The 115,343-nt window shown below is 71.7% G+C and carries 58 protein-coding genes and 11 pseudogenes (2 of these 69 cut by a window edge); 32 read left to right on the top strand and 37 right to left on the bottom strand.

Translation table 11 applies throughout. The features are described 5' to 3' along the window. A protein-coding gene (locus PV419_RS26950) for a CGNR zinc finger domain-containing protein (protein WP_319693346.1) crosses the window boundary here: on the top strand, positions 1-549 show its 3' portion. Its footprint begins 51 nt before the window's first position; only the last 549 of its 600 coding nucleotides appear in the window; its start codon lies beyond the left edge, outside the window; its stop codon occupies positions 547-549. 460 nt (positions 550-1,009) lie between these two features. On the opposite strand, the gene PV419_RS26955 is transcribed toward PV419_RS26950, so the two are convergent. Continuing rightward, complete coding sequence (locus tag PV419_RS26955) at positions 1,010-3,490, bottom strand: tetratricopeptide repeat protein (protein WP_319693348.1); 2,481 nt, start codon at positions 3,488-3,490, stop codon at positions 1,010-1,012. A 92-nt stretch (positions 3,491-3,582) separates the two neighbouring features. Then, complete coding sequence (def, locus tag PV419_RS26960) at positions 3,583-4,245, bottom strand: peptide deformylase (protein WP_319693350.1); 663 nt, start codon at positions 4,243-4,245, stop codon at positions 3,583-3,585. A 110-nt stretch (positions 4,246-4,355) separates the two neighbouring features. On the opposite strand from def, the gene PV419_RS26965 reads away from it, so the two are divergent. Continuing rightward, a complete protein-coding gene (locus tag PV419_RS26965; protein WP_319693353.1) occupies positions 4,356-4,913 on the top strand; it encodes a winged helix-turn-helix domain-containing protein in 558 nt (185 codons plus the stop codon). A 122-nt stretch (positions 4,914-5,035) separates the two neighbouring features. Next, entirely contained in the window at positions 5,036-5,974 is a 939-nt protein-coding gene (locus PV419_RS26970) for a MerR family transcriptional regulator (RefSeq protein ID WP_319693355.1), read from the top strand. 140 nt (positions 5,975-6,114) lie between these two features. On the opposite strand, the gene PV419_RS26975 is transcribed toward PV419_RS26970, so the two are convergent. Next, positions 6,115-6,246: a hypothetical protein gene (locus tag PV419_RS26975; RefSeq protein WP_319693357.1), complete on the bottom strand. Its 132-nt coding sequence runs from the start codon at positions 6,244-6,246 to the stop codon at positions 6,115-6,117. 193 nt (positions 6,247-6,439) lie between these two features. Between PV419_RS26975 and PV419_RS26980 the strand changes: the two genes are divergently transcribed. Next, entirely contained in the window at positions 6,440-6,886 is a 447-nt protein-coding gene (locus tag PV419_RS26980; protein WP_319693359.1) for a pyridoxamine 5'-phosphate oxidase family protein, read from the top strand. Between the two features lie 231 nt (positions 6,887-7,117). Then, entirely contained in the window at positions 7,118-8,155 is a 1,038-nt protein-coding gene (locus tag PV419_RS26985) for a tetratricopeptide repeat protein (RefSeq protein WP_319693360.1), read from the top strand. A gap of 144 nt (positions 8,156-8,299) precedes the next feature. Here PV419_RS26985 and PV419_RS26990 read toward each other — a convergent pair whose 3' ends face one another. The 4 genes and pseudogenes from PV419_RS26990 to PV419_RS27005 form a co-directional block, all read right to left on the bottom strand. Continuing rightward, entirely contained in the window at positions 8,300-8,683 is a 384-nt protein-coding gene (locus PV419_RS26990) for a hypothetical protein (protein ID WP_319693362.1), read from the bottom strand. 598 nt (positions 8,684-9,281) lie between these two features. Further along, positions 9,282-9,665 (bottom strand): VOC family protein, encoded by a 384-nt coding sequence (locus PV419_RS26995; RefSeq protein WP_319693363.1) that lies wholly within the window; start codon positions 9,663-9,665, stop codon positions 9,282-9,284. Positions 9,666-10,026: 361 nt separating this feature from the next. Next, positions 10,027-10,272, bottom strand: a pseudogene (locus tag PV419_RS27000) (helix-turn-helix transcriptional regulator); the annotation flags it as partial. Positions 10,273-10,330: 58 nt separating this feature from the next. Beyond that, a complete protein-coding gene (locus PV419_RS27005) occupies positions 10,331-10,891 on the bottom strand; it encodes a class I SAM-dependent methyltransferase (protein ID WP_319693365.1) in 561 nt (186 codons plus the stop codon). A gap of 50 nt (positions 10,892-10,941) precedes the next feature. Here PV419_RS27005 and PV419_RS27010 point away from each other — a divergent pair, with 50 nt between their 5' ends. Continuing rightward, positions 10,942-11,913 carry an aminoglycoside phosphotransferase family protein gene (locus PV419_RS27010; RefSeq protein ID WP_319693366.1) on the top strand — a complete coding sequence of 324 codons (972 nt, stop codon included), beginning with the start codon at positions 10,942-10,944 and terminating at the stop codon, positions 11,911-11,913. A gap of 76 nt (positions 11,914-11,989) precedes the next feature. Next, positions 11,990-12,235, top strand: a complete 246-nt coding sequence (locus tag PV419_RS27015; RefSeq protein WP_319693368.1) for a hypothetical protein — start codon at positions 11,990-11,992, stop codon at positions 12,233-12,235. A 239-nt stretch (positions 12,236-12,474) separates the two neighbouring features. On the opposite strand, the gene PV419_RS27020 is transcribed toward PV419_RS27015, so the two are convergent. Next, positions 12,475-13,659 (bottom strand): MFS transporter, encoded by a 1,185-nt coding sequence (locus PV419_RS27020; protein WP_319693370.1) that lies wholly within the window; start codon positions 13,657-13,659, stop codon positions 12,475-12,477. A gap of 98 nt (positions 13,660-13,757) precedes the next feature. Between PV419_RS27020 and PV419_RS27025 the strand changes: the two genes are divergently transcribed. After that, the gene (locus PV419_RS27025) at positions 13,758-14,843 is read left to right on the top strand and encodes a helix-turn-helix domain-containing protein (RefSeq protein WP_319693372.1); all 1,086 of its coding nucleotides are present in this window, start codon (positions 13,758-13,760) and stop codon (positions 14,841-14,843) included. Positions 14,844-14,981: 138 nt separating this feature from the next. Here PV419_RS27025 and PV419_RS27030 read toward each other — a convergent pair whose 3' ends face one another. Both PV419_RS27030 and PV419_RS27035 read right to left on the bottom strand, forming a co-directional pair. Beyond that, the gene (locus tag PV419_RS27030; protein ID WP_319693373.1) at positions 14,982-15,167 is read right to left on the bottom strand and encodes a DUF1737 domain-containing protein; all 186 of its coding nucleotides are present in this window, start codon (positions 15,165-15,167) and stop codon (positions 14,982-14,984) included. 131 nt (positions 15,168-15,298) lie between these two features. Next, complete coding sequence (locus PV419_RS27035) at positions 15,299-16,495, bottom strand: cytochrome P450 (protein ID WP_319693376.1); 1,197 nt, start codon at positions 16,493-16,495, stop codon at positions 15,299-15,301. 921 nt (positions 16,496-17,416) lie between these two features. Between PV419_RS27035 and PV419_RS27040 the strand changes: the two genes are divergently transcribed. Then, the gene (locus tag PV419_RS27040) at positions 17,417-18,583 is read left to right on the top strand and encodes an acyltransferase (RefSeq protein WP_319693377.1); all 1,167 of its coding nucleotides are present in this window, start codon (positions 17,417-17,419) and stop codon (positions 18,581-18,583) included. Between the two features lie 130 nt (positions 18,584-18,713). Here the strand turns inward: PV419_RS27040 and PV419_RS27045 are convergent, their stop codons facing one another. The 6 genes and pseudogenes from PV419_RS27045 to PV419_RS27070 form a co-directional block, all read right to left on the bottom strand. Next, the gene (locus PV419_RS27045; RefSeq protein ID WP_319693379.1) at positions 18,714-19,937 is read right to left on the bottom strand and encodes a cytochrome P450; all 1,224 of its coding nucleotides are present in this window, start codon (positions 19,935-19,937) and stop codon (positions 18,714-18,716) included. A gap of 94 nt (positions 19,938-20,031) precedes the next feature. Next, entirely contained in the window at positions 20,032-23,325 is a 3,294-nt protein-coding gene (gene fabD, locus PV419_RS27050) for an ACP S-malonyltransferase (RefSeq protein WP_415925393.1), read from the bottom strand. A gap of 56 nt (positions 23,326-23,381) precedes the next feature. Beyond that, positions 23,382-44,837 (bottom strand): annotated as a pseudogene (locus PV419_RS27055) (amino acid adenylation domain-containing protein); the annotation flags it as partial. Positions 44,838-44,859: 22 nt separating this feature from the next. Further along, the gene (locus tag PV419_RS27060) at positions 44,860-53,139 is read right to left on the bottom strand and encodes an SDR family NAD(P)-dependent oxidoreductase (RefSeq protein WP_319693386.1); all 8,280 of its coding nucleotides are present in this window, start codon (positions 53,137-53,139) and stop codon (positions 44,860-44,862) included. A gap of 38 nt (positions 53,140-53,177) precedes the next feature. Continuing rightward, the gene (locus PV419_RS27065; RefSeq protein ID WP_319693387.1) at positions 53,178-62,399 is read right to left on the bottom strand and encodes a non-ribosomal peptide synthetase; all 9,222 of its coding nucleotides are present in this window, start codon (positions 62,397-62,399) and stop codon (positions 53,178-53,180) included. Positions 62,400-62,413: 14 nt separating this feature from the next. Beyond that, positions 62,414-70,861 carry an SDR family NAD(P)-dependent oxidoreductase gene (locus PV419_RS27070; RefSeq protein WP_319693389.1) on the bottom strand — a complete coding sequence of 2,816 codons (8,448 nt, stop codon included), beginning with the start codon at positions 70,859-70,861 and terminating at the stop codon, positions 62,414-62,416. Positions 70,862-71,578: 717 nt separating this feature from the next. Between PV419_RS27070 and PV419_RS27075 the strand changes: the two genes are divergently transcribed. Continuing rightward, entirely contained in the window at positions 71,579-72,340 is a 762-nt protein-coding gene (locus PV419_RS27075; protein WP_319693390.1) for a 3-hydroxyacyl-CoA dehydrogenase, read from the top strand. A 100-nt stretch (positions 72,341-72,440) separates the two neighbouring features. Here PV419_RS27075 and PV419_RS27080 read toward each other — a convergent pair whose 3' ends face one another. Together PV419_RS27080 and PV419_RS27085 are read right to left on the bottom strand one after the other, a co-directional pair. Then, positions 72,441-73,493, bottom strand: a complete 1,053-nt coding sequence (locus PV419_RS27080) for a ketoacyl-ACP synthase III family protein (protein WP_319693392.1) — start codon at positions 73,491-73,493, stop codon at positions 72,441-72,443. Positions 73,494-73,611: 118 nt separating this feature from the next. Continuing rightward, positions 73,612-75,024, bottom strand: a complete 1,413-nt coding sequence (locus PV419_RS27085) for a DHA2 family efflux MFS transporter permease subunit (protein WP_319693394.1) — start codon at positions 75,022-75,024, stop codon at positions 73,612-73,614. Positions 75,025-76,764: 1,740 nt separating this feature from the next. Here PV419_RS27085 and PV419_RS53390 point away from each other — a divergent pair. Beyond that, positions 76,765-76,947: pseudogene (locus PV419_RS53390) on the top strand (acyltransferase domain-containing protein); the annotation flags it as partial. Between the two features lie 165 nt (positions 76,948-77,112). On the opposite strand, the gene PV419_RS27095 reads toward PV419_RS53390, so the two are convergent. Further along, complete coding sequence (locus PV419_RS27095) at positions 77,113-77,553, bottom strand: Rrf2 family transcriptional regulator (RefSeq protein ID WP_319693396.1); 441 nt, start codon at positions 77,551-77,553, stop codon at positions 77,113-77,115. A gap of 107 nt (positions 77,554-77,660) precedes the next feature. Next, a complete protein-coding gene (locus PV419_RS27100; RefSeq protein ID WP_319693398.1) occupies positions 77,661-78,032 on the bottom strand; it encodes a hypothetical protein in 372 nt (123 codons plus the stop codon). 152 nt (positions 78,033-78,184) lie between these two features. On the opposite strand from PV419_RS27100, the pseudogene PV419_RS27105 reads away from it, so the two are divergent. Next, positions 78,185-78,286 (top strand): annotated as a pseudogene (locus tag PV419_RS27105) (carbohydrate ABC transporter permease); the annotation flags it as partial. Beyond that, positions 78,286-78,917, top strand: a pseudogene (locus PV419_RS27110) (beta-mannosidase); the annotation flags it as partial. The pseudogenes PV419_RS27105 and PV419_RS27110, both read left to right, overlap by 1 nt. Positions 78,918-79,242: 325 nt before the next feature. On the opposite strand, the gene PV419_RS27115 reads toward PV419_RS27110, so the two are convergent. After that, positions 79,243-81,228, bottom strand: coding sequence for a family 20 glycosylhydrolase (locus tag PV419_RS27115; RefSeq protein ID WP_319693400.1), 1,986 nt, complete (start codon positions 81,226-81,228; stop codon positions 79,243-79,245). 97 nt (positions 81,229-81,325) lie between these two features. On the opposite strand from PV419_RS27115, the gene PV419_RS27120 reads away from it, so the two are divergent. Both PV419_RS27120 and PV419_RS27125 read left to right on the top strand, forming a co-directional pair. Next, on the top strand, positions 81,326-83,269 hold the full coding sequence (locus PV419_RS27120; RefSeq protein ID WP_319693402.1) for an alpha-L-fucosidase: 1,944 nt from the start codon (positions 81,326-81,328) through the stop codon (positions 83,267-83,269). A gap of 113 nt (positions 83,270-83,382) precedes the next feature. Next, on the top strand, positions 83,383-84,072 hold the full coding sequence (locus tag PV419_RS27125; protein ID WP_319693404.1) for a hypothetical protein: 690 nt from the start codon (positions 83,383-83,385) through the stop codon (positions 84,070-84,072). 78 nt (positions 84,073-84,150) lie between these two features. On the opposite strand, the gene PV419_RS27130 is transcribed toward PV419_RS27125, so the two are convergent. From PV419_RS27130 to PV419_RS27145, 4 genes and pseudogenes are all read right to left on the bottom strand, one after another. Then, positions 84,151-84,636 (bottom strand): sigma-70 region 4 domain-containing protein, encoded by a 486-nt coding sequence (locus tag PV419_RS27130; protein WP_319693405.1) that lies wholly within the window; start codon positions 84,634-84,636, stop codon positions 84,151-84,153. A 38-nt stretch (positions 84,637-84,674) separates the two neighbouring features. Continuing rightward, on the bottom strand, positions 84,675-85,808 hold the full coding sequence (locus PV419_RS27135) for a helix-turn-helix transcriptional regulator (protein ID WP_319693406.1): 1,134 nt from the start codon (positions 85,806-85,808) through the stop codon (positions 84,675-84,677). A 179-nt stretch (positions 85,809-85,987) separates the two neighbouring features. Continuing rightward, positions 85,988-86,185, bottom strand: coding sequence for a hypothetical protein (locus tag PV419_RS27140; RefSeq protein WP_319693407.1), 198 nt, complete (start codon positions 86,183-86,185; stop codon positions 85,988-85,990). Positions 86,186-86,664: 479 nt separating this feature from the next. Further along, a pseudogene (locus tag PV419_RS27145) lies at positions 86,665-86,792 on the bottom strand (alpha/beta hydrolase); the annotation flags it as partial. On the opposite strand from PV419_RS27145, the gene PV419_RS53395 reads away from it, so the two are divergent. The 4 genes from PV419_RS53395 to PV419_RS27160 all read left to right on the top strand — a co-directional run bounded on the left by PV419_RS53395 (position 86,755) and on the right by PV419_RS27160 (position 89,185). Next, complete coding sequence (locus PV419_RS53395) at positions 86,755-87,588, top strand: hypothetical protein (RefSeq protein ID WP_415925390.1); 834 nt, start codon at positions 86,755-86,757, stop codon at positions 87,586-87,588. The pseudogene PV419_RS27145 and the gene PV419_RS53395 overlap by 38 nt on opposite strands. An 18-nt stretch (positions 87,589-87,606) precedes the next feature. Further along, on the top strand, positions 87,607-88,503 hold the full coding sequence (locus tag PV419_RS27150; protein ID WP_319693409.1) for a S1 family peptidase: 897 nt from the start codon (positions 87,607-87,609) through the stop codon (positions 88,501-88,503). A gap of 107 nt (positions 88,504-88,610) precedes the next feature. Continuing rightward, entirely contained in the window at positions 88,611-88,895 is a 285-nt protein-coding gene (locus PV419_RS27155) for a hypothetical protein (RefSeq protein ID WP_319693411.1), read from the top strand. Further along, positions 88,892-89,185, top strand: coding sequence for a hypothetical protein (locus PV419_RS27160; protein WP_319693413.1), 294 nt, complete (start codon positions 88,892-88,894; stop codon positions 89,183-89,185). Before PV419_RS27155 ends, PV419_RS27160 begins: the two co-directional genes overlap by 4 nt. Positions 89,186-89,191: 6 nt before the next feature. On the opposite strand, the gene PV419_RS27165 is transcribed toward PV419_RS27160, so the two are convergent. From PV419_RS27165 to PV419_RS27175, 3 genes are all read right to left on the bottom strand, one after another. Next, on the bottom strand, positions 89,192-90,157 hold the full coding sequence (locus tag PV419_RS27165) for a hypothetical protein (protein WP_319693414.1): 966 nt from the start codon (positions 90,155-90,157) through the stop codon (positions 89,192-89,194). A 156-nt stretch (positions 90,158-90,313) separates the two neighbouring features. Then, complete coding sequence (locus tag PV419_RS27170) at positions 90,314-92,164, bottom strand: glycoside hydrolase family 15 protein (protein WP_319693416.1); 1,851 nt, start codon at positions 92,162-92,164, stop codon at positions 90,314-90,316. A gap of 105 nt (positions 92,165-92,269) precedes the next feature. Continuing rightward, positions 92,270-93,328 carry an NAD(+)/NADH kinase gene (locus tag PV419_RS27175; protein WP_319693417.1) on the bottom strand — a complete coding sequence of 353 codons (1,059 nt, stop codon included), beginning with the start codon at positions 93,326-93,328 and terminating at the stop codon, positions 92,270-92,272. Positions 93,329-93,534: 206 nt separating this feature from the next. Between PV419_RS27175 and PV419_RS27180 the strand changes: the two genes are divergently transcribed. Further along, on the top strand, positions 93,535-93,717 hold the full coding sequence (locus PV419_RS27180; RefSeq protein WP_319693418.1) for a hypothetical protein: 183 nt from the start codon (positions 93,535-93,537) through the stop codon (positions 93,715-93,717). A gap of 167 nt (positions 93,718-93,884) precedes the next feature. Here the strand turns inward: PV419_RS27180 and PV419_RS27185 are convergent. Further along, positions 93,885-94,880, bottom strand: a pseudogene (locus tag PV419_RS27185) (IS3 family transposase); the annotation flags it as partial. A 139-nt stretch (positions 94,881-95,019) separates the two neighbouring features. Here PV419_RS27185 and PV419_RS27190 point away from each other — a divergent pair. The 4 genes and pseudogenes from PV419_RS27190 to PV419_RS27210 all read left to right on the top strand — a co-directional run bounded on the left by PV419_RS27190 (position 95,020) and on the right by PV419_RS27210 (position 97,672). Continuing rightward, positions 95,020-95,463: a DUF4396 domain-containing protein gene (locus PV419_RS27190; protein WP_319693561.1), complete on the top strand. Its 444-nt coding sequence runs from the start codon at positions 95,020-95,022 to the stop codon at positions 95,461-95,463. Between the two features lie 144 nt (positions 95,464-95,607). Then, positions 95,608-96,018, top strand: a complete 411-nt coding sequence (locus PV419_RS27195; RefSeq protein ID WP_319693420.1) for a four-helix bundle copper-binding protein — start codon at positions 95,608-95,610, stop codon at positions 96,016-96,018. Between the two features lie 294 nt (positions 96,019-96,312). After that, positions 96,313-96,682, top strand: a pseudogene (locus tag PV419_RS27200) (Tn3 family transposase); the annotation flags it as partial. Positions 96,683-97,282: 600 nt separating this feature from the next. After that, on the top strand, positions 97,283-97,672 hold the full coding sequence (locus PV419_RS27210; RefSeq protein WP_319693425.1) for a hypothetical protein: 390 nt from the start codon (positions 97,283-97,285) through the stop codon (positions 97,670-97,672). 52 nt (positions 97,673-97,724) lie between these two features. Here the strand turns inward: PV419_RS27210 and PV419_RS27215 are convergent, their stop codons facing one another. Then, a complete protein-coding gene (locus PV419_RS27215) occupies positions 97,725-98,318 on the bottom strand; it encodes a TetR/AcrR family transcriptional regulator (RefSeq protein WP_319693426.1) in 594 nt (197 codons plus the stop codon). Positions 98,319-98,435: 117 nt separating this feature from the next. Here PV419_RS27215 and PV419_RS27220 point away from each other — a divergent pair, with 117 nt between their 5' ends. After that, positions 98,436-99,293, top strand: a complete 858-nt coding sequence (locus PV419_RS27220) for a class I SAM-dependent methyltransferase (RefSeq protein ID WP_319693428.1) — start codon at positions 98,436-98,438, stop codon at positions 99,291-99,293. A 26-nt stretch (positions 99,294-99,319) separates the two neighbouring features. Here the strand turns inward: PV419_RS27220 and PV419_RS27225 are convergent, their stop codons facing one another. The 3 genes from PV419_RS27225 to PV419_RS27235 form a co-directional block, all read right to left on the bottom strand. Next, complete coding sequence (locus tag PV419_RS27225; protein ID WP_319693430.1) at positions 99,320-99,601, bottom strand: metal-sensitive transcriptional regulator; 282 nt, start codon at positions 99,599-99,601, stop codon at positions 99,320-99,322. Positions 99,602-99,743: 142 nt separating this feature from the next. Then, positions 99,744-102,032 (bottom strand): heavy metal translocating P-type ATPase, encoded by a 2,289-nt coding sequence (locus PV419_RS27230; RefSeq protein ID WP_319693432.1) that lies wholly within the window; start codon positions 102,030-102,032, stop codon positions 99,744-99,746. A gap of 80 nt (positions 102,033-102,112) precedes the next feature. Then, the gene (locus tag PV419_RS27235) at positions 102,113-102,397 is read right to left on the bottom strand and encodes a heavy-metal-associated domain-containing protein (RefSeq protein ID WP_319693433.1); all 285 of its coding nucleotides are present in this window, start codon (positions 102,395-102,397) and stop codon (positions 102,113-102,115) included. Positions 102,398-102,588: 191 nt separating this feature from the next. Between PV419_RS27235 and PV419_RS27240 the strand changes: the two genes are divergently transcribed. The 3 genes and pseudogenes from PV419_RS27240 (at position 102,589) to PV419_RS27250 (ending at position 104,761) form a co-directional block, all read left to right on the top strand. Continuing rightward, complete coding sequence (locus tag PV419_RS27240; RefSeq protein ID WP_319693435.1) at positions 102,589-103,533, top strand: hypothetical protein; 945 nt, start codon at positions 102,589-102,591, stop codon at positions 103,531-103,533. A 519-nt stretch (positions 103,534-104,052) separates the two neighbouring features. Further along, positions 104,053-104,139, top strand: a pseudogene (locus PV419_RS27245) (transcriptional regulator); the annotation flags it as partial. A gap of 2 nt (positions 104,140-104,141) precedes the next feature. Further along, positions 104,142-104,761 (top strand): annotated as a pseudogene (locus PV419_RS27250) (cation transporter). Here PV419_RS27250 and PV419_RS27255 read toward each other — a convergent pair. Next, positions 104,739-105,851, bottom strand: a pseudogene (locus tag PV419_RS27255) (acyl-CoA dehydrogenase family protein). The pseudogenes PV419_RS27250 and PV419_RS27255 sit on opposite strands and share 23 nt — an antisense overlap. Positions 105,852-105,886: 35 nt before the next feature. After that, positions 105,887-109,369, bottom strand: coding sequence for an indolepyruvate ferredoxin oxidoreductase family protein (locus PV419_RS27260; RefSeq protein ID WP_319693437.1), 3,483 nt, complete (start codon positions 109,367-109,369; stop codon positions 105,887-105,889). Positions 109,370-109,547: 178 nt separating this feature from the next. On the opposite strand from PV419_RS27260, the gene PV419_RS27265 reads away from it, so the two are divergent. After that, positions 109,548-109,988, top strand: coding sequence for an Lrp/AsnC family transcriptional regulator (locus tag PV419_RS27265; RefSeq protein WP_319693439.1), 441 nt, complete (start codon positions 109,548-109,550; stop codon positions 109,986-109,988). A gap of 44 nt (positions 109,989-110,032) precedes the next feature. Here PV419_RS27265 and PV419_RS27270 read toward each other — a convergent pair whose 3' ends face one another. Continuing rightward, positions 110,033-110,743, bottom strand: coding sequence for a ribonuclease H (locus PV419_RS27270; protein WP_319693440.1), 711 nt, complete (start codon positions 110,741-110,743; stop codon positions 110,033-110,035). A gap of 58 nt (positions 110,744-110,801) precedes the next feature. Continuing rightward, positions 110,802-112,034, bottom strand: coding sequence for a serpin family protein (locus PV419_RS27275; protein WP_319693441.1), 1,233 nt, complete (start codon positions 112,032-112,034; stop codon positions 110,802-110,804). A 227-nt stretch (positions 112,035-112,261) separates the two neighbouring features. Here PV419_RS27275 and tal point away from each other — a divergent pair, with 227 nt between their 5' ends. The 3 genes in view from tal to opcA are tightly spaced (at most 6 nt apart) and all read left to right on the top strand, a layout consistent with a single transcriptional unit that may run on beyond the window. Then, on the top strand, positions 112,262-113,380 hold the full coding sequence (gene tal, locus PV419_RS27280; RefSeq protein ID WP_319693442.1) for a transaldolase: 1,119 nt from the start codon (positions 112,262-112,264) through the stop codon (positions 113,378-113,380). Positions 113,381-113,386: 6 nt separating this feature from the next. Beyond that, on the top strand, positions 113,387-114,928 hold the full coding sequence (zwf, locus tag PV419_RS27285; protein ID WP_319693444.1) for a glucose-6-phosphate dehydrogenase: 1,542 nt from the start codon (positions 113,387-113,389) through the stop codon (positions 114,926-114,928). After that, on the top strand, positions 114,925-115,343 hold the beginning of the coding sequence (gene opcA / locus PV419_RS27290) for a glucose-6-phosphate dehydrogenase assembly protein OpcA (RefSeq protein WP_319693445.1). It continues 553 nt past the right edge of the window; only the first 419 of its 972 coding nucleotides appear in the window; its start codon is at positions 114,925-114,927; its stop codon lies off the right edge, out of view. The genes zwf and opcA overlap by 4 nt, the downstream gene beginning before the upstream one ends.

Genomic DNA, 115,343 nt, shown 5'->3' on the forward strand with positions numbered 1-115,343 from the left:
GAGGAACACCTCGCCCTCGACTTCGTCAACAGCGCCATCGCGCTGCCCGGAGGGCACTTCATCGATCTCCTCGGCACCCCCCAGGCCACGAATCGGTGGCTCACCGAACACGGCCTCGCGCCGGCTGACGCCGGGGTGCAGGAAATGTGCGCGACGCAGCTACGCTCCCTGCGCGAACACCTCAGGGCATTGTTCGCCGCCCGCGTCGCCGGGCTGCCCGCCCTGCCCGCGGCACTGTCCGCCGTCAACGACGCGCTGAGCAGAGCTCCCACGGCCGCCCTGCTGTACTGGGACGAGAAGAGTGGCCCCTACCGCGCGGCGCCGTGCCCCACCAACGAGATCCTCGACCGCGCTCTCGCCATCCTCGCGGCCAACGCGGCCGATCTCCTCACCGGCCCAGACGCCGACCGCCTCACAGGCTGCGGTTCCACCCCCTGCAACCGCTACCTGCTGCGCCACGGGCGCCGCCAATGGTGCTCCACCCGCTGCGGCGACCGCGCCCGCGCCGCCCGCGCCTACGTTCGACGCACCCGCCCGACAGCAGACTGACGGCCCCGTGCCGCCCGGTGGAGGACACGTGGCGCGGGCAGTTCACGGAGTGAGCGAGGGGAGGTCGAAGGTGCCGTCGATCGCCAGGCCCGAGCGGACCATCTCGCGACCGCATCCTCGATGGCGCCCCGCGGTTCTCCGTAGTACCCGCCGATCGCCATCAGGGGAGTCTCCCTGCGGTAGCCGCCCCACAGCCGGTGCAGCGGCATCCGCAACGCCTTGCCGACAGCGTCCCAGATCGAGGTGTCGACGCCGACCGAGGCCACCGGGCCGTGACGGCGGTCCCGCAGAATGTCGTAGGTGACCGGATAGGCGAGGTCCCACCAGCGCTCGGTGGCGAACGCGCCTCACCGATCTGGCGCGCAGCGAGCTCGCGCCTGATGATCGCGGCGATCTCGGAGAGGGCACAGGGCGATGGGTCATCCGGTAAAAGCTGCCTTGAACTCCCGGGCCAGCGCTCTCAGTCGTCGTCGAATTCCAGGTCGTCGCCGGACATGTCGTCGGTGCCGTCGTCGAACCCGTCGTCGCCGTAGTCGAGCCCGTAGTCCGGAACGGTCCCCAGCTCCGTGAAGTCAATGACGTCGTCGAGGTCGGGCACATCGATGTCGATGCGGTCCGGGCGTCGACCGCCCGTGCCAGAGGACCGCTGCGGGCTGCCCCGCGAGCTGCCCCGCCTGCTCTCGTGCTCCTCGCCGAGCACATGGGCCGCCTGATGCCGCGCCATGCCGATGGCCCGGCGGCGGGCGCTCCGACCGCGGAGCTGTTCCACACGGGCGCGTACCCGCTCGGCATCGCCTTGCATGCCTTCCCGCTCGAACACTTCAGCGGCCTGTTCGAACGCTGGGCGCGCGAGCCGTATCCGGCGGGCCTGGAGGTGAACCAGGCCGAGGTTCTCCAGCGCTTGGGCCTCTTGGCGGCTCTCCCGCAGCTCGCGGAAGAGGGCGGCGGCCCGTTCGTAACCGGTGGCGGCGTTCCGGTCGTCGCTCTTGCCGCGCTGCGCGTTGGCCAGGTTGGCCAGCGACTCGGCGACACCGGCCAGATCGCGCGCCTGCTCGCGGAGCGCGAGAGCTTCGGCGTGGCAGCCGGCCGCGCGGTGGTGGGCACCGCAGCGCTGGTGGAAGTTGCCCAGATCGTTGAGGAGGACTGCGACCGCGGCCGGATCGCCACCTTGTCGGCAGATGGCCAGGCCCGCTTCGTACCGGATGATCAGAGTGCCGGAATCCCGTTCATGCGCGCGATAGCGCTCCAGGAGCGCCAGCACGTCGCCGACCACCGCTCGGGCCCCGTCGCTGTCTCCACCGAGCAGGAAGAGGGTCATGGCGTTGCCGTAGTACGGGAGGGCGGACGAGACAGGGGACGACTGGGCGTGGACATGACCCAGCCGGCGCCGGCATTCCGCCTCCGCGTTGTGGTCCCCGGCCGAGTGCGCCGCAGTGGCGGCGAGTTCGAGGACGGTCAGCCGGTCGCCGGTGCGACAGCGTAGCTCCAGATACCCGGTCAGCCGCAGGGCGAGCCGTACGGCTGGGCCGTGCAGGCCGAGAGCCCCCGCCGTCCGGACCGCTTCGATCAGGGTCAGACGCTGTTGGTCCAACCACCGGAGGGCCTGCCGGGATCCGGTGAACATGCCGCCCTCCGCCGACGTGGCAGCCGGGCCCCGCCACGTTTCGGCCTCTTCGACGGTCCGTACGTAGTAATCGAGCAGCCGCTCTACGGCGGCCGTGCGCTCGGAGTCGGTCTCCTCGGTCCGGGCCAGGTCAGTGGCGTAGGACCGCAGCAGGCCCTGGAACCGGTATCCGCCGTACTTTGGCCCGCTCTCCGCCAGCAGGTGGACACGGAACAGATCCATGAGCTGAACCGCTGCCTCGGCAGCCGGCAGCGCACCGAGCGAGGCGGCCTCCTCGACCCCGAAATGGGCACCTGGATGCAGCGACAGCAACCGGAACAGCCGGGCCTGCGCGGCGGGCAGCCGGGTGTAGGACAGTTCGAAGGCCGCTCGGACGGTGGCCGCGCCGGAGTCCGGTGCCACCAGTCGCGAGGCGTCCCGCAGCCGGTCGGCGAGCGCCGACACCGGCAACCGCCGGTCGGCCACCAGTTCGCCTACGGCCAGGTCCAGGGCGAGCGGGAGCCGACCGCAGGCTTCCGACAGCCGGCGTACCGCATCCGGGTCGGCAGCCGCCCGCGCATCGTCGTGATCGGCAGCCGCCAGCGCACGGGTCACGAATGCGACGGCCTCCGCAGGCTCGAACAGTCCCAGAGCGTGATGACGCACCCCCATCAACGCGCCGTGCGTCAGCCGGTGGCGGCTTACGACCACGGCGCAGTTGCGCGGATGCGGTGGCAGCAGCGGTTCGACTTCGTCGAGGGAGGAGACGTTGTCCAGCACGACGAGCACGGGCTTCCCCCGCTTGGCCAGCGTGCTCACCGTGACCCGGTACTGAGCCATACGGTCGGCGGTCGTGGCCCCGACCTGTGGCGCGGCCACTCCGAGCGAGTGCAGCAGAGCGCCCAGTGCGGTGAATACGGCAGGCTCCGCGGACGCTTTTGAGGCATCGCCGAGATCCGCGTAGATACCGTTGAGATACCACCGGCGTCCGATCGTCTCCCGGGCAGCGCGCAACACCAGCGCTGTCTTTCCCACTCCGGCCGGGCCTGACAGCACGAGCACGGTGTGGCCCGCGGCCCAGGCCCGCTGCGCTTGCCGCCTGGCTGCCCGTGTGGAGCGGCTATGCACGGGTGTTTTCGGTGCTTTGCGGGGACTGAGGTCGGCCAGCAGCGCATCGAGTTGCTGTTCCCGGCCGACAAAGACGGCCGGTCCCCGCGGCAGGCCGTCGACCTCCTGGGAAGGAGCCGGAAAGACGGTGACAAAAACGCTGTCGATGCTGCCCGCCTGGACGACGGGGCCGAAAGCCATCCCGCTGAACTCGTTGCGGATATCCCCCATGGCTGATTTCTAGCGCAAGGACGCCTCCGCCTTCCAGACCGTCGGCCCTGACCGTCTGGTCAGCATGGAACAGGCCCTATGCCACCTCCCGGTCACCGGCCCAAACGGGCTGCTTTGATCGCGCGTTGCGCGAAGACATCGTCACGACGGTCTGCCATCTGCCGCAGCGCGTCCTTGCGGTCTCGCTTGGACAGTCGGTCGAGATAGGTGTGGCCCAGGAGATGGTCGGTCTCGTGCTGGAGGCACCGCGCGAAGTAACCCATTCCTTCGACAACAAGGGGGTTGCCGTCCTTGTCGAGTCCGCGAACGACAGCACGATCAGTACGGGGCACCGTCATAGTGGCACCGGGCACGGACAAGCAGCCCTCGGATTCGTCAACGAGTAGGCGGCCACCCGGATCGGGCAGGTCGAGAACCGGGTTGACGATGTGGCCGACATGGCGGATCCCATACTCGTCCGCGCAGTCATACACGAACAGCCTCAGGTCGACACCTACCTGGTTGGCGGCCAAGCCGGCACCATCGGCCACATACATCGTCAGGAACATGTCGTCGATTAACGCGGACAGTTCCGGAGTACCGAACTCGGCTGCCTCCTGGCACGTGCGGCTCAGGATCTCCTCGCCCACCACCGTGATGCGGCGCACCGAACCCCGTTCGGCCTCTGGCGGCAGAGCGGGATACGAGTCGACGGGTTGGCCCTGCACACGGACTCGCCGGTCTACGGGACGGGGCCGGTTATGGCGAACGGACATCGCGGTTTCCCCTTCTGCGCACGCCATCCATGCGGCGGACGTCACCGCAGGCTGATGCCTTCGATAAGAACCTCTTGCCAGGCACTTTGCAAAGTAGCAGACTTTGCAAAGTGACTGAAGACGATCTCAACCCCCTGCCCGAACAGACACGGGACATCGGCGACGAGCTGCGCAAGCACGAGGTCCGCACGGCCCTACTGGACCTGCTGGCCGAAGTCGGCACGGTCACGGCGACCGAGGCCGCCGCCCGGCTGGGCTACAGCTCGGGGCTCTGCTCGTTTCACCTTCGGCAGCTCGCACGCCACGGATACATCGAGGAAGCCCCTCACCACGGGGGGCGTGCACGCCCCTGGCGCCTGAGGCAGCGCAACCTCACCGCCGGTGCACCCGCGGAGGAGGGGTTCGGCGACTTGGCCCGAGGGCTGGAGGACGAGAGCTGGCAGCGATGGCTCGCCCAACGCGACCGAGCGCCGGCCGAATGGCGTCACGAGGAAGCCTTCAGCGCTGTCGCCTATCTGACGCCCGAAGAGATGACCCGGGTCGCGGACGCCATCCGACGGGCGCTCGCCCCCTACCAAGACCGCGAACAACGCCCCCTGGCGCGGCCTGAAGGCGCCCGGCCGGTGGCCCTCATCACCCGGCTGTTCCCCTTGCTTCCCCAGGAGTGAGCGGTCTGGACGTCGGCGAGCCGATTGCGCCGGCGATGCCACGGTGCCCGCCTTTAGGGTTGACGGGTTTCCCGGAAGGATGGACTTGAGTCTCCAGTAAGGGGAGACACAAAGGTGGAGGCATGGACGGCGACACGCTCTACACGATCGGGGCACTGGCCCGGCGGACCGGGCTAACGGTGAAGACCATACGGTTCTACTCCGACACCGGAATCGTGCCGTCGACTGACCGCAGCCCGGCTGGCTACCGGCTCTACGACCTGCGTGCGCTCGCGCGTCTGGACCTCGTACGGACACTGCGTGACCTGGGACTCGACCTCGCCGTCATCCGGCAGGTGCTGGACCGGGAGGTCTCGGTGCCGGAGGTCGCGGCAGCGCACGCCGACGCTCTGGACGTGCAGATCCGCACCCTGCGACTGCGTCGCGCGGTGCTGCGAGCGGTAGCCAAGCGGGGCTCCACCCCTGAGGAATTGAACCTGATGCACAAGATCGCAAAACTCTCCGACGACGAGCGCCGACGCCTCGTCAACGACTTCATCGACGACACCTTCGGATGCCTGGACGCCAATCCCGACTTCGTGGACATGATGCGCTCTGCCATGCCCGACCTGCCGGACGACCCCGAACCCGATCAGGTCGACGCCTGGGTAGAACTCGTCGAACTCACCCAGGACCCGGACTTCCGCACCTCAGTGCGCCGGATGGCCGAGCACCAGGCAGCCGAACGCGCCCAGGGCGACACCACGGGTCTGCACCACGACCTCACCGAAACCGTCCGCGACCAGGTCGGCCACGCCCTCACCGCCGGCATCTCCCCCACCTCAGCCCAGGCCGCACCCATCATCGACGCCCTCACCGCACGCTACGCTCAGGTCTTCGGTCGCGCCGATGACACTGACCTGCGTCGCTGGCTGCTGACACGCCTGGAGATCGCCGGCGACCCCCGCGCGGAACGCTATTGGCACCTCTTGGCGGTCATCAACGGATGGCCTGTCCCGCCGAGCCTGGCGCCGGTGTTCACCTGGTTCATCGAGGCCCTTCGCGCCGGTCTCAAGCCGTAGCCGCTGCCGCGCCCGCGCCCTCCGGTCCTCGCGGTCCGAGATTCGGGCCGCGAGGACCTCGGGACGCTCGTCGCGCTGCCCGGACCTCGGCCAACGACTTCCGCCATGCCCGGTGCCGGCACCGCTATTCCCTGCGTCACCTACAGGAACTGCTCGACCTCGTCCAGCGTGTGGCAGTGGAGCGGGGAGACTTGTACGACGCCGTCCAGGCCGAGTGAGCGCAGGATGCGTTCGGAGTAGGGGCTGCTCGCCACGCGCTCGTAGACGATCACGCCGCACTCATCTGTTCGTGACGGTGGATGGCGCGCAGGCCGGCGTGGCTGCGACGTTGTTCAGCGGCCCCGGCAGAACGCCTTCCAGCGGCCTCAGTTGATCGTCTTGACCTTTTCTTCCGGTGGCTCGGAGCGTCTGAGGCTTTGGTCGTAGGTCGTAGGCCGGTGGTGAAGTGATCGGCGGCACCAGAAGATGGGAGACGTGGAATCTCCTGGTTTTGATGTGGACGCCTTCCTGCAGCAGCCGCTCACCGCCCGCGTCGCGACGAGCGGGCCAACGGTGCGTCCTGTCTGGTTTCTCTGGGAAGAGAGAGCCTTCTGGACCTTGACAGGCCCTTGGGCCCGGCTGTTCGACCGCGTGAAGGACGACCCGAACGTCGCCCTCGTGGTAGACGAGTGCGATCTCGCGACGGGGCGTGTCCGGCAGGTGATCGCTCGGGGCCGGGCCGAGCTTGTCCCCTTCGATGTGCCAAGGGGGCGGCGCAAACTTGCCCGCTACTTGGGAGCGGACGAGGCTCTGTGGGACGAGCGTTTCGTGCACTACCTGCACGATGATCCGGGCGAACGAGGCACGATGTGGTTGCGTTTGGTGCCCGCATCGCTCACCGCGACGGATCTCAGTTACTCCGTGGCGTCGTGATGGTGTACTTCGTGGCGTCGTTCTTCTGCGCCTTGGTGCGGGCCAGTCGGTAGGACTCCGGTTCCGGTCTCGCCGACATCCGACAGGTCTTGCGCGGTGAGACCCCACAAACATGGCGCTCTCGCTTCGACATACGAGATACTGAGTGACAACACCTCGGTCAGTACCGGAACTCCCCAGTCAGGTGGCCCAGGTCGTTGCGCCTACCTCTACGCGGACGGGGTGAACTCAATGGCGGGCCTCATCACCAACGCGGACTACAGGCAATACGCCTCAGCCTGGGTGACGGTCAGCCGGGCACTGGATCGGGCTCGAGAGGAATCGCTGGATCACCAGCCGCGTCGTGCACTGTCGCTCTTGAACACTGCCGTCAACCTGGCCGAGCGCGATCTGGCCCCCATGGACAGGCTGTTCACTGATGTACGGGGTGCCTACGTACTCGCGCTGTTCGAGCTCAAGAAGTACCGACAGTTCCGGCACCTGGCCGGGTCCGCCATCCGCCACCTCAGCCGCACCCACGGACCCGATAGTCCCGAAGTGCTGAAACTCCGCGCCCGACAGCGTCAGTTGCCGCAACTGGTCACGCCCCGCAGAGAGCGGCCGCTAGTGGCTGCTCTCCAGCGAGCCGAGGACACCGAGCGACACAAAGGCCCCCAGGACAAGGCCACCACAAGGGCCTGGTTCAAGGTTGCCGCTGCCTATCGCAAGGCCGATCGCTACGACGACATGCTGCAGCTCTACGAAGAAAGGATCAACGATACCCGCCGCGAGCTTGGAGCTGATCACCCAGACGTCGCCTTACTTGCCCAGACCGCTGCCGAAGACGCCTGGCAGCTGGGCCATGTTCAACCAGCGGCCCAGCTGTACGCGGTCTACTACGCCGCCGAGAAGACTCACGCTGACAGCGAGGGCGCACCGCTGGGCGCCTACGGCGCGGCTTCGCTTCGCCACCAAATGGCGTCCTTCCACCTGGCGGCCTTCGATCCGGACGAGGCCGAACCGGTCCTGCGGGATGGCCTGCGCATCCTGGACACCCACACCATCGGCCCCCGATCGGTCAAGCGCGCCGAAGCCGACCTGCGGCCCATGCTGGAACACGGGCTGGGCACAGCACTGTGTCAGCAGCTAGACGGGCCCAACGCGAGCAAGCACTTCTACCGCGCCTTTGAGAACGCCCAGGCCATCGGCTCCGAAAGGGACCTGCGCAGGTACTTCACGTGCGCGGTCTTCGCGGGAGAGCAGTGGAGAGAGCACCTGCGACGGCCGTAAGAGGCCAGGTCGTCCCGGGGTGACTGTTCTATCCGCCTTCTGTCGAGTTCCGGGCTGCCTCCCGTTGCTACGCCACTCCTCCGCTCCGAGCAACGCCGAGAGTTCGGATTCAAGGTGCCCACACATTGCTCGCCTTCAGGCATATCACCGCGTCAACAGCATCGCTGCGAGCAACATGACGATCACGGAGACGACGCAGAATGCGAGGTGTGAGCGTGGGTAGTCCCACCTCTCACGCGTCGCACCCGTGTTGCTCTCGTGCGCCCACCTCACAAACAGCTTGCGAGTCGGGAACATCCCGATCGTCAACCCGATGAGGGCAAACGAACACATGACGAGCATTTCGGCCAGAGCGAAACCTCGCCGCACACCAAGCGCCGCCGCTCCGGTGCCACACAGAACCCAGATGAAGGGATACACCATCCAGAACTTCTGGACCGGTACCCATCTAGCCATGGCGGAGCAGTGGATCACGAGGGCTATGACAGCCATGAGCCACAGCCACTCCGTGGCAACAGACGTGAGCACGGACTTCCCCCTTGAGTCACTTTGACTCCACAGAGGCTAACAGTGAGATCGGTGAAGTGGCCTACCCGGTCTTTGACGAGGACCAGGGCAGGGTTGTGGTCGTAGCCGGATCACTGGGAAGGCGGCATCGCCACTGAACCGGACGGCCACGGTCTCGGACGCTCACGAGGTGGCGTGACCACCAAGCTTGCACCTGGCGGTCGAGCAGGGACAGAAGCGATCTGTGTCCCCGCGTCGGGCCGGGAAGGCCCTGCGTCCGGCCCGACGCGTGCGTGCCGACCGGGCGTACGCCTCTCGGAAGAACCGGGCCTCCCTGCGCAGACGCGGGATCCGCTGCACCATCCCGGACAAGGCCGATCACGTCCGCAACCGCAAGAAGCCCGGCTTTCGCGGCGACCGTCCGCCGAAATCCACAAGACCGACTACCGCCAGCCTCACGCGGTCGAGTGCAGCATCAACCGCCTCAAGAGGCACCGGGCCGTGGCCACGAGGTACGGCAAACTCACGGTCCGCTACGAGGCGACCATTCGCATCGCGGCCATCGGCGAGTGGTTGTGACCAGCTGTCATACGAAACCGGCCAGGATGGCGCGTGAGCTTCAGGAATTCATCGCGGCTCGGTCGGACTCGCTGCGAAGAACGCAGAATTCGTTGCCTTCGGGGTCGGCAAGGACTGCCCAGCCAGAGCCATCGGGGTTCCGGTGGTCGGTGACAAAGGTGGCGCCGATCCCCAGCAGCCGTTCCACCTCCTGCTCACGCGAGGTCTCAGGGCGCAAACACAGATGGATCCGGTTCTTGATCTTCTTGAACTCGGGCACCTGGTTGAAGTGCAGCACTGGGCCCTCCGCCAGCAGCACCTGAGTCTCCCGATCACCCGGTTTGTCCTCCGGATGCTGTGGATGGCCAGTCACCGTGCTCCAGAACCGCGCCAGCTCGTAGGCATCCGTACAGTCAATCGCCACGTTCTGCACTACCGAAACCATGCGCGCCAGCCTTCCTGACTTCCACTCCAGACGCCACCGAGTTGCGCTCATCGTTCACGCGCACAGCTCAGGCATCTTGCCGCGTCGCCGATGACGAGCCGGAACTCCTCAAGCTGGTTGACGCCCGCTCATCTCGCTGGCCGGCTATCAGACCCCGGCAGCACTCCGGCGCCGCGGGGCCGCGCGGTTCACCCGATGGCTGCGTGCCCGCGAAAGTCCAAGTTCTCAACGAGAAGGTCGCCGAGGCCGACCGGCTCATCGAGGCCAGGTTCCGAACCCACGAGCCGGCCGCAATCGTGGCCACGATGACCGGCATTGCCCGCTGCGAGGCGCCATTTCGGGGCCAGCGGCTGTTCACACAGCGGGCGGCGAGATTTTCGAGGAGGCGGGCGTAGGCGGCGCGCTTCGGCGGCCGCGGCTCGGCCCGGCCGGTCTCCCAGTTTCCCACCGACTCGCGCCGGGTCTTCAGTGCCCTCGCGATCTGCGCCTGACTCCGCCCTGCCTCCTGGCGCAGACGTTTGCGCTCGGCGGGCGGCGGGAGGGGGTCGGCGACCTGTTCGAGCAGGGCGTCGACCGCACTGAACAGCGAGCGACCGGGGGAAGGCATCAGCGGCGTCGGGCCCAGAACAGAGCGTGCCGCCCTCGCCTTCGGGCACGAACTCCTCCTACTCGACCGTCAGCCCGGCTCGAGTGATCCAGGCCCGGTTCGTGGCGGCGTCCGCGTGACTCCACCACATAGCAGTCCCGCCGCCCAGCCAGTCCTCGTCGGCACCGGTCCAGGCCCGATGGCCAGTGGTGCCCAGGAACCAACCGCCAGGTCGCAGCCATCGGGCGACCTTCCCCAGCAACGGAAGCTGTTCGTCGAGCGAAATGTGGATCAGGGCGTAAAAGGAGACGACGGCGTCGAAGGAGGCCGGCGCGAAGTCCACCGCGGTAGCATGGGCGCGGATGAACTCGGCCTGCGGCACGAGCTCCCGGGCCCTGCGGATCCGCACCTCACTGATGTCGACGCCGGTAACACGGTGACCCGCGGTCGCCAACGCGCGGGCGACGGGAACCCCGCTTACGCACCCAAGATCGAGCACCGTCCCCCCGGCCGGGATACGACCGGACCGTTCGCTGATCCACCGCTGGTACTTCGTCTCGGCGTCGTACGCCTGGTCATACCGGAGGGAGAGCGCGTCGTACCCACGCCGGACCAGCTCTTTGGGATCTTCGATGTCCACGCCGGTGCACATGAGCCGCCCACGACGAGAGGCCGCGAACGGTTTCCACGATGACAAGTGACCGCGATGAACGTCTCGCCACGCCAGGGCTGGTCATGCCCGAGGCCACTGGTAGCCGAAGGATGGCCTGGGCCGCGGTGCCCAGGGAGGTGACGGCTCGGATCGAGCAGGTGCTCGGCAGCCCGGTTGCCGGCGCGTTCAGCCAGCCAGGCGGGTTTTCCGAAGGTCTGGCCGCGCGAGTGCACTTGGCGAACGGCAAGCGTGTGTTCATCAAGGCAGCGAGCTCGCTGGTGGCACCGGCAGTGGCAAACTTCCACCGTCGGGAGATCGCGGTCTCGCAGCGGCTTCCCGCCGAGGCGCCGACGCCGCGGTTGCTTGACGCGTACGACGACGGCACCTGGGTGGTGCTGGTCTTCGAAGAGATCCCTGGACGTCTTCCCGCCCAGCCGTGGCAGCCTGACGAACTGGACAGGGTGCTCACGGCAGTCACCGATATGGCCGAGGTCCTGACGCCGTCGCCCATGGACGAGGCGATCTTGAGCAAGCCGCGCCTCGGAGGGTGGCTGGAGATAGCGGCGGACGCCGCCACCAGGGCGAAGGTAGAGAAGCTGTCGCCGTGGGCGGCCCATCATCTCGATGAGCTCGTCGCCCTGGAACACAACGCTTCTCTGGTCGGCAGCACGCTCCTGCACGGAGACCTGTACCCATTCAACATCATGCTGACCGCTGACCGTGTGTTCGTCGTCGACTGGCCGCATGCCTGGGTCGGCCCCCGGCACTGTGACGCGGTCACACTGCTGTCGAGCGCGTCGCTCAGCGGCGTGGATCCGCAACCGATCGCCGAGCGCCACGCTCTGATCCGTGACCTTGATCCCGTCCACGTCAATGAAGTGCTCGCACTGCAGGCGGGGTTCCTCCTGCGAGTGGCCGCCGTGGCCGGACCAGCCGCCGATCGCAACCTCGTGGCCATGATGACGGCCCTGGGCCTTGCTTCGCTGCGCTGGCTGGGACAACGGATGTGAAGCGGCCCCTTACGACAAGAGGCAATCCGGTGATGGAGGTGTCCTGAGGGCGGAGATCGAAGGCGCGCGCGAGGAGTTGGACCGGGCGGCCGAGTCGCTGCTTGCGGAGCTGCGTCGGCTGGCCGCGCGGCTCACCGCGGGCCAGGATCCGGATCCCTACATGCCGTCCGGTCCGCTCATTGTCGACTGGCATGAGCCGTTGCTGTACCAGTACCTCGCCACGGCCCGTGTCGAGCGCCTCGCCGAGGACTACGACGCCGCCGTGGTCACCCGCGCGGCGTGCTGCTGGCCTCGGCAAGCTGGCAGGTCACCGACGAGGTGACGGATGCGGGCAGTGACACGGAGCTGACCACAGCCGTTCGTAGGCCCGAACCCGGTATGCACCCCGGAGACGGTGCGACGGGGCTACGTGCTGTGCAACGAGTGCGACGGGCTGGGCTGGTGCCCTGTCTGTGAGAGGCGCGGGTGGTGCCCGAGCGAGGAACACGGCCGCGAGCGGTGTCCGGAGTGCTTCAGAAGGCGGCCCTGTCGGCGGGTTCGGTCCGTTGGTGCTCCGGTGGCTCAGTGGGCGACGGCGGAGGCGGAGAGGAGCGTCGCAGCGGCGAGACTGCCCCAGAGGGCGGCCGAGCCGTGGGGGGCGAGAGTGGTGATGACCACCGGGGAGACAGCGAGACCGAAGCCCGTGGAGAGCTGGAAGCGGGCGAGGGCGCGTCCCAGGACATGGGCCGGGGCGAGGTGGGTGACGAGCGCGGTGGCGCTGCCGGCATAGATGATCTCGCCGATAGTGCAGACCACGGACACCGTGGCGACGGCCGGGGCACCCCAGCCGTGTCCCAGTGAGGTGGCCGCGAGGAAGCCGAGGTAGGACACGGTGAGTACCACGCCGGCGAGAGCCAGCACGGTCCGCCGGGAGAAGCGGGACATCAGGACGGTGACCGGAACCTGCAGGGTGACCACCAGCACCGTGTTGGCCACGAAGATGGCTGCCGACCACACCGGGGACGCGTGCAACTGTGTCACCAGGACCAGAGGGAGCGCGATTTCGGGGACGTTGAGGCAGAAGGCGTAGACCACATTGGCGGCCAGCAGCGCGCGCATCCGGGGTGCGGGCCCGTCGTCACTGTCCTTGGCCGGGGTAGCGGCCGGATGCGCGCGCAGGTGAACCGACCACGCCAACGCCGCCGCAGCGAGATAGGCGAGCCCGGTGACGGCTGCCAGCGCCTGCAATGCGGTGGTGCCGCCCGCCAGGCACGCGGTGGCGAGGAGCGCGCCCGCGCCCAGGCCGGCGTTGCGCAGGGCGCGGCCCCCCGCGAGAGCGGCGTCGCGTTCCCGGCCATGGGCGACCGTGGCCACGAGAGCTGCGTGGGCGGCCGGCCATGCCTGGTTGCCGGTGCCGAGGAAGAGCGCCGCCGTCGCGAACGGCCAGACGTGCCCCGCCGGGGTGGCCAGCAACAGCGCCACGCCCAGCACCCGCACCAGCATCGACGCTGCCACGACCGTGCTGCGTGCGCCCCGGTCCAGCCATCGGCCCACCGCGGGCATGCACACCAGACCCGCGACGACGCCGACCGTCATGGCGGTGCCGGTGACCGGCGCGGACAGCCTCAGCACCGTCACCCCGTAGAGCAGCAGAAAGGGCCGCAGCAGGCCGGTGCCGAGCGCGTCCACGGCCAGGGCGACGGCATAGCGGGGGCCTCCGGAGGCATGGACGAGGGCGCGGGGCTGGATCTTGGTGGTGGTTGCCATGGCGTCAACGGTGCGTTGGGCCGCCGGGCTTGCTACGTCGGTTGACGGATACCGTCAACCAACGCCGTCGCCGGCCGTCCGATCAGTGATGATGAGGGGTGACATTGAGGATCGACATCAGCGGCCTGCCGTCCGAGCGACTGCGGTTCGCCGCCTCCCCGCTCGCCGAGCTGACCGCGATGCTGCACGTGCTGGCCGAACCCGGGCATCATCCGCAGCTCGCCGGCTGGGCCGCGGACGTCTGGGCCGGGCTGCGGCCGGAGCTGGCCGAGCGGCTCAGGGAGGCGGAGTTCCTCTGGCGTTCCTCACAGGCCGACTTCCTGATCCCGGCCCGGCCTCGGCCGACCCTCGCCGAGGAGCTGGACGACGTGGACCGGATCGACGACGAGACGTATGTGACCGCCGCGCTCGTCACCACGTGCGGCAGCAACCGGGTCCACTTCGGCGCGCCGTCGCCGCTCACCGACGCGACCGCGCGCGAGCGGGCCCTGGACCTGGCCCTGGCCCGCGGCACACGGCAAGAGGCCTTCGCGGAACGGCTGCTCGCGGACCCGGCCGCGGTGCGGGCGCGAGTGCGTCACACCCTCGAACAGTGCGCCGAGGCCTTCTTCGACGCCGCCTGGGCGGGCGTCGCCGTGCAGCTCGCCACCGACCTGCGCCTGAAGAACGACCTGCTGAAGCGCCAGGGCATCGGGTCGGCACTCGCATCGGTCTCCGGCGCGGTCACCCTGGCACCGGACGGCGACTGCATCATCGTGGACAAGCTGCAGGACAAGGCGACCGCCGCCCACGGCATGGGGGTCACCTTCATCCCCAGTGTCTTCGGCCGCCCGCACCTGGTGGCGGTCCACGCGCCCGGGTGGCAGCCGGTGGTGCAGTACCCCGTGGCCGAGCCGGGGCCATCGGAGCCGGTACCGCTGGAAACGGTCACCCTACGGCTGGAGGCACTCGCGCATCCGGTACGGCTGCGGCTGCTGCGCGCCCTGGCCCGCGGCCCGCACACCACCGGTGAGCTGGCCCACCTCTGGGAACTCTCACCCCCTGAGGTCTCCCGTCACCTCGCCGTCCTGCGCCGCGCGGGCCTGCTCACGGCCCGGCGGCACGGTCGTTACGTCCGTTACACCCTCAATCTGCCCGATCTGACGGCGCTGGGCACCGACCTGCTGGCGGCCGTACTGCGCTGAGTAGCGTCGGTCTGCCAGAACTGGGCCGAGCCAGGCATTCGGACACTTCCCATGCCCGATGTCACACCGTTAGTGCCAGTGCGGCCTCTGCAACCACCCCGGCGCATTCACCAGCCGCAGCAACCGGGGGCAAGGTCCCTACGACCGTCCTGGCCAGACCAGTGCCTGAGCGACGATGACGCTCTCACCGTTGAAGGTGACGGCGGGGCCTTCGTGCAGTTCGTAGCCAAGACCAAGCGCTTCGCTCACACGCCGGCAGAACGCGGCGTCGTCCGGTCCGGTCAGGACTCGGTAGATGGGCAATCCGTCTGGTGGTGTGCTCATGAGGAGAAGGATGCCAGGCGCAGTGCCCACCGAGCCAGTGGTCCGGAATGTTCCGAAGCCGAACACCCCCAAGGTCCGTAAATCCGACGACGTTTGCATGCGTGCAGTGCTGCCACAACACGACGTTGCGGTCATGCCGTCGGGATCGTCAGCCGCAGCGACTCCATCCCGATGTTCGCGCGTACCAGCCTGGCTCGGTGCGAGGTGCCCTCGGCGATGGCGTACTCCGGGATCCAGCGGTGCCACTCCTCGAAGACGAGCTGCATCTCCAGCCGCGCCAGGTGCGTGCCCAGGCAGCGGTGCACGCCGACGCCGAAGCTGGTGTGCGGGTTGTCCGGGCGGTGGAAATCGATGTCGTGGGGGCGGGGCCAGCATGTCTCGTCCCGGTTGGCCGTGGTCAGGTGAGTGTTGACCAGGGTCCCGGCGGAAACGGGGCAGCCCGCGATCTCTACGTCCTCGGTGGTGACCCGCGGCAGGAACGGGGCCGGTGGGTCGAGCCGCAGCAGTTCCTCCACGGCGGCGGGGACGAGGGAGGGGTCGTCCGCCAGCTCCTGGCGTCGCTCGGGGTGGGTGGCCAGCCGCTCCATCCCGAGGCTCAGCGCGTCGGTGACGGTCTCCAGACCGGCGAGCACGAGCATGAGGCATACGCCCATGGCTTCCGTGTCGGAGAGGCGGTCGTCGCCGTCGAGGGCCAGGATCTCACTGAGGATGTCGTCGCCGGGCTGGGTGCGGCGGGTCTGTATCAGCTCCGTCAGATAGCCGCCCAGGGCCATGGTCTGGGCCACCCTGGCGTCCCGCTCCTCGTCGGTGAGGACCAACTCGCCGACGGCGGCGGCAGTGAGTTCGAGAGCGGCGTTCTTCGACTCGATGAAGCGGTCGCGGTCGTCGAGCGGCAGTCCCAGCAGGGTCAGCAGCGCCTGCGCCGGGAAGGGGACGGCGATGTCCGCGAGGAAGTCACAGCTGCCACGGGCCTTCACGGCCTCGATGAGCTCGATGACCTGGGCGCGCAGCGACTCCTCCAGTGCCCGCATCCGGCGCGGGCTGAAGAAGGGCTGCAGGATCCGGCGGTAATGGGTCTGCTCGGGTGGGTCGAAGGCCAGAGGGATGAGGGGGTAGCCGGTCTCCACGGCGTCGAACGCCTTCTTTGCGGAGAACCGATTCGGTTCCCTGAGCACCGCCTTGACGGCGTCGAGGCTGGTCACCGCAAGGCCTCCGTCCATGTGCGCCGGCTCCCCGCGGGCCATCAGCATCCGCCAGGCGTCGTCCCGCCGCTCGGCCACCGGGAGGTCCCTGACTGCGCGCACGGTGTCGCTGTCAACACTGGTCATGGGCACTAAATCCGTTCATAGTCGCTTCCGCTGTTCATGGAGGTCGTGGAGCTCGTGGAGGTCGCGAGTCGGTATCCATCGCAGAACAGCGCCGAACCGGCGGTGGGCCCGACCGGGGATCCAGTCGCGGAAAACCCCGGGGCCCCAAGGAAAAGCTGGCCTTTGCGAGTCGCGAGTCAGCGCATACGGATTCGGCCGCGAATCGGCCAACTCTCTTAGGGCGCAAAGAATTCCCGTACGACTGAATCGCGAGATTACACCCGAAAAAGGGCGCCGCGAAGCCCTGACAGCACAGGGTTACCGCGCAACGCCCGACCACAAAAAGGTGAGGAACAACATCGTTGCACACACAGTTGAAAACATAGAAAATCAGTGCATCTTTGCATCTCTCCCCCGTGATTCCGGCCGCAGTGCGGCCGCAAGCCCCGTAGTCGCAATATACCCCGAAAATCGAACTGACCTGTTCGCCCCTGCGATCGACGGCTACGGTACCCAGGCCGACAGCGCGAGGCAATGAACACAGGGTAATGATCCGCTCGACCCCGAGAACTGAGCGTGACTCCGAATCCGTCCTCCTCCGTCAACTGCAGGAACAAAGGGCGCAAGCTCGGAATCCCCCGCCGGATATGGCCAATCGACGCAGGCAAGCGATCACCTTTCCGCGCCCTTGCGTCCAACACATCGGCATGCGGTTGGAGTTGCCGGTCAGAACCCGTCGCGGGGGACGGGCAATGTCGCCTATGGTGCTCCTGGTGCACCCGGCCGGTGAACGCGGGATCATGCAATCCGGTCCACCCGGCCAGGCCTATATCGCCATGTACGCCTTGGGGTAAGGGCGTTCACGACGCGACCCGACCGGTCGGCTGATCACATCTCTGCGCCCATAAACGGCCTACCCACATCCAGGAGGCATGGAAAGCCATGTCCGTCGAACCCTCTGCCGGTCGTCTGCCGTCTCTGACGAGCCTGCGTTTCCTCCTCTCCATTCCTGTCATCTGGTACCACATGAGCTATGTCTCAGGGATCTTCGACGGTTCCCTGCACAAGGCGCTCGGGATCGTGGCGCCGTTCGGGGCGGGTGCGGTGAGCGGCTTCTTCGTCCTCTCCGGGTTCGTGCTGACCTGGGCTCACAGACCCGGTGACCGGCCCGGCGGGTTCTGGCGGCGCCGGTGGTGGAAGATCTTCCCCAACCACCTGCTCGCCTGGACCATGACCCTGGTGCTCTTCGCCGTGGCCGCCTCCGAGATACCCATCCCAGCGCCTCCCGGAGACGGGACCGGGGCGGCTGTCGCCAGCCTGTTCCTGGTCCAGGACTGGATACCCGACATCGACGTGTATTCGGGTTTCAACACACCAGCGTGGTCGATCTCCTGTGAGGTGTTCTTCTACGCGCTCTTCCCCGCCCTCATCGTCGTCGCCCACCGGATCCCGGTACGCCGGCTGCGGTCGGTGTGGACGGCGCTCGCCGTGCTGATCGTCGTGATGCCGCTGGTCTCCGCTGCCATCCCGGGGCCGAAGCTGTACGACTGGCTCCCCATCAACGAACGCAGCCTGTGGTTCATCTACGTCTTTCCGCCCGTACGGCTGCTGGAATTCCTCCTCGGCATCGCCACCGCCCGTCTCATCCAGACCGGCACCTGGCCCCACGTCCGCCGCCGGTACCTTGCTGTCTCCGTCTTCGTGTTCTTCACCGTCCTGCCCTCTCTGCCCCCGCAGTACGCGATGGGCTCGGCGATGGCTCCCGCCTTCGCGGTGATCATTGCGAGGTTGGCCCTGGCCGACCTCCAGGGCCGCTCGCGACGCCTGCTCCGCCCGGCCCTGATCACCCTGGGTGACTCCTCCTTCGCCCTCTACCTCACCCACTTCCCGTTGATGATGGCCGTCGTCTACGCGATCGGCCCTGACCCCGACCTGGCTCCCTGGGTGGGCTTCGCGATCGTCCTCGGACTGATCGCCGTCGCTCTGGCCCTGTCAGTGGTCATCTACCGGTACTTCGAACTGCCCCTGATGCGCCGTTGGTCCGGCGGCCGCCAGACTCTGGCCCCGCCCCAGCCCGCCCCGGCTCCCACTCGCGCTTCCTCGACGTAGCCGGCATGCCGTCTCCTGCGAGGAAATGAGCAAAGGAGCGTCCGGATCAGCGTCACCGTGACGCTGATCCGGACGCTTGCTGTCTTGCGATCACCGGACCGATTCCGGTGCCCGGGGACGGCGGAACCCGTCACACCCGGATGGGCAGCCGGGCCGCCCCGCGCAGGCTCAGCAGGCCGTTCCACTCGACCTCGCCGTCCAGGCTCAGCCCCGGGAAGCGGCGCACCAGTTCGCCGATCGCCACCCTGCCCTCGATACGGGCCAGGGTCGCCCCCAGGCAGTGGTGGATGCCGCCGCCGAAGGCCAGGTGGCGGCGTGCGTTCTCGCGCTCCAGCCGCAACTCGCCCGCGTCGGGTCCGAAGAACTCCTCGTCCCGGTCGGCCCCGGCCAGGTTGGCGAGGATGAACGAGCCCGGCGGGATCTCGAACCCGCGGGCGTGGTACGGCTCGAGCGTGATCCGCCGGCTGTTGTGCACCGGGGCGTCGTAGCGCAGCAGTTCCTCGATCGCGTTCTTCTCCAGGTCCGGCTTGGCGCGCAGGAGTTCCAGCTGGTCGGGGTTGCGCAGCAGCGCCAGGGTCCCGCCGGAGATCAGGTTGACGGTGGTCTCATGACCCGCCACGTACAGCATGGTCACCTGGGCCACCAGCTCGTCGTGGCTGAGCACGTCCCCGTTGTCCTCGGCGGAGATCAGCGCGGTGAGCAGGTCGTCGGCCGGGTTGCGCCGCTTCCACGCCACGGCCTCGCTGACCAGGTCGAACAGCTCCGCGTCTGCGGCCTCGACGGCCTGCATCACCTCGACGTCGGTGGTCGGCTCGACGGAGCGCATCAGGGTGCTGGTCAGCACACGCATGCGCTTGGTGTCGGTCGGCGGCATGCCGAGCATCTGCGAGACCACGGTGAACGGCAGCGGGAAGGCCAGCGCCTCGACCAGGTCGCCGCCCCCACCTCTGGCGATGCCGTCGAGGGCCTCGTCCACCAGGGCGCGGATCCGCGGTTCCATGGCCTCGATCGCGCGCATGGTGAACGCCGTGGTGACCAGCTTGCGCAGCCGGGTCTGGGCCGGCGGGTCCCGGTCCAGCAGGGCCAGACCCTTCAGCCGCGGCTCGTCGGTGACCCCCGCCTTCGCGTACGCGTCGCGGAACGGCCCGGGAGCGACGTGGCGCTGCTCGACGGACAGCCCGGACCGCAGCAGCTCGGCCACATCCTCGTAGGCGGAGAACATCCAGAAGCCGCCTGGATGCTCGTGCACCGGCACATGCCTGCGCAACTCCGCGTAGTGCGGATACGGGTCGATCATGAATTCCGGGGTGAACGGATTGAATATCAGGGGCTCGCTCTGCGGCAGGGTGCTCATGGTGATCTCCTCTTCCGACCCGCGCGCACAGGCGTCGGCATCGGCATACATGGGAGGGACGGCGGGAGGGACAGGGGGTCGGGCGGATGACGGATCACATGCTCCAGGTCTGTTGGAGGCTCCTCAGTCGGGTGGTGACGTGGACGGCCGCGCCCTCCATGAGGGTGTCGGCGATGGCCTCGACGGTGCGGGCGCGCCAGGGGTGCAGCCCGGTGCCGGCGACAGCCCGGTTGAACGCGCCCATCGCCGGGCCGCAGTGGACGAGGTAGTCGACCCGGGACCGCGGGTCGCCGGCCACCGCGAGGCGGAAGCCGCGGGTGAAGTAGTTGCGGAACAGGTCGGCCAGCGCCACCTTGGTGTCCACCCCCGTGGTCGCGGCCGGGGAGTGCTCCCCGCCCAGGTAGCGGTCGAGCACCTGGGTCCTGGTGTCCTGGTCGAGGTCGTCGAACGAGGTGTTGCGGCGCCACAGTTCGTGCAGCCGGGAGGCCCGGGCGGGGAAGAACAGCCCGCGTTTGAGGTAGCGGGCCCGCACCCCGAGTTCGAACAGTTCGCCCCACGGGGCGGTGTCCACGTCGTACTCGTGCGCCTCCCGCAGGAGGTCCTTCACCGCGTCGCTGGTGGCAGCCTCGACCGAGCACTGGTTGACCGAGCCGGTCAGCACGAAGTCGGCCCCCATCAAGAACGCGGCCGCGGCCGCCTCCGGGGTGCCGATGCCGCCGGCGCATCCGACGTGCACCCGGTGGCCTTGCCCGGCCGCCTCGTCCCGCAGCCGCAGCACCGCGGGCAGCAGGGTCAGCGGATCCGCGGTGCCGCTCAACCAGCCGCCGTCCGCCTCGACGCACAGGTCGTCCGCCATGGGGCGGCCCGCCGCGGCGGCGGCCTCCTGGTCGGTGACCGCTCCCGCCGCGCGCAGCCGCGCGACCAGCCGCTCGGGCGGCGGGGCCAGGAACGCGGCGGCGATGTCGGTGCGGGACACCTTCGCCAGGATCCGGCCGCCCTTGAGCCGGAAGCGGACCAGGTCCTCGGTGATCAGGGGGTAGCCGGACGCCTCGACCAGGTCGACGCCGTGGCGCAGGAGGGCATCGACCAGATGGGCCTCCTGTTCGGGGGCGCCGTGCGGGTAGAGCAGGTTGGCGCCGTACGCGCCGCCCGGGCCGAGGTCGTCGACGAGGCCGCGCAACTTCCGGTCCAGCTCGTTGGCGGTGAGCCCGCCGGTGCCGAGGAAGCCCAGCAGGCCCGCCTTCGCCGCCGCGCGCACCAGGTCCCGGCCGGATACCCCGCCGTACATCGAGCCGATCACGTAGGCGCGGCCCAGGCCGTACCGTTCGCGGAAGGTGCGGGCGCCGAGCGTGTCGGCGGTGGGGTTCGGCGCGGCAGGGGCGGCGGGGCGTGCCGCGGTGGCGGCGGGGCTCGGCTCGGGGTGCGTGGGTGCAGTGGAGGGCGGGGAGGCCGGCGAGCCCGCCGGCAGGGGCCCGGCGGACTCCCTGATGCGCCGCACCAGCTTGGTGAGCACGTGGCCGGGGCCGAGCTCGATGAACTCGAAGTCGCCGTCGCCGTACCCCATCAGCCTGCGTACGGTCTCGGTCCAGCGGACCGGCGAGGCGATCTGCGCGGCGAGGCGCTCCCTGAGGGTGTCGGCCGTGTACGGGGCGGCGTCGACGTTCGCGAGCACGGGGATCGTCGGGGGGTACAGGGGGAACCCGTCCAGGAAGCGGGCGAATTCCTCGGCGGCCGGGCGCATGTACCGGGAGTGCAGCGGCGCGCTCACGTGCAGCCGGACTGTACGGGCCCCGGCGGCCTCGAACGCCGCGCACGCCGCGTCGAGCTGTTCCTGCGGGCCGGAGATCACGAACTGGTCCATGGCGTTGTGGTTGGCCAGATCCAGGCCGTCGAGGCCGGGCTCGGCGAGGATGCGGGTGACGGTGTCCTCGTCGATCCCGACCACCGCGGCCATCGCGCCGTCTCCGGCGGCGGCCATCAGCTCGCCGCGCCGCCGCACCAGGCGCAGTCCGGTCTCGAAGTCGAACACGCCGGCCGCGAACAGCGCCACGTACTCGCCGAGGCTGTGCCCGACGAGGTAGTCCGGCTCCACCGGGTCCTGCGCCGCCCGGTCCAGATAGGCCAGCGCGCCCACCACGTAGAGCGCGGGCTGGGTGAACTCGGTGCGGGCGAGCCGGCGTTGCGGGTCGGTGAGGCACAGCTCCTCGATCGAGTAGCCGAGCACGCGGTCGGCGGTCGCCGTGTGCTCCGGGAACCGCTCGAACAGCCCCGCGCCCATCTTCCGCCGCTGTGCGCCTTGGCCCGGGAAACCATAGACCTTCATGCGGTGTGCCTTCCTGGGTGTCGTCGCGGTCGTCCTCGCTGCTGGGATGTGCGGCCCCTCCCCCGGTCCCCCGCCGGGCGCGGCGTTCGCCACCGCTGTCGGCGGGGGCGCCGTGGCGCGCGGGGCCGTGGGGGGTGGGCGGCGGGCCTGGGCGCGGGCTCGGTCCAGGAGGCGGACGTCCTCGCCGAACGGGCTGAGCAGCGGCAGCGACGCGGCGTCCGCACGGTTCGGAAGGTTGCCGCGGACGAAGCTGTGCAGGGTGCCCGAGGGGCCGAGGTCGAGGTAGAGGAACGAGCCGCGGCGCCGCATGGCGGCCATGGTGCGCGCGAACTCGATCGGTCCGCGGGCCACCCGCCAGAAGTGTTCGGCGCTCGGCCGCTCCACCGTTTCGCCGTCCGCACAGGACACCCACGGGATGCGCGGCGGTGCGAACACCACGCCCTCGAAGGCGCTCCGGCACTCCTGGGACACCGGCTCCATCAGCCGGGAGTGGAACGCGTATTCCACCGGCACCCGCACATGCAGCACCTCGGCCGCGCGCAGCGCCGCCTCGGCACGGACCAGCGCGTCCTGCGCACCGGCGAGCACGAAGTTGCCCGGGTAGTTGCGGGCGGCGATCTCGCAGGCGCGCAGTTCGGGGACGCGGTCCAGCACCTCGGGCCCGGCGAGTACGGCGAGCATGCCGCCGGGTGGGCTCGCGCGCAGGGCGTCGGCCTGCCGGATCAGCAGCCGCAGGCAGTCAACCGGGTCGAGGCTGCCCGCGACGGCGGCTGCCGCGTACTCGCCCAGGCTGGAGCCGAGCAGGTAGTCCGGCTCGACCCCGGCCGCGCGCAGGGTCTCCGCGAGGGCAAGCTCGATCATGACGATCCCGGGGTGGGTGATCCGGGTCTCGATGAACGGGTCGTTCTTGCCCTTCCGCGGGTCGTAGATCCGGGCGAGCACCGACTCGCCGAGCTCCTCGGCGACCGCGGCGTCGTAGCGGTGCAGCGCGGTGCGGAACACCTCGTTGTCGTCGTAGAGCTCCCGGCCCATGTGGTGGTACTGCGAGCCCTGCCCGGAGAACATGAACACCACGGGCGGCGGCCCCGCCGGGGCGGGGGCGCCCGGGGACAGCGGCTCGCTCACCGGTAGGCGTCCCAGAACAGGCCCTCGGCCGCGGCCGGGGGTTCGGCGTTTCCCCTGATGACGACCCTCCGGTTCAGTACCGGCTCGGGCAGCGGCCGGCGGGAGGCGCGGTGGCCACCGGGCGCGGGCGCGAGCAGCAGGTGAGCGTTGGTGCCGCCGTCGGCGAAGCAGTTGAGGGCGGCGAGGTCCGCGGTGTCCGGCCACGGCCCGGGCTCCCTCGGGAAGTACAGCGCCGAGGCGGCCAGGTCGAAGTGGGCCGGCGGCTGGTGTCCGGAGCCGAAGGGCACCTGCTCCCGGTGGTGCAGCATCAGCACGACCTTGATGAACGCGGCGATGCCCTCCGCGACCAGGGGGTGGCCGATGTTGGGCTTGATCGAGCCAAGGGCCACCGGGCGCGGGGCGCCGGCCCCGTACACCGCCTCGACCGCCTTGAGTTCAAGCAGGTCGGTGATGGTCGAGCCGGAGCCGTTGGCCTCCACCCAGCCGACGTCCTGCGGGCGGTGGCCGGTGCGCGCGAGCGCGGTGGCCATCACCTCCTTCTGCGCCTCCAGGTTCGGCGTGGCCGGGCCGGCGGTGCGGCCGTCATTGTTGACGGCGATGCCCTTCAGGACGGCGAGCACCCGGTCGCCATCGGCCTGCGCCCTGGCCAGCGGTTTGAGGACGACGACGCCCAGCCCCTCGCCGAGGATCAGCCCGGCGGCCCGGGTGTCGAACAGGTGGAACGCGGTGCCCTGATTGAGCAGTCCGCGCTGCCCGAACACCTGGTACGGGCTGTCGTCCGCGAGCAGGCTGACCCCGGCGACGACGGCCGACTCGATGTCGCCCGCGCGCAGGGCCTGGACGGCCATGTCCATCGCCACCAGGGCGGACGAGCAGGCGGTGTCCACGACCAGGCTGGGTCCGCGGAAGTCGAAGAACTGTGAGACGTTGGCGGACAGGTAGTTCTGGCCGGTGACCACCACCGGGTTACGGGCCTGCTCCATCAGCGCCCGGTCCGGTATGTGGCCGGCCCGGCCGCCGACATACACACCGATCCTGCGGCCCTTGAGCTCGGCGGGCCGGTAGCCCGCGTGGTGGACGGCGTTGCCGACCTCTTCGAGCAGCAGCAGCGCCTGCGGGTCCATGGCCGCGACATCCTCCTCCGACAGCAGGAACGCCTCGGGGTCGAAGCGGAGCTCGTCGGGCAGCAGCCCGGCGTGGTAGCCCATCGCCCGGCCGAAGCGGTGGTCGGGGACGGGCCGCAGCGCCGAACGTCCCTGCCGCAGCAGCTCCCAGTACGCGTCCGCGTCCCCGGCCTCGGGGAACCGGCAGGACAGGCCGACGACGGCGATGTCCCCACCGGCGTACACCGGCTCCGCGGCGGGCGGCGCCGCTGCCGGGGCGGCCGACGGCGCGGTGACCGGGGCGGCCGACGCCGGCTCGCCGAAGGCGGCGAGGAGTTCCCTCGGGTGCTCCTGGGCGAGGTAGCCCGCGAATCCGTCGGCGGTCGGGTGCTCCAGCAGCGCGGACGGGTCGATCGACACGTCGAGTTCCTTGCCGAGGGTCTGGACGAGCTGGGTGACCAGGATCGAGTCGATGCCGTAGTCGTGCACCGGAACGTCGCCGCTGAGCCGGGCCCGGTCGAACCTCAGCTCCGCCGCGAGCCGGTCGAGCAGCCGCGAGGCCACGGCGGCCACCGCGCCCTGGAGGGCCTCGCCCGACGCCACCGCGGGCGCCGTGGAAACCGCAGCCGCCGCAGCCGCCGCGGGTGCCGGTGCAGCCCCGGCCACGGCGCCCGCGTCCAGGCGCCGTTCCGTCAGCCGCTCCGGCCGCCAGTCGGCATCCGGCCGGACCACCGCGGGCAGCACCACCCGTGCGCCGCTGGTGAGCGCGCGCTCCAGCAGGGCGAGCCCCTGCGCGTCCGACAGCGCGGCCAGCCCGGAGGACCGGTAGGCGGCGCCGCGCGCCTCGCCCATCCCGGTGTCCTTCCAGCTGGGCCACTGGATGCTGAGGAGCGGCAGCCCGTACGGGCGGGCTTCGGCGACCGCGTCCAGGTAGGCGTTGGCCATGGCGTAGTCGCTCTGGCCGACCGCCAGCGCGGGCGCGGCCGCGGCGACCGAGGAGTACAGCACGAACAGGCTCAGCGGTTCGTCACGGAAGCACTCCACGAGCGTGTCGAGGCCGAAGATTTTCGGGCCGACCACCCGCTCGATCCCGCTGTGCGGCTTGCGCACGAAGGCGGGGTTCTCGGCGTCGGTGAAGCCCGCGCCGTGCACCACGCCCCCGACGGGACCGAGCCTGAGCCTGACGTCGGCCAGCGCCTTGGCCGTGGCCTGCGGGTCGTCCAGCGGGACGGCGAGGACCTCGAGCTCCACGCCCCGCTCCACCAGCTCGGCCAGGGGTCGTAGCTTGCGTCCGAGCGGGCCGTCCGCGGCGATGTGCGCGGCCCATTCGGACCGCGGCACCAGCTCCTCGCGGCCGGTGAGGACCAGCTTGCGCACGCCATGCCGTTCGACGAAGTGGCGGGCCGTCAGGAGGCCTATGCCGCGCGTCCCGCCGGTCACCCACAGGACGTGGCCGTCGGGGAACCGCAGCTCGCGCCGCGGGCCGTCGGGCAGTTCGGCCAGCCGGGCCCGGTGCCGTAGTCCGTCGCGGTAGGCGACCTCGGGGTGGTCCCCGGCCGTGGCGAGCTCGTCGGCCACCCACCGCAGCAGCTGCTCGTCGGCGCAGCTGCCCAGGTCCACATGGCGGGAGCGCAGGTGGCGGTACTCGCTCTGCAGCATCCGGTAGAGCCCGGCCCGTGCCGCACCGCCGGGCACCAGCCCGGCACCCCGGGAGACCAGCAGGGCGGTCAGCTCGCGCGGGCCCCGGTCGACCAGGCGCTGCAGCCAGCGCAGCCAGGTGGTGAGCGTGGCGCGGTCGCCGGGCGCGCCCTGGTCGGCGCAGCCCGCGAGGTCGACCACCGCGTCGTAGCGGTCCCAGCGGGTGCCGTCGGCGGCGAGGTCGGCGGTGAGCCGCTCCGGGCCGAGCACGTCCGCGGCCGGCAGGGCGGCGGCCAGCCGGGCGGCCAGCCGCTCGGTGCCGGGTGCGGACAGCACCGCGGTCCGGCCGGGCAGGGGGGTACGCCCCGCGGGCTCGGCGGGCACCCACTGCCGGGTCAGCAGCACGCCACCGGCGGTGGGGGCGGCGTCCAGGGCGGCCAGTTCGGCGTCCGCGGCCGCGAGCCAGACCCGCTCGCCGCCGAAGGGGTAGCCGGGCAGCGGTACGCGGCCGGGCCGCGCCCCGCCGTGCAGGGCCGCCCAGTCCACCCGCCGGCCCGCGGTCCAGGCCTCCGCGTACGCCACGGGGTCGGCCGCCGGCGGACGGCCCGGCTGGGGCCTGCGCGGGTCGACCGTCCCCGTCCAGCTGTCGGCGGGGGTGCCGCCGGCGGCGAACTCCTCCAGCCGTACGGCCAGTTCGGGCAGGTCACGGAAGACCACGGCGAGCCGGTGGGCCATGGCCTCGCGCCCCGACTGCAGCGTCCAGGCGACCTCTTGGGGGGCCTGGTCGGCGCCCTCGGCCCGCAGATGGGCCGCGAGGCGGCGGGCCTGCGCGGTGAGCCGGTCGGCCTCGCGCGCGGAGAGCACGGCCAACTGGGGACCGGTCGTGGGGGTCGGCGACGCGGGGGCGCCGAGGTACTCCCGCAGGATGACGTGCGCGTTGGTGCCGCCCGCGCCGAACGAGCTCACGCCCGCGGTCCTGGGCAGCTCGGTGCCGTCCGCGAGGACGCGGCGCGGCCATGGTGCCCGCTCGCGCTGGACCTGGAACGGGGTCGCCGCGAAGTCGATGTTGGGGTTGAGGGTGTCCGCGTGCAGCGAGGGGGCCAGCTCGCCGTGCCGCATCTGCAGCAGCACCTTGGTGACGGCGGCGATCCCGGCCGCCGACTCGGCGTGCCCGATACCGGACTTCACCGACCCGATCGGCAGCCGCTCCGGCACGTCGCCGTCGAAAGCCCGCAGCAACCCGGTGACCTCTACCGGGTCGCCGAGCGCGGTGCCGGTGCCGTGTGCCTCTAGGTAGTCCAGGTCGGACGGGCTCATCCCGGCGCGGTCCAGCGCGGTGCGGATCAGGTCGCCCTGGACGCGGGGGTTGGGCACGTTGAAGCCCCGGCCGGTGCCGCCGTGGTTGACCGCGGACGCCTTGACCACCGCCAGGATCCGGTCGCCGTCGGCGAGCGCGGCGTCCAGCCGCTTGAGCAGCACCGCGCCGGAGCCCTCGGCGGGGACGTAGCCGGTCCCGCCGTCGCCGAAGCTGCGGCAGCGGCCGTCCTCGGAGAGGAAGCCGCGCCAGGCCAGTTGCAGGTACTTCGCCGGGTGGGTGGAGATGTTGACGCCCCCCGCGACCGCCACCTCGCAGTCGCCGTCGCGGATGGCCTGACACGCCTGGTGGATGGTGACCAGCGCGGAGGAGCACATGGTGTCCACGGCGACACTGGGCCCGGTGAAGTCGAAGAAGTACGACACCCGGTTGGCCACCGAGGCATACGAGGAGTGCGGGGGCAGGCCCTCGCCGCGCAGCGCCTCCTGGACGCCGTACAGCTGGTACTGGCCGTACATCATGCCCACGAACACGCCGGTGCGGGCGGCGCTCAGTTGGTCGCGGGTGTAGCCGGCGTCCTCCAGCAGGTGCCAGACGGTCTCCAGGAACACCCGCTCCTGCGGGTCGGTGTGCTCGGCCTCGATCTGCGACATGCGGAAGAACAGCGGGTCGAAGCGGTCCGCGCCGCGGATGAACCCGCCCCAGCGGCCGTACGTCCTGCCGACGGCGGACTTGTCCGGATCGTAGAACCGGTCGTGGTTCCACCGGTCGGCCGGTACCTCCTCGACGCAGTCCCGGCCGGCGCGCAGGTTGCGCCAGAACTCGTCCACGTCGTCGGCCTGCGGATAGCGGCCGGCGACGCCGATGACGGCGATGTCGTCGCCGCCCGCCGTGGCGGCGGCCGTGGCGGGCGCAGCGGGCGCGGAGAGGGGCTCCACGGCGTGCGCGGGGGCGTTCTCAGCGCCAGGCCGGGCCTCGGTTTCCTCGGGCGCGGCGAACGCGGCGGGGTGCGCGGTGGCCAGGTGGTCCGCCAGCTCACGGGCCGTCACGTACTCGAACAGCAGGGTCTTCGACAGTGGCCCGCACAACTCTTCCAGCCGCCGGGTCACGCTCATGGTGATCAGTGAGTCCACGCCGTAGTGCTCGAAGGGCTCGGTGGCGTCGATATCGGTCTCGGGCAGCTTCAGTGCCTCCGCCAGGATCCCGGTCAGCGCCCGCTCGGCCCGGTCCCGTACGCCGTCGCCGGACGGGCGCACGTCGGTGAACGGCTGCGCGGGGGCGGGGGCCGCCGCGGTGTGCGCGGACCTGCCGTCGAGCGCGGCGAGGATGCGGTCCGGGTCGCCGGGGGCGAGCAGCAGCCTCGGGGCGGTGCCGGCCAGCGCCCGCTCCAGCGCGGCCAGCGCCGGGGCGGTGCGCAGCGGGCGCAGGCCCAGGACGCGGTCCACGTACTCCTCGGCGGCGGCGTCGATCCGCATGGCGCCGTCGGCCCACACGGGCCAGCCGGCGGCCAGGGTGCGGCCGTGCCGCTCGCCCTGGCGGCGCAGCCATTCACGCCGCTCGGCGAAGTGGTCGAGGAAGGCGTTGGCGAAGGCGTAGTCGGTCTGACCGGCGTTGCCGAACGCCGCGGCCATGGAGGAGAACGTCACGAAGTAGTCCAGCGGTTCGTCCCGCGTGGCCTGGTCGAGCAGCACCGTTCCGTACACCTTGGCGGCCAGTACGGCGTCCGCGTCCGCCCGGTCCTTGCGCCGCAGGAGGCCGTCCCTGAGCACGCCGGCGGCGTGCAGGACGCCGCTGACCGAGCCGTGGGCCGCGCGGGCCTGGTCGATCAGCGCGCGCACCTGGGCGGGGTCGGCCACATCGGCCCGCACCACGTGTGCCCCGATGGCCTCGATGCGGGCGCGGACCTCGGGGGCGGGGGCGGTCCGGGAAGCGAGCACGATGCCGCCGCCGGGAAGCCCCGCCTCGCGCCGTACGGCGGTGATGTGCTCGGCGAGCAGCAGCCCCAGCGCCCCGGTGCCGCCGGTGACGACATGGGCTCCCGGGCCGGTGAACGCCGACCCCGCGGCGGCCGGCAGGCTCACCCGGCGCCAGGTGCGGCGGGCCCTGCCCGCCGCGTCGAGCCGCACCTCGGGTCCGCCTCCGGCGCCGAGTTCGCCGGCCACAGCGTCCGCGAGCGGACCGGACGCGACGGTCAGGACACCGATGTCGACCGCCGGGTGCTCAAGCCGCACCGAGCGGGCGAAGGCGGCCATGGCCGGGTGGGCGGGCGAGGCGGCCGGTTCTCGGTGCACGTACAGGTAGCGCAGCGCGCCGCGCCGCTCCCGCTGCCACGCCTGCAGGAACGCCATGGCGGTGTGGAAGCCGTGCTCGACGGCGCTGCCGGGGGCTGCGTCCTCGCCCGCCAGGTGCACCACGTGGACGGGCCCGGGCTGCCCGGTGCGGACGGCCGCCTCGGCGTCGAAGCCCGCGCCCAGCGCGATCCGCCGGACGGTCGCGCCCATGGCCGTGCACGCGGCGCTCACCGCCTGCCCTTCGGAGCCGGCGTCCAGCACCAGGACGGTGCCCGCCGGGGTGCGCGGGGGCCGCGGGGCGGGCTGCCAGACCGGTTCAAAGGCGGCCACCTCATCGGCCGTGTCCGTCCTTGAGGCGCCGGGCACCGCGCGGAGCGTGAAGGCGTCGACGGCGACGACCACCTCGCCGGAGGGGTCCAGCAGCGCCACGTCGAAGCAGAGCGTGCCGGCCGGGGCCGGGCGCGCCGACGGCGTGGCGTAGGCGTACATCCGCTCGGGCAGGTCGGCGTACCGCCGGACCGCGCCGAGCGAGAACGGCAGGTACGGCAGCGGCGTCGCCAGGTCCTCGGCGCCGGGCGCGAGCCGGGCCGCCGTCTGCAGGGCGGCGTCGAGCAGCGACGGGTGGAACACGTACGCGCCCGCGTCGGCGGTCCGTTCGGCGGGGAGCCGCAGCGCCGCCAGCGCCTCGCCCCGGCCCACCGCCAGCTCCTCGATGACCTGGAAGCCGGGGCCGTAGTCGAAGCCGACCCGGGAGAAGAGCCGGTAGCAGCCGACGCCGTCGTGGAGGGTGCCGCAGCGTCCGCGCACGCCCGCCACGTCGACCCGGGCGGGACGGTCCGCGGCCGCGCCGAAGACCAGGGTGCCGCGGGCGTGTGCCCGTGTGCCGCCCTCGGCGCTGTGCACCTCGAACGACGTGCCGGCGCGGTCGCCGTCGAGCCGCACCACCAAACGGTGTTCGCCCCCGGCGGGCACCCGGACGGGGGCGGCCCACACCAGGCCGTCGACGCCCCGCACCGGCTCGCCGGTGGCCAGTTCCCCGGCCAGCCGGGCCATCTCCAGGTACGCCACGCCGGGCAGCACCAGCTCCCCGCCGACGACGTGGTCGCGCAGGAAGAACTCCTCGCCGGTGAGCGTCTTGGCGAACGCCCGCTCGCCGCCGCGGGAGACGTCCGCGTCGAGCAGCGTCGGGTGCAACCGGGCCGCGGCCGGTGCCGGCACCACCGGCTCAGGCGCCGCGGCCGGTGTCGGCGCCGCTGGGGTCGCTCCCGGGGTGAACCAGTGCCGGGTGCGGGCGAAGGGGTAGGTGGGCAGGTGCAACCGGCGGCGGGCCGCGCCCCGGTGCAGGGCCGTCCAGTCGACCTCGGCGCCGGCCAGCCAGGCGTCGGCGACGGCGGCCGGGTCCTCGGCGGCCGGGTCCCCGGCCGTGGGGCCGGCCGGCGGGGCGGCCGGCCGCTCGGCCTTCCCCGTGCGCACCGCGGACGGCCGGCCGGCGAGGTGCGCGGTCAGCTCGGACCGCAGCGCGGCGGCGCCGTCCGCGACCACGGCCAGCCGGTGGGCCATCGGCTCCCGGCCCACCTGCAGGGTGTACGCGAGGTCGCCGGCCGGGACGTCCTGTTCGGCCAGGTGGTCGGCGAGCCGCTGGGCGGCGCCGCGCAGCGCCTCGGGCGTGCGGGCGGACAGCACGTACGCCTGCTCCGTTGGGTGCTCCTCGCGGGTGTCCGGCATCTGTGGTTCCTCCAGCACGATGTGTGCGTTGGCCCCTCCGAAGCCGAAGGAGCTGACCCCGGCGCGGCGCGGCAGCTCGCCTCCGCCCGCGTCGTGCGGCCGCGGCCAGGGTCGGGCGGTGGCGGCGACCTCGAACGGGCCGCCGTCAAGCTCCAGATAGGGGTTCTGCTCCCGGAAGTGCAGGCTGGCCGGGATGGTGCCGTGGCGCAGCGCGAGCACCGTCTTGAACAGCCCGGCGATGCCGGCGGCGGCCTCCAGGTGGCCGATGTTGGTCTTGACCGACCCGATGGCGCAGCCGGGCGCGGTGGCCGTGCCCCGCTCCGCGCGCAGCCGCCGGAAGGCGGTGGACAGCCCGGTGGTCTCGATCGGGTCACCCAGCGCGGTGCCGGTGCCGTGCGTCTCGATGTAGCCGACGGTCTCCGGCCGCACCCCGGCCGCCCGGTACGCCTCGACCAGCAGATCGGCCTGGGCGTCCGGGCTGGGAGCGGTCAGTGACGTGGTCCGGCCGCCGTGGCCCGCCGCGGCCGCCTTGATGACCGCGTGTACGGCGTCGCCGTCGCGCTCGGCCCGGTCCTCCGGTTTGAGCAGCACCACGCCGACGCCCTCGCCGCGGACATAGCCGTCGGCGCGGCTGTCGAACGCCTTGCAGCGGCCGTCGGGGCTGAGCATCTCGCCCTGGCTGAGCACCTCGTACACACCGGCGTTGAGGATGAGATTGACGCCGCCGGCGATCGCCAGATCGCAGGTGCCGTCGCGGAGCGCGGCGACGGCCTGGTGGACGGCGGTGAGCGAGCCGGAGCAGGCGGTGTCCACGGCCATGCTGGGGCCGCGCAGGTCCAGCAGGTAGGAGACCCGGTTGGGAACGACCGACAGCGCCGCGCCGGTGGCCGTGTGGCCCTGCGGGGCGCAGCCGGCGGCCCGCTGGGCCTGGAGGTAGTCGTTGTTGGCGACCCCGATGAACACCCCGACGCGCCGTCCCGCCAGGTCGGACGGGCGGTAGCCGGCATCCTCGACGGCGGACCACACCACTTCGAGCAGCAGTCGCTGCTGGGGGTCCATCAGCTCCGCCTCGCGCGGGGAGATCCCGAAGAAGGCGGCGTCGAAGCGGTCCACATCGGGCACGAAGCCGCCCCAGCGGGGGTGGGATCGGGGCTGGTCGCGCCAGTCCCAGCGGTCCGCGGGGATCTCCTGGACCAGGTCGTCCCCGGCGGCCAGGTGGTCCCAGAACTCCTTGAGGTCATACGAGCCGGGCAGCCGCCCGGCCATGCCGATGACCGCGACACCGCCGCCGGCCGGCTGCTCGGCCGGTGTCCGCGCCGGGCGCGGTACGGGCGCGGGGGCCGGGGTGGCGCCGAACCGGGCGGCCAGCGCGGCCGGGTGCTCCTGCCACAGGTGCTCGGCGAGCGCGCGCAGGGTGCCCCGGCGGTAGAACAGCGTGGGGTAGACCTCGATGCCGTACGCGGTGCGCAGCTCGGTGCTGAGCGCGGTGAAGCTCACCGAGTTCATGCCCACCTCGCCCAGCGGGGTGTGCCCGCCGATGTCCCCGGGCGCCAGCCCGGCCAGCCGGCCCACCATCCCGGCCAGCTCGGCCATCAGCGCCTCGACGCGGCCCGCGGGCTCCGCGGGGCCCTGCGGCCGTGCGGGCTTGGGCGGTTCCGCGGTGCCCGGGGCGCCGTGCCGGACGCGCAGGTCGGCCAGCGGCAGCGTGGCCAGCGCGGTCCGGTCGACCTTCTCGTTCAGCGTGCGCGGGAAGCCGGTGACGGGGACCAGCACGTCAGGGACCATGTGGGCCGGCAGCCAGGCCGCCAGTTGCTCCCGGGTCGGCTCGGGGGCGCCGTCGGCGGGCACGTAGCAGGCCAGCAGCGAACGGTCCCCGCCGCCCCGGCCGCGCGCCACCACCACGGCCTCGCGGACGCCGTCCAGCCGCCGCAGGGTCGCCTCGATCTCCTCCAGCTCCACGCGGTGACCGCGCACCTTGACCTGGGAGTCGATGCGGCCCAGGTACTCCAGGCGCCCGTCGGGCAGCCTGCGCACCAGGTCGCCCGTGCGGTACATCCGGGCGTCGGGCCCGGCCGCGAACGGGTCGGGCAGGAAGCGCTCGGCGGTCAGCTCGGGGCGGCCCAGATAGCCGTCGGCCACGCCGTGGCCGCCGATGTACAGCTCGCCGGGCACTCCGGTCGGAACCGGTCTGCGGGCGCTGTCGAGCACGTACAGCGCGGTGTTGGCGATCGGGGTGCCGATGGTGACCGGCTCACCGGCGCGCAGTCGGCTCGCCGCCGACCAGATGGTGGTCTCGGTGGGCCCGTACAGGTTCCACACGGCACGGTTGCCCGCGAGCAGCGCCCGAGCGGTGTCGGACGGCAGCGCCTCGCCGCCGCACAGCACGGTCAGGCCCGGGTCCCCCCGCCAGCCGGCGGCGAGCAGCATGCTCCACGTCGCCGGGGTGGCCTGGATCACCGTGGCCGTGCCGCGCTCGACGGCCTCGCGCAGCCGCAGGCCGTCCTGGGCGACCTCGGTCGGCGCGATCTCCACGGTGCCGCCGGTGAGCAGCGGCAGGTAGAGCTCCAGGGCGGAGATGTCGAAGCAGACGGTGGTCAGGGCCAGCAGGGTGTCCCGCGGCCCGAACCCGGGCTCGCGCGCCATCGACCACAGGAAGTTGACCAGGGCGCGGTGCGGGACGCCGACGCCCTTGGGCCGCCCGGTCGAGCCGGAGGTGTAGAGGACGTACGCGGTGTCCGAAGGACCTGCCGGACCCGGCGAGGGCGCCGCGGGCGGCTGCCCGTCGCCGTCGACGAGCAGCCGGGGCACGGTGGCGCCGCAGGCGGCCTCGACGGCCGAGTGGGTGAGCAGCAGGTGCAGCCCGGCGTCCTCGGCCATGTAGGCCAGCCGCTCCTGTGGGTACGCCGGGTCGAGCGGAACGTACGCCCCGCCGGCGGCCTGCACGGCGAGCAGCGCCACCGGCAGCCCTTCGTCGCGGGGCAGCAGCACGCCGACGGTACGGCCCCGGCCGACCCCGGCCGCGCGCAGCCGGGCCGCGAGGGTGTCCACCCGCCCATCCAGCTGACGGTAGGTCAGCTCGGTGTCCTGGTAGCGAACCGCTACCGCCTCCGGCCGGGCCTCGGCCTGGCGCCGCACCAGCTCCCACACGAGGGTGTCGGCCGGGTACTCCGCGGGAGCGGGCGGGGCCAGCGTCTCCCGCTCGCTCTCGGTCAGCAGCTCCAGCGCCCCGACCGCGGCGGCGGGGGCGTCCACGGCGGAGGCGAGCAGGGTGACGAAGTGGTCCCCCAGGCGCTCGACCGTGGCGGCGTCGAACAGGTCGGGGTTGTACTTGAGCGTGTACCGGCAGCCCTCGGGGTGGTCGATGAGGTCGAGGGTGAGGTCGAACTCGCCCTCCTGGTGCACGCCGTCGACCCGGCCCCGGACCAGGCCGTCGGCGCGCAGGTCGCGCGCCCAGTTGTGGAAGTAGAAGGCGACGTCGAACAGCGGGCCCCGGGCGCCGGGGGCCTGCCGCTTGAGCTCCTCGGCGAGAGTGATCAGCGGGTAGGCGCTGTGCTCCAGCGCGCCCAGGACCGTCCGGTGGACGCGGCGGACCAGGCCGCGGAAGGGCTCGCCGTCCTCGACCCGCTCGGCCAGGACGACCATGTTCATGAAATAGCCGAGCACGTCGTCGTAGTCGCCGGCCGGGCGGCTCGCGGTGGGCGTGCCGACGGCGATCTCGGCCTGGTCGCTGTAGCGGCGCAGCAGCGCGAAGAAGCCCGCCAGCATGACGCTGGACAGCGAGGTCCGCTCCGCGGTGGCCAGCGCGCGCGCCCGGTCGGTCACCGCCGCCGGGACGCGCCCTTCGACGCTGGCGCCGCGGAAGCCGGACACCGGCGGGCGCGGCCGGTCCAGCGGCAGGGGTACCGAGGTCTGCCGGTCGCGCAGCCGGTCCAGCCAGTACCCGCGCAGCCGCTCGCCCTCGGGCCCGGCGAGCAGATCGCGCTGCCAGGCCGTGAAGTCACCGAAGGTGCGGGCGGGCCGGTCGTCCGGCAGCGGACGGCCCTCGCGGAGCGCGCGGTAGCCGCGGTCCACCTGCTCCAGCAGCAGCGGGATGGACACCCCGTCGAGCACCAGGTGGTGCACGGTCAGCAGCAGCGCCTGCCGGCCGTCGCCGAGGGTGTACAGCGTGGCGCGCAGCAGCGGGCCGCCGGCCAGGTCGAACGGCTGCCGCGTGTCGGTGCGGATCTGCTCGCGCAGGTCCGCGTCGCTGACGGTGGTGAGGAAGACCTGCTGGAACGGCAGTTCCGGTGCGGCGGCGATCCGGATGTACGGCTCGTCCTGGTCCGTGCGGACGGTGGCGCGCAGCTCCTCGTGCCGGTCGAGCAGGTCTTGCAGGACGACGCGCAGGGCGAGCACGTCGACGTCGGGGTCGAGCCAGAAGGCGAGCGGCAGGTTGTACGCGGAGTTCCCGGGGGCGATCTGCTCGATCACCCACAGGGCGCGCTGCCCCTCGGACACCGGGTGGCGCGTCAGGTCGGCGTCGGTGCGGGGCCGCAGGACGCGCCCCGCCACGGCCGCCGCCGGGGACGGTGCGGGGACGGCGGGCGCGGGCACCGCGGGGGGCGGCTCGGCGGAGGGCGGCTCGACGGGGGGAGCCGCGGGGGACGCGGTGTCCGCCGTCACGTCGGCGAGCCAGCCGGAGGTCAGGTGGTCGGTCAGCTCCCGCAGCGTCGGGCGCTCGAAGAACTCGTCCAACGGCACCGCCACCCCGAACGCCTCGTCCACCGCCGAGACGATCTTCAACCCGCTGAGCGAGTCGAAGCCGTAGTCCGCCAGTGGACGGTCGGGCTCGATCCGCTCGTCCAGCTTCAACACCCGCTCCAGCAGCTCGCGGAGGCGCTCGCCGACCGACGCGACGGGCTCCGGCGCCACGGCGGCCGCGGGCACCTCGCGGTCGGGCACCGCCACGGGCACCGCTACCGGCACCGCGCCGCCGCTGCGCGCGACCAGCACCCGCTGGCCCAGGTCTGCGGACTCGGCTCCGAGGATTTCGAGGTCCGTGTAGCCCTCCTCGCCCAGCAGCCGGGCCCAGCTGTCCGGGGCGGCCAGCGGCGAGCCGTGGATACGCAGTTCGCTGTCCTGGAACGCCCACCAGCCCTCCATCACACCGCCGCCGACGGACAGATACGGCCGGATGGTGGTCAGCTCGTTGAGCACTATCCAGCCGCCCGGCCGGAGCAGGGCCTTGATCTTGCGCAGCGTGGCCCGCAGGTCGCGGGTGGCGTGCACCACGTTGGTGGCCACCACCACGTCGACCGAGCCGAGGGCGAATTCCTGCTCGGCCGGCCCGCGCTCCAGGTTGAGCAGCTGGAACCGGATGTACGGGTAGTGCGCGGCGAACCGCTCGCGGCCGTAGTCCAGGAAGCGCGGCGAGATGTCGGTGAAGGTGTAGCGGACGCGGTCGGCGTGGCCGGCCAGCGCCGGCAGCACCCGCTCGCTGGTGGCGCCGGTGCCCGCGCCGAGCTCGACCACCTCGAACGTCTCGTGGCCGGCGAGCTTGGGCAGCCGGGCGTCGAAGAGGCCGCGCACGGCTTCGGCGACCAGCACGTTGAAGTGATCGGTGAGCGGGTTGCCCTTGTACAGATCCTGCACCAGGTCCATCGAGGAGTCGGGGAACATGACCTCGGTGCCGATCAGTTCGCCGCGCAGCAGCCGCGGATAGGCCCGCAGGAAGGCCCGGTTGAGGGTGACCGTGGGCGCGATGTCCGGGCATGCGCCGGCCACCCGGTCGAATTCGGCCTCCCAACGCTCCTCGGCCCCGTCCGGGCCGGCCGTGTCCAGCGCGGCCGTGGTGGTGATCTGATCGCCGTCGCGGGTGAGGTAGCCGGCGTCCGCCAGGAGGCCCAGCAGCGCCTCGTTCAGCCGCTGGAACTTGTCCCGGATACCGAGGCGGCCGCGCAGCTCCTCACTGCGGTGCCGCTCGCCGGCCCGATGGAAGACGCCCATACGCTGGTAGACGGCGAGCACCCCGGAGACCGAGGCCGCGTCCAGCGCCTCGTACCCGGCGAGCACCTCGGTGACGGCGGAGCCGACGCCCGCCCCGGCCCCCGGGCCCGCCGATGCCTCGGCCACGCCGCGGTCCGCCCCGACCCCGGCGGCGGGCGCGGGCCCGGCGGGCGGCCGCGGGATCCAGCAGCGCGTGCGGGCGAACGGGTAACCGGGCAGCTCGATCCGGCGGGCGGCACCGGAGGTGACGCGCGACCAGTCGACCTCGGCCCCGGCCGCCCAGTGCCCGCCCACCGTCGTCAGATCGCGCCGGGTCAGGGCCTGCTCCAGGGCGGCGGCCTCGTCCTCGGTGAGCCACACCCGGGTACGGGCGACCTCACCGGTGCGGACCCGGCCCTCGGCCGCACGGCCGGCCGCGTACGCCTCCAGCAGCCCGGCGGCCTCGGCCGCCGAACCGGCGGTCAGGGCCAGCCGGAACGCGTACTCGGTACGGCCCGACTGCAGGGTGTGGGCGACGTCCACCAGCCGCGGGGCGGTGCCCTCGCCGACCGCGCCGGTGCGCGGCATGAGGTCCGCGACGGCCTCGGCCACCTCTGCGAGGGTGTCCGCGGCCATGGCCGCGGGGGGCAGCTCGGTGCCCAGTTCGGCGGCCAACAGCGCGTAGTAGTGCGCGCGTTCGGCCATTCCGAGCCCGCAGTCGACCAGGTCGGTGGCCAGGTCCAGGGACTTCGGGTCGACGCCGGCCACCTCGGCGGCCAGCCGCAGGCACAGCGGTCCGGCGTCCGCCGGCACGCCCGGGACGCCCGGGGCGGCGCCGCGGCGCAGGAAGGCGGCGAGGTCGGCCGCGGAGGCCCGCAGCCGCTCCTCGGTCTTGGCGGAGAGCACCAGCAGCTGCTCGCGGGGGTCGTCCGCCGGCTCGGGCGCGGCCACGGGTACGTACTCCTCCAGGACGACGCACGCGTTGGCGCCGCCCGCGCCGAAGGAGCTGACGACGGCCCGCAGCGGCAGCTCCCCGGCGTCACCGCCTTCACCGTCGGAGCGCTTAGGCCCGGTCCACGGCTGGAGGGTCTGCTGCACCGCGAACCGTGTGGCGGAGAAGTCGATCTCCGGGTTCGGGCGGGCCGAGTGCAGCGACGGCGCCAGCATCCGGTGCCGGAACTGGAGCAGCACCTTGGTCAGGCCCGCGATACCGGCGGCCGCCTCCAGGTGGCCGATGTTGGTCTTCACCGAGCCGACCGCGACCGCAGGCCGCCCGGTGCGGCCCGCCGGGTCGACCGGCCCGCCGAACGCCTCGACCAGCCCGGCGATCTCGATCGGGTCGCCCAGGTGGGTGCCGGTGCCATGGGCCTCCACGTAGCCGACGGTGTCCGGGCCGACGCCGGCGCGGTCCAGCGCCCCGCGGATCACCCCGGCCTGGGCGGCCGCCCGCGGCACGGTGTAACCGCCCGCGTCGCCGCCGGAGTTGATGGCCGAGCCGCGGATCACCCCGAGCACCCGGTCCCCGTCGGCGACCGCCGCCGCCAGCGGCTTGATCAGCACCGCGCCCACGCCCTCGCCGTCCACGAAGCCGTCCGCGTCCGCGCCGAACGCCTTGAGCCGGTCGTCGTGCGCGAGCATCCCGTTCCGCGCCAGGCTGCGCAGGTGCTGCGGGTGCAGGATGAGGTTGACGCCACCGGCGAGCGCTGCGGCGCACTCGCCCGACCTGATGCTCTGGCACGCCAGGTGGAGGGCGGTCAGCGAGGCCGAGCAGGCGGTGTCCACGGCGAGGCTGGGGCCGGTGAAGTCGAAGAAGTGCGACACCCGGTTGGCGACCGACCAGGGGTGGGAGTGGGCGTGGGTGGGCACGCCGAGCGCGTTCGCCTCACCGCCCATCCACGCGTAGTCGTTGCTCATCACGCCGACGAACACGCCGACCGGCCCCTGGGCGGCGAGTCGGGCCGCCGGGTAGCCGGCGTCCTCCAGGGTGTTCGCCGCGGTCTGCAGGAACAGCCGCTCCTGGGGGTCCATCGCCTCGGCGTCGGCGGGCGAGATGTGGAAGAACAGCGGGTCGAACGCGTCGACGTCGTCCACGAAACCGGCCCACTTGCTGTAGGCGCCGCGCGCGCCGGACGGGTCGTAATGGTGGTCCGCGTCCCACCGGTCGGCGGGCACCTCGCGGATGCAGTGCCGGCCCCGGGCCAGGTTTTCCCACAGCTCGCCGACCGTTGCGGCCAGCGGGTAGCGGCCCGCGACGCCGACGATCGCGATGCGGTCGTCGGCCCCCTCAGGCGTCCCGGCCGCCTTTGCCGCGTCGTCGGCGGGGGCTACGGGCAGCGGCTGGTCGCCGAGCAGCCTGCCGGTGAGGTGGCCGGCCAGCGCCCGCGGCGTACGGTGCTCGAACACCAGCGTGGCGGACAGCCGCAGCCGGGTGCGGGCGCTCAGCCGGTTGCGCAGCTCCAGCGCGGCCAGCGAGGTGAAGCCCATGCGCTGGAAGTCGGCATCGGGGTCGATGTCGTCGGCCGCGCCGTGGCCGAGGGCGGCGGCGACCTCCCGCAGCACCAGGTCACCGACGAAGCGCTCCCGCTCGTCCGCGGCCATCTCCCGCAGCCCGGCCCCCTCGCCCGCGGCGGGCGCGGCGCTCACGAGGGCGCCGGGTACGGGCGTGGCGGGCCGTCGGCGCCGGGCCGGGGTCAGGGCGCGGAACAGCGGCGGCACGGTGCCGTCCGCGGCGTCCGGCACGGCGGGGCTCAGCCGGGCCGGGAGCAGGTGTGCCCGGTCCGCCGCGAGCGCGGCGTCGAACAGCGCCAGGCCCTCCTCGGTGGCCAGCGGGCGCAGCCCGGCGCCGGTCAGCCGCGCCAGGTCGGCCTCGTCCAGCCGGCCGGTCAGCGCGCTGCGCTCGGCCCACAGGCCCCAGCCCAGCGCCACGGCGGGCAGGCCGAGGGCGCGGCGGTGGTGGGCCAGCGCGTCGAGGACGGCGTTGGCCGCGGCGTAGTTGCCCTGCCCGGCAGTGCCGAGGGTGGCGGCCACCGAGGAGAACAGGACGAAGGCCGACAGGTCGAGGTCCGCGGTCAGCTCGTGCAGGTGCCAGGCGCCGTCGGCCTTGGCCGCGAGCACCGAGCGCAGCCGCTCCGGTGTGAGCGAGCCGATGACGCCGTCGTCCAGCGTCCCGGCGGCGTGCACGACGGCGCGCAGCGGGCGGTCGGCCGGGAGGGCGGCCAGCAGCTCGGCGAGCGCGGCCCGGTCGGCGACGTCGCAGGCCGCCGAGGTGGCGGTGGCGCCCAGCGCGGTCAGCTTCTCGGCGAGTTCGGGCGCGCCCTGACGGCTGACCAGGAGCAGGTCACGTACCTCATGCCGGGTCACCAGGTGCCGGGCCACCAGGCCGCCGAGGGTGCCCGACGCCCCGGTGATCAGCACCGTGCCGTCGGCGGGGAACGCCGAAGCCGCGGGCGTCGCCGGTGGCGTCGCGCGCACCAGCCTGGGCACGCGCAGGTCGCCGCCGCGCACCAGGACCTGGGGCTCGCCGGTGGCCAGCACGGACGGCAGCAGCGCGGACAGGCCGGCGGGGTCGTTTTTGTCGTCTGTGTCGTCTGTGGGTCGGGGGTCGTCGGTGTCGACGAGCACGATCCGGCCCGGGTGCTCGGTCTGCGCCGAGCGCACCAGGCCCCACACGGCCGCGGCGGCGGGGTCCACCTCGGCGCCGTCGTCGGCCGCCACAGCATGGCGTGTGGCCACGACCAGGCGCGCGCCGTGTGTGTCGGTCTCGGCGAGCCGGCGCTGCAGGTCCGCGAGCACCGCGGAGGCCACCGCCTGGACCCGGTCGGGCAGGTCGCCGTCGGCGTGCGGGCAGCGCAGTAAGGTCACGTCCGCGGCGCCGGACGCCGCGGCGGCCGGCCGCGCGGGGACCCAGCTCAGCTCGTACAGGGCGTCCGGGGCCTGCTGGGCGGCGTCCAGCGGACGCAGGGTCAGGGAGTCGGCCGCCAGCACGCCGCGGCCGGTGCCGTCGGCGATCCGCACGGCCACCGCGCCGTCCCCCAGCGGGGTGATCCGCGCCCGCAGGCCGGCGGGCTCGCCGGCCGCGGCCGGGTGGAGCCACCGCACCCCGCTGAAGGAGAACGGCATCGCGGGCCCGGAGCCCGTGGCGAGGGCGGCGTGCAGGGCGGCGTCGAGCAGCGCGGGGCGGACCGGTTCGGCCAGGGCCACCTCGGCGAACAGCTCGCCGCCGTGCCGCCACAGCGCGCGCAGGCCTCGGAAGCCGGGTCCGTATTCCAGGCCGCGCGCGGCCAGGTCCGCGTACCAGGAGGCGAGGTCGACCTTCTCGGCGTCGGGCGGCGGCCACACGGTCATGTCGCCCGCGTCCGGGGCGGTCTGTTCGCCGGTCGTGGCGAGCGCGCCGGTGGCGTGCAGCCGCCAGTCGCCCTCCGGGCCGCGGGCGTGCAGCCGCAGGGGCCGGGGGCCGGTGTCGTCGGCGGGCCCCACCAGCAGCTGGATCTCGACCACGTCCCGGTCGGGCACCACCACGGGCGCCAGCAGGATGAGTTCGTCCACCACGTCCCCGGCCTGCAGCGCCATCTCCAGCAGGGCGGTGCCCGGCACCACGACCCGGCCGCGCACCCGGTGACCGGCCAGCCACGGGTGGGTGCCCAGGGACAGCCGTCCGGTCAGCAGGGTCTGCTCGCCGTCCGCCAGCTCGACGGCGGGGTCCAGCAGCGGCCTGGGCGCCTGGAGCCAGTAGGGCCTGCGCTGGAAGGCGTAGGTGGGCAGGTCCACGGTGCGGGCGCCGGTGCCGTCGAAGGCCCGCGACCAGTCCACCGCGACGCCGTGGGCATGCAGTTGTCCCATGGACAGCAAAAGTCGCCGGTTCGCGTCCTCCTCGCGGCGCAGGGTGTCCGCCACCACCACGCCGCCGTCCACGGTGTCCTGGACCGCCATGGTCAGCAGCGGGTGCGGGCTGACCTCCACGAACACCCCGAACCCGGCCTCGGCCAGGGCCTTTACGGTCTCGGCGAACCGCACCGGCTGCCGCAGGTTGCGGTACCAGTACGCGGTGTCCAGCTCCGTCCCGTCGAGCGGGCCCGCCGTCACCGTGGAGTAGAACGGCACCTGGGCCGGGCGCGGCCGAAGGCCGGCGAGCAGCTCCGCCAGCTCGGCCTCCAGGGCCTCCACGTGCGCGGAGTGCGCGGCGAAGTCCACACCGCGGACGTTCTTCCAGCGCGCCACCCCGGCTTGCGCCAGCACGCCGCCGAGGTCGCGCAGCGCGTCGGGGTCGCCGGAGACCACCACGGTGTTGGGGCCGTTGACCGCGGCCACCGAGATCCGGTCGCCGAACGGTTCGATCGCCTCCCGTACACAGTCCTCGGAGGCGACGATCGACAGCATGCCACCGGTGCCCGCCAGTGCCCGCAGGGTGCGGCTGCGCAGCGCGGACACCCGGGCGCCGTCCTCCAGGGACAGGGCGCCGGCCACGCACGCGGCGGCGATCTCGCCCTGGGAGTGGCCCACCACGGCGGACGGCACCAGACCCGCGGCACGCCACACCTCGGCCAGGGAGACCATCACGGCCCACAGGGCGGGCTGCACCACGTCCACCCGTGCCAGCGCCGCCTCGTCCTCCAGGACCTCGTGCAGCGACCAGTCGACCAGGCCGTCCAGCAGCCGCGCGCACTCGTCCAGCCGCGCGGCGAACACCGGGGAGGAGGCGCGCAGGGCGCGCGCCATGCCGGCCCACTGCGACCCCCCTCCGGGAAACACCCACACCACGCCGGATTCGGGGACGACCCGGCCCTCGACCACCCGCGGCGAGGGGGCGCCGGCCGCCAGCGCGGCCAGGCCCTCCAGCAGTTCGGCGTGGTCCTCGGCGACGACCACACCGCGGTGGTCCAGCGCCGTACGGGTCGTCACCGTGGAGAACCCGACATCCGCCGGGCGCACGTCCTCGCCGGACGCCACGCGCTCCCGCAGCCGCTCCGCCTGGACCCGCAGGGCCGCCTCGGTGACGCCCGAGACCACCACCGGCACCGGGGCCCCGACGGCGGGCGCGGGCTCCTCGGCCTCGGCCTCGGCGGCGGGCGGCTGCTCCAGGATCACGTGCGCGTTGGTGCCGCTGGCGCCGAAGGCCGACACCCCGGCCCGGCGCGGCCGGTCGGCCTCGGGCCACGGCCGCTGCTCGGCCAGCAGCTCGACCGCGCCCGAGGACCAGTCCACGTGGCGGGAGGGCACGCCGGCGTGGAGGGTGCGCGGCAGCACGCCGTTGCGCATCGCCATCACCATCTTGATGACGCCGCCGACCCCCGCGGCCGCCTGGGCGTGGCCGATGTTCGACTTCAGCGAGCCGAGCCACAGCGGCTCGGCGCGGTCGCGCCCGTACGTGGCCAGCAGCGCCTGCGCCTCGATCGGGTCGCCGAGGACGGTGCCGGTGCCGTGCGCCTCGACGGCGTCCACGTCGGCCGGGGACAGCCCGGCGGCGGCGAGCGCCTCCCGGATGACCCGCTCCTGCGACGGCCCGTTGGGCGCCGTGAGCCCGCTGGACGCGCCGTCCTGGTTGACCGCCGAGCCGCGCACCACGGCCAGCACGCGGTGCCCGCCTGCCCGCGCGTCGGCCAGCCGCTCCAGGACGAGGACGCCCACGCCCTCGGCCCAGCCGGTGCCGTCGGCGGCGTCGGAGAACGCCTTGCACCGGCCGTCGGGCGAGATGGCGCGCTGGCGGGAGTACTCGATGAACGTGGTCGGCGTGGACATCACCGCCACGCCGCCGGCGAGCGCCAGCGAGCACTCGCCCGAGCGCAGCGACTGCGCCGCCAGGTGCAGCGCCACCAGCGACGAGGAACACGCGGTGTCCACGGACACGGCGGGGCCCTCCAGCCCCAAGGTGTACGCGACGCGGCCCGACGCCACGCTCGGCAGGCTGCCGGTGAACAGGTGGCCCTCGAACCCGCCGGTGTCCCGCGCGAGACGTGACCCGTAATCGCTGTACATCACCCCGGCGAAGACCCCGGTGCGGCTGCCACGCAGCGACGACGGGGCGATGCCGGCGCGCTCCAGCGCCTCCCAGGACGACTGGAGCAGCAGCCGCTGCTGCGGGTCGGTCGCCAGCGCCTCCTTCGGCGACATGCCGAAGAACGCGGCGTCGAACTCGGCCGCGTCGTGCAGGAACCCGCCGTGCCGGGTCAGGCTGGTGCCGGTCCGGTCCGGGTCGGGGTCGTACAGCGCGTCGAGGTCCCAGCCGCGGCCGGCCGGGAATTCCGATACGGCGTCCACGCCGTCGGCGACCAGCCGGTACAGCTCCTCGGGCGAGGTCACGCCGCCGGGGAACCGGCAGGCCATGCCCACGATCGCGACCGGCTCTCGGTCCGTCGACTCCAGCTCCGCCAATTGCCGCCGGGTGTGGCGCAGTTCGCTGGTGACCCGCTTCAGATAGGCGAGCAGCTTCTCATCGCTCATGTCAGAGCCTTCCCAGCTCATCGTCGATCAGGGCAAAGAGCTCGTCCGCGCTCGCCGCGGCGACCTCGTGGTCGGGGGCCTGCTCTGCCGCGTCGTCCCCGGTGCCCAAGGTCGCCAGCAGCTCCCACAGCCGGGTGGTGACGGCCGTGCGCAGGTGGTCGTCGCCGATGGCAGCCACGCCGGCCTCCAGCCGGTCCAGCTCGGCCAGCAGCGGCGGATCGGCCACGGGCCGCTCCAAAGCGGCCCGATCCGGGGCCAGCCGCTCCAGCAGGTGCTGGGCCAGGGCGGCGAGGCTCGGGTGGTCGAAGGTCACCGTGGCGGTCAGGGTGAGGCCGGTGAGGGCGCCGAGCCGGTTGCGCAGCTCCAGGGCGGTCAGCGAGTCGAAGCCGAGGTCCGCGAAGCCCCGGGCGGGGGGCACGTCGCCAGGGCCGGACCGGCCCAGGACGGTCGCGATCTCGGCCTGCACGACCCGGCGCACCGTCAGCTCCCGGTCGTGGGCGGGCAGGGTCAGCAGCCGGTCGCGCAGCGACTGGGCGTCCTCCCGCGCCCGGCCGCCGTCGGCGACGGGGGCGCGGACCAGGCCGCGGAGCATCGCGGGCGGTTCGGTGTCGCGAACCGCGAATTCCGACGGGTCGAGCCAGGCGGGCACCAGGTGCGGCCGGTCCGCGCCGAGCCCGAGGTCGAACAGGGCCAGGCCGCCGTCCATGGGCAGCGGCCGCAAGCCCATGCGGGCCATCCGCTGCAGGTCGGCGTCGGCCAGCCGGCCGGTGAGGCCGGTGGCCTGCTCCCACAGTCCCCAGCCCAGGGAGACCGCGGGCAGCCCCCGTCCCTGCCGGTGGTGGGCCAGCGCGTCGAGGAACGCGTTGCCCGCCGCGTAGTTCGCCTGCCCGGCCAGGCCGAGGGTGGCCGACACCGAGGAGAACAGCACGAACGCCGTGAGGTCCAGGTCCGCGGTCAGCTCGTGCAGGTGCCAGGCCGCGTCCACCTTCGCCGCCAGCACCGTGTGCAGCCGCTCCGGCGTCAGCGACGCCACCGCGGCGTCCGCGAGGGTACCCGCGGCGTGCACCACGGCCCGCAGCGGCGCCGAGGCGGACACGGACGCGATGACGTCGGCCAGGGCGGCCCGGTCGGTCACGTCGCAGGCGGCCACCGCGACCGAGGCGCCCGCGTCGGTCAACTCCGCCACCAGCTCCTGTGCGCCGTCGGCGGCCGCCCCGCCGCGGCTGATCAGCAGCAGGTGGCGTACGCCGTGCCGGGCCACCAGGTGGCGGGCCACCGCGCCACCGAGTCCCCCGGTCCCGCCGGTGATCAGTACGGTGCCGCCGGGGTCGAGGGCCGGCCGGTCGGGGTCGGGCGCGGGAACCGAGCCGCGGGCGAGCCGGGGTGCGAGGACCCGGTCCGTACGCAGGGCGATCTGCGGCTCGCCGGTCGCCAGGGCGCGGACCGACGCGTCGGCGGTGAGGTCGCCGCCGCCGTCGTGGTCCACCAGCACGATGCGGCCGGGGTGTTCGGTCTGGGCCGACCGCAGCAGCCCCCACACGGCGGCGGCGGCCGGGTCGACGGCCTCGCCCGACGCCACGGCGACCGCCCGCCGGGTGGCGACCACCAGCCGGGACGGGCCGTCCGGGTGTTCCGCCAGCCACGCCTGGACGTCGCGCAGCACCGCCTCGGCCGCCGTGTGGACAGCCTCCGGCCCCCGCACCGCCTCCGGCGCCACCGGCAGCACGGTGGCGGTGGCGCCGTCGGGGCGGCCCGGCTCGCCGGGGACGGTGGTCTCGCGCCACTCGACCTGGAACAGTCTGGGGTCGAACCGCCGGGCGTCCAGGGGCCGCAGGGTGAGCGACTCCACCGCCAGTACCTCGACGCCGCTGCCGTCGGCGACGGTCAGCGCCGCCCGGTTCTCACCGGCCGGGCTGATGCGCACCCGCAGCTGGGACGCGCCCGCGCGAGCCAGCCGCACACCGGACCAGGAGAACGGCACCATGGGGCCGGTGCCCGCCTCCAGTACCAGCGGGTGCAGCGCCGCGTCCAGCAGCGCCGGGTGCACATGGAACGGCCCCGCGTCGTCGCCGAGTGCCATCTCGGCCAGCAGATCGTCGCCGTGGCGCCACACCTGCCGCAGGTTCCGGAAGGCCGGCCCGTACTCCAGGCCGCGCGCGGCGAGTTCCTCGTACCAGCCGGTGCGGTCCAGCGGCGTCGCCTCGGCGGGCGGCCACTCGGTGACGACGACACCGGCCCCGCCGGGCCCGGCGGCGCGCGCCACGCCGGTGGCGTGGAGCTGCCACTGCGCGTCGGCGCCGTCGAGGACACGGCCGTGGAGGCGCAGCGCGCGGCGCCCGACGTCGTCCGGTGCGGCCGCCGCCAGCTGCACCTCGACCTCTCCCCGCTCGGGCAGCACCAGGGGGGTGTGCAGGGTCAGGTCGTCCACCGCGGCGCCGACGCGCAGGGCCATCTCCAGCAGCGCGGTCCCCGGCACCACGATCTGGCCGAGCACCCGGTGGTCGGCCAGCCACGGCCGGGTCCGCAGCGACAGCCGTTCGGTGAGGACGGTGCCCGCGCCGTCCGCGAGCTCCACCGCGTGCCCCAGAAGCGGCTGGTCCGCGGCGGCGTCCAGCCAGTAGCGCCGGTGCTGGAAGGCGTACGTGGGCAGGTCGACGCGGGACGCCCCGGCGCCCGCGAACGCCCGGTCCCAGTCCACCTCGACCCCGCGCGCCCACACCTGTGCCAGCGACGCCAGGAACCGGTCCAGGCCGCCCTCGTCCCGGCGCAGCGAACCGGAGACCATCGTGGCCGCGGCCTCGCCCGCGCTGCCCTCCAGGCTCTCCTGGACGCTCATGGTGAGCACCGGGTGGGAGCTGACCTCGATGAACGGGCCGTAGCCCTGTTCTGCCAGCGCCTCCACCGCGGACTGGAAGTGCACGGTCTGCCGCAGGTTCCGGTACCAGTAGGCGGCGTCCACCAAGCGCTCGCCGAGCCAGTCGCGTTCGACGGTGGAGAAGAACGGCACCCGGGCGGGCTCGGGCCGTACGTCGGCGAGCACGCGGGCCAGTTCGTCCTCGATGCGCTCCACGTGGAGGGTGTGCGAGGCGTAGTCCACCGCGACCCTGCGCGCCCGGATCCCGTCCGCCTCGCACGCCGCGTGCAGGTCGTCCAGCGCCCGCGGGTCGCCGGCGACCACGGTGGAGGTGGGGCCGTTCAGCGCCGCCACGTCCAGGCGGCCCTCCCACGGCTCCAACCGGGACGCGGCCTCCGCCACCGGCAGGCCCACCGACATCATGCCGCCGAGCCCGGCCAGCCCCTTGGCGATGGCCTGCGACCGCAACGCGACCACGCGCGCCGCGTCCCTCAGGGACAGCGCCCCGGCCACGCACGCCGCCGCGATCTCGCCCTGCGAGTGGCCCACGACCGCCGCCGGCTCGACGCCGTACGACCGCCACAGCGCCGCCAGCGACACCATCACCGCCCACGACGCGGGCTGCACCACGTCCACCCGCTCCAGCGTCGGCTCGCCCGGCAGCTGCCGCAGCACGCCCTCCAGGTCCCAGTCGACGAACTCGGCCAGGGCCGCGGCGCATGCGGCCAGCCGCTCGGCGAACACCGGTGCGCAGCCGAGGAGTTCCACGGCCATCCCGGCCCACTGCGAGCCCTGGCCGGGGAAGACGAACACCACACGGCCGTCGGTGTGCCGGGCCACGCCGCTCACCGCGCCCGGGCCCTCCCCGCCGTGCGCCAGCGCGTCCAACCCGGCCACCAGGGTGTCCCGGTCGGCGGCCACCACGACGGCGCGGTGCTCGAACGCGCTGCGCGCGGTGGCCGCCGACCAGCCGACGTCGGCCGGGCGAAGGTCCGCGCCGGCCGCCACGTGGGCCCGCAGCCGCCCGGCCTGGGCGCGCAGCGCGGCCTCGGACCGGCCGGAGAGCACCACCGGCACCGGGGAGGCCTCAGCGGGCCGGTCGGTGTCCCCGGCGTCCGCGGGCGGCTGCTCGATGATCACGTGCGCGTTGGTGCCGCTGATCCCGAAGGAGGAGACCCCGGCCCGGCGCGGCCGCCCGGCCTCCGGCCAGGGCCGTCGCTCGGTCAGCAGCTCGACCGACCCCGCGGACCAGTCCACGTGCCGCGAGGGCTCCTGGACGTGCAGGGTGGGCGGCAGCACACCGTGCCGCATCGCCATCACCATCTTGATGACACCGGTCACCCCCGCCGCGGCCTGGGTATGGCCGATGTTGGACTTCACCGACCCCAGCCACAGCGGCCGCTCCCGCTCCTGCCCGTACGTGGCCAGCAGGGCCTGCGCCTCGATGGGGTCGCCGAGCGCGGTGCCGGTGCCGTGCGCCTCCACCGCGTCGACGTCCGCGCCGGACAGTCCGGCGCTCGCCAGCGCGTCGCGGACGACCCGCTGCTGCGAGGGGCCGTTGGGCGCGCTGAGTCCGTTGGAGGCGCCGTCCTGGTTGACCGCCGAGCCGCGCACCACGGCCAGCACCCGGTGCCCGCCTGCCCGCGCGTCCGCCAGCCGCTCCAGCACCACCACCCCCACGCCCTCAGCCCAGCCGGTGCCGTCGGCCGCGTCCGAGAACGCCTTGCAGCGGCCGTCGGGCGACAGCCCGCCCTGCCGCGAGAACTCCACGAACATCCCGGAGGTGGACATCACCGTCACTCCCCCGGCGAGGGCCAGCGAGCACTCCCCCGAGCGCAGCGACCGCGCCGCCAGGTGCAGCGCCACCAGCGACGACGAGCACGCGGTGTCCACGGACACCGCCGGGCCCTCCAGCCCGAGGGCGTACGCGACGCGGCCGGACGCCACGCTCGGGGCTCCGCCGGTCAGGGCGTGTCCGCCGAAGCTGTCGGAGGTCTGGTGCAGCGGGGGCACGTAGTCCTGGTCCATGACACCGGCGAAAACGGCCGTGCGGCTGCCGCGCAGCGACGCCGGGTCGATCCCGGACCGCTCCAGCGCCTCCCACGACACCTCCAGCAGCTGCCGCTGCTGCGGGTCCATCGCCCGGGCCTCGCGCGGGCTGATCCGGAAGAAGTCGGCGTCGAAGTCCAGGGCGCCGGACAGGAATCCGCCGGTGCGGACGTTCCCGGTGTCGGCCGGCTCCAGGCTCCAGCCGCGGTCCTCCGGGAACGCCGTGATGGCGTCCGCCCCGTCGGCGACCAGCCGCCACAGCTCCTCGGGGGACGCCACGCCGCCCGGCAGCCGGCAGGCCATGCCCACGATCGCGATGGCGTCGGCGTCGGCGTCTATGCCCTCGGCGGCCGGACCCGCGGCGGACCGCTCCCGGTCCGGGCCGCCCCGTCCGGACAGCTCCTCGTCCAGGTGCCGCACCAGCGCGGTGGGGGTGGGGTGGTCGAACAGCAGTGTGGTGGGCAGCCGCAGCCCGGTGGCGCGGCCCAGCCGCCTGCTGAGCTCCACCGCTGTCACCGAGTCGAAGCCGAGCTCCTTGAACGTGCGGTCGGGATCGACCGCGCCCGGCCCGTCGTATCCGAGGACGGCCGCCGCCTGGGACAGCGTCAGATCCCGCAGCTCTTCCCCGCCCGGAGCGGACGGCGCGGCGCCCGGCGGTTCGCTCGCGGCCCGGGCGGGCATCGGCGTCGGCGCCGCGCGCTCACCGCGCGGCACGGGCCGGGCCGGGCCGTCGCCCGCGATCCAGTAGGGCTGCCGCTGGAAGGCGTACGGGGGCAGCTCCACGGCCCGCGCCCCGGTGCCCTCGAACAGCGGCCGCCAGTCGACCGCGCCGCCCTGGGCGTACACCTCGGCCAGGGACAGCAGCAGCCGCCGGGGCCCGTTGGCGTTCCGGCGCAGCGTGCCCTGCACCACCGCGCCCGCGGCCCCGTCGACGGTGTCCACGGTGGACTGCATGGCCATGGTCAACACCGGATGCGGGCTGACCTCCAGGAACACCCGGTGGTCATCCTCGGCCAGCGCCCGGACGGCCTCCTCGAGCCGCACCCGCTCCCGCAGGTTCCGGTACCAGTACGCGGCGTCCAGCCGGTCGGTGGCCAGGCGGCCGCCGGTCACGGTGGAGTAGAACGCGACCTCGCGGTCCCGGGCGGTGACCCCGGCGGCGGCCCGGAGCACCTCGTCGCGGATCTCCTCCACCTGTGGGGAGTGCGAGGCGTAGTCGATGGGGACGATCCGGGCGCGGACGCCGCGGGCCTCGCACTCGGCCACCATCTCGTGGACGACGTCCACCGGGCCGGAGACGACGACCGCGTCCGGGCCGTTGACCGCCCCGATCGTCACCCGCTCCTGGTCGACCTCGTCCACCGGCAGCGCCAGCAGCGCCATCGCGCCGCGGCCGGACAGCCGGGCGACGATGGCCCGGCTGCGCTCGACCATCAGCCGCATCGCGTCCTCCAGGGACACGATCCCCGCCGCGCAGGCCGCGGTGATCTCCCCCTGGGAGTGGCCCGCCACGGCGGACGGGGCGAGCCCGACCGCACGCCACACCTCGGCCAGCGACACCTGCACCGCGAACAGCGCGGGCTGCATCACATCCATCCGCTTCAGCGCGGCCTCGTCCGCGAGCACCTCCCGCAGCGACCAGTCGACCAGACCGTCCAGCAGCCGGGCGCAGGCGTCCATGCGCGCGGCGAACACCGGCGAGGAGTCCCACAGGTCCAGCGCCATCCCGGCCCACTGCGGCCCCTGGCCGGGGAAAACCCACACCACCCCGGTCGCGGGCCCGGTCGCGCCTTCCACCACGTGCGGCGACGGCTCGCCCGCCGCCACCGCCGCCAGACCGGCCAGCAGCTCGGCGCGGTCCGCGGCCACCACGACAGCGCGGTGCTCCAGCGCCGACCGGGTGGTCACCGTCGCGTAGCCGACGTCCGCCGGCCGCAGCCCGGGGGCGGACGCCACCGCCTCCCGCAACCGCTCGGCCTGGGCCCGCAGCGCGGCCTCGGTCCGGCCGGACACCACCACCGGCACCCAGAACGCCTCGGCGGGCTCCGTCATGGCGTCCGCCCCGGGCGCTTGGTCCTCCTCGGGCGCGGTGGGCGCGTCCGCCACCACCAGGTGGCAGTTGGTGCCGCCCAGGCCGAAGGAGCTGACGCCCGCGAGCCGGGGGCCCTCGGGCCACGGGCCGGGGGCGTCGTTCACCCGCAGCTTCCACCGCTCCATGGGGATCGCCGGGTTCGGCTCGGTGTAGTGCAGGCTCGCCGGGAGGACGCCGTGCCTGAACGCCAGCGCCACCTTGATGAGCCCGATGACGCCCCCGGCCCCGTCCAGGTGTCCGATGTTGGTCTTCACCGATCCGACGAGCAGTGGCTGTCCGTCGTCCCGGCCCTCGCCGAGCACCGCGCCGAGGGCGCCCGCCTCGATGGGGTCACCCGCCTTGGTCCCGGCGCCGTGCAGTTCGACATAGCGCACCCGCTCCGGGTCCACGCCCGCCCTGGCGTAGGCGTCGCGCAGCAGCTCCCGCTGGGCGTCGCCGTCGGGGACGGTGAGGCCCTCGCCGCCGCCGTCGTTGTTGACCGCGCCGCCGAGCAGGACGCAGTGCACCGGGTCACCGTCGGCGACGGCGTCCGCGAGGCGCTTGAGGACGACCACGCCGCCGCCCTCGCCCCGGACGATGCCGTTGGCGCGCGCGTCGAAGGTGTGGCAGCGGCCGTCCGGGGACAGGGCGCCCGCGCGGGCGAAGGCGAGCGTGCTGTCCGGCGCGAGGTTCAGGTGGACCCCGCCGGCCAGGGCCAGCCCGGTGGCGTGCGCCAGCAGGCTCTCGCACGCCAGGTGCACGGCGACCAAGGAGGAGGACTGCGCCGCGTCCACGGTGAGGCTGCGCCCGCGCAGACCCAGGTGGTACGAGACCCGGTTGGCGATCAGGCCGCGGCTGAGCCCGGTCAGCGAGTGGTGGGACACCGCGTCCTGGCCGCGCGCGTGGACCAGCGCGGCGTAGTCGTCGCCGGTGGCGCCGAGGAAGACCGCGGTGGAGCCGCCGCGCAGCCGCTCCGGTACGACACCGGCGTGCTCCAGCGCCGTCCAGCTCAGCTCCAGCGCCAGCCGCTGGCGCGGGTCCATCGCCGCGGCCTCGCGCGGGGAGATGCCGAAGAACCCGGGGTCGAAGTCGGCGACCCGGTCCAGGAAGCCGCCCCGCCGCAGGCCCGGCGCGTCGAGTTCGCCGGGAACGCCGTCGGGATCCCACCGTCCCGCCGGCACGTCGGTGATCGCGTCCACGCCGTCGCGCAGCAGCTGCCAGAAGGCGTCGAGGTCGTCGGCGCCCGGGACCCGGCAGGACATGCCGACGACCGCCACCGCGCGCTCGATCGGATAACTCGCGGGCATGAGGTGTTCCTCCCCCTGTCGTTCCTGTTCCGGGTCGCTCAGTGGGCGACGGAGTCGGAGGCGTCCGTACGCGGCTCCCTGGCCCGGTCGCGCAACCGGGCCGGATTCGCGTCGGGGTCCCGGGCGATCTCCCGCAACAGCCGCTCGTAGGAGCGCGCCATGTCCGCCGCGGTCTCACCCGCGAACAGGTCGGTGCTGTACTCCAGGTAGCCGCTCAGGCCGGACGCCGTCTCCACCGCGGTCAGGTTGAGGTCGTACTTGGCCGTTCGGGAACCGGTGTCCACCGGGGAGATCCGCAGGTCGTCGGCGTCGTCTCCGCCCGCCGCCGGCGCCGGATTCGGCACGAGGTTGACCATCGCCTGGAACAGCGGGGAGTGCGCCGGGTCGGGCTCGGGCACCAGCTCGCGGACCAGCTCGGTGAAGGGCAGGTCCTTGTGCTCGTGGGCCTCCGCGGTGACGTGCCGGGCCTGCGCCAGCAGGTCGGTGAAGGCGCGGTCCGGGGCGATGTCCAGGCGGATCACCAAAGTGTTGACGAAGTAGCCGACGAGCCGCTCCAGTTCGGCCCCGGGCCGGTGGCTGACGGGGGAGCCGATCGCCAGCTCGCGGTCGTCGGTGTGGCCGCCCAGCAGTACGGCGAACGCCGACAACAGGGTCATGTAGAGACTGCCGCCGTGCTGCCGGCTCAGCTGCTGGAGCCCGGTGAGCACGTCGAGAGGCACGCCGAAGTCCACCGAGGCGCCCTGGTAGGACTTCACCGCGCCCCGCGGCCGGTCGGTGCGCAGCGACAGGCTCGCGGGCAGCCCGTCCAGCTGCCGCCGCCAGTAGGCGCACTGCCGGTCGAGTTCCGCGGTGCCGACCACCTGTCGCTGCCAGCGGGCGAAGTCGGCGTAGGCGAGCGGCAGGTCCGGCAGTTCCGGCTGCGCGCCGCGGCTCAACCCCCGGTACAGCGCCATCAGTTCGGTCAGCACGATGGCCAGCGACCATCCGTCGAAGACGCCCCAGGGCCTGGTGAGGACGAAAACGTGCTCGTCGTCGGCCACCGGCACCAGGTGGACACGCACCGGGTACCGGCCCTGCGGTGCGAACGGACGCGTCCGCTCCTGCCGCAGCCACTGTGTGAGGGCGTCGTCGTCCGCGATCGGCTCGGTGACGTTCAGCTCGAAGCCCGTGGCGTCCCCGACCCGCTGGGTGACGGTGCCGTAGCGGCGGACGTAGCCGGTACGCAGGATGGGGTGGCGTGCCACGAGGGCACGCGCGGCGCGCGTGAAGGCGTCGCGGTCCAGCGGGCCCTCGATCCGGTACGCCAGCTGGACGTTGTCGTACGACGCGGGCAGGTGCCAGGGGTGGTTGAGGAACCACAGGTCGCCCTGTTGGAGGGCGAGCGGCGCCTCCTCGCCGTCCCGCACGGGCACCGCGGGGACCAGCGGCACGCCGTCCGCCGCGGCCTGCTCCTCCTCCAGCGCCGCGGCCAGATCGGCGACGGTGACGCCGGTGAGGATCAGCTGGAGCGGCAGTTCCCGGCCCAGTTCCTGCCGCACCCGCAGGTTGAGCCGGACGGCCAGCAGGGAGTGCCCGCCGAGGGCGAAGAAGGTGTCCTCCAGCCCGACACGGCTGAGGCCGAGCACCTCTTCCAGGATCCGGCACAGCGCCCGCTGGGTCTCGGTCCGCGGGGCGACGTACGCCTCCTTGGCCACGGCGTCCTCGTCCGGGACGGGCAGCGCGCGCTTGTCGACCTTGCCGTTGAGGGTGACGGGCAGCTCCTCCAGGAGCATGAACACCCCGGGGACCATGTACTCCGGCAGCCGGCTGGAGAGGTGGTCCCTGAGCGGGCGGGCCATGGCGGGGGCGAGGTCGCCGATGCGTACGGTGTTCGCCAGGTGGGTGGCGCGGTAGGGGGCGTGGGCCTGGACGCGGGGGAGGCCGTGCTTGCCGAGGACGAGGTCCAGGCCGTCGGGGCGGTCTTGGGACCAGGTGGGTGCGACCTGGTAGCCGAGGTGTTCGGCGTGGCGCAGGACGGCCTCCAGCTCGCGGACGGCGGTGGCGGCTTCGGGGGACACCCGGGCGCCGTCCGGCAGGGGGTCGATGTCGTGGGTGGGTGCCCAGCGGGTGAGGACGTCGCTGATGCGGACGTCGTCGGCGATCCGGGGGTTGGTCAGACCGGTGACGCCGAACCGGTCGGGAGTGGCGGCGTCCTCCAGCAGGGTGCGCAGGTCGCCGGGGGTGGTGGCTCGGAGCCAGGGCAGGTCCGGTTCTGCCGCGGAGGGGGTGCCTTTGGTGAGGATGACGTCGTAGCGGTAGGCGAGCATCTCGTTGTCGCCCACTCCGCGTTTGACCATCACGTCGACCGTGCCCAGCTCGGGGAAGTGGCGGGTGAGCTGGGTGAAGTAGGTGGGGCTGAAGAGGAGTTCGCTTTCGTGCCGGCGGCGGCGCTGGACCTGGGCGCTCAGGTCGGCGGCGGTGGTGCGGCCGGTGGCGCGGCCGCGTTCGACTGCGATCAGGTGGGGGGTGAGCAGGTCAAGGTTGCGTACGTCGCCGATGAGGATGCGGCCGCCGTCCGCCATCAGGGGCAGGATGCCGGTGAGGGCCTGTTCGAGGTAGAGCCGGTTGGGGAAGTACTGGGCGACGGAGTTGATCACCACGGTGTCGAAGCCGGCCTCGGGCAGGTCCGCCACCGACAGGGCGTCGCCTTGAGCCAGGGTGACGTGCGACCAGCCGCGGCGTTCGACGCCCTGGCGTACATCGGCCAGCGCGGAGGCGGACAGGTCGACGGCGTGGACGCTGCGGCAGGCGTCGGCGTAGCGGAAGAGCAGGAGCCCGGTGCCGCAGCCGATCTCCAGCAGCCGCTGGGGCCGGAGCTGGTGGATGCGCTGGACGGTGCCGTCGATCCACTCGATCATGTCCGGCTCGGGGATAGGCCGGCCGGTGTAACTACTCTCCCAGCCCGCCAGGTTGAGATCATCAGTGGTGCGCTGGGATCCCGCGTACTCGTCGTCGAAGACCGCCTGCCACTGGTTCAGCAGGAGGGTGTTCTGCTCCTGGGCCGCGGCGTCCAGCCATCGCCGGGTGGGGCTCAGGTAGGCGACCAGGGTGCGGCCGTCGGCGGATCCCTGGGGGACGACCACGCCTTGGGCGACGTCCTGGTGTTGGGCCAGGGCGGCTTCGATCTCGCCCAGTTCGATGCGGAACCCGCGGATCTTGACCTGGTCGTCGTTGCGGCCGACGTACTCCAGCGAGCCGTCGGGAAGCTGCCGCGCCAGATCCCCGGTCCTGTACATCCGCGCGCCCGGCTGCCCGGCGAACGGGTCGGGGAGGAAACGCTGATCGGTCAGTTCCGGGCGGTTGAGGTAGCCGCGGGCCACACCCGCGCCACCGACGTACAGTTCGCCGACCGTGCCGAGGGGGGCCGGGCGGCCCCGGCCGTCCAGCACATAGATGCGCAGGTCGGGGATGCGCACCCCGATGGGGCTGGCGGAACCGTCGGTATCGGCCACGGTCAGCGGCCGGTAGGTCACATGCACCGTGGTCTCAGTGATCCCGTACATGTTCACCAGACGGGTGTCCTGGTTGACCGGGCGGCCCAGCCACGGCTTGAGCGCCGCCACATCCAACGCCTCACCACCGAACACCACCGTCCGCAACCGGTGCGCACCACCCCCCTCCCCCTGCGCGGCGATCAACTGCCGAAACGCACTCGGCGTTTGATTCAGCACCGTCACCCCGGCCGAGCACAACAACTCATAGAACTCCGCGGGACTGCGCGTCACCCCCTGCGGAACCACCACCAACCGCCCGCCGTACAGCAGCGCACCCCACATCTCCCACACCGAGAAATCGAAAGCGAACGAGTGGAACAACGTCCACACATCCTCACTCCCGAAACCGAACCAACCCTCAGTGGCCGAGAACAACCGCGACACATTCCGATGCTCCACCAGCACACCCTTGGGCGCCCCGGTGGATCCGGAGGTGTAGATCACGTAGGCGAGGTCGGTGGGCGCCGCCCCGGTCCGGTCCAGGTCGCCGTCCGGCAGGCTCTCCCACGCCGTGGCGTCGGCGTGGATGTCGACCACGGGGATGCCGGCGGTCTCCAGCCCGTCGGGGAGGGGTCCGTCCGCCAGCAGCACCCGGGGCGCGCTGTCCTCGAGGATGTAGCGCAACCGCTCCACCGGAACGGCCGGGTCGATGGGCACGTACGCGCCGCCGGTCTTGAGCACCGCCAGCACACACACCACCAACTGCTCACTGCGCGGCAGACACAATGCCACCAGCACATCCCGGCCCACACCCAACCCACGCAGATGACGCGCCAACCGGTTCGCCCGCGCATTGAGCTCCCCGTACGTCAGCGACCGACCCTCGTACTCCACCGCCACCACATCCGGCGAGCCGGCCACCACCCCCTCGAACCACCCGTGAACACACCGCTCCCGCGACTCCACACCGCCCGGCAGCTCGTTCCACTCGGTCAGAACCCGGTGGCGCTCGGCGGCGGGCAGGACGTCGACGGCGAGCGCGTCGGTGCCGGTGCCGTCGTCGACGGCGAGGGCGGCGACGATGCCGGCCAGCGCGGTCTCCACATAGTCCACGACCAGGTCGCACGGCACGGCGTCGTCCACCCGTACGTGCAGGGACAGTTCACTGCCGAAGTCGTCCAGGGACAGCGACAGGGGGTAGTTGATGGCGTCGGTCTCCCCCAGCCAGTGGATGCCCTGGTCCTCCAGGCCGGGCGCGGCCGGGCCGCCGTGGCCCGGTTCGAAGTGGCGGACGTTGACGACCGAGCTGAACAGGGTGTCGCCGCCCAGGCCGCTGCTGCCCTGGGCCACGCTCAGCGGGGTCTGCTCTCGGGCGATCAGCTCCTGCAACCCGCTGTCGACCTCGGCGATCAGGTCCCGTACGGTCTTGTCGGCGAGACGGACCCGCAGGGGCAGGGTGTTGATGAAATTGCCCAGCATCCGCTCCACCCCGGGCACGCCCTGCAGGCGTCCGGACATCACGGTGCCGAGGACGATGTCGTCCCGACCGGTGGCCGCGGCCACCACGCATGCCCAGGCGGCGTGGAAGAGGCAGGCGGGGCTCAGGCGCAGCCGCTGGGCCTGGGCGCGTATCTCACGCGTGAGGTCCGCGGGCAGGGCACGGCGCAGCTGCGGGTACTGGTGGCCGTCGCCCCGCACGTTCGTCAGCCCGAACGGCGTGGTCGGCTCGGCCACATCGCCCAGAGCGGCCTGGAAGTGGGCCTCCACGTCCTCGGAGGCCATCCGGTGCAGGGTGTGGGCGACGAAGTCGCGGTACGGGGCCGGAGGAGCCAACTCGTCCGCGCGACCCCTCATGTGGGCCGCCATCTCCTGGAGGAACAGCCGTAGCGTGGTGGCGTCCTCGATGAGGTGATGTGCGCTCAGCAGGAGGTAGCGGCGGTCGGAACACGGGTCCTCGGCGATGAGGAGGCGCAGCAGCGGCGCCTGGTCCACCGCCAGGGCCCGCGGCCGGTCCATCAGCGCCTGCGCCTGCCGAGCAGCGTCCTGGTCGTGGTCCTGGTCCAGCCGGGTCCGCTCCACGGCCAGGCGTGCGGTGCGCTGCACGACCTGCACCGGCTCGGGCAGCCCCGTCGTACGCACGGCGGTGCGCAGGACGTCGTGCCGGTCGATCAGCGCCTGCAACGCCTGGGTGAACCTGTCGCATGCCTTCTCGTCGTCGGCGGCCAGGAGGATGGAGACCAGGTACGGGTCGTTGTCCGGGTCCAGCAGATGGTGGAAGAGGATGCCCTCCTGCGCCGGCGCCAGCGGATAGATGTCCTGAACGTTCGCCGCGCCACCGGGCACGCTCGCCACGATCGCGTCGATCTGCTCCTGGCTCAGCTCCACCAGCGGCAACTGGCCCGGGGTGATGCGCTCAGCCCCCTCCTCGATCAGGTTCGCCGGCGGCTCGTACGCCGGAGCCGCCACGCCGCGATCGATCTCCGCCGCCAGCCGGGCCAGCGTCGGGCTGGCGAACACGCTGCGCACCGGGACGTCGAAGCCGAGCTCCTTGAGCCGGGCCACCAACACCGTGATCAGCAGCGAATGCCCGCCCAGCTCGAAGAAGTTGTCTCCCGCGCCGACCCGCTCCTCTTCGAAGCCCAGCAGGTCCGCCCACACCGCCGCCAGCGCCCGCTCGGTGACCGTGCTCGGGGCCACGTACTCCCGCCGCGCATACGCGTCGATCCCCGGTGCGGGCAGCGCCCTGCGGTCCAGCTTGCCGTTCGCCGTCAACGGTAATGTGCGAAGGGCCACGAACGCGCTGGGCACCATGTACTCCGGCAGCAGCCGCTCGCCATGCCGCCCCAGCTCGGCCCGCAGGTCCTGTTCCAGGTGCCCGTCCACCGGGACCACGTACGCCACCAGCTGTTTGCTGCCGGGCTGGTCCTCACGGACCACCACCACGCACGAGGCCACCGCCTCATGCCGACCCAGGGCGGCCTCGATCTCGCCGAGCTCGATGCGGAACCCGCGGATCTTGACCTGGTCGTCGTTGCGGCCGACGTACTCCAGCGAGCCGTCGGGAAGCTGCCGCGCCAGATCCCCGGTCCTGTACATCCGCGCGCCCGGCTGCCCGGCGAACGGGTCGGGGAGGAAACGCTGATCGGTCAGTTCCGGGCGGTTGAGGTAGCCGCGGGCCACACCCGCGCCACCGACGTACAACTCACCCACCGCACCGACCGGCACCGGCTCACCCTGCCCGTCCAGCACATAGATGCGCAGGTCGGGGATGCGCACCCCGATGGGGCTGGCGGAACCGTCGGTATCGGCCACGGTCAGCGGCCGGTAGGTCACATGCACCGTGGTCTCAGTGATCCCGTACATGTTCACCAGACGGGTGTCCTGGTTGACCGGGCGGCCCAGCCACGGCTTGAGCGCCGCCACATCCAACGCCTCACCACCGAACACCACCATCCGCAACCGGTGCGCACCACCCCCCTCCCCCTGCGCGGCGATCAACTGCCGAAACGCACTCGGCGTTTGATTCAGCACCGTCACCCCGGCCGAGCACAACAACTCATAGAACTCCGCGGGACTGCGCGTCACCCCCTGCGGAACCACCACCAACCGCCCGCCGTACAGCAGCGCACCCCACATCTCCCACACCGAGAAATCGAAAGCGAACGAGTGGAACAACGTCCACACATCCTCACTCCCGAAACCGAACCAACCCTCAGTGGCCGAGAACAACCGCGACACATTCCGATGCTCCACCAGCACACCCTTGGGCACACCGGTCGACCCCGACGTGTAGATCACATACGCCGCGTCGGACGGCGTGGACCCGACCTCGACGGGATCCAGGTCGCCGTCCGGCAGGCCCTCCCACGCCTCGGCGTCCGCCCGTACGTCGACGACCGCGATCTGGGCGGTGTCCAGCCCCTCAGGGACCCGCCCGTCGACGACCAGCGCCCGCGGCGCGCTGTCCCGCAGCACGTGGTCGAGCCGCTCCACGGGAACCGCCGGGTCCAGCGGCACGTACGCGCCGCCGGCCTTGAGCACCGCCAGCACACACACCACCAACTGCTCACTGCGCGGCAGACACAACGCCACCAGCACATCCCGGCCCACACCCAACCCACACAGATGACGCGCCAACCGGTTCGCCCGCGCATTGAGCTCCCCGTACGTCAGCGACCGACCCTCGTACTCCACCGCCACCACATCCGGCGAGCCGGCCACCACCCCCTCGAACCACCCGTGAACACACCGCTCCCGCGACTCCACACCGCCCGGCAGCTCGTTCCACTCGGTCAGAACCCGGTGGCGCTCGTCCTGCGGCAGCATGGCCAGCCGGGAGACCTTCTCCTCCGGGTCGGCCGCGACGGAGGCGAGGAGAGCGGTGTAGTGGCGGATGAACCGCTCAATGGTGTCCGCGTCGAACAGGTCGGTGTTGTACTCGACGGTGCCGTCCAGCCCGTCCGCGGTCTCCTGCAGGTCGATGGTGAGCTCGAACTTGGCGACGGGGACGTCGATCCCGAGAGGGCGGAACTCCAGCCCGCCGACCTTGATCACTCTTTGGCCCTGCGCCTCTTGCAGCACGAACATCGTCTGGAAGGCGGGCGAGTGGCGGCTGAGATCACGTTCGAGCTTGAGCGCGTCCACCACGGCCTCGAAGGGCACGTCCTGGTGGTCGTACGCCTCCAGCGCGGTCTTGCGCACCTGCGTCAGCAACTCGGCGAAGGCCGGATCGCCCGACAGGTCCGTACGGATGACCAGGGTGTTGGCGAAATAGCCGATGAGCCCTTCCAACTCCGGCCGGTTGCGGTTGGCCACCACCGTGCCCACGGCGATGTCGGTCTGCTGGGTGTAGCGGTGCAGCACGACGTGGTAGGCCGCCAGCAGCGTCATGTAGAGCGTGGCGTCGTGCCGGGCGCCGGCCTCCCGCAGCCGGTCCACCAGCTCGGCCGGGCAGCGGAACCGCTCACGCGCCCCCCGGTAGGTCTTGACCGGCGGGCGCTGCCGATCGGGCGGCAACGACACCCTGGGGTCGACGCCGACGAGCTGCTGCCTCCAGTACTCCACCTGGCGGGCCTTCTCCTGGCCGGCGAACCAGTCGCGCTGCCAGTGGGCGAAGTCGGGGTACTGGACGGGCAGCGACTCCAGGGGCGAGGGGCGGCCGGCGCTGAACGCCTCGTACAACACGCCCAGCTCGCGGTACAGGACGCCGAACGACCAGCCATCGCCCACACCGTGGTGCACCGTGATCACCAGGACGTGTTCCTGTTCGGCCAACCGCAGCAGCCGCGCCCGGATGAGCGGGCCACGCTCCAGGTCGAAGGGTGTGACCGCCTCCTGCTCGACGATCCGGGACAGACGCGCCGGATCGTCGAGGTCCGCTACACCGACCGTGAAGTTCCCGCCGTCACCGATGTGCTGGTACGGCACACCGTCGCGGACCACGAACCGGGTGCGCAGCGCCTCATGCCGTCGCACCACCTCCTCCAGCGCCCTGATCAGCGCCTGCCGGTCCAAGGGCCCCGACAGCCGGGTCGCCCCGGGGAGGTTGTAGGCCGAAGCGGCGTCGGCCCCGTCCAGCTGCGCCAGGAACCACAGCCGCTGCTGGGTGAACGACAACGGGACCAGCCCGTCGGCGGGCCGGGCTGCCCGCGGGATGACGTCGAGCAGGGAGAGGTCGACACCCTGCTTCTCCAGCAACGCCCGCACCGCGCGCTGCCGCTTGGCCGGGAGCGCCCTGATCCGCCGGATGAGCTCCAGCCCGGCCAGGTCCTGATGGGTGGTCGTCATCTCGTCCCGCCTCCTCAGTTCCCGCCGGTCAACGCGTCCAGTTCCTCATCGCTCATGCTTTCGACGAGAGCGATGCTGTCGAGGATCTTCTGCTCCGCGTTGAGCGTCCCGCTCGTGTCGGAGGGTATGTAGCGCTCCAATGTGGCGGCGAGCTCGGCAAGCCGCGGAGCAGCGAAAACAGCGTGGGCGGGCAACTCCACCCCGGTCCGCGCCTTCAGTGTGTTCATCAAGCGCGTCGCCAGCAGCGAATTGCCCCCCAGGGTGAGGAAATCGCTCCTCGCGTCGAGCTGGTCGGCATCGATCCCCAACAGCTCCGACCAGGCGGCGACCAGGAACCGCTCGGTGTCGCTCAGCCCCCCGGGATCGTGGGGATGGCCGCTACCGGTGGTGACCTCGCTGTCCGCGGGTGCTTCGCCCGCTGCCGCGTTCGCGGCCACCGGCTTGCGGCCGACCCAGTACCGCCCCGACTCGAACGCGGTGGCCGGCAACGCCACCAGCCGGCGCGGCCCGCGATGCAATCCGGCCCACGGCACCTCGACTCCGCGGACCCACAGCTCGGCCAGGTGCTCCAGCTCGCCGTCCGCAACCAGCCCGGCCAGCAACGCCTCGCCCCGGGACCCGGTCAGCACGCTGCCCAGCGGGCCCGCGCCGTCGTCGGCGTTGCCCGTGACGACCGGCGTGTCCGGGAGGGGACCGTCCGTGGTGTCGGAGCGGTCGTCCAGGTACCGGGCCAGCGCCTGGGTGAGCTCTTCCACCGAGCCCGCCACCACGGCGAGGCGCTCGGCCAGGGCCTCGCGGCCCAGCTGCGTGGTGTACGCGACATCGGCCAGGCCCACCGTGTCCGCGTGCTCCACCAGGTACGTGTGCAGTCGCCGCGCCGCGGTCCGCAGCTGCCCGTCGGTCCGGCCGGACACCGCCACCAGCTGCGGCCCGGGGTCGAAAGCGCCTTCCGCGCCGGCCCGGGTCCTCGGGGGTGCCTCGATGACCAGGCTGACGTGGCTGCCGCCCGCCGCCACCGAGTTGATCAACGCGCGACGAGGCGCCGCGGCGTCGGCTTCGCCACGGGGCTCCCAGTCCGACAACGTCTCGCACAGACGCAGTGCGGTCCCCTCCAGGTCCAGATTCGGGTTCGGGGCACCCGCCGCCACGAGGGGGGCGAGTTGCCGGTGGCGCAGTTGCAGGACGACCTTGGTCAGCTGGGCGATGCCCGAGGCCGCCTCCGGGTGACCGAGGTTGGACTTCACCGTCCCCACTGCCACCGGCTCGCTCACCCCCGCGAACACCTCCCGCAGCGCACGTACCTCCACCTCATCCGCCAGCGCCGTGCCGTTGGCCGCCGACTCGACATACCCGATGGACTGCGCGCCGACCCCGGCCCGCTCCAACGCCCGCCGCATCACCGTCACCTGCGCCCGGGGACTGGGCATCATGAACCCGTTCGACCGCCCCCCGTGCACCGACGCGGTCCCCCTGATCACCGCATGGATCTCATCGCCGTCGCGCACCGCCGCCTCCAGCGGCTTGAGGAGCACCGCACCCACCGCCTCGGCCGGCAGATATCCATCGCCGTCGCGGAAGCTACGGCTTCCCCGATCGCTGCCCAGCAGCTGCATCTCCGCCAGCGCCAGGTACTTGTCGGGATGGAGCGTCAGGTTGATGCCACCGGCCACGGCCAGCTCGGTCTCACCCCGCTGCAGGTCCGCACACGCCAGATGGATCGCCATGGCCGAGGACGCACACATGGCATCCACGGCCATGCTGGGCCCCTCCAGACCGAAGAAGTGCGAAACCCGATTGGCGATCATGTTGTACGAGGTCGCCGACGTCACCGCGGCCAGCACCCGATCGGACTCCTCGGCCCGATACAGCTGATACGCCGCGCCGACATACACACCCACCCGCCGCCGATAGCGCCGCTCGATGACCTCCTGCGTCACACCACCCCGCTCCAGCAGGTGCCATACCGTCTCCAGGAACAACCGCTGCTGCGGATCCATCGCCGCCGCCTCCCGCGGCGAGATCCCGAAATGCAACGGATCGAACCGATCCACTCCCTCCAGAAACCCACCCCACACACCAGGCCGGGCCCCCTCCACGTCCGGCACCGCCGCCAGATCCCACCGGTCGGCCGGCACCCGCGTCACGCAATCCGCGCCCTCCCGCAGCCGGGCCCACAGCGCCTCAGCGTCCTCCGCCTGCGGATAGCGTCCACTGATGCTGACGATCGCGACATCCTGACCACGACCACCGCCGCCGCTGTGCGGCGAACCCGCGGCCGCCTCACGCTCCCGCACCACCGCACCCCCCGCAGCCACCACCGGAGCCTCCGCGACCGGCGCGTCAGGAGCCGGCCACTCCGGCACGGGCACGGGCACGGGCACGCCGAGCAGCGCCCGCAACGCCTCCCCGTGGTCCTCGACGAAGTACCGAGCCAACTCACGGACCGTCTCCACCTCGAACAACAGCGTCCGCGACAACGAACCGAACGACTCCTCCAGCCGCGCGATCACATCCAGCGCGATCACCGAGTCCATCCCGTACCGCTCCAGCGGAGCGTCGGGAGACAGCCGTTCGGCCACGAGCCCCAACGCCGACGCCACCAGCCGCCGCAGATGGCCCACCGCCCGGTCCTCGAGGAGCCGGTCCGCGCCGCCGCCCGGAGCGGACCCGCCGCGGTCGGCGGTGGCATCGTCGACCGCGCCGCCGGCGGACTCGGCCCCCCGCTGTTCACCGCCGCCCAGCACCGTCGGCAGCCGGTCGCGTTCGCCCACGACGACCAGCAGTCTGCCGTCCGCCAGGCCGTTGTCCTCCGGGGCCATGGCGCACCGCAGCGCCGTCAGCCCACGGGCTGCCTCCAGCGGTGCCAGGCCCGCACGGCGCAGGTTCTCCCGGACGGCGTCGCCTCCCATGCCGCCCTCTTCCCACAACGGCCAGTCGATCGAGACGGTCCTGCCGTGGCACACCCCGGCGTCGACCAGACGGTTGCGGTACGCGGCGTACCCGGCCATGAACGCGTTGCCCGCGGCGTAGTCGGCCTGCCCGGCGTTGCCGAAGGCCCCGGCGATCGACGCGAAGGACAGGAACACCTCGAGCGGCTGGTCCCGGCTCAGCTCGTCCAGGTGGACCAGCCCGGTGACCTTCGGCGCCAGCACGCGCGCCGACTCCTCGGGGCTCTTGCGGAGGATGTAGGCGTCGTCGATGACCCCGGCGCTGTGCACGATCCCCGTCAACGGCCCATGGTTGTCGGCCACATGGGCCAGCAGCCGGCCGACCGCGTCCCGGTCGGTCACATCGGCGCGCTGGTAGTCGGCCGTCAGCCCCGCCGTCCGCAGGGCGTTCAGTGCGCCCCGCTGCTCCTCGCTCAGCGGCGAGCGGCCGGTGAGGACGACGGTGGCGTGGCCGGCCGAGGCGGCGATCTCGTGCGCCACGATCCGGCCGAGGCCACCGGCGCCCCCGGTGATCAGGTAGACGCCGCCCTCCCGCCACGGCACGGCCGCGGGGCGCGGATGCGCGACCTCCTCCCACCGCACCACGTGGCGGCGGCCGTCACGGTGGCGCACCTCCGGCTCCGGGCCGGACGACGCCGCCTCGGCCAGCAGACGGGCGGCCACGGTGGCCGGTGCCGCTCCGTCGAGGCACTCGACGTACTGGGTGTGCAGCAGCGGATTCTCCAGATGGGCCGTCTTCAGCAGCCCCGCCAGCCCGCCGAAGCAGGCCAGGCGCTCCCGCTCGGCGTCCGAGTCGGCGGCGCCGACCAGGGCGACCTGGAGCAGCGCCGGGCGCCGCACACCGCCCGCCAGCAGACCGCGGGCCATCGTGAACACCCGCTGCACAACCTCGGCGTACTGCCGGTCCAGCGGGCCGTCGCCGGGATCCACGAACTGGCAGGCGGTGGACACGGGCAGCCCGGCCCGCAGCGCCTCGCTCTCCCCTGCCGCCAGGCTTCCGACCACCACCACGTGGTGCTCGGCGAACGCCTCTCCCGTGGCCTTTGGGCCAGGCCCGGCTTCCCGGACGGACCATACGGGGCGCAGCAGCATCATCTCCGCGCCCTCGACCGCCCCCTCCGGCCGGGGCGCGTCCGTATCCGCGGGGGCGAGGGGGCGGGATGTCGCCTCGGCGGGCCCCAGGTCGTACCAGCAGCGGTCACGTGCGAAGGGGTAGCCGGGCAGGCTGATGCGCCGGGCGGGCGGGGCCGTGGGGTACAGCGTCTCCCACCGGACCAAGGCTCCGTCGACCCACTGGCGCAGCAGCGCCTCGTATGCGCCGCGGTCGGTCCAGTCCGCCATGGCCGCGCCCAGCGCGTCATCGGCCGGGGCACCGAGGCGGACCGTGCCGCGCATCCAGGCGCCCGGCCCCGCCGGATGAGCGAGGAACGACTCCAGCCGGGCCCGGGCGTCCGCCGGCGAGGTCGCGGCGAAGGCCAGCCGCTCGTCCAGCGCCATGCGGCCCACCTGCAGGGTCCAGGCGACGTCGGGCAGCGCGTCCTCGTCGAGTTCGGCCAGCCGAGCGTGCATCCGCCGGGCCTGCTCGACGAGTTGTTCCTCGCTCTGGGCGGAGAGCACCAGCAGCGCGGGGCGGCCGTCGGTGGCGGGCGTCGCCGGGCGCGGGGCGGTCGGCTCGTACTCGGCGATGATGACGTGTGCGTTGGAGCCGCCCGCGCCGAAGCCGGACACGCCCGCGATCCGCGGGACCGTCCGGCGCTCCCCGTCGATCTCCACCGTGGGCCGGTGCCAGGGCTCCAGCCGCTGCTGTACCCGCAGTGGTGTGCTCGCGAAGTCGATGCGCGGGTTGAGCGTGGCGGAGTGCAGGCTCGGCACCAACTCCCCGTGCCGCATCTGCAGCAGCACCTTGGTGACGCCCGCGATGCCGGCCGCGCCCTCGCAGTGGCCGATGTTCGACTTGACCGAGCCGATCGCGCAGTGCTCCGGCAGCGCCCCGTGGGCGTCGAACGCCTTGGTCAGGCCGACGATTTCGATCGGGTCGCCGAGGGACGTCCCGGTGCCGTGCGCCTCCAGGTAGCTGATGGCGCGCGGGTCGACACCCGCGGCGGTCAGCGCCTCGGCGACGGCCTCGCCCTGCGCGGTCGGGGAGGGCACCGAGTAGCCCGAGGTCCGGCCGCCGTGGTTGAGCGCGGTTCCCTTGATCACACCGTAGATGTGGTCGCCGTCGGCGACAGCCCGCTCCAGGGGCTTGAGGACGATCGCGCCGACGCCCTCGCCGGGTACGTAGCCGTCGCCGCCCTCGCCGAAGCTGCGGCAGCGGCCGTCGCTGGAGAGGAACCGGCGCTGGCTGAGCAGCAGGAACTTGTTGGGGTGCGAGTGGATGTTCACGCCCCCGGCGAGTGCCGTCTCGCACTGGCCGCTCTTGATGGCCTCGCAGGCCAGATGGATAGCGGTCAGCGAGGACGAGCACATGGTGTCCACGGCGATACTCGGCCCGCTGAAGTTGTAGACGTACGACACCCGGTTGGCGACCGAGGACGCGCTGCCCGACAGTGCGACGGCCTGCCCGCGCTCCTGCGCCTGCGCGCCGTAGAGCTGGTACTCCTGGTACATCAGACCGACGAAGACGCCGACCCTTCCGGGTGGCGCGACGGCCGCGGCGTCCGGCTCGACGGCGGCCCGGGCCAGCAGTTCCCCGGTGTATCCGGCGTCCTCGAGAGCATGGTGGGCGCACTGGAGGAACAGCCGCTCCTGGGGGTCGAGGAGTTCGGCCTCGTGCAGGGATATCTGGAAGAACAGCGGGTCGAACCGGTCGATCTCGTCCAGGAAGCCACCCCACCGGCCCGAGGAGGAACCGCCGACGTCGGCGTACCGGCGGTGGTCCCAGCGCTCGGGTGGCACCTCGTGGACGCAGTCGCGGCCGGAGCGGAGATTGCCCCAGAACGCGTCCAGGTCGGGCGACTTCGGGTAACGGCCGCTGAGGCCGACGATGGCGATGTCGGTCACGGCTCGTGCGGCGGCGCGGTCCGGGTACGCCCGGTCCCGGGCGGTGGGGGTCGCGGTCGCCGACGCCTGGTCGGCGGGCTCGGGGGCGTTGGCCAGGGCGCGGGTGGTCAGCCCGGTCAGCTCCGCGCACCTGTGGCCGTCTTCGTCGAGCACGGTGATGTCCAGCTCCTCCGACGCGGCCGCGCTCCTTGGCCGATGCCGGATCCAGGCGTACGCCCGTGCCGGGGTGGCGGCGAACGCCTCCACGTGCCGCAGCGCGAACGGCAGAGCGGCCCGGGCCTGCGCCTGCCCGTCGGGGTCCGCGGCGGCTGTCCGTAAGCCGGCGACGGCCTGCAGGGCGCCGTCGGTGATGCTCGGGTGCAGCCGCAGGCCGTCGCCGGGGCCGAACGCCTCGGGCAGGCGCAGTTCGGCCAGCACCTGGGGGCGGCCCGCCGCGTCGCTGCCCAGGTCCAGGCGCACCAGGGACCGCTGGGCGGGGCCGTAGTCCATGCCCACCCGGGCGTACAGGTCGTACAGCTCGGCGGCGGGCAGCGACCGCTCGGCGCAGGCGGCGCGCAGCGCGTCCAGGGACGGCAGTGCGCGGTCCGCGGTGTCCGGCGGGCTCGCCCGGCCCTTGCCGCACAGAATGAGCTCGCCGTCTCCGGCCACACGGTGAATCGTGTACTCCCAGCGGGGCCCGGGCAGGGTGCGCACGTTCACCTGGAGCTCCAGCCCGTCGGGGCCGCAGGTGGCGGGGCGCAGCCACACGGTGTCGTCCAGCCGCACGGGGCCGGTGAGGGCGTCGCCGGCGGTGTGCTCGACTGCCGCGCGCGCCATCTCCAGCTGCGCGACCGCGGGAAGGACACGGGCGCCACGCACCCGGTGGTCCCGCAGGAACGGCTCGCCGCCGTCGAAGCGGGTGCGGTACGCCACGCCGTCGCCGTCCGGCACGGCACGGTGCAGCATCGGATGCGGGCGCGGCTCCCCCTGCCGGTCACGGGCGGCGGTGGCGTCCGGAGCCGAGGCGGGGCCACCGTTCGCATCCGGGGCCGGCCCGCCCGGGGCGGCGAGGAGCCGCGCGAGTGCTCGTACGGTCCGGTGCTCCGCGAAGACGGCGGAGGTGAGTGCCAGCCCGAAGCGGTCGTTCAGCCGGGCGGCGAGCTGGGCGAGGCCGGTCACGTCGAATCCGAACTCCGCGAACTCGTGGTCCGGGTCGACCTCGTCGGCGTCCACGGCCAGCAGTGCGGAGACCTCCTCGACCACCGCGCCGCGGGTGGCGGCCTCGGCGTCGTTCCCCGCCGTGGACACGGCCGGCGCGCCGTGCTGCTCGACGACGCACTCCTCCAGCCGGGCCGCCAGTGCGGCGATCGACCGGTACTCGAAGGCGAGGGTGGGCGAGAGCGTCAGGGACAGCCGGTCCTCCAGGTGCGGCACCAAGGACACCAGGTCCGCCGAGGCCAGGCCCAACTCGTAGAAGCCCCGGTGGACATCGATCCGCTCCCAGGGCACCTCCAGCCGCGTCGAGACGAGTTCACACAACGTGGTCAACGCGTTCTGCCCGGCCGGGGCCGACACCGGGGCCGACACCGAGGCGGTCGCCACGGGCGCCGTCGCACGGGCGGAGGCCACGGCGGGCGCGGGCTCGGGCACGGGCACGGGCACGGGCACGGGCTCGCGGGCGGGCTCGCCCCCTACGTCGAGCGAGGTGACGGCCCGCACCCGCTTGGCCGTGAGCCGCCCGACCTCGGCGATCTTCGCCCCGGTGGCGTCGTAGAACTCCACGCCGAGCCGGATGAGTTCGTCGTCCCGGTGCACCGAGGCGGCCGGGACCCTGACGAAGCAGCGGCTGCCCAGCGGGGCCGATGCGCGGAACGACTCGAACACCAGCGGCAGGTAGAGCCCCTCGCCCTCGTTGCCCTGATACAGCATGTGGCTGCCGATGCTGCCGCCGAGCAGCCCTGACTCGAACAGCGCCGGGTGGAAGAGGAAGGTGTCCGCGGTGGCCTGGTACGCCGGGGGAAGTTCGAGCTCGACGACCCAGTCCTCGGAACGGTGGTGCACCACGCCGTCCATCTTCATCAGGCCCGAGTGGACGAGCTCGTTCTGCCGCAGCCACCTGTAGAGATCAGCGAGTCGGGTGGTCCGGTGCCCTCCGGTGATCGGCAGCGCCAGCCGGTCCGGGAAGGCGGACGGAGTGCACCGGTGTGCGCTCACCACCGCGTGCACGACATCCGCGGCACCCCGCTCGCTCCGGCTGCGGACCTCGATCCGCCAGCCTCCCTTCGGCGCGGGACGCCCCTCGACGACCGTCAGGACCTTCTCCCCGGGCGTGGCGACGAGCGGGGCCAGGATGGTGAGGTTCCGCAGTTCGACACCCGGCATCGGATGACCTTGGCGGGCGAGGACCTGCAGCACCAGATCCACATAACCGACACCGGGCAGAAGGTTGCGCCCGTGGACGACGTGACCGCGCAACAAAGGGTTTTCAGTGGTTACGGTAAAAGCCTCACGAAACGCCGACGCGTCCGCCATCGGTACCCATCCCCGTAAGTCGATATCGATTCCAAAAAGCCGTAGACCAGCAGCAATCCGGACCCATGACCAACTTCGGATGGCTTCGGAGCCGCGCGAAATCCTATGGATGCATGATGTCGTGATTCAGTGCGCACGGAATCGGAATGCGAATCCATCAACCCCTGGAGGGCGCCGAGGACCAAGACGCCAGAAAAACCGAAGGATGAACGTATTACCCGAAATGCGCCATGATTCCCCGGGAACACACAAAGGGCATCACGGCACCCTTGCGTGAGAAGCGAGAGACAGTCCGCCAAAAGGTATCAAAAATCACCAATTCCCCCATGTTTCCGCTGCACAGCGGACTTGTGGTCCTCCCACCACGCGTCACCCCGTCGAGGAGATGCACACTATCCGTGTTTCACCCCTTGGCCGTCGACAACGCTACCCACTGCCACCAGTCAGAGCAATGAACACAGGGTGATGATCCACTCGCGCCGATGAACGCAGCGTGATATTCAGTGGTTACTGCCCTAACCCCCGCCAGAGAGCTCGTGGAGCATCGGGCTAAACGCCCGAAGGTTGCCCACGACTTTCACACTTTGCGGCTTCCTGGCAGAGCATCACTTTTGGCCCGGGTCGCGGAGCCGACGTACTACGCTGCCGAAGTGCCGACGAAAACAATGATGGCGGCTGCTTAACTTTTTGCCACAGACGCAGAAATAGGAGCAACAGGTGCGGATCGAAGGAAACGTCGCGCTGGTCACCGGCGGAACGTCCGGCCTCGGCCTGGCCACCGTACGGAAACTGCATGCCCAGGGCGCGTCCGTGGTCGTCATCGGCCGGCCTTCCGGACCGGGCAGGCAGATCGCGAAGGAACTGGGCGAGCGCGCCGTGTTCTCCCCCGGCGATGTGACCGACGAGGACGATGTCGCCGCCGCGGTCGAGCGTGCCACGAGCCTCGGCACCCTGCGGATGGCGGTGAACTGCGCCGGGGTCGGCAGCGCCGCCAAGACCGTCGGCAGGAACGGCCCGTGCCCCCTGGACACCTTCAGTGACGTCGTCCGCGTCAATCTGATCGGAAGCTTCAACGTCATCCGCCTTGCCGCGGCGCAGATGTGCCGGAACGCGGAGGAGGGTGAGGAGCGCGGAGTCATCATCAACACCGCCTCGACGGCCGCGTTCGACGGTCAGATCGGCCAGGCCGCCTACGCCGCTTCCAAGGGCGGCATCGTGGGCATGACCCTGCCGATCGCCCGCGATCTCGCCCAGTCGAAGATCCGTGTGGTGACGATCGCGCCGGGGCTGTTCAGCACCCCCATGTTCGACATTCTCCCCGAGGCCGCGGTGGCGGCGCTCGGCCGGCAGGTGCCGCATCCGGCCCGGCTCGGTGCCCCGTCGGAGTTCGCCTCGCTCGTCACGCACATCGTGGAGAACCCGATGCTCAACGGCGAGACGATCCGGCTGGACGGTGCCCTCAGGATGGCGCCGAGGTGACCGGGGCGGCAGGGCATGGGCAGCTCTCACCACATCCAGGCCCCAGCGCAGTGGCCGCGCACACCCGGGGCCGGGTGCGCACGGCCCGGCGGCGTATCCGTCAGGTGCTCTCCTGCGGCCACTCCGGCTCTGCCACGATTTCCAGGACGGCGCAGCCGAAGGTGTACCCGTGGCCCACGCTGGACAGCACGACCTTGTCGCCCGGTGTGACGGCCCTGGTCTCCAGCAGGTGGTTGAGTCCGGCGAACTGGTCGCCCGCTCCCAGGTGGCCGAGGCGACGACCGAACTCCCAGTTGGTCTGCTCGACGTCGATACCGGCGATCTTCTTGACCTCATCCCAGTCGATCACCGCCCGCCCGGCGTGCGGGTAGACGAAGCGGGCGACGTCCTTGATGCCGACGCCCGCATCGCCCATCGCCATCTCCATGACCAGTTGTTGTCCGGCGGCGGCCGCCTTGGCCGTGTCCGCCACTTCCACGCCGCTGCTGCTCAGGTATTCCTTGAAGCGCTGCCGCAGGCTGACCGGCCACCCGTTCTCGCCCGCGGCGGCTGCCCACGGACTCGTCCCCCGGTACGCACCCTCGTGCGTCGTGTCGCAGATCACCGCGGTGGACAGAAGCTTGGCCACACCAGAGCCGCGGGTCAGCACCAGCGCCGTGGCCCCGTCGCCCCGCGGCGCCCTCTTGTCCGAGCGGTACCGGTCGTACATCGGCAGGTGGTACTTGTCGCTGGTGGTGATGAGCGCGGCGCTGGACGGCCCGCCCGCCGCCACATAGGCCGCCACGAGGTCGAGCGCGCCGATGCCTCCGTTGGACGCCTGCTGCAAGTTGATGGCCGGGGCCCGGCCGCCGACGGTACGGGACTGGATGTACGCGGCGGGCGCCCAGTGATCCAAGCCCTGGAATCCAAAACTGGTGACGTGTGCGACGAGCATGAAGTCGTCCTGAGCGGCCCTGCCGCGGCTCAGGGCGCGCCGTGCCGCCTCCACGGCCAGGTCGGCGTGGCTGACGTCATCCACGACGCTGACGCTCACCAGGTCGTCGACCTTGCACTCATCGGCGTCGTAACGTCCCTCGGCCACGGCCTGCCACACGTCCTCACTCCGACCCAGCCGGGCCCCTGAGGCATCGATGTAGACGTCGTTCCATCTCATGTTCGCGTTTCCCTTCTTGTGCTCGGCCGAAAGACCGGAGCCGTCCGTGTTCAGAACGCCCGGACCGGGCCGGTTGCCGCCCGCCATCCGCGGTCAACTCCCCCGGCCCGCTGCTCCGTTACGTGACCGGAGTGGGCTGCTCGTGGGGCCGTTGCGCACGCCGCTCGGCGACGATGAGGAGCAGCGTCGGGGCCGTCGCGCCAAGGCCGACGACGATGACCCACCAGAACGCCGTGCCGAACCCGGCCGCTGCCGCGGCCGGCGTCGTCGCGCGGTCGAGTTCGTTCTGCAGCACCACCGCGAAGAGGGCGGTGCTGAGCGAGCCGGCGATCCGCTGCAGCACGTTGAGCTGGACAGTGGCGTCGCTGATGGCCGTGGCCGGAACGGCCTGGTAGGCCGCGGTCGTGATGGGCACGATGGTGGCACCGACGCCGAAGCCCCGCACCACCATTGCGGCGCCCAGCTGCCAGTAGGACGTGTGCGCGCCGATGAGCGCGAACGGGACCGTGGCCACCACGCTCACCAACCCTCCGAGCAGCGCGGCCCGTCCGCTGCCGAGAGCCGCGACGAGCCGCGACCCGAGCCCGACGGCGATCGCCACGCCGACGCTCTGCGGGATGAGCAGCAGCCCGGTGGCCACCGCGTCCTCGTGGCGCACGGTCTGGAGGTACAGCGGCATGAGGATGACCGAGCCGAAGAGGGTCGCGCCCAGGCAGAAGTTGGCGAGGGCGGCCGCCGAGTAGTGGGGCCTGCGCAGCAGTCGCAGATCCAGCAACGGCGTACGGGCCAGCAAGGCATGGCCGATGAAGCCCCCCAGGAGCACCACGCCGGCCAGGGTCCAGGGCAGTACGGACGGGGAGGTGACGCTGCCCTCCTCGCCGAGCTTGGTCAGACCGTAGGTGAGCCCGACGCAGCCGAGCGCGAGCAGCGCGAGGCCGGGTACGTCGAGGCGGTCGGCCCCCTCGGCCTCGTCCGGGGGCAGCAGCCGAACCGCGAGGACGACGATGAGGGCGCCGATGGGCACGTTGACCAGGAAGATCCAGCGCCAGCCGGCGTGTTCGAGCAGCAGCCCGCCCACGGTCGGGCCGAGGATGGGGGCGAGGACAGTAGGCACACCGGTGACACTCATGACCTTCGCCATCCGCTCCGGCCCCGCGGCCCGTACGGCGATCATCTGCGCCACGGGCGCGGCCACCGCCGCGGCGGCGCCCTGCACGGCCCGGAAGGCGATCAGTTGTCCCATCGAGGTGGCCATCCCACAGGCCAGCGAGCCCAGTACGAAGGCGGCGACGGACGTCGCGTACGTGCGCCGCGGCCCGAATCGGGACGCGGCCCACCCGGACAGGGGTAACACAGCGGCGAGCGCCAGCAGGTACGCGGTGATGGTCCACTGGCCGGTCGTCAGCGACGCGTCGAAGTTGTCGGAGAGCGAATGCAGGGCCACGGTGACAATGCTGGAGTCGAGAAACGCGAGGAACGACCCGAGCGTCGTCACCAGGAGCACCCGGCGCAGATGTGGAGGGAAAGACATGCAGATCCGGCCTCCGGACAGATGAGACGGCGCGTACCTTGAGCAGAAGGTGATCGGGACCGTACGGAGACGCGCTCAGGTACATCAAGCAACAGGGGAACCGGGCCCTCTACGAAATGTCCTGGCCCGCAGCGCGTACCCATCATTACCGGCAACGGCGAACCGTCATCCCGGCACCGCTGCAAAGCTTTGGTCAAACACAATCGCGGAGCATTGGATACGCCCAGTATGCACCGATCATCGCCTGTCTGACGGGGATATCGCGCCCTGCTTCAGGGCTCCTGCCAACCGGCAGGATCTCCCGGTTCCATTGATCTCGCCCTCGCTTCTGGGTAGGGTCCGTCAACAGCCAGGCAGACAGTCCCGGCAAGGTCCACCCCGGTGCTCCTGACCACGTCACCCGCAGACAGTGGACCCATGATTGCGACACTCGCAGGCATCGCCGCTTCAGGGGAGGCACCGAGAGAGTTCTGAGTGTTCTTCTGCCGGTTTTGGCGGCATCTTGGGCGCGAGGCAAGGGCTTGGTCAGGTCACTGACAAGTACCGGACACGGGGGAAGATCGGACTCGACTCATGCCGCATGCACACCATGTGCTATTCGTAATGCCCGTTCATCCCATATTCCGCGACCCTTGGAGATAGAGGAACGCTGCTGGTCCGAACAGTTACGGGTCTCCGAGGAGACCATCAGGCAACGCTTGTTGTTTCATCCTGCTGGACAGTTTGTCGTCGAGCCGAGGGAGCCATCTGGGGAGTTGTCTACTCGCAGCGCATCGACACCTCCGACGACCTCCTTTCGTCAAGTTTTGACACGGCCGACCGGCTGCACCGGCCCAATGGCCCCAAAGCGAGGCCCCGGAGACGGCGGTGGGAGTGACCCGCTGCCGGGACTTCGAGCGACACCCTGGTTTCGAACTCCCCGAATACATTCACGCGACCAATGCGCAGGGCCACTGTCTCGACACCGTTTTACGCATGCATCAACTGCACGGAGGGCAGGTTCGATGCCTCGTCCCGGGATATCGGCCCGGTGATCTCGTCAATGACGGGCACGGTGTCCTTGTCGCGTACGATCTCCCGGGACGTTCGGAGCGAGTCCGGCAGCTTGCGCAAGATGCCGTCACCGCCATATCGGACATCCCCGCAGCCGACCGACTGACCGACGACATGCTCGAGATCTTCGACAAGATACTCGGCGCGGACGCCTGGGCGGGAATTGACCGACCATTGGACAGCCCGCTCTTCGAGCTGGGCTTCGACTCCGCGAACCTCCTGGAATGACAGGCGGAAATCCAGATCCGGTACGGAGTCCCCGTCGAACAACTCTTCTTCTGAGCACAACACGGGCGCGCGGATCATCGCATACCTCGACGGCCTGAGAAGCAAGGGTTCCCATTCCCCGGCCGCCGCGCCCTCCGCTGCCGGCGAGGGGCGGGACGGGGTGCGGGGGAACGACGACTCCCGCGATATCGCCATCATCGGTATGGCCTGCCGGCTGCCGGGCGGCATCGAGGACCCCGCCGGCTTGTGGCGGCGTGGTACGAGTCGATCTCCTGGCTGATGAGCCGGGGCCACCGCGACTTCCACGAGATCGGCCCGGGCAACGTCCTGACCAAGCTCACCGCCAGGATCCGCCAAGAGCCCCTCCCGATCCAGCGGAAACCGCCCGCCCCGCACCGGACACGACAGCGGCCCGAGATCGTCTTCATGTACGGAGGACAGGGCACCCAGTACCACCGGATGGGGCGGTACTTCGACGACATCCTGGAGACCCACGCGGCGCTCTACAGAATCGGTTGGAGCCTCACCGAGGCGCTGCGCGACGAAAGCTTCCACCCCGACGCGGTGCTCGGGCACGGCCTGGGCGAGTACATCGCCGCCACCGTGGCCGGAGCGATGTCCTTCGAGGACGGCCTGGACCTCGTCATGAAACAGGCCCACATGCTGCAACTGCGCTGCCGCACAGGCGGAATGCTCAGCATCCTCGCCGAACCCGGCCTCTACCTGCGGCGACGGGACCTGTTCGACGGACTGTCACTGGCGGGTCCCGGGTGGAGCAGCTCGCCTGATGCCGGCGACCACGACCGGTCAGCCCGGGGCGGCGCCCAGCGTCAACAGCACCGGCCCCGTTGGCGGAGCCACCAGATCGGCCACGGTCACGTGGTCCAGCGAGGCATAGAACGCCTCCTGCGCCTCACGCAACGCCCGCCGCAACCGACAGGCACTCGCCAACGGACAGGGAGCCTCCCCCTCGCACACCACAGCCTCCCGGTCCCCCTCCAGCACCCGGATCAGCTCACCCACCCGCGCGCTTCGGCCCGCATCCGCCAGCGTCAGTCCGCCGTTGCGCCCGCGCCGCGCCTCGATGACCCCCAGGTGCTGCAGATGCGCGATCGTCTTCGCCATATGCGTATAGGGAACGTTCATGGAGTCGGCGATCCGCCTCGTGGTCAGCAGCTCCTCGCCGTCCACGACGGCCAGGCGCATCACTGCCCGAAGCGCGAGATCCGAGTATCTGGTCAGCCTCACGCCCACACTCTAGCAATGTTGCATTTCCTATGCGCATTTTCCGCCGCCCTCGGCCGGCAAACGGCGGACCCCGGCGCGGACGGACGCGCCGGGGTCGAGGGACAGGCTCAGGACGTGGGTGTCAGTACGAGCTTCGCCTTGTGGCCGGTGACCGACTTGACCGCGATCTTCAGGTTATTGAGCCTGACGGTGCCGCCCGGGCTGGTGCTGCCGCTCAGGCGGGCACCGCCCGTCGTAGTGGCCGACATCTTCACCGACCGGGAACTGACATGCGTGATCCGCACCTTCCCGAACCCGAAACGGTGACTGTTGACCTTGATGCTCGCGGGCTCCGACACGGTGATCTTGCACCGCCCGTCGTAACAGGGCCCGTGGCCGGCGGCATACGCCTCCGGCGCCGTCAGGCCGAACCCCAGTGTGCCCGCCAACGTCAGCGTCACACCGACCGCCCCGCCCCTCCAATGCTTTCCGGTGCTCACCAGTTGAACCTCCTGTCCTCGAAAGCGGCTCTTCCGCACGGAATTTCTAACCCGCCGACCCCGGGACCCCTCCCGCCAAGACCCCCGACCAGCCGGAAGCATCGGAGCCGGCTCGATGACCAAATAGCGGTGGCCGACAAAGGCTTGACCGGGCGGTGCCCGCTGCGTTCGCACTCGCCCGGTCGACCGGGCAGCTGGCCTCGGCGATGGAGAAGATCTTCTCACTGGGCTTCCTGATCCCGACGTTCGCGGCACGGTCTACCTCTCGTTCTGCTCCGGTGAGCACCCCGGCACCCGCGGCCCGTGGTTCGACGACCTGGACGGGCTGTTCGGCGTCGAACCGCAGCTCTCCTACGGTGTCCCCGAGCCCATCGAGGACGCTGTCCTGGACATGACGTTCACCGACGACTTCGGCGGGCTGACGACGGGAGACACCCTGCGCTTCCCCGTCGCGGGCAACGACGACAGCCGGGCGTATCTGCCGGTCCTCCCCCGTGATGCCCGTGTGGTCGCGGTCGACGCACACGGCCGGCCGGCGCTCCTGATGCGCGACACGGGACGCGGCCGCACCGTCCTGGCCACCTATCCCCTGGAGCACATGGCCGCCCGCACCGCCCGGGTCGATCCCGAGGACACCCACCGCCTGTACGCGGCGCTCGCCGACGCCGCCGGAGTCCGGCGCCTGGCGGTCGACAGCCCGCACGTCGGGGCGGACCTCCTCGTCCACGAGGACGGGCGCCGCTTCGTATGGCTGGTCAGCCAGAGCCCGAGGAGCTTGACGTCCGCCCCGCCGCCGACGGCACGCTGAACGATCTCGCGTCCGGCGCACCGACACCGGACGTGACGCTCGACCCGTACGGGGTGCGCGTCCTGGAGCTGAAGTGACCGATCACCTCTACCGCGACCCGCGCGGCGGCTGCCGGGAGGGCCCTCGTGGCCCCGCGCACGCGAGCTGCGCGGATCCGGGCCCTCCTCACCCGGCGCAGGGGGCGAGGCTGGTGATCGCGCGCCCGAGCTGATCACCTTCTTGGCCGGAAACGGTCGCAGTCCCGGTCCTGGGCGGCTGGTCGGCGGCTACTTCGGGGGCGTGCGAGGTGCGCGGCTCCGAGGAGTTCGGCGTTCTCGGCGAGCCGACCGAGGGTGACGGCCGGCGCGCGGTAGGCGCCGGCGGGCATATGCCTGCGCCGCACCCGGCCACGGCGCCCGCCGCCTATCCCGCCACCGGGCGCAGCGCGGTCGGCGCCTGGGTGTCCGGGGGCATTTGTACGGCCGGGCCGCCGGCGTTCTCTGCGAGGCCGAGCTGGGAGATGGCGTTGACCAGGGTCACCGATCCGCCCCTGGCGGTCAGCTGCCAGCGCTGTGTTCGGGTGTTGTCCGAACAGGCCTGCTGGGTGATGGTGGCGCCCGCCTCCAGTGGTGCTCCGAGGTAACGCCTGCCGCTGACCATGTCCAGGCAGTTGCCGGTGGCGGCGCCGGCGCGGACCGCGCGGATCCGGTAGTAGCCGTCGGGGGTCGCCGAGAGCGTCCAGGTCGCGTCGGGGTCGGCCGCCAGCTTGGCCGGCGCTCCTTCCGTGGTACCCGCCGTGGTCAGCCGCTTGGTCGAGTCGGGGAGGGTGAGCGCGTAGGTGCCGTCCTTCAGGGGGAGGCGTGTCACGTTGTCCCAGCCGGGGGCGTGGCCGAGCCGGTCGGCGAGTTCGGCGAAACCGGTGTAGGTCGCGGCGGGTTTGGGACTGCCCCAGGTGGTCTGGGAGATGAAGCGCAGCGGCATGAACGCGTCGATCTCGACCTCGTTTTCGGTCTGCTCGGACGCGAAGTCGGGCCACATGGTGATCTTGGCGCCGGTAACCTGGGGCTGGGGGCCGGTCAGAGTCTCTCCCTCGAAACGCAGGGGTGTCCAGTTACCGTCGTACAGGGCTTGGGTTCTCATTTTTGAGCCGCCGCGGATCAGGTAGAGGGAGTAGGCGGAGTTCATGACCCGATGGCCCTGCGCGAGGAGTGTGGAGGGTGGCTGTTCTGCCTCAGGGGTCCAGTGCTCGACGTCGATGTTCTCGGCGAGAGAGATGGTGTTCTCGCCGGTCAGTCCGTCGTTCCAGATCCGCAGGGTCCTGCCGTCGGCTCGCACGTGGGCGTTCACGCGGTTGACGAAGTCGATGAACGCGTCCTGGGGCGTTGCCGACGCCCCGTATTTGGCCTTCGCGTAGGCGGCTATCTGCGGGTGGGCGGCGTAGTCGGAGCCAAGCATGTACTCGTCGGCGCCCATGTGCCAGTAGGGGGTGTCCCAGACCGTGAGGGCCTCGTCGAGGAGCCCGGTGTAGAAGCTGTAGGCCTCGGGCCGGGTGATGTCCAGCCGCGAGGGCGACTTGGTGCCGGAGGAGTCGGTGAGTTGCAGTTCGGGGTGGTTCTGCAGGTAGGGGTCGATGTGTCCTGGGGAGTTGATCTCGGGTATGAGGGTGATGTGGTACTTCTTCGCCATGGCCGAGAGCTGTCGTATCTCGTCCTTGGTGTAGTAGCCCCAGAACTTGGTCTTCGGGTAGTCGTCGCTGGCGACTTTCGCCTCGATCCACAGTTGGTTCAGCTTGAGGTAGGACATCTCCCTCATCAGCCGCTCGAACCAGGGCATCGAGATGTGGATGTAGCAGGCGCACACTCCCACGCCGCGTTCGGGGTATCGGGGGACGTCGACGGTCCGGCCGCGCGGCAGTACGGTCTGGCGGTGGAGCATCTGCAGCACGGTGCGGGTGCCGAGGAACAGTCCGGCGTCGGTCGCTCCGGTGATCCGCACGGTGTCGGAGACGAGAAGTTCGTACCCCTCCGCGCCGAGGTCTCCGGCGCCCGCGTCGAGGCGCAGGACCAGATCGCCGGCGCGGGGCTCTCCCCCGGTGACCACGGGCAGTCGCAGTCCGGTCGCGTCGGCCAGGTCGTCGGCGAAGGTGGCCGCGTCGGCCTGTGCCCGTTTCGCCGTGGGCGACACGATACGGGAGCCCTGGTGCAGCTGGAGGGTGCCGGATCCGGCGGTCCACCCGGTCAGGGCCGGCATCACCTCTGGTGTGGCCGGGGCGCGGACGGCGGCGGACGCGGGGGTGAGCGCCGAGGCCGGAAGGGCCGGCGGCACGAACAGGGCCAGGGCGGCCAGGAGGCAGGCGGCCCAGCGGGGGCATCCGTGCGCGGCGCGCAGTCGTTGGATCACTGTGTCCATCGGCATGAGGGTTGTTACCCACTTCCCAGCGGCGAACACGCTTACTAGTCTCGTCCGCCGTGACCGGTGTCAAGGCATCGAGAGGCGAACACATCCGATGAATCTGTTCCCGTGCTCGAGAAATGGCGCCCTGCGCCGCGCCCTGATCGCCGCCGCGATCACGGCACTGACCGGGGCGGCGACCCTGCCGCCCGCCACCGCCGCGGCCGAATCGGCGAGCGGCGTCACGGGATGTCAGGAACCCGTGACGCCGGCGCCGCTCATGGCCGTGGAGGAGTGCGACAGCCTGGAGCGGATCGTCGAGAAGGCCGCGAACATCGTGCCGCGCCCGTCCCAAGTGGCCTGGCAGCAGCGCGGCATCGTGGGCTTCACCCACTTCGGGATGAACACCTTCACCGACCGCGAGTGGGGCTCGGGCATGGAGAAGGAGTCACGCTTCAACCCGCGGGACGTCGACGTGACACAGTGGATGCGCGCGTACCGGGCGATGGGCGCCAAGCAGGTCATCTTCACCGCCAAGCACCACGACGGCTTCGTGCTCTACCCCACCCGCTACAGCAACCATTCCGTGATCGCCAGCCCTTGGTGGGTCAGCACCGCGGGCTGCGAGCAGGCCGAAGAGGCCGCCGCGGCCCGGGCCGCGGCCGAGCAGCAGCGCGACAGCGACCCCACCGCGTACTGGCGGGTGCGGAAGGCGGGCTGCGAGAGGCAGGGCGGGGACATCCTCGGCGCTTACGTCCGCGCGGCCCGTGCGGCAGGGCTGCGAGTGGGGGTCTATCTGTCACCCTCCGACGGGGCCGAACTGCCCCCGGCGTGGCACCGGGACTCCTACATCCCGGCGATCGAGGCCAAGCCGGCCGGCTCGCGCTCGATCGCCGAGAAGGCCACGCTGGAGGACGCCCCCGCGAGCCCGGCCGGCCAGGGCCGGTACGGCAACTCCAGCACGCCCACGGCGCGTACGATCCCGACCCTGGTACCCGGTGACGATCGCGCCCGCGCGGTGGCGCGGGGCACCCTGCCGACGTTCGAGGTCGTCGAGGACGACTACAACACCTACTACCTCAACCAGCTCTACGAACTGTTCACCCAGTACGGGCCGATCGACGAGCTGTGGCTGGACGGCGCCAACCCATGGGCCGGTTCGGGGATCAGCGAGAAGTACGACTTCACCACCTGGTTCGCGATGATCAAGGCGCTGTCACCGGACACCGCGGTCTTCGCCGGGCCGCAGGGCACCCGGTGGGTGGGCAACGAGGCGGGTGTGGCGCGGACCAGCGAGTGGAGCGTCGTGCCGGCGACAGGCGACCCGGACACGGCACACAACGAGGGGCTGATCCCCGGTGGCGCGTGGGCCGAGGACATCGGTTCCCGGGCGGTGCTCGACCGGCCCGATGTGCGCTATCTGCAGTGGTTCCCGGCCGAGGCGGACTCCTCGATCAGGCCCGGCTGGTTCTACCATCCGGGCGAGCGGCCTCAGTCGGCGGCCGAACTGGTCGACAAGTACCGGCGATCCGTCGGGCGCAACGCCGTGATGCTGCTGAACGCGCCGCCCGGCACGGACGGGCGGATCGCCGACGCCGATCTCGCCTCGCTCACCTCCTTCGGCACGGCCATCCGCGACACCTACCGCACCAACCTGCTCGCGCCCGGAGCGGACGCGACGAGCGCCGCGCTGGCCGACGAGGACCTGTCCACCGGCTGGTCCCCGGCCGGCCAGGCCACCACGGGCAATGTGGTCCTGAACCTGTCCAAGGCCCAGAGCTTCGACCAGATCCTGCTCGGCGAGAACATCACCCGGGGCCAGCGGGTCGAGGAGTTCGCGGTGGACACCTGGGACGGCGCCGGCTGGGTGCAGGCGGCGGGCGGGACGACCATCGGCTACAGCCGGATCCTGAAGCTGAACGCGCCGGTACGCACCGACCGGGTCCGGATCCGGGTCCTGGCCGCACGCGCCGCACCACAACTGGCGACAGTGGGCCTGTACCGCACGGTCACACCCTCCACCCAGCCCAGCGGTATCGGGCCAAACGCCCGCCAGTAGCCGGTCCGCGGCGAGCACGCCGAGCCCCGGGCTGAAGGTGTGACTCCCGGGATGACCTATGTGGTGGTGAGGCGGACGTTGCTGTGTCGGTGGTGCCCGGTAGCTTGCCGGTCATGACCGACGGGATCGAGTGGATACATGAAGCCCTCCATGGACAGGGCGTTGCCTTCCAACTGGTCGCGCTGAAGGACGCCGAAGTCGGGGACTTGGCGATGATGCCGGGCGCAGAGCCGGGCACCGTCATGGACCCGCCCACCTGCAACGCCATCGTGGCCGCTTCCGGGGGGACGGTACGGCTGCCGGACCTCGCCCGGCTGGGCACCTGCGGCGGGTGGGCGTTCGCGTTCGAGACCGGAGAGGGCATCTTCCGGTACAACCGGAGCCACCTGCGCCACCTGTGGGAGGGCCGCACCTACGTGCACATCAGTGACACCGCCATGGACCCCCCGATGGTCGTCGCCGTCGTGGACGGCAAGTGGGACTGGCAGTACTTCGACGGCGAGGTTCACGAACAGGTCAGGGCTGATCACCCGCTCACCGCGCGCATGACCGTCGAGATCGGGCTCGGCAGCTCCAAGCCTGACCCCGGCTATCCCGACGACCCGGACGAGTGGGGGCTGTATGTCCCGGCCATGGCCGATGTGTACCGCCTGTTCGGCGAGCACTACAGGCTGGCCCTCCCGCGCCGGACCATCGGTGACCCGTACTACAAGAACAACGAGCTGTACGGGGCGTTCACCGCACCACGTACCCTGCCGGACGGACAGCCGAACCCCAAGTACGACGACATCCGCCGGCCCTGACCTCCGCCCGAGCGAACGCCGAATCACGCGCCGCGCCTTGCGCACTGCCTCGGCCGGGGGTGCAGCGCCGCCGCCCGATCAGCCGTTTTTCAGCCCGGTTGGCCGAGGGCGTGAAGGCCCCTGGTAGCGGCTGGTCAGGTACCGCACCCTGCTGGGGTGCTCGCCCATGAGAGCGGCGGCTTCCTTGATGGGGTGGCCGAGGACGTAGTGGAGAAGAACGGCGTCGTACTGGCTCGGGCAGACGGCTGTGACAACGGGACAGCTGCCGATCCGGATGCGGGTGGTGAACCAGGACCATGCGCAGGACGTGGGGTTGAGGCGGCTGACGATGTAGGGCCAGTGGGTGGCGAGACAGCCGAAGGCCTCCCGCACGGCCCGTATGGCCTTCGTCTCCGGCAGGTGCGCCCGGGCGTATTCGAGATAGCGCTCGTAGTGCAGATGGTGGAAGGCCTGGAAGGCGAGAGGCAAGGTCACAGGGGGCAGTTGCTCATCGCTGAAGTCGCCGTCGGTCTCAGGGCGTGGCCTGCGCGAGGGTTTGGTGTCATGCACAGTATCGGCAGGCATGGTTTCCCCCTTTGCGCGGACAGACGAAGGTGCGTGGGTCACAGGGCTTCGGATAACGACTCCACACGTGCCGATACCGGGGCCTCGGCCGGCTGGGCGGCCAAGGCGGCGTGGCGAGCGGCGTCCCACAGGGGGCGGATGGTCTCCGGCCGGCCGTGCAGCGCACTGATGAAGTGGTCGACGATCTGCCACGCCGGTACCTGCTGTCCGTGGAGCATCATGGTGATGTCATTCACCGTCAGGGCGCTCTGACTGAGTTGCCGGATGGTCTCGGGCTCCGGGCAGGAAGCAGCGAGATGCAGCCCCCTCAAGGCGGCGTGGAAGGTGTCGGCCTGCGCAACGGTATGGCCCCGGGCGATGTCCCACAGCGGCTTGAGCGCAGCAGGGTCGGCATCGCAGGAGAGTGCGATCTGCCGGGTGATCTTCCAGGAGGGGCAGCGGCCCCCGGACAGGATGCGGGAGACGTAGGAGGCGGACACCCCGGACTCCCCGGCCAGTGCGCGCAGGGTTTTGTCGCTGGTGCGCTGCAGATGAGTCAGCGCGCGGGCGAGCGTGGCCATGGGCTTGGCTCCCCCGGCCGAGGTGCTCGCATCGCTGGAGACCGGTGAGGGGTCCGCGGATGTGGGTGGGGAGCTGCGCCCGCCCGGAAGGCGGAGGGCGGGTCCCTGGGAAGACGCCGAGGGCGGTGCGGGGCGGTCGGCTAAAGGAGCGGCCGCCTCGCTGCTACGAGCGCGGCGCCTGTTCTCCCTGCGGCGGCTGACCGCGATGGCCGACATGTCACGGGAGAGCTTGTAGGGGCTGATGCGCATCGCTTCGGCGATCTGTGCGGATTTGGTCCCCTGGTGCCGGGCCTGCTGGACGAGGGCGTCTTTGAGATCAGCGAAGTCCTTTTCCACTTGGACCACCTGGCGCAGGGCCGTCAGCGGATCGCGCGTGCGTGCGGCCTCCAGACAGGTCGCGATTTGTCGTGCGAGGTCGTCGGCGACTTCCCTGGTGTAGGCAGCCTGGTCGACGCCCACCCGGGCACTCCGTACCTCCCGGTTCTTGCGGTAGGCCTTCCCGCACGCCTCGCTGCAGTACTGGCGGGGGCGGCCGGACTTCTTCACCTGCTGGACCGTGTTCGGGCAGCAAGGGTTCAGGCAGCGGATGGGGAGGGGGTCCTTGAGGGTCATGGGGTGTAGTCCCTTTCGGGGATGAGCGACCGTGGGTTGACCTCAGAAAGGTGGCGGTTTGCCAACGGGGAGGGCGGAATCCTCTCCACCGCGAACCTGTGTCGGCGAAGAAGGCATCGCCCGTCCGGTCCGGCCTGTGGGAGCCGGGCACAGGTCTTGGCCCCCACAGGCCGGCAGCGTCAGGTGACGCGAATGTGCCGGTGACGGAAGTAGGAACGCCGCAACGCGGCCATCAGAGCGACCATGGCGGCCAGCGCCCCGTTCTGGGCTTCCGGGCGGCAGATCAGCACGATGCCCACTACGGGAGCGGCGATGAACGCCCCCACCTGCATGTTGACCGCTCTGTCACGGAGCTCATCGGTTTCAACCAGCCGCAACTGAGGGATGTTACGGTCGACTCGCTCCGAACGGGCCGCTCGCGGTCGTCGGCGGAGCGGGAAACGGTCTGGAGGCATAGCGCCCTCCTTGATCGAAGGTACAGAAGCGAGTGAGCCCCGGCTACGGCCTGCCAACCAGGACCGGGGCTCTCTCGTGTTCTGGGACGCTACATGGTCACGCAGACAGGGCACCAACATTACGGTCCGTTAATCGCACCATCGCCGTTCCCGCCCCAAAACCTTCGCCTACAGCCATAGATTCCGGGCAGAGATTGACCATTTCCGGTCGCGAAGCGGAGCGAAGTTGTCACGCCACGGCGCGTGGGGGCGCAGCGGCGTACGACCGAGGGCAACGCGCTCCCCCGGCTCACCCGCGCATACGCCCCCCGTGACCACGCGTTGGCGACACGGTGCTCACGGTTCGACTCACCGCCATCACCACCACGGTGGTAAAGGACAGGCCGCCGCTCCGCCGCTGCTCAGGCAGGCAGGGAGCCGAGCCAGTCGTCAGGTGCCGGTTTACCTCCTCATGGCGTTCCTGCTGGATCCAGTGGCCGCAGCCGTCGAGGATGTGCGAGGAGCGCAGGCCGGGCAGGGTGGTGGGGTGTGTTGTCCTCGATGAGGTCGAGCATCCGCACCGGCCCCGAGTCGTGCGGGGTGACGGGCCGGCCGGCTGTCAGGGCGAGCGCTTCGACGCGATCCTGCTGTCGTTCGCGGTCCGCAGTCTGCCGGCCGCTCTGCTGGAGCAGCTGGCCGACGGCGGGACGCTGGTGGCGCCGGTCACCACCGGCGCGCTCGGCTGGCCGGCCCAGGCGTTGGTCCGCCGCACCGGTGACACGTTTGACGCCGTGCTGCGACCGGTCACCGCGGGGCACCGGCCGGGCTCGGGCGTGGACCTGGTCACCGCGCCCGACCGGATGCCGGACGGTCCGGTCACCGTCCGCCCCAGTCGCCTCGCCCCACCCGGGGAAGCCGGATTCTGGCCGGCGGTCGGCCGTCTCCTGCCCGCCCATCAGCGCCGAGCGGCTGTCCCTGTACGCCCCGGCCGAGGACTCGTGTGTCATCGTCCGCTTGGACGGCGGCACCTGGGTCGTCGAGCGCACGGGCCCCCGGAACATCTGGGCCGAGGTGGAGGGCGTGCATGGCCGCTGGATCCAGGCGGGCCGGCCGGACAGTTACCGCCTCGACCTCGCCGATCCCGCCGTCCAGCGGGTGGGCGGCGGTGCAGGCGCACATCCGCTGACGTGGCGGCTGCCCAGCCGCCCGAGCGAACGCGCTCCCATGTCCCCTTTAACGGCTGGGCAGTTGGGTTACGCGACGGCCGGGCCGAGGGCACAATGAAGCGGCTGAACCATATTTCGTCATTTCACCGGGCATCGACGCAGGTCAAGCCTGACCGATAGTCTCTCAAGGAGGTTCGGGTGAAAACGGCACGCCGTACCTGGAGAAGTTCCCGGCTGGTCGCCGCGGTGTGCAGCCTGTTCACCGCGGCTGCCCTCGCGACAGTCGGCACGAGTGCGGCCGCTGCCGCCGACGACCTGTCCCCCGCGTCCGCTTCCGTGTCCGAGGCCGCCTCGGCCGTCGAGTCCCTGAATGTCCCGGGGACCGCCTGGACCGTGGACGAACGCACCGGGACGCTGCGTGTGTTCGTCGGCTCCGCGGTCGGGGGCGACGATCTGGCCAGGCTCGGCCGTACCACCGAGCGCTTCGGCGGCGCCGTCACCGTCGAACGGCTCGGCGGGGCGCTGCGGACCCTCCTCTCGGGCGGCGACGGCGTCTACGCCTCCGCGGGGTGGCGCTGTTCCGCCGGGGTCAATGTGCAAAGCGGCTCCACCTACTACTTCATCACGGCCGGCCACTGCACTGACACCCTGCCGACCTGGTACACCAGCTCCGGCCTGACCACCGCGGTCGGCCCGACGACGGGCACCAGTTTCCCCGGCGACGACTACGGCGTCGTCCGGTACGCCAACACGGCCGTCCCGCACCCCGGTACCGTCGGAACCGTCGACGTCACCGGAACCGCCACCGCCTACGTCGGCCAGCAGGTCTGCCGCCGGGGGGCCACAACCGGCGTCCACTGTGGCCGGGTCACCGGGCTCAACGCCACCGTCAACTACGGCAACGGTGACATCGTCTACGGCCTGATCCAGACCAACATCTGCGCCGAGCCGGGTGACAGCGGCGGCCCGCTCTACGCGGGTGACAAGATCATCGGTATTCTCTCCGGCGGCAGCGGGGACTGCTCCTCAGGAGGCAGCACCTACTACCAGCCCATCCAGGAGGTGCTGAACGCCTACGGCCTCACCGTCTACTGACGACCGACCGCGCGGAAACGGCGCCGGGTCCGACCAACGGCTCACGAATGGCGCGCCCGCGGGTACTGTCATCAGCAGGCCCTGGCCCCGACCTCGAGGAGGTACGCGTGAGCGCGCAGCCCGATCACTCTGTCGACCGCAAGGTCGCCGCCATTCCACACACCATCAACGCCATCGGTGAAGCCTTGAGCGGTGAGCAGCGGGCCCGCTTCTACGGGGAGGTCCTGGCCGCCGAGGAGGCCGTCGTTCCCGCGGTGATGCGCTCTTGGTGGAAGATCGCGATGCTGGCCAAGGCCCCGTTGGCGGAGCGCAGCCGCGCGAATGCCGCCGACGGGCGGAACCTGGTCAGCATCGACGACCTCATGACCCGGCTCGAGGGAGCCCACGGGTGAACCGTGAGCGTCCCCGGCCGGGCTGGGCCGCGTACATCGAAGAGACCCCGGCCGCGGCCATCGTGGCGATGCCCCAGGATCTGGCCAAGAAGGTCGCCAACTACATCGCCGCTCTCGCGCTCGAAGCGGGCGGCGCGCTGGACAAGCACAAGCAGCCCCCGGGCGACCCGATGGACGACCACGGCACACGGTTCAGCATCCAGGTCGCGGGCGAGCCTGTGATCATCGAGTACAGCGTCCACCACGACGTCCGGGCGATACGGGTTCCGGTCGTGGTCTGGATCGACTGACCCCGCTCATGTCGAGGCCGACGGCCAGCCAGGTCCGGGAACCGATCCGCTGCCACAGCCTGACCGCGGCTTCGGCGCGACGGCGGGCCGGTCCGGGGCGACCGGCCTTGAGCTGTGCCTCCGCGAGCGCGTACAGCGGCGTCGCGGCCTCGCCCCACAGCTTGCCGAATTCCGTATGGCGCCGAGCCGGTCGCCGAGGTCCTCGCTGATCGAGGCGGCCTGCCGGAAGCAGTCGGCGGCGGCCGGGTGGCCGCCGAGTTCGCGGTGGCTCTGCCCCAGGCAGCGCAAGGCCTGGGCCTCGCCGGGCCAGCAGTCGGTGCACATACGCCGACCCGGCCGTGGCACTGGCGCGGTAGGCCGGGCCCTCTCCCTCGGCGAGCAGCAGGGCCTGCTCGAAGTGTTCCAGCGCTTCCGGGTAGCGGTGGAGTTTGGTGGCGCTGCGCCGGTCGCCGGCGCGCAGAGCCGTCTTGCGAAATCGGCGAGGTGCAGGCTCGCAGCGAGCAGCCGGGGGGGGAGCGCCGTCGCGCGCTGCTGGCGGGAGACCTCCCGCTCCGCCCGCTCCCGGCCGAGCAGCCGCACCAGGTCGTGCAGGCGGTGGCGGAATCCGGTGGCACCGGCCGAGGCGATCTCCACCAGGTGCGCCTCGACCAGGTCGTCGCGTACGGTCTCGGCGTCGGACAGGCCCGTGTCCAGCAGGGCGGCCAGGGCCCAGGGGGCGAAGTTGGGCCCGGGCAGCAGGGCGAGCATCCGCGGGGCGTGCTGGGTGGTCGGGGCCATCCTCTGGTAGGTGAGTTCGAGGCCGGCCCGTACGGCAATGTGGCCGACCGCCAGTTCGTCGAGCTTTCGCTGCTCATCGGCGAGGGCGCGGGCGACTCTGGCCAGGGGCCAGTGCGATCGTGCGGCCAGTCGCGCCCCGGCGATCCGGTACGCACGGGAGGCCGCCTTGCCGACATCGGCCGGGCCGGTGACCAACAGGGTTTTTGTCCCGGAGCCTTCCTGGTCGAGCAGTCGGCAGGCCTCGGCCAGCTCGTCTTCCCGGCCGACGAACAGGGATCGCGGCGATGTTATCGATTCCCCGCCGGGGTGGGGCCATCCCGGCGCAGCAGTGGGATCGGCGAAGCGAGGAAATCAGCCGAGGGCGCGGTCGAGGTTGAAGGCGGCGCTGATGAGGGAGAGGTGGGTGAAGGCCTGAGGGAAGTTGCCGAGTTGTTCGCCCGTCGGGCCGATCTCCTCGGCGTACAGGCCCAGGTGGTTGGAGTAGGTGAGCATCTTCTCGAAGGCCAGCCGGGCCTCTTCCAGGCGGCCGGCCCGGGTGAGCGCCTCGACGTACCAGAACGAGCAGATCGAGAAGGTGCCCTCGGTGCCTGGCAGGCCGTCCGGGCTGAGATACGGGTCGTAGCGGTAGACCAGGGAGTCGGACACGAGCTCCTGCGACAGGGCGTCGAGTGTCGCGAGCCACTTGGGGTCGACCGGGGAGACGAACTTGGCCATCGGCATCATCAGCACCGCGGCGTCCAGGATGTCCTGGTCCAGGCGTTGGGCGAAGGCTCCGCGCCGGGCGGACCAGCCGCGCGTCATGATCTGCCGGTAGATGGCATCGCGGCTGCTCCGCCAGCGCGGAAGGTCGGCGGGCAGTCCGCGGCGGTTGGCCATGCGTATGGCCCGCTCGATGGCCACCCAGCACATGAGGCGCGAGTACAGGAAGTTCTGCCGTCCGGCTCGGGTCTCCCAGACGCCTTCGTCGGGCTGGTCCCAGTGGTCGCAGACCCAGTCCACCAGGTAGCCCACCTCGTCCCACTGGCCGCTGCTGATGGGTTGTCCCCATTTGTCGTACAGATAGGCGGAGTCGATAAGCGCTCCATAGATGTCCAGCTGGAGCTGGGCCACGGCGCCGTTGCCCACCCGGACCGGGGACGATCCCAAGTAGCCTTCCAGATGGGACAGTTCGCGCTCGGGGAGCTCGCGGCGTCCGTCGATGCCGTACATGATCTGCAGCGGCCCGGTGGCGCCGTCGCCGCACATGATGCAGTGCTCGGAGAGAAAGCCCATGAACGCCTCGGCCTCCGAGGTGAAGCCGAGGCGGAGCAAGGCGTAGACACAGAAGGCGGCGTCCCGGACCCACATATAGCGGTAGTCCCAGTTGCGCCCGCGGCCGATGGTCTCCGGCAGGCTGGTGGTCGGGGCGGCCACGATGGCGCCGGTCGGTGCGTACGTGAGCAGTTTCAGGGTCAGCACGGAGCGCTGGACCATCTCCCGCCACCGTCCGTGGTAGCGCGAGGCGCTCAGCCACTTGCGCCAGAAGCGGACCGTGGCCTCGAAGTCGGCTCCGGCCTCGCGCCGGGCACAGCCGAGGACGGCGACCTCGTCGTCGACCCGGTCGAGGGCGAAGACCGCGGACTCGCCTTCGAGCAGTTTGAAGCGTGACCGTACGTCCCGGCCGTCACACTCCAGGGGCGCGGTGGCCGTCAGCGCCAGGGACAGCGAAGGGGACTCGAAGAGCACCCTGTCGCCTTGTAGGCGCGCGGTGTGCGGCTCGGCCCCGTAACCGAAGCGGGGCGCCACCTGTGCGGTGAAGGGGAGGGTGCCGCGTACGCAGCGCACCCGCCTGATCAGCCGGTGCCGCCCGGCGTCGCGGGAGTCGTCGACGACGGGCATGAAGTCCTGGATCTCCCCCGCGCCGTCGGCGGCGGAGAACCGGGTGATCAGCACATTGGTGTCGGGGAAGTAGAACTGGCGGGTGCGCGCGGGGACGTCGGTGGCCAGCTCGAAGGATCCGCCCCGTTCCGCGTCCAGGATCGAGCCGAACACGCTGGGCGCGTCGAAGCGCGGGCAGCAGTACCAGTCGATCGTGCCGTTCGTGCCGACCAGGGCGACGGTGCGCAGGTCGCCGATCAGTCCGTGGTCGGCGATCGGCAGATAGCGCGAGGAGGCCGTCGGGGAGCGGGTCTCCTGCCCGAATCCGGCGCTGTCGAACACCATGCCAGGCCTCCCTGCCGTCGCAGCTCCGCCGCACAGCGGCGCACGCTCAGCGGTGCTCGGCGGCGCATGCCCCCATAGCAGCGAATGCTCTCATATCAGAGTAAATCACCCTGTAACTGGCCAGTGCCGGTACAGATGGGCCAGGTCGTCGGGCGGCGGGGTGGCGTGCCGGTAGACGGGCGGGGTCTGATCGACGGCGGCTGCCGGGGCGTCGGCCAGCTGGAAGCGGCCGCGCAGGCGCCGGTAGAACTCCAGCGGGGCCAGCCGCGCCAGGCGCAGGCGGTACGGGGCCCGGTAGGCCGCCATCCAGTCCCCCGGGTCCAGCACCCCGCGCAGCTGCCCGTCGATGCTGACGGCCACGCGTCCGGAGTGCGGCAGCACGCTGACCGCGATCATTTCGTCGGCCCCGGCGATCACGGTGCGATCGAAGGCCATGTGCGGGGCGACCGGGGTGAAGACGATCGCGTCGGCCTCGGGGGCCAGGACGGGGCCACCGGCGGCGAAGCTGTAGGCGGTGGAGCCGGTGGGGGTCGCCACGATGACGGCGTCGGCCGAGTAGCTGGCCAGCAGTTGCCCGGCCAGGTACACGGCCAGGCTTGCCTGTCGGTTGCGGGCGAGCTTCTCGAAGACCACGTCGTTGACCGCGGTGACGTCCAGAGGGATACCCCAGCCGACCTTGTCCGTGGCGCCGGGGCGCACGGTCGGCGCGGGCAGCGCGGGGCCGCGCCCATAGCACAGCGATTCGTCCAGGCCGACAGGCGTCTCCAGCGGATGCGACGCCCGGAGGGTGAGCACCATCCGCTCCTCGATGACCGCCTGGTCCCGGTGGAGTGCGTCCAGCGCGCCCTCCACCTGGTCGGTGGCGATCTCGGTGAGGAAGCCGACCCGGCCCACGTTCACGCCCAGCACCACCGCCCCGTCCTTGGCGGCGATCCGCGCCCCGCGCAGAAATGTGCCGTCGCCGCCGAAGGTCATGACCACGCCCGGGTGGCCCGCGGCCACGGCCTCTTCCTGGCCGCCGCGCCGCGGCACCCCTTCCTGCCATACGTCGATGTCGGCGCAGGTGACACCATGCGCGGCACACCACTCCCGCGCGGTCCGCGCCGCCGCGACGGCGACCGGACGGCCCTGGTGGACGACGAGTCCGAGCCGGGTCAAAGGCATCGCCTCCCACGGTAGTCCGCGCCGCTCCGTCCCGCAGATCGTTGTCGGCCCCGAGCGTCGGGGCGCGACTCGACCGGTGTTCCCGGCGGCGTCGCGGGCGACCTGTGCACCACGTGGCGTCACGGCAGGCTGGTGACTGACTGCTGTGGTCAGAACCACTCAGCGGCACGGGGCTATTGTCCTCACCCGCCCGTAGCCTTGTTCGCATGTCCGAGATGCCTGAGTCCATGGAGGCTGCGCGCGCCACGGAGCGCGCGAACGAGGCGATCCGGCGGTTCATGGCAGCGCGGACCGGGCGGCCTCTGTGGCCGGCGGAGCGGGTTGAGTACGGGCGGCTACTGACCGTGTGGGCCGAGGCCCAGCGGGGTGGGCTCCCAGAGGCGGCCTGACAGGCCGCAGCCCCTCCTTATACGTGAGAGCCCCTCGCCGACGGGGGATGCGGCGAGGGGCACAACCCCAGTGTTGCACGGGATTGGCGCCGAAGTGCCCGATCTGGACGACACACGTCGCATATATCTACAAGCGGAACCCCAGCAGCTCGATCGCGAGTTTCGCTTCAGACCGTGATGAAACTGATCGACGAGGAGGGTGCCAAGGAGGCGGCGGCGAAGTCCCCGGGCGGGGGCTTCGTATGAGCGGGGTACGGCCGTCGACGGCAGGAGTACCTGTTCACCATGCGACGCATCTGGTCACCGGTACTGACTCGGTTGCGGAGCCGGCCGCCGGGTGAACTGCCGCTGACCGCTGCGGCCACCGCACTGGTGGAGGACTTCGCCGAGTTTCGCCGCGACCAGCAGGCGTCGGGCTTGCGCAAGAACATCCGCACCCTCACCCTGAAGTTCCCCCGTGATCCTGGACACTCTTCTTCTACGCTGCGAGCGTTTGGTCGTTGTGGAACCGCTGAGGTGTCTCGTGGGGTGTGAGGTACCCGAAGACTGCGTGTTTGCGCAGGCGGCGCCGGTTGTAGAAGGTCTCGATTCTCGATGAATGCGAACACCTCGGCTCGGGCGGTTGCCCGGTCGGGCCAGGTCCGGGTGCCGATCTCTTCCTTGAGCACGGCCCAGAAGCTCTCCACCGCCGCGTTGTCAAAACAGGATCCGGTCCTGCCGGTGCTCTGACGAAGCCCCAATGCGTCTATTTCCGCGCGGAAGTCAGCCGAGGTGTACTCGCTTCCGCGGTCGCTGTGCATGATGCAGCCGGCTTCCAGGCCGCCACGGCCGTGGGCCATCCGCAGTGCATCGACCACCAGCTCGGCACGGTGGTGGTCGGCCATCGCGTAGCCGATGACCTCGCGGGTGGCCAGGTCCAGCCAGCAGGCCAGATACAGCCAGCCCTCGTGCGTGGGCAGGTAGGTGATGTCGCCGACCAGCCGGGTGCCGGGCCGGGCAGCGGTGAAGTCACGGCCGATCAGATCCGGGGCCGGTCGTGCCTGCTTGTCGGGACGGGTCAGTGAGCGGCGTCTTCGGCGCGTGACACCGGCGATCTGGCGTTCGCGCATGACCCGCTCCACCCGCTTGCGGTTGACCGTCCGGCCCAGCCGCCGCAGCTCGGCGCAGCACCCCCGCCGTGCTCACCGCCGTGACGGCGAACCGGCTGCTGGCCGCCGACAGCAGCAACGCCGTGTATCAGTCCACCGACGCCGGCCGGACCTGGACGGTGCTCCTTGAGCCTTCCGGCGGAACGGAACACCACTGGAGAAATACCCCAGGGGGGGCACGGCGGCGAAGGCGACGCTGCACTGTCTGACCGGATGCGCCATCGGCGAGATCCTCGGCATGGTCATCGGCACCGCCCTGCTGTGGGGCAACCTGCCCACGATGATCCTGGCGATCGCGCTGGCGTTCGTCTTCGGGTACTCCTTCACCCTGTTCGCGGTGCGCCCCGCCGGCCTGGACTTCCACACCGCGATCAAGGTCGCGCTGGCCGCCGACACCGTCTCCATCGCCGTGATGGAGCTCGTCGACAACGGCATCATCGCCATCGTGCCGGGCGCGATGGACGCCCACCTGAGTGACGGGCTGTTCTGGTCGGCGCTGCTGGGCGGGTTCGCGGTCGCCTTCGTCATCACCACGCCGGTCAATAAGTGGATGATCGGCCGCGGCAAGGGCCACGCCGTCGTCCACGCCTACCACTGAGCCGCAGCCCTCCCCTGCGGGAAGTCCTCGGTCCGTCCACGGGCCGGGGACTTCGTCCTGCGCGCAGGGGGTACTCGCGCTGGCGTCACCGGCGCCCGCGCAGGCTGCAGCCGCGGGTCCCCAGCCCATGAGGAGGAGAAGACCATGGCGACATCGGTCAAGGAGATGCTGAACACCTACCCGGCCGACCTGGGCGGCGTCGACCGCGAGGCGATGGCCAAGTGCATCGAGGAATGCATCGCCTGTGCCCAGGCGTGTACCGCGTGCGCGGACGCCTGCCTGTCCGAGGGCATGGTCGGCGAGCTCACCAAGTGCATCCGCACCGACATGGACTGCGCCGACATCTGCAACACCACCGGCGCTGTCCTGTCCCGGCACACCGGCTACGACGCCAACATCACCCGTGCGATCGTCCAGGCGTGTGCCACCGCGTGCAAGGCATGCGCCGACGAGTGCGAGTCCCACGCCGACATGCACGAGCACTGCCGGGTCTGCGCCGAAGCCTGCCGCCGGTGCGAACAGGCGTGCAACGGCCTGCTGGCCACACTCGGTTAATCCCGTCCCCACACGCTTTCGACGACGAGGACCATGGCTCTGTCCATGAGAAGGAGAAAGAACAGCACTCCGACGCGGGCTCGGGAGGCGCCGGGCCCGCTCCAACGGGGCAAAATGTTCACACTTTCGACAGCGCCGCTCCCGGCCCTTCCGGAGGGACAAGGACGGTGTGAGTAACTGCGGTACAGGATGTAGCGCCGAGAATGATCATGGCTACCACAGGGAATGACCTCGGCGGGGGCCTTTGGGGGAAGATCGTGGAGCGGGTGCGGGGGCTGGCTACGGTCCGGCCGTGTCGCCGAGGCCGGGACGGACCTGGACGTGGCCGCCTTGTGGGCGGCGGTGGAGGAGCCCGTGCCGCGCGAGGCGGTGTCGGGGGCGGTGGCGATGGTCGAGGTCCTGGTGCCGGAGGACGACGGATCGACCGAGGCGGCGATGCGGGAGAAGCCGGCCCTGCGCTACAACACCGTGCGCCCGTTCCTGTCGCTGCTGGGCGAGTCGAACGCGTTGGGCGCGGCTTCAGGGCGGCAAGCGCATCTTAAAGGCGGTCTGCCGCCTCCCGGCGCTCTCGCGGCGGCGGGTCAAGGAGCGTCCGCTGCTGCCGCGCGAGGTGGATGAGGGCTTGGTGCCGGCCTTCGTCGCGCCGGACTGGATGGGTGTGGTGTCGGTGGTCGAGCAGGCGGTCAGCACCAGGGCTGCGGTGGCCACGGCGGCCGCGAGCGCGGGTATGCGGAAGCGGATGGTCATGGGTGAAGTCCAGAACGCTTGAAGGGGAGCAAAGGCTGGTCGGCCCGGTGCGGGCAGCCGTTGCCAAGCGATGCCGACCTCGGAACCGGGCACCTTCACGGCCTCGGCGTGGACCCGGCCGACGGCACCCTCTACGCCGCCGGACACCTCGGCGTCTTCCGCCTCACCCCCACCGGCGCCGTACGGATCGCCGACCGCTACCAGGACACGATGGGCTTCACCGCCACCGGCCCGCGCACCTTCTCGTCAGTGGCCACCCCTCCCCCAACCGACCCCACCGCGACCTCACCCCATCTGGGCCTGATCCGCAGCACCGACGCCGGACAGACCTGGACCACCGTCTCCGCCGCAGGCGAAGCCGATTTCCACTCCCTGCAGCAGGCCGGCCCGATGCTCTACGGCCTCGACAGCCAGACCTCGCAGGTCTGGGCCAGCAAGGACGCCGGCGCCACGTGGGAGCGGCGCGCGAAACTCCCGGCCCGGCGACCTCGCCGCCCACGCCGGGACGCCACAGGAGATGTGGGCGACCACCCCCGACGGGCTGGCCCACAGCACCAACGGCGGCAGCACCTTCCGGCCGGTTCCCGGCGCACCGGCTGTGGCCGCCGTGGAGCAACCGGCTCCCGGCAAGCTGGTCGCCCTCACCGCCGACGGCAAGGTGCTGTCCGGCACCGACGGCACATCCTGGACCGAACGCGGCCGGCTCCCGCAGGGTGCGCAGCCCGCCGTACTGACCGCGGCCGGCCCCACTCATCTCCTGGCCGCCGACACCGACGACGCCGTTCACGAGTCCAAGGACGGCGGCCGCACCTGGACCACCGTGCACAGGACGGTCCACACGAACACAGGACCACTGACCTCACCGAAGCCAGTTTCAAGATCTCCTATCGGACTGATACCTCGGTAGGGACCGCCCCCGGGGCACAGGGCGCCGCTCCCGAGAATTACGCCACCGGCGGCTACTCGGAACCGCGGAGCAGAACGGCCAGCAGCCGTCCAATGGTCGCCTTCGTGTCCTCGCCCCGTCCGGGTACGCGTGTCATCAGCAGGTGGTGGGTTGTGCCGACGACCGCGAGCGCGATGGTGGCGGCGTCGGCGTCGGCGGGCAGCCGACCGCCCCGCTGCTCCGCCTCCAGGTAGGCAGTGAAGGCGTGCTGGATCGTATCGAACGCGGGTGCGCCGGCCTGAAAGCCTTCCCGGGTGTGCAGCGCGGCTGTCGGGCGGGTCATCGCCAGCCCCACCACTGCCGGAGGCAGAGCCTCCATCAGGACGAGGACGACCTCTTGAAGGTTGTCCGCAATCGTGGCCGTCCCTACCTTCGCCTCCAGCGCCTGGGCCTGGCGGGCGCTGCGCGCGAACCGGTCAAGAACCAGCTTGGCAACGAACTCGTCCAGGCCGGCGAAGTGCGTGTGCAGGACGCCCTTGGCGCAGTCCGCCTCGGCGGTGACCGCGCGGCTGGTCAGGGCCGCGGCGCCGTCGCGGGCCACCACCCGCTCGGCGGCCGCGAACAGCCGCTCCCGCAAGTCCGGAATCGCCACTCCACGAGGTGACACAACCGCCCCTTCCCTCAACCCCATTGCAAGTATGGGCGCACGCCCATACCATTTGGGCACTTGCCCATACTAGGGGCCGGGAGCGCCGTACTGCACCCCGGCCGAGGGAGTTCACCCATGGACCAACTCGCCAACACCGCGCAGGCCGAGGCGTGGAACGGCTATGAGGGCGAGCAGTGGGCCCGCAGCCAGGACCGCTGGGACGCGGTCAACGACGGCTTCAACCAGCCCCTCTTGGATGCGGCGGCCCTCGCGGACACCGCCCGCGTGCTGGACGTCGGCTGCGGGGCCGGCCGCACCACCCGCCTCGCGGCCCGGCGCGCCCGCCGGGGAAGCGCGGTGGGCCTGGATCTGTCCGGTCCGATGCTGGGCAAGGCCCGAGAGAGCGCCCTGCATGAAGGGGTGGAGAACGTCTTGTTCATTCAGGGCGACGCCCAGGTCCACGCTTTTGACGCCGAGGGGTTCGATGCGGTGATCAGCCGCTACGGCATGACCTTCTTCACCGACCCCGTCGCCGCGTTCGCCAATCTCCACCGTGCGCTCCGGCCCGGAGGCCGGCTGGCGTTCATCTGCGCGGCCGAGGCCGAGGCCAACGAGTGGCTTGAGGCGCTGGCCTTGCTGGAGGGCATCCTGCCGCTCGGCGGCTTCGGAAAGCCCGGCGGCCCCGGCATGTTCTCGCTCACCGACCCCGATCGAATCCGCGCCCTGGTCACCGCGGGCGGGTTCGCCGGAGTCGACGTGCAGCGCATCGAGGTACCGGGGAAGTGGGGTGCCGACGCGGCAGATGGCGCGGCGTTCCTGCTGGACTCGGGCCCCGGGCGCCACCTGCTCGACCAGGTTGGCCCGCAGGAACAGGCCCAGGCGCGGCAGGCGCTGACGGCCGCACTGCGCCGCTATGAAGCCGATGGCGCGGTGTGGCTGCGCAGCAGTTCCTGGCTGGTCACCGCCGTACGCGGCGGGGCCGCGCGGCGCTGACAGTCGCCCCGGTCAGCCTGTGGCTGTCAGGAGCGGACCATCCGGGCGATCGCCTGGGACGCTTCAGTGATCTTGTCCTGGGCCTGGTCGCCGCCTTGCGCGATGGCGTCGGCCACGCAGGACTGGAGGTGGTCGTCCATCATCGTCAGGGCGAAGGACTGCAGCGCCTTGGTGGTGGCGCCGACCTGGGTGAGGACGTCGATACAGTAGGTGTCCTCCTCGACCAGGCGCTGCAGGCCCCGCACCTGGCCCTCGATGCGGCGCAGTCGTTTGAGGACGTCGTCCTTGTTGGCGGTGTAGCCGTGCATGGCGATCCCTCCCCTTCCACCCTTTACCCCAGGGGGGTATAGGTGTAACGACGGGCTGCGGTGATGTGTTCCGCCGGCGCCGCCGCGGATGTGCCGGTGCCCCGCCCGGGCGGCCGGGCGGGGGCGTCTAGGGGCACAGGGCTCAGGTGTCGGCGCGGAAGGAACGCAGCCGCAGGCTGTTGCCGACGACGAAGACCGAGGAGAAGGCCATGGCCGCTCCGGCGATCATCGGGTTGAGCAGGCCGGCCGCGGCCAGAGGGAGGGCGGCGATGTTGTAGCCGAAGGCCCAGAAGAGGTTCGACTTGATGGTGCTCAGCGTCTTGCGGGACAGGCGGATCGCGTCGGCCGCCGCCCGCAGGTCACCGCGGACCAGGGTCAGGTCACCGGCCTCGATCGCGGCGTCGGTACCGGTGCCCATCGCCAGGCCGAGGTCGGCCTCGGCCAGGGCGGCCGCGTCGTTGACCCCGTCACCGACCATGGCGACGATCCGCCCTTGGCTCTGGAGGCGCTTGACGACGTCGACCTTGTCCTCGGGCATCACCTCGGCGATGACCTCCTCGATACCGACCTCGGCTGCCACCGTTTCGGCGACGGTGCGGTTGTCGCCGGTCAGCAGGATCGGCGTGAGCCCGAGCGCCTTGAGCCTGGTGATGGCTTCGGTGCTGGTGTCCTTGACGGCGTCGGCGACCTCCAGGACCGCGCGGGCCTCACCGTCCCAGGCCACCGAGATCGCAGTCCGCCCCGCCGCCTCGGCCTGGTCTTTGGCCTGCTTCAGGGGGTCGGGCTGAGCGATGGCCCACTCAGCGAGGAGCTTCTCGCGGCCGACGAGGACGGCATGGCCCTCAACGATCCCCTGGACCCCGAGTCCCGCGAGGTTGGCGAAGTCCTCCACGGCCGGCAGGGAGCCGACCCTGGTGGCGGCACCGGTGGCGACAGCCTGGGCAATGGGGTGTTCGGAAGCGTTCTCCAGCGCGCCCGCCAGGCGCAGCACATCGGTCTCGTCCGTGCCGTCGGCGGTGTAGATGGCCAGGAGGGTCATCTGGCCGGTCGTCACAGTGCCGGTCTTGTCCAGGACGATGGTGTCGACCTTGCGGGTGGACTCCAAGACCTCGGGACCCTTGATGAGGATGCCGAGCTGGGCGCCGCGTCCAGTACCGACCATCAGCGCGGTCGGCGTGGCCAGGCCCAGGGCGCAGGGGCAGGCGATGATCAGGACGGCGACGGCGGCGGTGAACGCGGCGGTCCAGCCCGCGCCGTTGCCCAGCCAGAACCCAAGTGTGCCGAGGGCGAGAGCGATGACGACGGGGACGAACACGGCGGAGATCTTGTCCGCGAGGCGCTGGGCGGCGGCCTTGCCGTTCTGCGCGTCCTCGACCAGCTTCGCCATACGGGCGAGCTGGGTGTCGGCGCCGACTCGGGTCGCTTCGACGATGAGACGGCCGCCTGCGTTGAGGGTGGCGCCGGTGACGGTGTCGCCGGCGCTCACCTCGACGGGTACGGATTCGCCGGTGAGCATGGAGGCGTCCACCGCGGAGGAGCCTTCGATGACGGCGCCGTCGGTGGCGATCTTCTCGCCCGGCCGCACCACGAAGCGGTCTCCCACCCGCAGCTCGGCCGTGGGGATGCGCTCCTCACGGCCGCCGCGCAGCACGGTGACGTCCTTCGCGCCCAGCTCCAGCAGCGCCTTCAGCGCGGCGCCGGCCTTCCTCTTTGAGCATGCTTCGAAATAGCGGCCCACGAGGATGAACGCGGTGACTCCGGCGGCGGCCTCCAGGTAGATGTTCCCCGACCCGTCGCTGCGGGCGATGGTGAACTCGAACGGGTGCGTCATCCCGGGCATACCCGCGGTGCCGAAGAACAGCGCCCACAGCGACCACAGGAACGCCGCCGAGGTGCCGAGGGAGATCAGGGTGTCCATGGTCGCGGCGCCGTGCCGGGCATTGGTGAACGCTGCCTTGTGAAACGGCCAGGCCGCATAGGTGACCACGGGCGCGGCCAGGGTCAGGGAGAGCCATTGCCAGTAGTCGAACTGCAGGACCGGAACCATCGCCATCGCGATGACCGGCACGGACAACAGCACCGCCGCCACCAGACGCTGACGCAGCGGGCGCAGCCCGTCGTCCTCGCCCGGCCCCGTGCCGCTCGCACGCGCGCCGGAATCCGGCCGCGGCGGTTGCGGTTCACGGGCCGTGTAACCGGTGGCCTCAACCGTGCCGATCAGGTCCGCGACCGAGACCGAGGCGTCGAAGGTGACCTTGGCCTTCTCGGTGGCGTAGTTGACCGTCGCGCTCACCCCGTCCATGCGGTTGAGCTTCTTCTCGATCCGGGCCGCGCACGAGGCGCAGGTCATGCCGCCGATGGCGAGCTCGACCTCGGCGGCGCCGGCGGTGACGGTGGTGACGGTGGTGACGGTGGTGGTGGCAGTGCTCATGCGTGCTCCTGGTGGCGGCGAACGGCCAGGGCCCGGCAGACCCTGGCCGTCCGGAACGGAGAAGAAGGAGAGGGGGCGGGTCAGGCCGCGCGGCCGGTGAGCTCGTAGCCGGCGTCGTCCACGGCGGCGGCGATCACCCGGTCGTCGAGATCGGCGGCGCTGACCACGGTGACCTGCCCGGAGGCGAGGTCCACCTCCACGCTGGCCACGCCCTCGACGGCGCCGACCGCCGTGGTGATCGCGTCCTTGCAGTGACCGCAGGTCATACCCGCCACCGCGTACACGGTGCGGATGCCGTCCACAGCCACCGACGACTGCGCGGCGGTCGAGCAGGTGTTGTTCGGGGAGCAGCAGGACGAAGACATCTGGTTCTCCAACCATCAGCGGTACTTGATACCCCTAGGGGGTACACGTGATGGGTTTCAGATATACCCCCACCCGGTATAAAAAGCAAACCGCCGCGACCGTTGCATTGATACCCCGTGGGGGTATGCTCTGGCCCGTCGGAAACTCCAGCGCGCGCCGCTCCGGCCCACGCATGACACGGGAGACCACCATGAACACAGCAGCCAAGATCGGCCTCTACGGCGCAGCCCTCGCCCTGACCTTCACAGGCGCGTACGGCGCAGGAGCGGCAGCCGACCCGCTCACTGGCCGCACCTCCGCCGCCCCGCACACCGCACACCAGAAGAACGCGATGAACCACGGCGACCAGCACACCGGCGCGACACCGCCCCCGCCGGGCGGACTGCACACCTCCCAGGACGGCTATACCTTGGACCTGCTGACCCCGCGCCTGTCCGCCGGCCAGGAAACTCCGCTGCGCTTCGCCATCAATGACGAGGTCGGCGAAGCCGTCACCGACTACGCCAGGGCCCACGACAAGGAACTGCACCTCATCGTCGCCTCACGCGACCTGAACACCTTCCGTCACCTGCACCCCAACCGGGCTGCCGACGGCACCTGGAGCACCCCGGTCGACCTTCCTGCGGCCGGCGACTACCGGGTCTTCGCCGACTTCACCCCCGCGGCGCAGGGTGCCAAGCCCCTTACCCTGGGCGCAGATCTCGCCGTCGCCGGCACCTACCAGCCCCGAGGGCTGCCCCCGCAGAAAGCCACAGCCGAAGTCGACGGCTACACCGTCACCCTCGACGGCACCCTCGCGGCCGGCAACACGACCGGACTGACGCTGAGCGTGGCGAAGGACGGCAAGCCCGTCACCGATCTTGAGCCCTACCTCGGCGCCTACGGCCACCTCGTCGCCCTGCGCGCCGGCGACCTCGCCTACCTCCACGTCCACCCCGAAGGCGAACCCGGCGACGGCACCACCCAGCCCGGCCCCGCCATCTCCTTCATGGCCACCGCCCCCACCCACGGCGCCTACCGCCTCTTCCTCGACTTCAAGCACCAAGGCACCGTTCACACCGCCGCCTTCACCCTGCCAACCACCCCGTCCCCCACCACACAGCACGCAGACCACACCAGTACCGAACACCACTGAATTAGCCACCCGCCCGTGCCCGGGCCTACCACTAGCCAGACGACGCTTCTTATTCAGCCCGGCGTCCCTCTCATAAACGCACCTTTGTCAGAACCCGTTCTCACGCAAAAGTGGAACAGGGCATGTTCTGGGAATGGTTCGTGACACGGTCCAGGGTCATGACGGACCTGCAACCTGCACACCCGAGCGACGCGGACGACGTCGAGCGCCACCCCTGCCCGCGCTGTCACGCAGCGCCAGGCTCACCCTGCCGCTCGCGTTCCGGTGCGGTCGCCAGCTCCTACCACACCGGCCGCTTCACGAAGGTGCCCCAGCTCGCCAAGCTCCTGCGCGTGCCGCCTCCGGCCGACCGCGCCCCGGGGCAGCCGTGGCGGCCCGGCACCCCGGCGCCCGCGCCCGTCGAGACAGGCACCCCGAGCGCGGACATCAGGATCGGCTACGCCCGCTGCTCGACCCTGGCCCAGGATCCCCAGATGCGACTGGACGCGCGCTTGCCGCTCACACCCGAAGGAGTCAGGCGGGCACGCGTTGGACGACCTGCGCACCGCCGTGGTCGCCGTCGAGACCGACCGCACCTGCGTCGACGCCGACGAGAAGGGCTGCTGATGATGACCGCGGCGGACAGATCGGTATTTTTCGGCTCAAGCCCGGCCTGCCGTGACGCGCTCACCGCCGCATACGGCTGCTGGTCGCCGCGACCATCACCTACAACGTCATCGAGGCGATCGTGGCCATCACGGCCGGTACCCTCGCCTCCTCCACCGCCCTGATCGGCTTCCGCCTCGACTCCGTCATCGAGGTCTCCTCCGCAACGGCGGTCGCCTGGCAGTTCTCCGCCACCGATCATGCCGTTCGCGAGGCCCGCGAGAAGACCACCCTGCAAATTATTGCGGTGTCGTTCTTTGCGCTCGCCGCCTACGTCACCGTCGACTCGATCTGGGCGCTGACCGGCACCGGCGATGCCGACCACTCCGTTCCCGGCATCGTCATCGCGGCCCTCTCCTTAACGATCACGCCGTTCCTGTGCGCCACCCAACGGCAGGCCGGAGGTGAGCGTGGCTCGGCCACCGCCGTCGCCGACTCCAAGCAGACCCTGCTCTGCACCTATATGTCCGTCGTGCTGCTGGTCGGCCTGCTGATCGGCAGTCCGCTTCTCCGCGGGGTGAGTCGTGCGCGAAGACCGCGGCCGCTCGTGTCAGCGCGAGTCAGTCGGCGAGCCGGCGGCTGATCACCAGTCGCTGGATCTGGTTGGTGCCCTCGAATATCTGCATGATTTTCGCCTCGCGCGTATAGCGCTCCACCGGATAGTCGCGGGTGTATCCGTAGCCGCCGAAGACCTGGACCGCGTCGGTGGCGATCAGCTTGGCGACGCTGGCCTGCCGGCTGTAGGGGCGTCCGGCGTCGCGGCGGCGGGCGGCGTCGAGGTAGGTGGCGCGGGCGGAGTCGACGGCGGCGGCCATGTCCGCCAGGAGGAAGCCGAGCCCCTGGTGGTCGATGATCTTGCGGCCGAACTCGGTGCGTTCACGGGCGTGGGCGACGGCGGCGTCCAGGGCGGCCTGTGCCAGTCAGGTGGCGCAGGCGGCGATGCCCAGCCGGCCGGAGTCCAGGGCGCTGAAGGCGATCTGCAGCCCTTGCCCTTCCCGTCCGATGAGCCGGTCGGGGGCGAGCAGGGCGTTGTCCCAGAAGGCGGCCGTGGTGGGGATGGCGTGCAAACCCATCTTCTCCTCGCGCCGGCCGAAGGTGAGGCCGTCGGTGTGGCCGGAGGCGAGGAAGCAGGAGATGCCGTCGCCGCCCGGAGCGGTGCGGGCGAAGAGGGCGTAGAACCCGGCTTCGCCGCCGTGGGTGATCCAGGCCTTGGCGCGTTGATCCGGTAGCCGTCGGCGTCCTTGTCGGCCCGGCAGGTGAGGGCCGCGGCGTCCGAGCCGGCCTGTGGTTCGGAGAGGCTGTATCCGCCGATGAGGCGGCCGCTGAGGATGTCGTCCGCCCAGCGGCTGAGCTGGGCGTCGGTGCCGAAGGTGAGGAGGGGGAAGGCGGCGAGGGTGTGGACGCTCACCGCGACGGCGACGGCCGCCCAGCGGGCGGCCTTCCTCCAGGGCCTGGAGGTAGACCTCATAGGGCTGATCACCTCCGCCTTACTGCTCCGGGTAGGGCAGGCCCAGCAGCCCCGCCTCTCCCGGCAGGGCGAACAGGCCCTCGGGGTAGGTCTCGGCGCGTTCGTGTTCGTCGACGCGGGGGGCGAGTTCCTTGTCGGCGATGTCGCGGACGAGGTCGAGCAGGTCCTCGGCCTCCCGGGTGGGCAGCAGGCGCTCGACGGTCATGACGATGCTCCCGGGTGCGGACGGGCGGGCGGGGATCAGACGGAGACGGCCTCGGGGGCGCTCAGGTCGCGCAGGGCGGTGCGCGCCTGGTCGCGGAACTCGGCGATGCGGGCGAGCTTGATGTCCTCGTACCCGCGAATGCCGTCCGCGAGCAGGACGAGGGCCTCGATCCCGGTGGCGGTCCGAGGCGTCAGATGGGTCAGCGCGTCTTGGACCAGGCGCCGGTATTCGTCGATGAGGGCGCGCTCCTCGCGGCGTACCGTGGCGTGTCCGAAGACGTCCAGGCGGGTTCCGCGCAGGCCGCGCAGCCCGTACAGGGCCCGGAACAGGGCGGGGGCGGTGCGCCGCAGCCGGATCTTGCGCTTCATGCCCAGTGCGCGCAGCACCGGGGGGTGCAGCAGGACGGAGACGGAAGCTCCGGCGCCGAACTCCTCGGTGATCCTGGCCCGTTCGACGGTGTCCAGGTGCAGCCGGGCCACCTCGTACTCGTCCTTATAGGCCATGAGGTGGTGCAGGCCCTTGGCGTAGGCCACGGCGATGCGCTCCCCCGCCTCGTGGCCGGCCCGCTCCCGCGCCAGGGCGGCCACCCGCGTCACGTCGGTGGCGTATCGCCGGGCATATGCCTGGTTCTGGTAGGCGATCAGGTCGGCGGTGCGCAGGGCGACCGCCTCCTGGAGCTCGCCGGGCTCCGCGACGGCCGTGGCGAGGGACCGGGCCTCGGGGGTGACAGCCAGGGTGGGCCGGGCGGGGGTGGCGAGGGCGCGGCGTACGGCCTCGGGGTCGATGACGGCGGCGCGTCCCCAGCGGAAGGCCGCCAGGTTCTGGTCCACCGCTGCCCCGTTCAGCCGGATGGCACCTTCGACGGCCCGCTCGGACAGCGGCAGGCAGCCGTGCTGGAAGGCGGCGCCGATCAGCAGCATGTTGGCGGGCATGTGATCCGCGAAGAGCGCTTCGGCCAGGCCCTGGGCGTCGAGGTAGAGGTTTTCCTTGGGCCGGGTGGCGGACTCGATTCTCTCCAGCGCGTCGTCCGGGGTGCCGGGGACGACGACCCGGTTGGTGACCATGGCGGCCGTGGGGACGAGGGCGGTGTTGACGACCGCGAGGGTGTGGTCGGGGCGGGCGACCCGCAGATTGGCGTCGTCGGCCGCGCCCAGCAGATCGAAGCCGATGAGGACGTCCGCGGTGGCGCGGGAGGCGCGCAGGGCGCCGCTGACCGGCGTGGCGGAGATCCGTACGTCGCTGACGACGGGCCCGCCCTTCTGGGCCAGTCCGGTCTGTTCGAGGCCGGCGGCGTAGCGGCCGTCGAGGTGGGCGGCCATCTGCAGGATCTTCGAGACGGTGACGACGCCGGTGCCGCCGATGCCGGGCATCCGCAGCAGGGTGTGCTCGCCGGTCACGGCGGGGGTGGGGGCGGTCAGCTCCACGGGGAGCGCCGGGAGGGCGGGGCGCTGCCGAGTGCGCGGCTCGACCAGGAGGAAGGAGGGGCAGTCGCCCTTCAGGCAGCTGAAGTCGGAGTTGCAGGAGGCCTGGTGGATCCGGGTCTTGCGGCCGAACTCGGTGGCGACGGGCTGCACCGACAGGCAGGTGGAGACCTCCCCGCAGTCGCCGCAGCCCTCGCAGACGCGCTCGTTGATGACGACCTTTTCCGCGGGGGTGGGCAGGGCGCCGCGCTTGCGCAGCCGGCGTTCCTCCGCGGCGCACCGGTCGTCGTGGACGAGGACCGTCACACCGTCGGTGGCGGCGAGCTCTTTCTCGGCTTCGGGCAGGTCGTCGCGGTGGCGCACGGTGGCGATCGGGTCGAGGCGCACGCCGCGGTAGTCGGCCGGGCGGGCGGTGGTGACGACGACCTTCCGCACCCCTTCGAGGGCGAGCCAGCGGGTCAGGGCGGGGATGTCGAGGCGTCCTTCGGGCCGCTGGCCGCCGGTCATGGCGACCGCGTCGTTGTAGAGCAGCTTGTAGGTCATGGTCACGCCCGCGGCCACCGCGGCGCGGATGGCGAGAGACCCGGAGTGGTGGAAGGTGCCGTCGCCGAGGTTCTGTACGAAGTGGCGGTCGTCGGTGAAGGGGGCCAGGCCGATCCACTGGGCGCCTTCGCCGCCCATCTGGGTGAGGCCGATCTGGTGGCCGCGGCCCGCGCCGTCGAGGGCGATCATGATGTGGCAGCCGATGCCCGCGCCGACCAGTGTGTCGTCGTCGGTTCGGGTGGAGGTGGAGTGCGGGCAGCCGGAGCAGAAGTACGGGGTGCGTGCCGAGACGGTCGGCAGCGCGATCCGGGCGGGGGCCGGCGGGGTGAGGGACGCCAGGTGGGCGGCGGCGGCGCGGGGCAGGCGCTCCGGCCCGATGCGCCCGGCCAGGGCCCTGGCCACGTCTTCGGCTCCCAGGGTGCCGCGTGCGGTGAGCAGCGGGCGGCCGTCCTCGCCGCGGCGTCCCACCACGACGGGGGCGCCGGCGGTGCCGTAGAGGGCCTGCTTCAGGTGTCCTTCCAGGAAGGGCACCTTGTCCTCGACGACGAGGACCTGCTCGAGGTCGCCGGCCATGGCCGCCAGCTCTTCGTTGCACACCGGGTACGGCATGGCCAGGCGGATCAGCCGGATGCCCAGCGCCTCCATGGCGGGCTGGTCGATGCCGAGGTCGGCGAGGGCGCGCAGCACCACCGCGTAGGAGATGCCCGAGGCCACCACGCCGAGCCGGGCGCGCCGGGCGCTGAACTCGACGCGGTTGAGGCCCGTCTGGCGCGCGTAGGCGCGGGCCAGGTCGAGGCGGCGGGTGAGCATGTCGTGTTCGGCGTCCAGGGAGGCGGGGCCGACGAGGGTGGGCGGGGCGCCGCGCGGGGCTCGGGGCGGGGCGGGGATGTCCGGCCGGAGCGTGCCCGCGTCGACGACCGCGGAGGCGTCGGCGATATCGGCGACGATCTTCAGGCCGGCCCACAGTCCGGTGGCGCGGGACAGGGCGACGGCGTGCAGTCCGAGTTCGATGATCTCCGCCACGGATCCGGGGGCGAGCAGCGGCATCGCGAGGCTCTGGCACATCGGCTCGCAGGAGCTGGGCACCGTCGACGACTTGCTGCCCGGGTCGTCGCCGATCCAGGCCACGGCGCCGCCCAGGGGTGCGGTGCCGGCCATGGTGCAGTGGCGGATCGCGTCGGCCGCTCTGTCCAGGCCGGGGTTCTTCCCGTACCAGAAGCCGGTGACCGCCTCGTGGCGGCGTCCGGGGAGCTGCCCCACCAGCTGGGTGCCGGCCACCGCCGTGGCGGCCAACTCCTCGTTCAGCCCCGGTCGGAACACCACGCCGGCGGGTTCGAGGAAGCGGTGTGCCCGGCTCATCTCCAGGTCGAGGCCGCCCAGCGGCGAGCCCTGGTAGCCGGAGACGAACGCGCGGGTGTCCAGTCCGCGCTCCTGGTCCAGGCGACGCTGTTCCAGGGTCAGCCGGACCAGGGCCTGGATGCCCGAGATCAGCACCCGCCCGCTGTGGGCCGAGTATGTGTCGTCAAGCGATACCGCGGCGGGGACGGTGCTCACGCGAGCCTCCTCGACGTCGTGGGGTCCGGGGCTCAGGACAGCAATACGAGGCCGTGGGGCACAAGGACCTTGTGAGAAGTCGGGTGGAAGACGCAAAGTATTTCCACACGCACGCTGTTCGGATGGTTTTGCTTGCGTGTGGCGGGATGCTTTATCGAGCCGGAGCAGGGGCCTGGGAATGACCGAGATCGACGACGTGGACCGCCAGTTGCTGCGGATGCTGCGCGAGGACGGGCGGCGCACCTTCTCCGAGATGGCGCCCGAGGTCGGGCTGTCCGTGGCCGCGGTCAAGCGCCGGGTGGACCGGCTGCGGGAGAGCGGTGTGATCACGGGCTTCACGGTGCAGGTCGATCACACCAAGCTGGGCTGGGGCATCGAGGCCTTCGTGGAGCTGTCGTACACGGGCACCACCCCCGTCAGGGAGATCGTCCGCACGGCGTACAAGGTGCCCGAGGTCCAGGCGGTCTTCACGATCGCGGGCGATCCCGACGCGCTGGTGCATGTCCGTGTGCGGGACATCGAGCATCTGCAGCAGGTCATCGACGGGCTGCGGCGCGCGGGGCAGGTCACCGGCACCAAGACGCTCATGGTGCTGGGCTCCTGGACGAGAAACGCCTGAGGAGTCGGAACCGGCCCCGCGGGCGCGGGGTGCCCGGCCGCCGGTCAGTTCGCGGCGGCGATGGCGCAGGCGGGGTGGCCCCAGCCGTCGGGGTTCTTCTTGATGGTCTCCCCCTTCGCGTACGGCGCTCCGCAGCGGCAGCGGCCGGGGAACTTCGCCGTGATGGAGCCACCCGAGCGGGCGGCACCGCTCCCCCGCCGCGCCGCGGACCCCGTCCCCTGCTTGGTTGCTTTGGTCCCCTGCTTGCCACCGTGTCCGGCCGGGGCCTGGGGCGGGGGCAGGGCCGAGCCGAGGGAGCTGCCGATGGCCTGCTGGGTGCGGGCCGTGTCGCTGGCCGCCTGGTCCGCGGCCGCGTTGAACGGGTCGCCGCCCACCTGGTGGGCCGCCACGTGGACGAACTCCACGTCCCGGCCGCCCAGCAGCTCGTCGATGCGCACCACGAGATCGCGGTTGGCCACCGGGGTGCCCGAGGCGGTCTTCCAGCCCTTCCTGCGCCATCCCGGCAGCCAGGTGGTGACCGCCTTCATCGCGTACTGCGAGTCCATCCGCACCTCCAGCGGCACGGCCGGGTCGGTGGCCTCCAACAGGCGCATGAGCGCGGTCAGTTCGGCCACGTTGTTGGTGGCGGTGCCCAGCGGGCCGGCCTCCCACCGCGCCACCGCGCCGTCGGCGCCCGCGATGACCCATGCCCAGGCAGCGGGCCCGGGGTTCCCCTTCGACGCCCCGTCGCACGCGGCAATGATCCGTGTCGTCATCCCCCGATACTGCCATCCCGCAGGCCTCGTCCCGCACCTCGCGCACCCCCGCGGGCACTCAGTGGCTGATGTGCATCCCCGGCAGGAGCCGTTCCCGGTATTCCTCCGGTTCGCTGACCCAGCCGGCCATGAGCACCAGGCCGGAGGCCCGGTGCACCGCGAGGAAGCCGAAGGGCCGGTCGAAGCGGGCGTGGACCAGCTTCGCCCGGTGTGGGGGCGTCGGCGGGACGCCGCCGGGCGCCGCGGCCAGCGCGGTCACCGCGGCGGCCCGGAACCCGAGGGCGCCGAAGGTCGCCGTCGCGCTCTGCCGCGCCGCCGAGATCGCCAGCGGCGCGTCGCTGATCCCCGGGAAGTGGCCGCGCGAGGCGTTCCGCGCGGAGCGGAGCCCGAACAGCGGCGCGTGGTCGAGCAGATCGTGGTCGCCGTCCACGGTGAAGGGCACCGCGGCGACGCGCAGCACGGGCGTCCCGGCCCAGCTCGCCACGGTCTCGACGGTCAGGCCGGGGCCCGGGACGCCGGTCGGGAGCGCCTCGCCAGCCGTCGTCGGGTACGCCCCGCCGAGCGCCGCCACGCCGGCCCGCAGCACCTGCCCGCCCGGGGCTCCCTCCGCGTCGAGGAGCAGGTGTACGTCGAGCCCGCTGTCCCCCTCGACGCGCAACACGGTCAGTGGGCCGTCGGGGGTGTGCGCGACGCCGATCTCGTCCGACAGCGGGCCGGTGCGGTGCAGGCCGGCCAGCGTGCGCCCGGCCCACGGGCCGTGGCGCGGGGCCGTCACGGAGGGGTCGAACGGCTGCCGCCAGGTGGTCCGTACGACCAGCGCCGTGGCCAGCACCAGCAGCGTGTCCGGGTCGACCACGGGAGGCATCTTCTCGATCAGGCCGTCGGTGTGACGCGCCGCCCAGGCGTTCATCCGCTCGAGGTCGGCGTCCACATCGCCGGTGAGGGTGCCGTGTGTCTCCAGGGGCAGCCGGCTCAGCCACTCGGGGCGCAGCGGCAGCTCCTCACGTGTCCACAGCCCGAGGGCCGTGTCGACACCCGGCAACTCGCCCAGTGCGGTGAGCAGGTACCGGCCATGGGCGAGCGCGGTTTCCGCGCCGATCCCCAAAGCCTCCTCCAGCTCGCGCCGGGCCGGGCCGTCGGCGGCGTCGGCGAGCAGGGCCAGGGCCGGCCAGACGCCGGCCGCGGTGAGGACCGTGCCCCCCTGGTGCACGGCTTCCCGCGTCCAGTTCGCCGTCATCGCGTTGACGGCCCGCGCCGCCGTGGCACCCTCGGTGACCATGTTCTCCCCCATGTCCTGCGGAGCGGCGGCCCGCCACCGCCTTGCGGGATCAGCTTAACGATCTCCGGTCGGGGCGAGGATGGCGTCGAACGCCGAAACCGGCTTCGACGCATCGCGTGCGCCAGATCACACGGGCCCCCGGAATAGGGGCGGAGGATCTCATGTTCTGCTTGATTGTTTCGTAGCTAAACATAAAAGGATCGGGCCCACATGACGCGATCCATCAGGGAAGCAGAACGATGACTGACGCACTCAAGCGCCTGGCCGACGAAGGCGTCGCGATCTGGCTCGACGACCTGTCGCGCAAGCGCATTGTCTCCGGCAACCTGGCCGAGCTGATCGACGGAAGCCATGTGGTCGGGGTCACCACCAACCCGTCGATCTTCCAGAAGGCGATCTCGGAGGGCGACGGCTACGAGGACCAGCTCCGCGACCTGGCCACCCGCGAGGTGACCGTGGACGAGGCCATCCGCATGGTCACCACCGCCGATGTGCGGGACGCCGCGGACATCCTGCGCCCGGTGTTCGCGTCCACCGGCGGCCGGGACGGCCGGGTCTCCATCGAGGTCGACCCGCGGCTCGCCCACCGCACCGCCGCCACCGTCGCCGAGGCCAGGCAGCTCGCCTGGCTCGTCGACCGCCCCAACACCCTCATCAAGATCCCGGCCACCGAGGCCGGGCTCCCCGCGATCACCGAGGTCATCGGCGCGGGCATCAGCGTGAACGTCACGCTGATCTTCTCGCTCGACCGGTACAAGGCCGTGATCGACGCCTATCTGGCCGGTCTGGAGCAGGCCCGGGCGGCGGGTCTGGATCTGTCGGAGATCCACTCGGTGGCGTCCTTCTTCGTCTCCCGCGTGGACACCGAGATCGACAAGCGTCTCGACAAGCTCGGCACCGACGCCGCCAAGGCCCTCAAGGGCCGGGCCGCCCTCGCCAACGCCCGCCTCGCCTACCAGGCGTACGAGGAGGCCTTCGCCGGCGAGCGGTGGCGAGCCCTGGGGGAGGCGGGCGCCAACCGGCAGCGTCCGCTGTGGGCCTCGACCGGCGTCAAGGACCCCGCTCTCCCCGACACCCTCTACGTCACCGAGCTGGTCGCCCCCGACACGGTCAACACCATGCCCGAGGCCACCCTGGCGGCCACCGGCGACCACGGTGAGATCACCGGCGACACCGTCCGCGGCACCTACAAGGACGCCAGGGCCGTCCTCGACGCGCTGGCCGCGCTGGGCGTCCCGTACGACGAGGTGGTCCAGCTGCTGGAGGACGAGGGCGTCGAGAAGTTCGAGCAGGCCTGGCTGGACCTGCTCACCTCCACCGAAGCCGAGCTCCGGCGCCTGGCGCCCAAGGAGGCCTGAACAACCATGTCGGCAACCACAGCCGGCCAGTGGGCCAACCCGCTGCTCGACCCGTCGGACCGCCGCCTGCCGCGCATCGCGGGCCCGTCCGGCCTGGTCATCTTCGGCGTCACCGGCGACCTGTCGCGCAAGAAGCTGATGCCCGCCGTCTACGACCTGGCCAACCGCGGTCTGCTGCCCCCGGGCTTCTCGCTGGTGGGCTTCGCCCGCCGCGACTGGGAACACCAGGACTTCGCCCAGGTCGTACATGACGCGGTCAAGGAACACGCCCGCACCCCGTTCCGCGAGGAGGTCTGGCGGCAGCTCGCCGAGGGCATGCGCTTCGTCCCCGGTGAGTTCGACGACGACAAGGCGTTCAAGCAGCTCCGTGAGACCGTCGACGAGCTCGACGCGGCGCGCGGCACCAGCGGCAACTTCGCCTTCTACCTCTCCGTACCACCGAAGTCCTTCCCCACCGTCGTGCGGCAGCTCAAGCGGCACGGGCTGTCCGACGCGCCCGAGGGGTCCTGGCGGCGCGCGGTCATCGAGAAGCCCTTCGGCCACGACCTGGCCTCCGCCGAGGAGCTGAACCAGGTCGTCCACGAGGTGTTCGCGTCCGACCAGGTCTTCCGCATCGACCACTACCTGGGCAAGGAAACCGTCCAGAACATCCTGGCGCTGCGCTTCGCCAACCAGATGTTCGAGCCGATCTGGAACCGGTCCTACGTCGACCATGTACAGATCACCATGGCCGAGGACATCGGCATCGGCGGGCGCGCCGGCTACTACGACGGCATCGGCGCGGCCCGGGACGTCATCCAGAACCACCTCCTCCAACTCCTCGCGCTGACCGCGATGGAGGAGCCGGCGGGATTCGACGCCGAGTCGCTGGTGGCCGAGAAGCTGAAGGTCCTGGGGGCGGTCAAGCTCCCCGCCGACCTCGGTGCGCACTCGGTGCGCGGCCAGTACGCGGCCGGCTGGCAGGGCGGCGAGCTGGTGCGGGGGTACCTGGAGGAAGAGGGCATCGCCTCGGCCTCCAAGACCGACACGTATGCGGCCGTCAAGCTGGAGGTCGACAACCGCCGCTGGGCCGGTGTGCCCTTCTATCTGCGGACCGGCAAGCGGCTCGGGCGGCGGGTCACCGAGATCGCGGTGATCTTCCAGCGCGCTCCGCACTCCCCCTTCGACGCCACCGACACCCAGGAGTTGGGGCAGAACGCGCTGGTCATCCGGGTGCAGCCGGACGAGGGCATCACGGTCCGGTTCGGCTCCAAGGTGCCCGGCACCTCCATGGAGATCCGGGATGTGACGATGGACTTCGCCTACGGGGAGTCGTTCACCGAGGAGAGCCCGGAGGCGTACGAGCGGCTGATCCTCGACGTCCTGCTCGGCGACGCCAACCTCTTCCCGCGCACGGAGGAGGTCGAGGAGTCCTGGAAGATTCTCGATCCCGTGGAGGGGTACTGGGACACCCACGGCCGGCCCGAGCAGTACACCGCCGGGACCTGGGGCCCGAAGGCCGCGGACGACATGCTCGCACGAGACGGACGGAACTGGCGCCGGCCATGAACATCGATCTGACCCACACCACATCCAGCAAGATCAACGCGGCGCTGGTGGAGGCCCGCCGGGCGGCGGGCAGCCCTGCCGTCGGCATGGTGCTCACCTTGGTCGTCGTCACCGACGAGGGCAACCACTACGACGCGCTCAAGGCCGCCGCCGACGCCTCCCGGGAACACCCCTCGCGCATCCTGGCGGTCATCAAGCGGCCCGGCCGCTCCCCGCGCGACCGCCGCACCGCCCGCCTCGACGCCGAGGTGCGCGTCGGCGGCGATGCCGGGGGCGGGGAGACCGTCGTTTTGCGGCTGTATGGCGAACTCGCGGACTACGCGGACTCGGTGGTGCTGCCGCTCCTGCTGCCCGACGCCCCGGTCGTGGTCTGGTGGCCCGTCGACGCCCCGGCCCGGCCCGCGCAGGACCCGCT

Source organism: Streptomyces sp. ME19-01-6 (assembly GCF_033793745.1).
Taxonomy (GTDB): domain Bacteria; phylum Actinomycetota; class Actinomycetes; order Streptomycetales; family Streptomycetaceae; genus Streptomyces.

Coding starts and splice junctions, on each gene's coding strand:
- tal (WP_319693442.1), top strand. CDS start 112,262: ATGACTGACGCACTCAAGCGCCTGGCCGACGAAGGCGTCGCGATCTGG.
- PV419_RS27030 (WP_319693373.1), bottom strand. CDS start 15,167: ATGAGCACACCACCAGACGGATTGCCCATCTACCGAGTCCTGACCGGA.
- PV419_RS27220 (WP_319693428.1), top strand. CDS start 98,436: ATGGACCAACTCGCCAACACCGCGCAGGCCGAGGCGTGGAACGGCTAT.
- PV419_RS27240 (WP_319693435.1), top strand. CDS start 102,589: ATGAACACAGCAGCCAAGATCGGCCTCTACGGCGCAGCCCTCGCCCTG.
- PV419_RS27060 (WP_319693386.1), bottom strand. CDS start 53,139: ATGCCCGCGAGTTATCCGATCGAGCGCGCGGTGGCGGTCGTCGGCATG.
- zwf (WP_319693444.1), top strand. CDS start 113,387: ATGTCGGCAACCACAGCCGGCCAGTGGGCCAACCCGCTGCTCGACCCG.
- PV419_RS27035 (WP_319693376.1), bottom strand. CDS start 16,495: ATGACCAGTGTTGACAGCGACACCGTGCGCGCAGTCAGGGACCTCCCG.
- PV419_RS26980 (WP_319693359.1), top strand. CDS start 6,440: ATGGGAGACGTGGAATCTCCTGGTTTTGATGTGGACGCCTTCCTGCAG.
- PV419_RS27235 (WP_319693433.1), bottom strand. CDS start 102,397: ATGTCTTCGTCCTGCTGCTCCCCGAACAACACCTGCTCGACCGCCGCG.
- PV419_RS27010 (WP_319693366.1), top strand. CDS start 10,942: ATGACAAGTGACCGCGATGAACGTCTCGCCACGCCAGGGCTGGTCATG.
- PV419_RS27270 (WP_319693440.1), bottom strand. CDS start 110,743: ATGACGACACGGATCATTGCCGCGTGCGACGGGGCGTCGAAGGGGAAC.
- PV419_RS26970 (WP_319693355.1), top strand. CDS start 5,036: ATGGACGGCGACACGCTCTACACGATCGGGGCACTGGCCCGGCGGACC.
- PV419_RS27020 (WP_319693370.1), bottom strand. CDS start 13,659: ATGGCAACCACCACCAAGATCCAGCCCCGCGCCCTCGTCCATGCCTCC.
- PV419_RS27210 (WP_319693425.1), top strand. CDS start 97,283: ATGTGGGCGACCACCCCCGACGGGCTGGCCCACAGCACCAACGGCGGC.
- PV419_RS26995 (WP_319693363.1), bottom strand. CDS start 9,665: ATGGTTTCGGTAGTGCAGAACGTGGCGATTGACTGTACGGATGCCTAC.
- PV419_RS27275 (WP_319693441.1), bottom strand. CDS start 112,034: ATGGGGGAGAACATGGTCACCGAGGGTGCCACGGCGGCGCGGGCCGTC.
- PV419_RS26985 (WP_319693360.1), top strand. CDS start 7,118: ATGGCGGGCCTCATCACCAACGCGGACTACAGGCAATACGCCTCAGCC.
- def (WP_319693350.1), bottom strand. CDS start 4,245: ATGTCCGTTCGCCATAACCGGCCCCGTCCCGTAGACCGGCGAGTCCGT.
- PV419_RS27120 (WP_319693402.1), top strand. CDS start 81,326: ATGAATCTGTTCCCGTGCTCGAGAAATGGCGCCCTGCGCCGCGCCCTG.
- PV419_RS27085 (WP_319693394.1), bottom strand. CDS start 75,024: ATGTCTTTCCCTCCACATCTGCGCCGGGTGCTCCTGGTGACGACGCTC.
- PV419_RS27065 (WP_319693387.1), bottom strand. CDS start 62,399: ATGACGACCACCCATCAGGACCTGGCCGGGCTGGAGCTCATCCGGCGG.
- PV419_RS27265 (WP_319693439.1), top strand. CDS start 109,548: ATGACCGAGATCGACGACGTGGACCGCCAGTTGCTGCGGATGCTGCGC.
- PV419_RS27125 (WP_319693404.1), top strand. CDS start 83,383: ATGACCGACGGGATCGAGTGGATACATGAAGCCCTCCATGGACAGGGC.
- PV419_RS27130 (WP_319693405.1), bottom strand. CDS start 84,636: ATGCCTGCCGATACTGTGCATGACACCAAACCCTCGCGCAGGCCACGC.
- PV419_RS27135 (WP_319693406.1), bottom strand. CDS start 85,808: ATGACCCTCAAGGACCCCCTCCCCATCCGCTGCCTGAACCCTTGCTGC.
- PV419_RS53395 (WP_415925390.1), top strand. CDS start 86,755: ATGTGCGAGGAGCGCAGGCCGGGCAGGGTGGTGGGGTGTGTTGTCCTC.
- PV419_RS27175 (WP_319693417.1), bottom strand. CDS start 93,328: ATGCCTTTGACCCGGCTCGGACTCGTCGTCCACCAGGGCCGTCCGGTC.
- PV419_RS27195 (WP_319693420.1), top strand. CDS start 95,608: ATGGCGACATCGGTCAAGGAGATGCTGAACACCTACCCGGCCGACCTG.
- PV419_RS27180 (WP_319693418.1), top strand. CDS start 93,535: ATGTCCGAGATGCCTGAGTCCATGGAGGCTGCGCGCGCCACGGAGCGC.
- PV419_RS27170 (WP_319693416.1), bottom strand. CDS start 92,164: ATGGTGTTCGACAGCGCCGGATTCGGGCAGGAGACCCGCTCCCCGACG.
- PV419_RS27225 (WP_319693430.1), bottom strand. CDS start 99,601: ATGCACGGCTACACCGCCAACAAGGACGACGTCCTCAAACGACTGCGC.
- PV419_RS27070 (WP_319693389.1), bottom strand. CDS start 70,861: ATGGCGGACGCGTCGGCGTTTCGTGAGGCTTTTACCGTAACCACTGAA.
- PV419_RS27230 (WP_319693432.1), bottom strand. CDS start 102,032: ATGAGCACTGCCACCACCACCGTCACCACCGTCACCACCGTCACCGCC.
- PV419_RS27040 (WP_319693377.1), top strand. CDS start 17,417: ATGTCCGTCGAACCCTCTGCCGGTCGTCTGCCGTCTCTGACGAGCCTG.
- PV419_RS27115 (WP_319693400.1), bottom strand. CDS start 81,228: ATGGACACAGTGATCCAACGACTGCGCGCCGCGCACGGATGCCCCCGC.
- PV419_RS27080 (WP_319693392.1), bottom strand. CDS start 73,493: ATGAGATGGAACGACGTCTACATCGATGCCTCAGGGGCCCGGCTGGGT.
- PV419_RS27045 (WP_319693379.1), bottom strand. CDS start 19,937: ATGAGCACCCTGCCGCAGAGCGAGCCCCTGATATTCAATCCGTTCACC.
- fabD (WP_415925393.1), bottom strand. CDS start 23,325: ATGTTCTCCGGGCAGGGCTCGCAGTACCACCACATGGGCCGGGAGCTC.
- PV419_RS26955 (WP_319693348.1), bottom strand. CDS start 3,490: ATGGGGGATATCCGCAACGAGTTCAGCGGGATGGCTTTCGGCCCCGTC.